Consider the following 115,343-nt stretch of genomic DNA (forward strand, 5'->3'; position numbering starts at 1 on the left):
GCCTGATTAATTATTAAAATAAAAGCATTTTCCAAAAAAATTACCAATGGATTAATTTTATGTGTCATATCAATCATTCTTATAATTTATTATTTTCAATGAGTTGACACTCATTTAATAGGAGTTTGGGATAAGGATTTTATTAAACCCAGTGGATATCGGGCTGTGGAATCAAATCTTAAAACACTAATGATTGAAGATATTGGCTATTATTTCTATTGCACATCAAAGCAGATAGCCTGGTATTTTTGACTTTTTTATAGTGTGCTAACACTATAATTCAACATAGAGTCTGCTTGTGAGTTTTCTTATTTTATTTTTCCCTATAAGCTCGCTTGAGAGCCGCTATATCAAATTTCTTCATCAGTAAAAATGTTTGCGTTACGCGGTCAATTTGTTCACGGGTGCCATGTTTCATTATTTCTCCTAAAGCAGTGGGAACAATCTGCCATGAAAGACCATATTTGTCCTTGAGCCAACCGCACTGCTCCGCTTCTGGCACCGCAGAGAGCTTTTCCCAATAATAATCAATTTCTTCCTGAGTTTCGCAATTTACCATGAATGATATAGCTTCATTAAAAGCAAAATCATGATTTAGAGCACTCTCCATTGCAGCGAACCATTTGCCTGAAAGTATGAAATTAGCAAATGCAATTGTTCCTTCTTTTTCCGGATCATGCCTCGAATCATGATAAGTGACATTATTCCATCTTGAGTTTTTAAATATCGACATATAGAAATTGATAGCTTCCTCTGCCTTACCGCATACATTGCCAACGAACAGCAGCGCTGGAATGATAGGTGGCCGTTCTTCGCTTCTGATATCCGAAAGAATGAGTTGCCATGAAAGACCGTATTTGTCCTGAACCCAACCATAGTGTTTACTGAAAGGATACTCTTGAAGCGGCATGAGCGCCGTACCCTTGCTGAGCAACTTATTCCATAAACTATCGAGTTTTTCTCTGGCATCCTTTCTCTCTGCTAGATTGAAATTTACGAGAAACGAAACTGAGGGATTAAATTTAAAAAGAGGTCCTGCGCTGATCGCCATAAAAGATTGGCTTGAAAGCTCAAAAGAAACAACGTCACAATCTCCCGATGGTGTGTCGTGAAGTGTGGTAATATTCATAATTTTTGAGTTAGGAAACAAAGAAATATAAAATTCGACAGCTTCCCTGGCTTCCTTATCGAACCATATATGCGGTGTTATCTTATCCATGTACTGCCTCCCTTCCAATTTTTTGCTTCAGGCGCTTAATTAATCCCTCTAACTTCAGCAACCTCAATTTAGCATCTCCTTAATAATTTGTCCCGACTCTGAATAAATCATCCCGAACTATCCTTAAGTTGTGATGTTTTTTGATGTCGACGAAGTACCGATCAAATCCAATGTTTGATTCAGCTCTTGAACTACTTAGGCGACTCTACCATCGATTTATTTATTTCCACAGAATCTTGAATAAGTAATCGAAGCGTTTGCACACTTAATTGCATAGCCACCTTATGATTTCCTTTCGTTGTTTCTGCTTCTTGACGAGCCCTGATTGCCTTTTCTACTCCTTGTAATAACTCAGTATTACAATCTTCTTCACCTAACAGCAGTTTTATGGAAAAAACATTTCTTACTACTGATTCTATAGGAGAAGTTTCTATATAGTGACTTAGAATACCTATAGCAATTTCTGTTGGCTCAAGATTACCTCGAAATCGTTCCTCTTTTAAGCAATCTAGTCCACCACCACATCTCTTTGTCAACAACTGAAATAATTCTGGAATCCCAGGAAATTCTTTTTTCGCTCTCATAGTAACACCACCACTCAAATTAACCAATTATTAAACTAACTGCACATAATTAGTATAATATAATTTTGAATAGTGATTTTTAGTAGTTTGTAGAAGAAAGAGCAAATCGGTGGATAGGGTAATTCTTATTTATAAGATTTGATCAATTTGATCAATAATTAAAACCCTTGGATTCGTGACTTCTTGGCAGTGAAGAGTTTCTTTTTGTTGATATAGGTTAGCGATCCTTCTTTGATCCTAATATAGAATGGAATCTTTTTTTTATTGAGCCAGTTAAATAACCCGCCGCTACCAAATTCCCGATCTGCTAATAAGCCTAATATCTGAGTTGTACCAAAGCTTTTTAAGTATCGATTAATCAATGCTTTTTGTTCTTTAATGTTAGAGTTTCCTGCTTTAGGTAGACACGTCCAGAATAAAGGGATTGCAATGCCCTCATAGGCTACACCCAGCATAAAAATATTAATTTTTTGCTTCCCCCAATACCAATTGGTTCGATCCATAGTGAGGTATACTTTTTGGGTATCAGAAAAAAATAATCGAAAAATAAATCGAGCTATTAGCGTGTAATCTATTTTAAATGATGCAAAAAACCTTTGTAGCCTTTTGTAACGCGACTCTTTCTCTGCTTTAGAAGCAAACGCTACTGCTAGTTCACTTAAATTAACCGTACGAACAGCGAATAGAGCCATCAACATTCGTACTAAACAATCCAACCGAGCCTTGTTCCAAGTAAGATTTTCACCTAATATTCGCTTTAACTCGCTGATTTTATCCATATAATCCTCTTTTTTGGCGAAAAGAATTATATGAAATGTTTTAAAAATCAGCGAGTTATTTCTTATTTGGGCATCATTCCTGTAAAAATTGTCCTGTGCAGAGGCGTGACTTCATACCCAATATTTTCTTAATAAAACCTTAAGCTTTTACTTTTATACTGGCGACGAAATTTGTTTACTTATAATAAGGAGATAAAATTGCCTAGAAATCATCATACTCATCCTGGCCATACACATGTACCTCCTCATGTTCATGTGCATGCTCACCCTCATGTATATCATCCACAAGTGCACATTGTTCCTCCTATTCGTCCTCATGTTCATGTTCATCGAAGATATGCATACTATGGTTCAGGAGCATTATTAGTAACTGCTGCGATTTTAATTCCTGCCATAATCATTGCCTCGCTGCTTACACCTACTGCAGGTGTTGCAACAAGTTATGCTGCTTCGTCAATGACTTTAGGAGCTGCATCTGCGGGAGCAGGAACAGCAGCCGCGTTTAGTGCAGCCACTTTTGGTATAGGAGCACTTTTAATTTATGGTGCGATTGGTTTAGGCTATCTATACTCCAGTGCTAAAGAATGTTATTCAGGTAATAAAACCGTGATGGATGTAATGGCTTCTCGTGTAGTAAATGAAGACGGTTTCTCTGTTAAAGGCGTTTTAAAGTCTATAGGCGCTGTCGTTTGGTCTCCTTTTCTACTTATTGGTGGACTAGCAGGAATGGGTGTTAAAGCTGCAGTCAATGCATGTAACACTAAAAAATCAACTAATTATGAATCATTACCGGAAGTTGATCAGAAAAATTCTGCATCTGATTTAAGAACGACTCGTAATTTATCAGAAAACAGAAATGAACCTACTGCACCATTCCACACTAAATCAATTTTTGCTGATTTAGGCAAAAAGATTGAAAAAGACGTAACACATAGCAACGAGTATACTCTTCAATGTTAATGTAGCTGACGAGTTGAGCCTTAATCTTCTCAGGCTCAACTTACTGTTAATAATTTAGCCTAAATCAAACATGAGATTGATGCGGATCAAAAGCATCTCTCACTGCATCAGCAAATAAGTTAACAGAGAGCACCAATAAAAACATAAAAAGAAACGCGGCAAACATAGGCCACCAAATAACAGGATTACGAGCAAGCTCTAGACGTGCACTATTAATCATGTTTCCCCAACTGATTGTCATTGGTGAAACCCCAGCCCCTACATAAGACAGTAATGCCTCAGCCATGACTAAAAAACTAAAATCCAATACCAAAGTAATCACCACAATATGCATCACATTAGGCAGTAAATGTTTACGAATAATAGTAAACCAACCTGAACCCAATGCGCGTGCCGCCAAAACAAAATCAATTTCACGTAATTTCAAAGTCTCAGCACGCAAGAGTCTGCATAAACTAGTCCAACTGGTCACTCCTAAAATGAAACAAAGTGCCAACAAACGTGCATCAGCGCTTTGAGCTAAAGTAGTAAATTCTTCTGGATGGTTAGCAATATAAATCTGTAATGACAAAACTGATGCAGTAATTAATAACACTCCTGGAATAGAACTTAAAGTAGTATAAATGTACTGAATTACATCATCCGCCAAACCACCAAAATATCCTGCAACTACTCCTAGAAATAAAGCTAAAGGTAACATAAATAACGTAGTTAAAAAGCCAATTACTAAGCCCGTACGTATGCTTTTAATAGTGTAATAAAAAATATCTTGTCCAATTTGTCCTGTACCTAATACATGAAATGTTCGTGATAACTCATATCCAAATACAACAAAAAATGTAAGTATACCTAATGTAATCAGTATACTTAAACTCGTAGGAGTTAAAGTAAAAAGCTTTAAACGTAAACTAAATCTTATAATAACTAATACAAAGCCACTCAAAAAAATCACAAAAATACTGCTTTGCAATGCATCAATAAATGTATGTACTATAACCCTTTTTTTCTCCTTTTCAGTTTTGATCTTTGCAGAATAGATAAGTGGAGGATAAATTTGTTTGACCACACCATCAATCAAAGTAGTTTCACTGACAAACTGTCGTAAAGCTAACGGAGCTGAATAGGTTGTTTCTGTAATTTCATCAATAGGAGCTAAAATGTCATCAAGAATGGTGCTTGTTGTTTCGGCTTTTTGATTCATTGGCACCATATGAATAGAATCCAATACGCCAATAATAATAAAAAACAAAAGTATGATCCCCGCACTTACTGCAATTGGCCGATGCAAAATAATGGAAAAAGAGCGTCTAACATGTTGCTTACGCAAGCTCAATAAAATAACCAAGACACTTAAGACTAATAAAGTGAGGAAACATTTATCTGTCCATAAAAATTCAACGGTCATTTTATTCCTTAATGTTTGATTGGTCTCATAGCCTTAAATTAACGTGAGTTTCAGATAAGAGAACTAGTTTACTTCGAACCGTTCGGGCTGATGAGTCGAAACTCACGTTAAATTACGAAAATTTTACACGTGGATCTACGAGCATATAAGAAAAATCTGTTAAAATTAAACCGACTATGTAAAGAATAGATCCTAAAAAAACCATAGCTCTTACGATAGCAAAATCCTGTTGCTGGATTGCATCGATGGTATAACTACCTAACCCAGGCACACCAAAAAACGATTCTAGAATTAAACTACCCATGAATAAAGACGGAATAAGCACGACAACCCCAGTTAAAATTGGCAACAGAGCATTTTTTAATACATGAATAAACATCACTCTTTGTTCAGATAAACCCTTAGCTCTAGCTGTTTTAACATAATCTTTATTGATTTCTTCCAACAATAAAGTTCTATACCAACGCCCCCCTGCTCCTAAACCACTAAGAACAGCGACAGTAATTGGCAAAATAACAAATTTCAAAGCGTCAAAACCTTCGTCATAGCCTGAAATAGGGACTAAACGCAATAATTTCCCAAAAAGATATTGGCCACCAATGATATAAAACAAACTGGAAATCGACATTAAAATAATACAAATAATGACACCCGTTAAATCAAGATATGTCCCTCTAAAAAATGCCATAGCCATAGCTATAATAATGTTGCTGATAATACTCAAAAACAAAACTGGCAATGCAATTGAAAGGCTAGGCCACATTCTATAAGCAATGTCTTCACTAATATCACGTCCAGCATCAGAAATACCAAAATCAAAAGTAAAAAGCATCATGGATTTTTGGAAAAACAAAGTTTCCGTTATTTTTTGCACTCCATTTTTTTGCTCATTGTAAAACAAAGGTAAACTATAGCCATGTGCCATTTTCCAATCATCGATCACTTGCTGCTCCACATATTTTTGTCCTAAGTGCATGCGCGCAATATCGTCAGGTGTATTAACCATAAAAAACAAAATAAAAGTAAGTAGATTAATCCCCAAAAGAATGGGAATTGAATAAGCAATTCGACGCAACAAATACTGAATCATCTATCAAATCCTTTTTGCTGGTTGTTTTTCCTTCTTGTAATAAGCTATCACTAAAGGAAGAGTCAAAACCAAAAGCAGCAAAAACAATAAACCCAAAGGCCAAAAAATTGGCTGATTCCAAGCTTGGCGCCGTGTGTTTCGCTCTGCTACATTAATCGCAGTATATTTTAATGTTCCATAAGTCATAGAATTAGGCTTAACATGAGAAACCCAAGATTGAGATAATAGAAACTCTTCGGGATTAATCCCCCAGAGCCAGGGTGCATCATGTCTTACAATATTCACCATAGCATCAATTAGCTGCTGCCTTTGTGAATCATTTTCTCTATTTTTCATTAAATTAAAGAGACGATCAAATTCGGGATTCTCATAATTAGCAGCATTTTCACCGCCAAATTTTACCTTGCCATTTCCTCCATACAATTGAAACAAAAAATTTTCAGGATCTGGATAATCTGCAATCCAACCCCAACTAAATATCTGAATCTCTCCTGTACGCATTTTCTCTTGAAAGCGATTATATAAAGTTGCTCTTACATTTAAATCAATTCCAATTTTTGCAAATTGCTTACGCGTCCAATCAAATAAAGATTTATCTCCTGGTCCGCCAGACGAAGTAACATCATAATGAAGAATCAATGGGTTTCCTGTTTTTGGATCAATACCTCCTGGATAACCAGCCTCAACCATTAATTGTTTTGCATCACTAATTGGTCTGCGTATTGCTTCATCATTTACCCATTGATAAATATAAGGATTAATTCCTGCTTGTTCTTCTTTATAGCCAAAAATACCTGGTGGTATCGGTCCTTGAGCAGCAAAACCTCGTCCATTAAAAAAAATTGCGATCTCTTCATCATAATTTACAGCAATAGAAATAGCCTGTCTTAACTTACGAGCCCGCTCACTAGAACCACCCACAATGCTATCGAGCATGTTAAAGCCCATGTAAGAAATGCTAGGTTGTACTGTTTGCGTTAAATACATATGCTTTTTGCGCATCTCTCGAGTTAAAGTTGCCTCTCCATGTCGATTAATATGGATAGCTTGATCAAAACTGTTTGAACCAATTGCTGAATTATCATAATAACCTTGCAGAAATTTATTCCAACGTGGTATGGCTTCTTTTTCCAATGTAAAAACAACTTGCTCCACCAAAGGTAGGCGTTTGCCTTCATTATCTAAATACCCTAATTTCTTATCTCTTGCAGAACCATTACTGGGATAATACATCTCCCGAAAATTAGGATTCTTTTGTAATACCATGCTTCGATTAGGATTGTTTTTAACCAGCATAAAAGGTCCAGTACCGATTGGATACCAACCAAGCGTAATATTATTATCTGCCATTCCTGGTTGAGAATAAAAAAGATCCGCCTCCCAAGGAATAGGTGCGAAAAAACTCATAGCAAGCCAAAATAAAAACTGGGTATATACCCCCTTTAAAGTAATTTCAAACGTATAATCATCCAGTTTTCTTAGGCCCTCTAAGGGATACCTACGCAAATCAATATATTGATTTGTTTTAGGAAGTGTTCGTCCATATTTTTGAAAACCAACAATATAATCACTCATGAGTCCATAAATTGGCGCGCTCACTGCTGGGTTCGCTAAACGCTTAATTTGATACATATAATCATCAACAATTAATTCTCGAGTACCCATGTACCTAAAATCTGACAATTGATGAATCTCTTCATCTGCTAAATAATCTTTTGATAAATGATGATACCGATAGACCCCTTGCTCATCTTTGGCAAATGCAGGGTGAGGTTGATAGTAAATTCCTCTTTTAATACTAAGGGTATAGACACTATAACTCGGAGTAACCTGACTCGTTGCAGAGAGCACATTTCCCTGTGCATCCAGATATCTGAGTTGTGGCATTTGCGTCGCGGTTAATGGAGCTAATTGATAAGGCCTTAATAGATAATCATATTCCAGTAATGGCTCATAAATTTGAGCGATAAAAAGATACTCATTGGAAGAATAAGAAAGAGCAGGATCCAATGTTTTAGGCTGTTCAGAGAAAGAAGAGTAATAAATGTTCTTTTTTGATTCACTTTGGGGGTAAGGATTATTTAAAACACCTGGCCATGCATTCACACAGTCTAGGACATTAAAAAACATCAAAAAGAAAACTATTCGTTGTATACGATTCAAATAAAATCCCTATCATGAGCTCAAGTCAATTTAGTGTCTTTTGACAATTCTACTATCCAAAATGGCATGATTTTATGCGCTCCAATACACACATACTTCGTGAATGCTGCATTTCAGTATCTAAAGTCACACCATTTGAATGGTCAACAGACACTATAACATATGGAAAAATTGTTCTTCATCTAAAATAGCAACACCTAAATTATTGGCTTTATCAAGCTTGGATCCCGCTTCGCTACCAGCAATCACATAATCGGTTTTTGCCGAGACGCTACCGCTTACTTTGGCCCCTACCCTGAGCAATTTCGCTTTCGCCTCTTCACGACTCATGTTATTTAAGGTTCCAGTAAGCACTACTGTTTTTCCAAATAAAGGATGTTCCTTATTCAGTTGCTTTTTCTCAAGTTTAGGCCAATGAATCCCAAGTTCTAGCAAACGCTGAATTACTTGCATATTATGAGCTTGTGCAAAAAAATGCACTACATTTGCGGCGCCAACAGGCCCCATATCTTCCAAGCTCATAAGTTCTTCTTCTGTTGCTTTTGAGATTGCATCAATATCACCAAAATGCTCTGCTAATACGCGAGCACTTGTTTCACCAATTTCTCGAATTCCTAAAGCATAAAGAAAACGACTCAATGTAGTCTTCTTGCTATGCTCTAATGCGTGCACTAAGTTTTTTGCTGACTTTTCACCCATACGTGGAAGCGTTGCCAATGTAGAAACATCAAGCATATAGAGATCAGGGAGGTGGCGTACAATGCCTTCGTCAACTAATTGTTCAATTAAAACAGAACCTAATCCTTCAATATACATCGCTTTACGTGAAGCAAAATGCCACATCATTCTTTTTAATTGAGCCTTGCAAAACAAACCACCAATACAACGAGCAACCGCCTCACCTTCTTCACGAACGACATCTGAATCACAAACAGGACATTTTAGAGGTAAACAAATTTTCTTAGTATCCGTTGGTCTTTGTTCTAAAACAACAGAAACCACCTCAGGAATAACATCACCAGCGCGACGAATAATCACTTTATCCCCTATTCGGATATCTTTTCGAGTAATTTCATCCATATTATGCAGGGTGGCATTACTGACAGTAACTCCAGCAACATTAACTGGGGCTAAACGAGCCACAGGAGTTAAAGCACCGGTTCTCCCAACTTGAAAGTCAACTGCTAAAATTTCAGTCATTTCTTCAGTAGCTGGAAATTTATGAGCACAAGCAAAACGTGGGGCTCGTGAAATAAAACCCAATTGTTGTTGCAAGGGAATACTATCAATTTTATAAACAACACCATCGATTTCATAAGGAAGCTGCTCACGCTTAGTGAGCATATGATGATAATAATCCAAGCACCCCTTAATCCCTACTTCCTTTTTGGAATCAGAAGAGACTCTGAAACCAAACTCTTTAAGTAATTGCAATTGATCCCAATGACTATTTGGTAACCGATAATCCTCACAGGCACCAATACCATAACAATAAATCGCTAATGGTCTACTTGCTGTTACTGCAGGATTCAATTGCCGTAAGCTTCCTGCCGCTGCATTACGTGGATTCGCAAAGATTTTTTCGCCCGATTCTTTAGCTTTTTTATTGTACGCCTCAAATCCTGCTTTAGGCATGTATACTTCCCCGCGTATTTCAATAAAACGCGGTGGCTTATTGGTTCTTAAAACCAAAGGAATTGCCGCAATTGTTTTAATGTTGGCAGTAATATTTTCACCTGTAGTCCCATCGCCACGTGTAGCTGCATAAACCAATAGTCCATTTTCATAAGTAATATTTACAGCCAGCCCATCTAATTTAGGTTCACAGGTAAAAACTAATTGCTGAACTGACTCATCTAATTTTTCAGTGACCCGTTTAATAAATGCCTGTAATTCTTTTTCGCTAAAAACGTTTGACAAGGACAACATTGGTTGATTATGAATTACTGGGGCAAACGCATCTGCGGGGGTACCTCCTACGCGTTGCGTTGGTGAATCAGTAGTCAATAATTCAGGATACTTCGTTTCTAAATCTTGTAAAGCACGAAAACAGCGATCATATTCAGCATCAGGTACCAAGGGCTCATCTAATACATAGTAATGATAATCATACAGTCTTATCTTATCTTTTAGCTTAACCACTTGTTCCTTTATTTCATCAATACTCATTCATTGCCATCCGTCTAAAACATATATAAAGCACAATTCAATGCTTATAGTTATTTTAAAAACATTAGTTTATCACTAAAAAATATGCTATAGATACATGCTGATTTAATATATTCTGGGATAATAAAATGGATTTTAACCGTACTTTAATCACTTTATTTTTGCTTCTATTTTCTTCATGGATATATTCTCTTCCAGAGCCTAACGGCAATTTGGGGATTGCATTAGTCCATGGCACCCAAGATCACCGTGAGGATGCTGAAGGAGTGTACTGGAAAACCGACTTTATCCAAAGTCTCATTCAAGTGCTTCCAGACTCTGAAAACTATTACGTAGTACATTGTGATTTCAGCAAGTATATGTGGGATGAAGATGCTGCTGGATGTACAGCCGATCAACTATTAAAGTTCATAGATGATAAAAAAATTAGCTCACTCATTGTATACACCCATTCTAACGGTGGTAATGTTATACGTTGGATTCTTTCTAACCCAACCTATGACAGTCGCTACATGCGGCTCAAAAATAAAATCGATCAAGTCATTGCCTTGGCACCATCAAGTGGAGGAACACCACTAGCGGATGCCTTGCTCAATGGTGGAATTTTTGAAGCCAGTCTGAGTTGGTTATTGGGTTATACTGGAGATGCTGTAAAGCAGCAACGTGTTGGCGATATGTATATTTATAATGAAGAGCTCTTATTCGGTACCAAAAATCGTCCGACCTTGCCTAAGCCATTTAAGGCAGTCATAGGAACTGATGTTATAGCCTCACCGTTCAATTCATCTAGTTATTGTAATGGTTACATTCTTAACAGTGGCCTAAAAATTGCCAAACTCTATTTAGATAATTGCGCTGATGGCTTTTTAAATTGCAGCTCACAAACAGTTGCCGGTACAGTTTGGTTTTATGATAAAGATAAATTAGAGAACCATTTGACCCTAAGCCATAATCAGAGCAGACATTCCTGTTTTGGTTTAGAAAAAATACTTACCTCTGTCATCGATTCAGAAGGAGCTGCTTGATGAGAACTACTCTTACTTTATTGTCCTTGTTTTATTTTGCTCAGGTAAATGCGTACGACTTACCACAACATCCAATCAAATCTTATGATTGCGAGATCTGTGATACTTTATCTCATGAAAAGCTGCAAGACCGATGGAAACTTGCTGAAGTTCCGCTGAATAATGCACGTAGTAATATTCAAAAAAGCTACAGCTACAATAAAAAAGTAACAGCAGCACAATTGGAACAAGGAATTATCTTACCTATCCATGCCCCAGGCGCGGTGGTACGTATTACGCCTTTAGAAGATAAGGCTACTCCCCCCTTAGAGCTGAAAAGTCCTTCTAACCCATTTATGGGTTTGAAAGATGCATCGTCTTTATACAGCCAGGATGAAGCTATTGATGAATCATTAAAAATTGGAACACATCAAACAATGCTGCAAATCAAACCTGAATTAGGTATGGGCAACTTTGTCATCAAAAGCAAAAAAACAAAAGCTCACAATGAGTCTAATGCTTATCTTATTCAAGTTTTTGAAAAATATTCGTTACTCTACTTACAAGTAGAACCTGCTGCATTACAGTATCAATATGGGGATCAATTTAATGCAACTATAATCTTAAAAGATAATGAAACTTCTTATCCTATTGATGACATCAATGCCACATTAATCGGTCCCAATGATCAAAGTATTCCTCTTAAATTAAAAGAAATAAAACGCAATCAATATCAAGCCAGTGCATTTTTACTTTCGGATGTAAATACACATGGTGACAATTGGTATATTGAAGTCGATGTAACTAGCGAGCTTGAAGAAAACAGTCTGACTCATCGCACGGGGCGTGCCGCGTTTTCTTATTCCATACCCTCAGCAGGTTTAGTAAATATCAAAAAAACATCCTCTAAACCATTAACCTTCGCTGTAACTGCAGATGTTGCCACTGCAAGTCGTTATGCACTGCAAAGCATTCTCTACAAAAAAAATGCTGCGGGTGAAAATATCCCAGTAGAAACTGCCCAAAGTGCACTGTGGCTAGAACCAGGAAGACAAACAATTCACTTTAGCTTTGACAATTCAGCTCAATTAGCAGAGGATCAGCTTTCTGTAGGTTATTTACATTTAACCGATTATGGGCAATTAAAACCGGTTTATCAACACGATCTTCCGATTAAACTCAGTCAACTTTTGGACTAATGAATGCAATTTTTATCATCAATATCTTTAATTGAGGGCATGGCATGTGCTTTAGCCCTCCAGTTTTTACTAACACTATGGCTTTTAATAAAACAACACCAATTAAAGAATCTTGATAAACAATATCATGAGAAAATTCTAAGTACCTTTACTACAGAGATACATCAAATACACCTCGATATAAGTGAAAAAATTGCTCAAGGACAATTAATGACGCAACAACTCATCCATGATACCGTTCAAAAACAAATGATGGATGTTCGTGAGCAAATAAACCATAGTTTTAAACAGCATGCGAGCGCGCTTACCTCTCACTTACAATTACTGACTGAAGAAATTCGCAATCACCTTCATAGCTTAACGCAACAAGTCAATCATAAATTAACTGAAGGTTTTGAAAAAACTTCCTCAACTTTTATTGATGTAGTCAAACGCTTGACTATCATTGATGAAGCACAAAAGAAAATTACGGAATTATCGAATCATGTGGTCAGTCTGCAAGATGTTCTTGTTGACAAAAAGGCACGCGGTGCTTTTGGTGAAGTGCAGCTTTCAACACTCATCAGTAATATGATTCCTGCCACTCATTTTGAAATGCAATATACATTGAGCAATCAAAAACGTGCTGATTGTATCTTATTTTTGCCTGAACCCTCTGGGAACGTGGTGATTGATGCGAAATTTCCACTGGAAACTTATCAACGACTTATCAACGTTGATCCAGGAACAATGGAAAGAAAATCCTTACAACAGCAATTTCGACAAGATATTCAAAAGCATATTAAAGATATTGCGGATAAATACATCATTCCTAATGAAACAACTGACGGAGCCATGATGTTCATCCCTGCTGAATCGATTTTTGCAGAAATTCATGCTAATTATCCAGACTTGATTGCCCTATCACAAAGATTAAAGGTATGGCTTGTCTCTCCAAGCACTTTGATGGCCGTACTTACTACCGCTAAAGCAGTACTGAAAGATGATGCCACACGCAAACAAGTTCATATTATCCAAAAACATTTGCAAGCGCTTGCAGATGATTTTCAACGCTTTGAAAAACGAATGGATAAACTGTCCAAGCATATTAATTTAGCCCATCAGGATGTCAATGATGTAAATACCTCGGCCAAGAAGATCACATCACGTTTTCAAAAAATTGAATCCGTAGATATAGCATTAGACGAATTAGAACTTATTGAAACCGATGCCTCCAATAATGCTTAAGAAAACAGTCGTGACTGGAACTATTTTTTCTCCTTGATTCGAAAAAATTTTATCCAAATAATTTACATCCCAATGCGTACTTTCTTAATTCGAACAGAGCAAGATAAGAACGAATTCTTTATTCCGAAACTGACGTTGAGTATCATAAAAGCTTCCAAACTCATTTAGCGAAAATGCATGACACATCCTTTTCATAAAACGACATATATTGAACAAACATTCACACAATTAAATATTACAAAAGAACGAATAGAATTGATGACTTTTGAAAACTGCCAGTTCAAACAATGCAAATTCCTTGAAACAATTTTCAGTAATACCAAATTTATTGATTGTGATTTTGAATCTTGTGATCTTAGTCTCACAAAATTTCCAAATTGCAAATTTTCAGAAGTCTCTTTTAATCACTCAAAACTTATAGGAATAAATTGGACCGAATTGAATTGGCCTCTAGTCAAACTTACAAGCCCACTCTATTTTTATCACAGTAATGTAAGTCACTCTAGTTTTTATGGTTTAGAACTCACTGATCTGCAAATGGAAGAGTGTAAATCTCATGAGGTTGATTTTCGAGAAGCCAATTTAAGCCATGCATGCTTTTCAGGAACTGATTTACTCAATAGTTTATTTGTTCATACGAATCTAACTTCTGCTGATTTTACAAACGCGATGAACTACAGTATTAATCCAAACGAAAATAGAATCAAAAACGCACATTTTTCATTCCCAGAAGTTATTGCCTTATTAAACTATTTCGAAATCAAAATTAATGACTCACCATTTAATTAAGGACCATATTAAATGAACACTTGAAGAAATTTGTTGTTGTCCTCAAGATATTGTTGCGTAGAAAAATCGCCAACTGTTTTGAGCCCTATCTTATTTGACGCAACAATGCCATTTTGAAGTAGGCCATGCTAAAATTGAAATGGTTTTCCGCTTTTGCCAAAATGACAAAACCCCTCAGTCAATGGCAGGTGAAGTTAAGGAGTATTGTGACTTCCAATTGATTAGGTATAATAACTGATTTTTTAGCCGATCAGTTAAGCTATGTCCATAAGCACACTATTCTTCCAACCCACGCAAGCCAAACAAATATGGGGACAACTTCATGGAAGCAGCTTAGCGCTTGCACTGGCTGAGTATTGCCAACAAACATCTGGAATTAAGCTATTGATTGCACAAGATAATCTTAGTGCCAATCAATTACAAGCAGAGTTAACCTTCTTTCTTAATTCAACTTCGTCTCAAGAATTACTGTTTTTTCCTGATTGGGAAACATTACCTTATGACCAATTTTCCCCGCATCAAGATATTATCTCTGAACGACTGTATGCTTTAAGCCGGATTCAACAAGTCAGTGACGCGATTATTATCACCTCAGCAAGTACCTTGATGCATAGGCTATGTCCCCCTGAATTTTTAAATCAATATGCATTATTGCTTAAAGAAGGACAAAAATTAGACTTAAATGCTTTTCGAAATCAGCTCCAACAATCTGGATATCATTGTGTCAATAAGGTACTCGAACATGGTGAGTATGCTTTACGGGGTTCAATCATCGATGTATATCCCATGGGTTCTGGTTTACCGTTTCGTATCGAACTCTTTGATGATGAAATTGAAAGTTTACGAGAATTCGATACCGAAACTCAACGCACTATAGAAAAAATCAAAAAAATCAATGTATTACCAGCCAGAGAATTTCCTTTAAATGAACAAAGCCAACTGATGTTTCGACGTGCATTTAGAGAGTTATTTCCTGGAAATCCAAGCCAATGCCCGATTTATGAAGCAATCAGTGAAGGACAATTTCCATCTGGAATCGAATATTATCTCCCCCTATTCTTTGAAAAAACAGTCACCTTTTTTGACTATCTTCCAAGCACGGCGAAAGTATGCTTCATCGAAAACATTCAAGATAATGCGGAGCAATTCTGGCAAGAGTTAAATGAACGTTTCGAACAAAGACGATACGATATTAGTAGGCCTATTTTATCTCCATCAGCCTGTTTTATAAATCCAAATGAACTCTTAACCCTAGCAAATACTTACGAACAATTACGCTTATTTCATCATGTCTCAGATAAAAAAGGTGCAGTGAATTTTGAGATCACTCCTGGTCCACAATTACCCATCGATAGGAAAACCCAAGAACCTTTAAGTAAACTCCGTGAGTATTGCTCTGACTCTTCTAGGCGCTATTTAATTGTGGTTGAAAGTGCTGGACGACGTGAAGTATTGCTTGATCTGCTAAAACCCAGTGGACTCTCCGCTAAGGTACAATCCTCATGGGATGATTTTATTCATGATACAGCTAAGCTCAATATTAGCACTGGAGCGCTCATTTACGGCTGTGAATTAAAACAGAATAATATTGTGATTATTGTGGAGTCACAAATATTTGGAGAACAGAGTACGCCACAAAGACGTAGTTCTCAAAAATTGGTAGATCCAGACTTAATTATTCGGGATATGGCTGAATTACGTATCGGTGCTCCTGTAGTACATTTACAGTTTGGTGTAGGACGTTATCAGGGGTTACAGCATATAGAATCCAGCGGGATTTCTGGAGAGTTTTTAGTTCTTGCCTATGCAGGTGAAGATAAAATTTATGTTCCGGTTACCTCACTTCATCTCATTAGCCGTTACACTGGTGTAGATAGCGAGCATGCACCATTACATAAACTAGGAACTGACCAATGGCAAAAAGAAAAGAAAAAAGCTGCCGAGAAAATCCATGATGTTGCGATTGAGCTCCTTGACCTTTACGCCAAAAGAGAAGCACAACCTGGATACCAATATCAAGTTGATCACAGTGACTATGCTAAATTTGCAAGTGATTTCCCCTTTACAGAAACGCCTGATCAATTACAAGCAATTGAACAAATCATCAAAGATATGGAATCTTCGAGACCTATGGATCGCTTAATTTGTGGCGATGTGGGTTTTGGTAAAACTGAAGTAGCCATGCGTGCGGCTTTTGTCGCCGTACAAAGCAATAAACAAGTCTGTATCTTAGTACCAACTACACTTCTGGCTGGACAACATTTTGAATCGTTTAGAGATCGCTTTGCTGATTTCCCTATTAATATTGAGCTACTTTCTCGTTTTCGTTCCAACAAAGAAAGTGAAGCGGTACTTGCTGGATTAAAATCAGGAACAGTGGATATCGTTATAGGAACACACAAACTATTTCAAAGCAGTATCGCTTTTAAAAATCTAGGACTTCTCATTATTGATGAAGAACATCGTTTTGGAGTGAAACAAAAAGAACATATTAAAGCGCTACGAACTCATGTTGATATTTTATCAATGACCGCTACTCCTATTCCCAGAACATTAAATATGGCTATGGCAGGAATTCGCGATATTTCATTAATGACGACACCGCCAGCGAAGCGCTTAGCGATTAAAACATTTTGGCAAGAAAAAAAGGATCCTATTGTTCGTGAAGCCATTTTAAGAGAAATCTTAAGGGGTGGCCAAGTATTTTTCTTACATAATAATGTGGAAACCATTGAGCGCATCTGTGAAGACTTGCAAACCTTAGTGCCTGAGGCCAAAATTCGTAGTGCTCATGGGCAAATGCGTGAGCGTGAGTTAGAACGAGTAATGTCTGATTTTTATCATCATCGTTTTAATGTTTTGGTATGTACAACGATTATTGAAACGGGTATCGATATCCCTACAGCAAATACAATTATTATTGATCGAGCTGATAAATTTGGCTTAGCACAACTCCATCAGTTACGTGGACGTGTAGGACGCTCTCATCACCAAGCATATGCCTATTTGCTTACCCCAAATGAAAAGTCATTGACTTCTGATGCCGTTAAACGTCTTGAAGCAATTGTCTCTTTAGAAGATCTAGGAGCAGGATTTACCTTAGCGACGCATGACTTGGAAATTCGTGGCGCAGGAGAACTTTTAGGTGAAGAGCAAAGCGGTAATATGCATGCCATAGGATTTAATTTATTTATGGAAATGCTTGATAGAGCCGTAAATGCTTTAAAAGCAGGGAAGATACCTGAATTATCTGCACCGATGCATCAAGGAGCAGAGATCGATTTACGGATTAGTGCAATCATTCCTGAAGAATACATTTCTGATGTCCATAATCGACTTATTATGTATAAACGAATTGCTAATGCAAAAGATAATCAACAATTACATGATTTACAAATTGAGCTTATTGACCGATTTGGTTTATTACCACCACAAGTGAAGCATTTATTGTTAATTACTGAATTGAAATTAAAAGCAGAAAAAATGGGGATCCAAAAAATCAGTGCTGGAACCCAGCAAGGCAAAATAGAATTTGGGGAAGCGCCCTCTATAGACACCGGTGTTTTAATCAGTTTGATTCAAGTGCATGCCAAAAGATATAAAATGGATGGACCTCAATGTTTACGTTTTGCAGTAGATAGCACCTCCCCAGAAGAGCGTCTTTATGAAATTGGTTCTTTACTTAATAAATTAATGGGAACTTAAGGCATATTGACAATTCATCTCATGTGCCGCGACTTGTTCCTAAAGCGTAACCATTTTTTTGAAACTCATTATAACAACTCATCAATCCTAGACTGAATAAAAAGTTACGAGACACGTTCTAACTCATTGAAAAAAGCATGTTATTTATCTTCTTCATATGATATATAAAAATAACCATTTGGATGTTTTTTGATTAATATGATTATAATTGGACTATCTGAAGATTAGATTTTGTAACAAACATCTCAGATTGAGGAGAAATAAGTGAAAAATAAAGTCATTAGTAAATCAAGTTACAAACATTGGTCCTCCAGTATTATTTGTTTGGGGGTATTAGCTTTAGCCAGTCAAAATGCAGCTGCAGATGGTATGAGTGTTGGTGGCATGGCATCAGAAATTACATCATCATTTACAAACCTGACTAAGCTCATAACCGCTGGTTCTTATTTAGCGGGTTTGGCATTTTCTATTGGTGCGATTATGAAATTTAAACAGCACAAAGATAACCCTACCCAAATTCCAATAGGAACACCCATTGCCTTGGTTTTTATTGCTGCTGGTTTATTATTCCTACCTTCTATTTTGGGAATCACCGGAACAACCATGTTCGGCTCAAATGGCGGTGAAACTGCTGGTCCTCTTGGTACCGTATATACTAGTGGCTAAAAATGGTTTTACTTGTATCGTAACTGAAATTAATTTCAAATATCCTCACTCGTCTGAGTGAGGATATTCTAATAAGCAGCCCCCATTAAATACTTATTACAAATCAGCATATCAAGATTTAGTGATTCATTTAGGGTTTAATGGGTACCACCGACTGTCAGAGCGTCTATTTTTAAAGTAGGCTGTCCTACTCCAACTGGAACTGATTGTCCTTCTTTTCCACAAACACCAATCCCTCGATCTAATCCTAAGTCATTCCCTATCATACTGATTTTTTTCATGACATCAGGACCATTCCCAATCAAGGTAGCGCCTTTAACGGGAGCTGTAATCTTCCCATCTTCAATAAGATAAGCTTCACTTGCTGAGAATACGAATTGACCTGAAGTAATATCCACTTGTCCACCACCAAAATTAACTGCGTATAAGCCACGTTTAACCGAGCGAATAATTTCTTCGGGATCATGTGGCCCAGCTAACATATAAGTATTCGTCATTCTGGGCATAGGTACATGAGCATAAGATTCACGGCGACAATTACCTGTGGATTGCATACCCATCAATTTAGCATTAAGTTTATCTTGCATATAATTCACTAAAATACCATTATCAATTAAGGTAGTGCATTGTGAAGGAGTACCTTCATCATCAATAGTGATTGAACCGCGTCTTTCTTTTAGAGTACCATCATCAACGACGGTAACTCCTGGTGCAGCAACTTGTTCACCAATACGTCCAGAAAATGCGGACAATCCCTTGCGATTAAAATCACCTTCCAATCCATGACCTACTGCTTCATGTAATAAAACACCTGGCCAACCAGGCCCCAGTACAACAGGCATGGTTCCTGCGGGCGCAGGTCGCGCATCCAAATTAATTAAAGCTTCACGTACCGCTTCGCGAGCGTAACTTAAAGCATTTTCTTTCTCGAGAAAATAAGAATAAGCTACTCGACCACCACCTCCAGAACGGGCAGACTCTCGTCTTCCATTTTTATCTTCTACAATGACGCTAACATTAACACTCACTAGAGGTCTAACATCAGCGATCATCTGTCCATGCATTCCAGCTACCATTACCACCTCATAACAACCACTTAATGAAGCATTAACCTGGATTACTCGGGGATCAATTCTACGTGCCTCTTTATCAATTGCTTCTAACAAAGCAATTTTTTCTTGCTTACTCATACCTTCAATGGGATTTAAACCTCGATAACGACTGACAGCAGCTCCTCTTACCTGGATGGACTGAGTTGGCATAGAACCGGTCAGTGCAATGGAACGTGCTGCATCAGCTGCTCGCAACATTGAAGGTAATAAAATATCATCACAATAGGCGAAACCTGTTTTATCACCACTAACTGCACGAATACCGACTCCTTTATCTAAAGAAAAACTACCGCTTTTCACTACTGAATCTTCGAGATACCAAGACTCATAACTGCAACTTTGAAAATAAAGATCTGCATCATCAATATGACGATTCATCATCGTTTTAAATAATTTTTCTATTCCTGTTTCATCCAAAGCAGCAGGAGCCAGTAAAATCTTTTTCGCTGTAGTTAGTGCTTCTGTCATTTAAGTACCTATAATAAAATTTATTAAATTAAGCAGTGTTAAGCAGACCCTATATCTATAAGTTTAATACATGATGGTCTAAACAAGGGAACTTTTGACGTAATTCGTGCTGACTTTGTAAATCAATATCTGCAGTAACAATACCACTTCCTGTTTCTTTTTGTACAAGAACTTTCCCCCAAGAATCAACAATCATACTATGGCCATAAGTAGTTCGCCCATTTTCATGGAGGCCGCCTTGATTTGCTGCCAAAACATAACACAGATTTTCAATGGCTCTTGCCCTTAATAAGACTTCCCAATGCGCACGGCCTGTTGCTGCTGTAAACGCAGAGGGAATAGTAAACAGCTGCGCTCCTTGCATCATTAATTGCTGATAAAGCTCAGGGAAACGTAAGTCATAACAAACGGTTAAACCAATTTTCCCAATTGGTGTATCAACAAGAACGGGATCATATCCACGCTCAATTGATGAGGATTCTTGATAAAATTCATAAGGTGATACATGAACATCAAATAAATGAATTTTATCATAACGTGCCGCACATTTACCTTGTTCATCATAAACAAGACAACTGGCACGAACCTTAGAGCCTGAGCTTTTAAGAGGAATAGTTCCAGCAACTATCCATAAACCCAATTGCTTTGCTAATTGGCTAATTTTTTGTTGAATTGGACCTTGACCATACACCTCCCCTATTTGCAATTTATCGCTCTCATAAAGTCCCATAAAAGCAAAATTTTCAGGCAAAAGAACAAGATCAGATTGAGCCTCACGTGCTTGGAACATCAGTTTTTCTATTTGTTGCAAGTTATCAGCAACTGTTGCTGAAGAAACCATTTGTACTAATGCCACCCGTGTCATAATCAATTCCCAATTTTTGACATCAAATAAGCTCTATGACCTACTTAATGAGACTCTAAAATTTATTTATAATACTATAGAGTGCTATAGAAGCTCAAAATAAAAATGATAGGTTTTAAACTTGAAATATAGGAAACTAAACCTTAAATATGCTAGACTCAATATATAAATATAAAGGAGCTCGAAAACAATGAACCGAAACAATGTCACTGTACTTACGCAACGTAATGACTCTGTGCTCGCAAGCAACAAAGTATTGCGTAACACTTATCTGTTGCTGAGCTTAACATTTTTCTTCAGTGCGTTTATGGCTTATCTGTCTCTTACAAGCGGCGCTCGACCAATGAACCCCCTACTTATGATAGTTGGTGTTTATGGTTTAATGTTTTTAACTCAAGCACTGCGCAATAGTGTTTGGGGCTTAGTAAGTGTGTTTGCCTTCACTGGATTTCTAGGTTACACATTAGGCCCAGTGCTTAATTTTTACATCAGTAGTTTTAGTAACGGACCACAATTAATTGCAACTGCCTTAGGCGGTACTGGTATGATTTTCTTTGCATTATCAGGTTATGCACTAACGACCAGAAAAGACTTTAGTTTCCTGGGTGGATTTCTTTTTGTGGGTGTAATGGTGGCCTTATTAGCAATGATTGCAGGAATTTTCATTCATATTCCAGCATTACAGCTTGCTATTTCTGCTGCATTTATTCTCATTTCATCTGGCTTAATTTTGCTACAAACCAGTGAAATTATTCATGGAGGAGAAACAAATTATATCTCAGCTACAGTAGGTCTTTTCGTATCAATATACAACTTATTCGTCAGCTTGCTTAACATATTAACTGCCTTTTCTGGCCGTGACTAGTTATCAGTCTCCTCTACCTAAATCCCGGTTGTTTTTCGCCGGGATTTTTTTAATATACCACAATATCAATGAGTTTTCGGTTTTCACTCAGTGCGAATACGTCGTTTGAAAGTTTTGTATCAATAATGTGGTGAGTTTATAGCGAGACAAGAATAATGCTCATTAAGTTGATATCATTGGATGAATGCAACTAAATGCAGGGAAAAGTTCTTTATGTTATTCAATCAACTTTGTTTCCAAGTAGCCTTAGTCTTGAAAAGTTCCGGTAGATCATGAACGGTCTTTTTTACCGTTTGTTCTAAAGTAAATAATTCTCGCTTTTTTTGATAATAAACACCCAAAGGGACTGGATATGTAGGAAAAGATAAAGAAGCTAATTGCATAGCAGCAATAAAATTACTTGGGTCGTGCTGATAAAGCACCTCATCCGATCGTAAAACACTGACAAATTCATCTCCTTGTCTATGAAGTACTTTCTCCTTTTCTAAACCATATACCAAAGGTTGTCCTTCTTCCAATACTACTGTATTTTCAGCTCTATTATTTTTTATTGCAAACTCATCGAACGCACCATGATTAAAAATATTACAGTCCTGATAAATCTCTACAAAAGAACATCCTTGATGCTCATAGGCCCTCTTTAATATAGAACCTAGCTGATGAGGATCTTTATCCACGGCACGAGCAACAAAACTAGCGCCAGCAGCCAGGGCCAAAGCAAGTGGATTCACTGGATCATTAGTCACCCCTTTAGGAGAAGTTTTAGTTACCTGCCCTTTTTGTGATGTAGGGGAAAATTGGCCTTTAGTTAAACCATAGACTTGATTATTAAATAACAGAATATTCACATTCACGTTACGACGTAAAATATGAATTAAATGGTTACCCCCGATACTCAAAGCATCGCCATCTCCAGTAATTATCCATACACATAAGTCATCGCGCATGGCTTTTAAACCAGTTGCTACTGCTGTAGCCCGACCATGGATGGTATGAAAGCCATAGGTATTCATGTAATAAGGTAATCTACCCGCACAACCGATCCCTGAAATAAAGACATGTTGCTCTGGAGATAAACCTAACTCAGGAAGCATTTTTTGTAATGCCATCAAAATGGCATAATCTCCACAACCAGGACACCAGCGCACCTCGGTTGCATTGGCAAAATCTTCACGCTTCAAATTATTATTCATAATGTGCTTCCGCTTTTAGAGTATTCACTAAATGACTGACAGTAAAAGGTTGACCATTCACTTGGCTAATCACTTGTGCATCAACCAAATAAGTTGCACGAAGAATTTGGCATAAGTGCCCTGAATTTAATTCTGCAACTAAAATTTTACTGTAATTTCTTAATAAATCGCCTAAATCATTGGGCAAAGGATTGAGGTAGCGTAAATGAATAAATGCTATTGCCAATCCTTGTTCTAAGCACTGTAAAACCGTAGATTTTAAGCTACCATAAGTGCTTCCCCAACCAATTAATAAGATTGAAGCATTATCATCTCCTTCAACTACTAAGGGGTTATACTCACGAGCAATCCCATTAATTTTTTGCTGACGTAAATGAACCATTTTCTGATGGTTCTCTGCATCATAGCTTACTCGACCTTCATCTCCTTGCTTTTCTAATCCACCTAATTGATGAATGTAGCCAGGAGTACCGGGTTTATTCCAGCTACGACTTAAAAATTCGTCACGAATAAATGGTTTTGAAAACCGATTAAATTCAATTTGAGGAAGTCTTAATGATTCGATTTCGGGTATTTTCCAAGGTTCAGCAGCATTTGCTAAATAAGCATCAAGCAAAACAATCACTGGGGTCATATATTTAATAGCCAAATAAAATGCTTCCAAAACAGTAGAAAAGCAATCAGCAGCAGATTGAGCTGCCAATACAAGCAGTGGCGCCTCCCCATGACGTCCATATAAAGCTTGTCGTAAATCACTTTGACTCGTTTTTGTGGGCAAACCAGTAGAGACACCAGCACGTTGTACATCAAGTACAACCAAAGGTAATTCAGCTGCTACAGCTAATCCAAGACTTTCACTTTTTAAATCCAGTCCTGGTCCAGAAGTTGTAGTCAACGCCAACCTTCCCCCATACGCAGCTCCAATACAAGAACAAATTGCTGCGATTTCATCCTCTGCTTGCAATAACTGCACTCCAAAATCAGTCAATCGTGCGCATTCATGGAGTATTGCTGAAGAAGGTGTAATTGGATAACCAGACACTAACATAGGTACTTGCGTCGAAGTAGCCAGCGTGGCAAGGGCTAGCCCTACTGCTTCAACACCCGTGATTTGTCGATACTCTCCTGATTCGCGACGTGCTTCACCTAACATATAATCACGACGGCTTAACTCCAAAGTCATGGCATAATTATACCCGGCCAATAAAGCCAACTGATTGGCTTGAGCAATAACTGCGTTAGTTTTAAATTTTTTAGCAATAAATGCTTCACAAACGGTCGTAGGTAAATCAAATAACCACAATACTAACCCTAAAACATAAAAATTCTTAGTTTTTGTGGCTTGAGGCTTCGTCAATTCAAGAGAAGAAACAGCCTGTATTGTTTGTGTAATTAAAGGAAATGAAATAATCTGATAGTGCTCAGAAGAATTTTCAAGAAAACTTTTATCAATACCGGATTTTTGCCAATCTTTTTCCTGATAACTGTCTTCATTGATAATCAGTAAACCGCCTTGATTTAAATGTTGCAAAGAATTTTTCAACGCCGCTGGATTTAAAGCGACCAGTACATCAAGTGATTCGCCTGCTGTAAAAATAGCATGTTCTGCCATTGCTAATTGAAAACCAGAAACTCCAGCTACTGTACCAGCCGGAGCTCTAATTTCTGCGGGAAAATCAGGTAAAGTTCGTACATCACGTCCCGTAAGTGCGGCACTTAGAGTAAGTTGTTCACCAACCAATTGCACTCCATCGCCTGAATCTCCAGTAATCCGAATTACAATCACGTCAGTTGTTGACATAAAGTCTCGCTTCTTGCATTAGTTGGCGCATGTGTCTTACTGCTTCTTTCATTCCACAAAATAAAGCTCTAGCAATAATAGCATGACCGATATTAAGTTCATGCAGCTCTTTTATACCGGCAATAGATTGTACATTATGATAGTTAAGACCATGACCTGCATTGACAATAAGATTTAAGCTGGCTGCATATTCTGCAGCACGCCTAATTCGTTCTAATTCATACTGTTGCTGCTCAGCCCCAGTCGCATCTGCGTAACAACCGGTATGCAATTCAATTACCGGAGCACCTATATCAGCAGCAGCCTTAATCTGTTCCAAATCAGGATCAATAAATAAAGAAACTTCACTACCCATAATTTGCAACCGTCTCACTGCCTGTTCCACAATTTTCTGGTGTGTAATCACATCTAAACCACCTTCTGTGGTTAACTCTTCGCGTTTTTCAGGAACTAAACACGTATGTTCAGGCGAAATTTCTTCTGCAAAATGAAGCATCGCATCAGTAACTGCTAATTCTAGATTCATCCGTGTTTGCAACACTTGTCTAATTAAACGAACATCGCGAGCTTGTATATGCCGCAAGTCTTCTCTCATATGCAAAGTAATTCCATCCGCACCGGCTTCTTCTGCATCGATCGCTGCTTGAACAGGATCAGGATAACGAGTACCACGTGCCTGGCGTACAGTAGCTATATGATCAATATTAACACCCAATAATATCGGTTTATTCATTCCACACCTTACCTATCAAAATTAAGAGTATACGGTCCATCTGGGCTTAAACTCAAGATGAAACATAAGCCAATGGATTAACAATAAGACAATATAATTAAATTAGAGTTATTTGGTTTCCACAAAATACAAAGTGCGTGATTTAATTTCACGTCCTCCTACAAGATGATCTATAGCCTGACGCATGATGATTTTTGCTGATTTAAGATAGGCTGCTTCACTTAAATTATCTTGTGCTAATGCAAGGATATGCCCTCCAGGGATGCCTCTGCTATCAGCAACAAATCCTTCACCTGCAACAAACTGATAATATAAATCAGCAACAATCCAATTTTCGGTTCTTGCTTCCTGAGTTAATGAAAAAGAATAACCACAAGTTCGCAGTAATGTCCACTCAAAACGTCTTAATAAAGCCTCTAGAATCAATTTATCTTTTGCCGAAACAAGGCTATTTAAAGTAAATAAATAAGCATCAAATAATATCAAGTCAGAATAATTAGGACTTAGGGCATAATAGAGAATTTCATTAATGTATAAACCGGCAAAAAGAGCATCACCTGTAAGTTGTAATGTTGATGAAATACTTTCGACCGTTTGTAAGTAATATCGGTCATAACGCTCAGTGATGCTTATCCATAGAGGAGTAAAAGTTTGCAAAAGGGCCTGTTTTTTGGGAGTACGACCTCCTTTATAAAGGCATTGAATCAGTCCAAACTCACGCGTCAAAAAACTGACCCGGGCACTGGTGTCCCCAGACCATTGTTTGTGTAAAACCCATGCCTCTACAGTCCTAGTGGTCATAACCGAGTTGTTTTAAAATACGTTCATCATCGGACCAACCTGACTTCACCTTACACCAGCATTGGAGAAAAACCTTTTTACCTAATAATTTTTCCATATCCATCCTGGCAGTTGTTGCCATTTCTTTTAATTTTTGTCCCTTATCACCAATAATCATGCGCTTATGATTATCTTTATCAACCAATATCAATGCATGAATACGTACAAGAGCGCCTTCATCTTTAAACGATTCAATATCTACAGTAACAGAATAAGGCAACTCTTGCCCACAGAAGCGGAATATTTTTTCACGTAAAAGTTCGGCACATAAAAATTTTGTGGGTCGATCGGTCAATTGATCATCTGGAAACAAATGGGGGCCCTCAGGTAAATAAGTCTGTAACTTTGCCTGTAACTCATCAACCTGCATTCCTGTTTTTGCCGATATAGGAATAATCGCTGCAAACTCATGTTTTGCACTCATTTGCTCCATCCAAGGCAATAATTGCGATTTATCATCAATTTTATCCACTTTATTCACCACTAAAAGGCAAGGTACTTTAGCTTGTTTTACCAAGCTTAGAACATATTCATCTTCTTCTTTCCAATGTGTTCCATCGACTAAAAATGCAATCACGTCTACATCACGTAATACGCTAATTGCTGTTTTATTCATCATGCGATTCATTGCTTTTTTAGTTCCTTGATGAATACCGGGCGTATCCACATAAACAAACTGATAATCTCCTTCAGTACATATACCTAAAATACTGTGCCGAGTTGTTTGTGGCTTTCTTGATGTAATACTTACCTTTTGCTGCAAAATACAATTAAGAAGCGTTGATTTGCCTACGTTAGGCCTACCAACCAAAGCAATGTAACCGCAATAATTAGTCATTAAAATAGATTCCTGTTTATTTTTAAAACATTTTACCAGTGACCCTATAAAATTTCCACTTATACAGTTTTGCTACTTGATATTTCACTAGAAAACCAAGTATCCTGTGCACTATGTGAACAACGGACAGTTCTAATGCCTGATTTTGTAACAACAAACGGTCACACCCAAGTTATTGTTCCCTTAACCATTATGCCTCATCGCCATCAAGCGTTGCCTACTCTAACAGGCAGCCCCTTTAGCTATGAAGCAGGAACCGTATTATACGGCCATTATAATATGGAATACCTTCTCCCTGGAGGAGACCTACTTCGTTTAATCGCCAACCATGATCAAAAAACCGTACAACTCATGTTATTCACACATCAACCGGACTTAATTCAACTTCTTCCAGGTGATCGACCTTCTTCATTAGTAGCAAATGTACTAAGTAAAATTCATCGCTACTGTATACGCTCCGCAAGTTACAACCAACCTCTGACGCCAATACAAGAACAAAAACTGAAACTTGCTAACGAATGCATTGATTCACTAAAAAAATTGCTCAAAAAAGAACGTCGATTAAACAGCCAAGATCATGAAGGTCTTGAAGTATTAAGAAGAAAAGTAATTGAAATTGTAGGAAAGTGCTCGGATCAGAATCGTTTGTTAGCAACATCTCCCTTAATATCTGAGGGATTTTTCGGTAACGTTCTTTATGAGGCTCATAAAACAGCGCAACATTATTCTTTTAACCGCGTCTATTCAGTGTCACGGCAAGATCAAATGGATTTTAGCAAAATAATAAAAGACGCTGAAACGCACCAAGAACCACTTTGCCTTGTTTGGGATAGTGAACTCCACATAGGACATAATAGCAACGATTTGGATGATGCTTTAAGGGTCATTTGTAACTACTATAAGTTGCCTTCTGCAACCAATCTGAGTGATGTTCCCGCGAACAGATTTGCACAACTTTCATTATTTTTCAATAAGTTATGGAATGATGGTCATGATTGGATCAATTACTTGGCCATGGATGCAAAACCAGAACATAAAACAGAAGTACAACAACGCCTAGACGGCGTTACTCTAACTCAAATAACCCCTTATTATCGATTACAAGGTTTTCCACAAAAAGGGTATCCTGATTTAAAAAGCTTAATCACCAAGCTCACAAATATTGCCAGCGAACCAATTCTTGCAAAAAACATTAAAAATGCAAAAAAAACAATCAGCCAATATCCTCAGGGTAGTTGGGCGATTATTCCGGACAAAGAGCTTATCCTCATAAGACTAGAAAACAAAGTAGTACAATTACGCTATTTTGTTCATGATAAGCTTTTCTATCCATTACCAGAAGGACAAGATCTATATATTTTGGGCCAAATCAGCAAAAGTCATCTTTATTTACCTGAGCGGGCAAGTTTAAAACTCAAAGCATTTGTTTCACGTATCCCAGGATTTTTTCATAAATTCTATAAAAGCATGCACCAATTTATTGTTCATGATTTACATGATGATTTTTTCAATCATATTCATGAAACACACATTCAAAATACAGTAAAACAAAATTCAGACAAATCCCAAAAACAACAAATTAAGACAAGAAACTCACTTATTTTAGCCCTTGAAAATAAAGGACTTTTAACGACGGGTCAAACTTTGGAAGAATTTATTCAGGAGCAAATCAGCAAAAGTCCTTATATAATTGCTCGCCCCAATCACCCACCAAGCCCTCAGCCTTATGATAATCCTTTGCATCGAGTTTTAGGGGTGGTACGTCACACTGCTGGCTTTTTTATTGATATCAGTGAACAAAATCCCTTAATCGGCACTTTAGCAATGGCTGCATATGTCTATGGTGGCGGTGCTGTACTCGCTCCTGAACTACTCAAATCAATTTTAACTAAACTTCATTTACACGGTTTAATTGCAGGTATTGAACCCACCCAAAAATTAGCTCGTTGGATGAGCCATGGAACCATTTCTGAAGCCATTTCCGCATCAGCAATCTACTGGCAAACTACAGTAGCCGGAGGCAATCTCGATAAATTTTTTATTGAAGCAATCAATATACTTAAAGAAAATCCTGGAGAAGTGGCGATTATTGCTTCTTTAGCCCTAGGCCTAGGGTATAGTTTGACCAAACTTATACCTTCCTTAGGCGATGAAATGGGCGATTTTCCTTATACTAACTATGCGGCTTTAGGTGGAAAAGGTGGTGCCGCTTTATATGATACTATTATGCATCCAGGAGATGATTGGTTTCTTGGTACCTGTAAATGGGTGTGCAAAGGCTTTCTTACTTTAGGTAAATTATGCATCGCTCCTTTTTTTGAAGGCTATTATTATGGGTTTCATGACGGCTTTCTTAAGGGATGGCAAAAAAACGGAGTTCTGCTTAAGAGCTTAAGCAAACAAATAGTAGCAGCAAGTATTGATTTTGGATTAGCCTTATTGACTATCCCACTACTTGAATTAAGCGCCCTTTTGATTCATGTGCCATTTCGCGGTGTTACTAATTTATTTATAAAGATTCTTGCTATTCTTGGTAATATTAGTGCACTAGGTGAATTATTGATTTCTTTTTCTACAAGAGAGCCATCAGAGAACTTAATTGCTAATTTCAGATTTTCACCACTTTATGGCTTTACCTGGCCCTTTGGACATTTTTCAAATAACCTATTTATCAATATCAGTATTAACATACTCCGTGCGCTCTATTTGCCATCGTTACAATTAATTAAAAACTTAGCCATTTTACCTATTCTTGACTTTATTTCTTTCTCCACTCGATTATTCCTTACCCTTTTAGACCCTTTAACTCGCATAGGTACCTATGCCTTAGGTAGTGTTTTAATTACAATTGGTGAAGCTTGGGATAATTCGTTTGGTATATTATTTGCAGCAAGTGCAAAAAAATTGGCCTCAGCATGTAATTGGATAGATAATAAAGCAAGTACAGTAAAACAAAGGGCATTATCCTTCATAGAAAATCAAAGAGGCCAATTATATCACTGGGCTTTTGCACAAGAAGATCTTAAATTACACGCTACATTGGACGATGCAACCTATTATTCCAGTAATCCTAGGCGTTATGAATTAATTCCTCATTCAAACAGCCACTGCTTATTGCAAGCACTATTAAATAATAGTAATGAAGCGACTTCATCTGCAGAAGAAAATCCGCATGCTCCCTCTCACTCGCAATCTCTATTTGCAGTAAAAAAATCAAGTAAGAAACAAAACATTACTTCCCAAAATGAATCAATTACCTGTAGTATTTAATACGAACCAATTCATGGCTCCCCATAGAGTGCTCCTGTTTTATCGAGCAATATTGTGTATAATTAGATCAATATGATGTATTAGGATAGAGACCTATGACGACAGAACTTTTAGAAATCGCCGCCGAAGCTCCTTTAGAACAGTTTACACCATTGGAATTAGAAGCAATAACTCAAAAATTGGATACTACGATACAATCAAAACTAGATTCCGGTGAACTTCGGTTTTCGTCACCAAAAGGTGATGTTGATCCTAATTCATCGACTCTTGATATAAGTAGATTTGGGTCACTGGGTCTACAAGGTCCTGATGATCTTAGGCAGTTTTTATTAACGGAAGCCGGAGAAACAGTAATTCATGAAATTGCTAAGGAGGTAACTCTTGAACGAGCTCAAGAAGAAGAGCGTCAATTTGAAATTCAACAACAGATTTTGGAAGAGGAGCGAATAAAGGCTTTACTTTTTCATTTGTTACTCGATGAAGAAGAAGAGGCTAAAAAAATACAAGAGGAATTAATCGCGGAACAACAAGAACATGTTCTTAATAAAGATGAACACCACGCTCCACAGAGTTCGCCTCAACCTAAAAAAGAATCTGATACCCTATTAAAGGCTTATAATGATTCTATAGATAAGTGTACAAAAGAGCAACGCGCCCTTGGTGAACGCATAGCAAAGCTAGAAAAAGAACGCGAATTACTTGAGGAAAAACATGACGCTTATGAAAAGAGCTTTAATGAATTTGATGAAGAGGCTCATGAGTTTGAAAACGGTACTAAAGACATTGATGAGGAAATAGGTAACCTTAAACAAGAAATGGACGAGATCGCCAAAACAATGAGTGTCACTGGTGACGAAAAAGAGATGCGCCGACTTGGAAATAAACTAAACACTAAAGACTTTAAAATATCAAATCTGGAGAATATACGCGCTGTATTAAAAGGTGAGAAACGATTTGCTGATGCTGATGGAAATTTTGAAAAAGATGGAAAACCCATCGCCTTCAAAGATGCTGCTTTTGTTCTCTCTCATGATCAAGAAATTAAAAAGGATGAAATAACCGGTAAATATTGTCTTCTGGAAAAAGGTCAGACATTGGAGAAAATGACTGATCAAGAAAAAGAGATAGCTCAAAAGAACTATGAGCATTCCAAAAAAGATCTCCAACTTGTGAAACATACCGCTAAAGATATTAAAAAAGAGGAATTGCATTCAAACGCAATGCAACTTGCAAAACATAAAGCAGAACACCGAATGCTTCAAAACCATATCAACCGAATGCATGCAGCTCGAGCAAATGCACAGATGGCGTTACAGAAAAATCCTCGTTTAGGCGTACCTCAATCCAGCATGACTCCAAAGAGCACATTATCAATTTCGTCACCATCAACAGCACCCTCTGTACCTAAACCCTCAGTACAAGAGGTTTTTGGCAATTTTGTACAGAACACTCCGAAACCTATGACCTGGGGCATGTTATTTAAATTCGTAGAAGAAATTCCCAATCCAAAAGCAAAAAATGAAGCAAATAAGGTTTTAACTAAGGAGGGTAAAAAAGAGGTGGAAGAAAATCCTAAATATGCGAAACAAAAAGATCGCTTAGAGGATATTTTGAAACATCCAGAAAAATTTAAAACCTGGCTCACAAACACTTTAAGTGCGGCTCCTGTTCCTGATGCAACAATGCAAAATATATTGAAAAATATGGCTAGATACTCACAAGACCCATATGATCCGGACACATCAATAGAAAAAAGTCCATTACAATTGGAAAAAGAACCACAACAGCAACCCTCTCCGATGAGCAGTAAATTATAATAGTTATTCTTCAAAATTATCCCCGTGATCCCTAACATACAAAGCGGGATCACAAAACTGATGAATAAATAATACAATTTATTTGGCTAAGAACAGCTAATATACTTGCCATTATAAGCTAACTCTTCTAACATTGAGCTTTGTGTCTAAACCAAATATGAACTATTGTTTACTAAAAAATATTATTATCGGCGGAACTCACCATGATATTAGATAAATTACTGGGCAATCAATCTGTAATCATATCACTAGATGTAGACAATTTTTTATTTGAACGCTTAGAACAAATTCGAGAAACGGGGTTTAGTTTAGTAGAAATTAACTCAACAGATCAAAAATTATTGGAACAAGCAATCAAACATGTTCCATCAATTAGAATTGGCGCTGGTACTATTATTGATACACAACAACTGGAAAACTGTTATCAAGCAGGTGTACACTTTGCTACCAGTCCTGGCTATTTACCAGCAATAGCACAAACGGCAAATGTCTATTCAATGAATTACTTGCCCGGCGTGGCAACAATTTCCGAAGCAATGGCGGCTATGAGCCTTGGCTACATGCATGTTCGCCCATTTCCAGCTGATCTGACTTTTTGCACACTATTAAATAAATGTCTTCCTAACTTAAGATTATTCCCTGCCGAAATTGAATGGGAAGAAGCGGAACATTTCTTAAACTTACCTGCCGTAGCAGCAGTGAGTATCCATAATCCTGATGCAAAACAACTAAATGCACTTACAACAAGCATTTTGGAATAGGATTTGAATAAAAATAGAACTTAACAAATTGAGCATGCATAGGAGCAAGAATGCATATTTGCTCTTGAAATCATGAAATCCTAAGATTATTACAGTTGAAATAACCATGATGATCTTATATTGTTGCTCCTGAAACTAACATGAATTAGGGAATTTTCATGAAAAACCATTCCGGAGTATTTAAGTTAAGTGACTATCAGGTTCTTGATTATTTAGTAAAACATGTTGATTTAGAAATTGATCTTTCTAAAAAACCGGTGCAATCAAAAGCTTGTTTAACTATCGAACCGAATCCAAAATCACCATCTTACTCCGTTGATTTAGAATTAGATGGTGAGAACATGAATTTAGAATCCATTTCTCTTAACGGAAAAACACTCACTTCTGGAGAATATGAACTCACCAAGGACTCTTTAATTATCAAAAATGTTCCTCAAGGCAAAGCATTTAGACTTGAAACAACCACTCGTTTGGGTGAAAACACTGATTTGTTCGGATTGTATGAAACAGAAGGAACTATTCTTGTTAAAGCTGAAACTGAAGGCCTAAGACGCGTTTTATATTGCCACGATCGCCCCGATAACTTAGCCACATATAAAACAACCATTATCGCTAGAAAGGCAGATTATCCAATATTACTCTCGAATGGAACATTAATCGAGCAAAAAGACTTAAATAATGAGCTTCATTCAGTAACTTGGATAGATAAGGTTCCTAAACCCAGTTATCTTTTCGCTTTAGTTGCTGGCAAACTGCAAAAATCGGTAACTTATTTTAAAACTCGTTCTAATCGCGAGCTCCCTATTGAATTTTACGTGCCCCCTGAAGCCACTGCAAAGTGTGACTTTGCTAAAGAGACATTAGCAGAAGCCATGCGCTGGGAAGAACGCTTTTTTAATTTAGAATGTGATTTACCGCAACATATGGTTGCTGGTGTTGATAAATATGCTTCCGGAGCGTCTGAGCCTACTGGATTAAATCTGTTTAATACCGCAAATTTATTTGCAACTCCAGAAACACGTACTGATAATGATATTTTGCGCGTATTAGAGGTTGTGGCCCATGAATATTTTCATTATTGGTCTGGAGATCGCGTTACAATTCGTGACTGGTTTAATTTACCTTTTAAGGAAGGGCTAACTACATTTAGAGCAGCTATGTTTCGGGAGCATTTGTTTGGTACTGATTTAATTCGTATCTTAGACGGCAAAAATCTTGACGAACGCGCCCCCCGTCAAGACATCTATACAAATGTGAGAAGCCTCTATACACCCGCTGCTTATGAAAAAAGTGCTGATATTTTTCGCATGATAATGCTTTTTTTAGGAGAAAAAGATTTTTATGCCGGCATGACCCAATTTTTAAAAGAGAATGATGGCGGTGCAGTTACCTTAGAAAATGTATTCGATTCATTAAGGATATTCACTGGAAAAGACACTCATCCCTTTTTAAAATGGTTTACTGAGTCAGGTATTCCACAAGTAGCGGTTACTGACGAATATAATGCGGAAACAAAACAATATACTTTAAAATTTAAAACTAAAGAAAGTAAAGAAAGACCGATACCTATTGTTGTAGGTTTACTCAACAACAAGGGCGAAGAAGTGCTAAGCAATACGCTAATTATGGTGGATAAACCCGAAATAGAGTTTCATTTTGAAAATATTGATTCTCACCCTGTTCCATCTTTATTGCGCAGTTTTTCAGCCCCTGTTTCTCTTGAATTTATCTACAGTAATGAGCAATTATTGTTACTAATGCAACAAGATACAAATATCTATAATCGCTGTGAAGCAGCAAAAAAATTAATCATACGAATGGTGAGTGATTTTTGTTTGGGTAATTCAATTGTATTTGATCCTCAATTTTTTAACGTATATAGAAACTTGCTCAGTGAGCTCAATAACTCTTTAAATTATTGGTTACTTGCTGAACTCATAGCCATACCATCAGAAGAACTTTTATTTGCTGAATTGCAAAATCAGGATTTCGAAAAAATCACGCAAGCACGTCAATTAATACAAACCCAACTTGCAACAGAATTAAAAGAAGATTTATTGTGCGTGCAAAAAAATCTGGACAAGTTGCCTATACCCAAAAACTCCCCTTTTAAGTCATTCGATATTTACTCTGCAGGCTTACGCCATTTAAAGCATGTTTGTCATGATTACCTGCTTTCTGTACAACCAGAAAAAACGGAGCAAGAATTAATTGAGCAATATAATAGTTCATTAGGTAAAAATATGACCGACTGTATGTCTGCATTAAATTTATTGCTTCAGCATAACAGCAGTCAATCAGACGCGCTGCTTGGAAGCTATTATCACTATTGGCAAAATGATGTAAGTGCGGTTAACTATTGGTTTAATGTTCAAGCAGCAGCACATACAAAAAATGTAGTAGAGCATGTTGTTCAATTGATGTTACATCCTGCTTTTGACTTATCCAATCCTAATAAAGTTAATGCCTTATTAGGTACGTTTATTAAAAATCCTTATGGTTTTCATGCTTCGTCAGGTAAAGGGTACCAATTAATCATCGATGCTATTTTGAATTTAGAAAAAATAAATCCCACATTAGCTGCTAATCTGACAGAGAAATTTAATAGTTGGGATAAGTATGATGAAAAACGACAAAAATTAATGTTCAGTCAATTAGAATTCCTGAGTGCTCATTCTGTAACTGCTGATGTGAGAAACATGGCAAAAAAGGGGTTAGACAAGAAAGGTAAACTTGATCCCCCACTTCCCCTGAAGCAATTTTTTTTTAGCCCCTCTTCTTTAGTTGACTTGCATATCGAGGAAGAAGAAAGTAGCTATTCGTATCATTAAAACATCCTATCAGGTAGTTCAAGTACACTACAAGGGTGGTATTTGACACATTTTAGTGTATTTTTAAATAATGCCATTCCTTTTAGTAACCGTCTCACTTTAAAATACAAGTTTCTATACATACTTGTACTTCTTAGACTCATCTTAAAAGAACTTACCTCTAGGAATGGAATTAGGAGCTTGTAAGAGAATTGCATGCTACTCATGATCAGCGTGCACTACGAAAATACCTGGTGCATTGCGAAGATATTCATTGTAATCCATCCCATAACCAAATATATAATGATCTTCAACTTCTAAACCAACAAAATCTGCCTTTGGCAACCCATTTGCTACACGCTTACGATATTTATCCACTAAAACAGCGCTGTATACTTTTGCTGCACCTAAAGCTTTTATTTCAGAAATAATCGTTGCCAAAGTAACTCCACCATCAAGGATATCATCAACAACAAGCACTGTGCGTCCTTTCAAATTCTCTGATGGCTTCACTTTCCAAACAATTTCATTACCAATTAGCCCCCCTCTATAACGAGTCGCATGTACATAATCTACTTCTAAAGGAAAATCTAAACGTGGCAATAAATTACCTAAAAGAACTAAACCTCCTACCATAACACAAACAAGTACTGGATTTTCAGCTTGCAATTCTTTGTGAATATTAATCGCCATTCGATCAAGCGCCGCCTCAACTTCATTTGTAGTATACAAACAAGTTGATCGCTCATAAACATCTTTTATTTTATCTGGAATAGTCATTGTAAATCCTCTAGGCAAAATTGGTTTTAGCTAAATATTTAATCTTTTATTTTCCCTGTTCCTGGAAAAGGGCTAACTTTGTTGCCATAGCCTGGATTATCTTTGACTTTGGCGGTTCCTTGTTTTGTCACTTCATCGATACGGTAAATTGAATGCATGGGAATAAATGTTCGTTTTACACCATTAAATTCAATTTTTAATCGCTCTTCAGAGGGATCAACAACCAATGAAGTTTGCTCACCGAATACTAGTTCTTCCACTTCGAGAAACCCAAACATATCACTTTCTTTTACAGATCGAGCATAAATTTCATAAATTGCTTCTTGATTAGCAAAAGTGATTCTGAATATTGTTTTCTTATTCATAAAATTAACCCTAGCTTATGAGAATGCGAAGTATACAAAAACACAGGTGCTCTGTTCAAATTAAATTAATGTGAGTTTCGGATAAAGAGTTCGGCTCATTATCACGAACTTCTGGGCTGAGAAGGTATTTATGCGTCTCGAAGCCTTGTAAGGGATTTAATGTTTTGAGCCGATGCTTAAGCATCTCCTCAGCCCGAACGGACCTAGATATCGACTAGATTTTATATAACCCTTATCCGAAACTCACGGTAATTTAGTTCAGGACAAAACTACTTTCTTTGTAATATGTATAGTAACTCGCTTTTCATTACATAAAAACCTCAATAAGCAGTTAAATCGATTACAAGTTATATGGGTTGTAATGGAGCTTCGTAGTCTTTTATTGGCTTATTTATTGATTTTATATGTAAAGAAGGTTCGATAAGTTGATATTTTTGCGCAATATAACAATAAAATCCTGATGGAAACGGCCAAAGCATTTTACCTATTTCATCTAAAAAAGTAAGTTTTTTAATAAGAGCAAGCTTACTTACTGGAGGAATATAGCAAAAATTACTTAGAGAGTGTTGTCTGTACCCTCTTTGCAGAAAAATTCTATTAAGATTAAAGGGAGTACGCATTTTAACTTTAGGATCACTATAACAATGAAGTAATCCCATTTTCATTGCTCCGCCCCATAAGCTCCAAGGATTAATACCTACTAAAACAAGAAAACCCATAGGACTAAGTACACGATCAATTTCATCGATGAGGCTAAAACTACTTCCGAAAGGCTCTAATGTAAGTGGAGCAATAATGCAATCTATACTACTACGATCCAAAGGCAGTTGATTTAGAGCACATTCTATTTGGCTTTTTTTGTTAGGCAAATAAAATGGAGAAGCTATCCATTTGTGAGTGTAATTAAATTTTTTTAACCAGGGATTATCACCACAATTTCCTAATTGTAATAATATCTCACCGTATGAATACTCCTTTTCAGAATCCAGATTAACTAAAAGCTCATGGGCAGTAAAATTCCCCAAAGGAGAATAAAACCATCTATTCAGGGCGCGATATTGTTTTATTTGACGATCAATCAACAAAATAATGCCTTTTAAAATAGTTAATCCTGAATTAAACTACAATACAACGAGTTTCAGGTGCATACAATCAATTTTATTTATTGAACGAAACACATTTCTTCGCACTCTTTTCTCTCAGAAAAATGTAAATCATCTAATCTCGATGAAGCTCGTGCTTTTATTAATTGCATTGACTATATTTAATATTATTATAAAGCTAATTGGAATTTATGTTAGGAAGCGATGAATTTAAATTATATGGTATAGGACAGCTGTTTGTCCTTGAGAAGCTTTTAGAAAAGTCTAAGGCCATAGAGCTTTATAAGTTAGCCGATGCTGAAAAAATTTCTTTAGTTCAATATCTAGTTAAAAACAATATATTATCTGCTACTCAAATTGCAATCACTGCATCACAAAATTTTGGCGTTCCTATGCTGGATCTCGATTGTATTGATGTAGAAACTCTTCCTATAAGCTTAGTCAATGAGAACTTAATTCGTCAGCACTCAATGCTTCCCTTATTTTGTCGAGGAAATCATTTATACTTAGCTACCGATGATCCAAGCAAACAAACGTCACTAAAAGAGATACAATTTCAAACTGGACTTAATACATATGCAATCGTTGTGGAAGCAGATAAGCTCAATGCTTTAATTGATCATTTGCTTACCACTAAAGAAAACGAATGTTTATCTGAGTTTGTTGGCGATACCAATGATATCGAGGGACTCATTATTAATGAGGAAGAGGAACATGATATCAATACAGTCGTATCGATAACAGATGACGCTCCTATTGTTAAATTTGTCAATAAGATTCTTCTTGACGCTATTAAACAAGGGGCTTCCGATATTCATTTTGAACCCTATGATAAAGAATACCGTATACGATACCGACAAGATGGAATTTTACATGAAATAGCAACTCCACCAGCACGATTAGCAGCTCGAATTACTGCTCGCATCAAAATTATGTCTTGTTTGGACATTTCAGAAAGAAGAATTCCACAAGACGGTGGTTTTAAAATGAAAATATCTAAAACAAGAACCATTGATTTTCGTGTCAGCACCTGCCCTACAATTGCTGGTGAAAAAGTTGTAACACGTATTCTTGATCCCGGATCCGTCAAATTAGGTATAGAAGCTTTAGGATTTAACGCTCTTCAAAAAGATCATTTTATCCATTCAATTCAACGTCCTCAGGGCATGATCTTGGTTACTGGACCTACAGGGAGTGGCAAAACCATTACGCTGTATTCTGCATTAAACCTACTTAATACTAAGGAAGTGAATATCTCCACTACTGAAGATCCTGTAGAAATTAAAATGCCTGGTATTAATCAAGTTAATATTAATCCTAAAGCAGGATTAACATTTTCTAACACTCTACGTTCGTTTTTACGTCAAGACCCTGACATTATCATGGTTGGAGAGATACGTGATTTGGAAACAGCAGAAATAGCAGTTAAAGCGTCACAAACTGGACATTTAGTTCTTTCGACCTTACATACGAACAGTGCTGCTGAAACATTGAATCGTTTAGTGAATATGGGAATTCCAACATTTAATATAGCCAGTTCAGTGACACTTATTATTGCGCAACGCCTGGCTCGAAAATTATGTGAGCATTGTAAAACTTTAAGAGATGACTTCACTATACCTGGATTACTCGAGTTAGGCTTTACAGAAACGGATGTGCAAGAGATAAAGTTATTCAAAGCAGTAGGTTGTAATAAATGTACTAGTGGATACCGAGGAAGAATTGGTTTATTTGAAGTATTACCTATGACTAAAACCATAGGTCAGTTGATCATGTCAGAGGGAAATTCTCTCGATATTCTAAGAGCAGCGCAAGAAGAAGGTATGCTAACCATCTATCAATCTGGACTTGAGAAGATCAAACAAGGTATTACAACTATAGAGGAGGTCAATCGGGTAACCGTTGATTAACTATATAAAAAAAATGAAAAAAAATGCAAATACTACGTTAACTTTTCATTATATAGGAATTAATAAAGCCTCTCAAAAAGTCAATGGGGATATTGAAGCTAGAAGTCTTGCTTTAGCTAAAGTAGAACTACATAGGCAAGGGATTATTATTAGTAAAATTGTCAAAAAACGAACGCCCTTCCTTAAGCAAAAAAGCAAAAAAATCAAATCCGCAGACATCACTGTGCTCAGTCGTCAATTAGCTACAATGATTGAATCAGGCATACCTTTAGTTCAAACTTTTGATATTGTAGCAAAAGGACAAACCAACAAACGCCTCAAAGAGTTAATTGAAAACATGAAACACGATGTAGAAACTGGATTAACACTTTCTGAAGCCTTAAAAAAACATCCGGCTCATTTTAATGATTTATTTTGCAATTTAGTCGATGCAGGGGAAAAATCAGGTTCCCTCGATATTATGTTGAATAAAATAGCCATTTATAAAGAAAAAATAGAAACCATAAAAAAGAAAATCAAAAAAGCATTAACCTATCCAATCGCAGTGATCATTGTAGCGCTTATCGTTACTTCTGGCTTACTGATTTTTGTTGTACCTCAATTTGAATCCTTATTTAAAGGTTTTGGTGCAGATTTACCTATGATGACGAAAACTGTAGTAAATCTCTCTAATTTTTTCCAATCCTATTGGTATCTCATTTTTGGATCATTAACTGGTAGTGTTTATGCTTTTATTTATGCAGTAAAACACTCGCCACAATTTGCTCAAAATGTAGATAGGACTCTATTAAAAATACCTGTAATCGGACCCATTATCGAAAAAGCTGCAATTGCTCGCTTTGCAAGAACATTGTCAATTACTTTCGCTGCAGGATTGCCGCTAGTTGAAGCACTTAAATCAGTTGCAGGTGCAACAGGAAATATTATTTTTGCTAAAGCAACCGATAAAATCAGGGAAGAAGTCTCAACTGGACAACAAATAAATAAAGCGATGGCAAACACTCAATTATTTCCAAATATGGTCATTCAGATGGTTGCTATCGGTGAAGAATCAGGTACATTGGAAAGAATGCTTAGCAAGGTTGCTGATTTTTATGAAGAAGATGTTGATAATGCTGTAGACTCTCTCAGTAGTTTACTAGAACCTATAATTATGACTATTTTGGGCGTCTTAGTGGGAGGGCTTGTAGTTGCAATGTATTTGCCAATTTTCAAATTAGGGGCTGCAATATAAAAACTTCTCAGTAATATAATAACGAGGCTGCTGAGAAATAAAACTATGGGATTTCAGTGTCACTTTTCTGGCGATCTCTGCACGTATCAGTTCAGAGGGGTTATTCTTGCCTCTTGGTGAACATCTTTTCGCGGAACACAGGCTTAATTTAGATAGGACTATTCAATGGTATATGATTTAATCACTCATACATGGTTGATGTATCTTTTAATCGCCTTACTGTCACTTGCTGTAGGAAGCTTGCTTAACGTGATTATCTACCGCTTGCCTATAATGCTCGAGAGAGAATGGATGCAACAATATAATGAATTAATGGGTGTTGAGGAAGACCACCAAGAGAAGATTAATTTATTTCTCCCTAGATCATTTTGTCCTTCATGTAAGACAATGATTAAAGCATGGCAAAATATCCCCATTTTAAGTTATATTTTTTTACGTGGGCGTTGCTATCAATGCAAAAGCAGTATTCCAATGCGTTACCCTTTAATTGAATTATTTACTATGCTTCTCTCCATATATGCAAGTTGGCATTTCGGTTTTACATTACAATTACTTTTTGCATTAATAGCCATTTGGATTTTAATTTGTTTAATTTTTATCGACTTAGATCATCAAATATTACCCGATTGTCTTACATTAAGTTTATTGTGGTTAGGACTAATTGCCAATACTGAACATTTATTTACTCCTCTGCCTCAAGCAGTACTGAGTGCAGCAATTGCCTATATTGGAATGTGGCTGTTTATAAAACTATTTTATTTATTCACTGGTAAAATAGGCATGGGAAATGGCGATTTTAAATTACTTGCTGCGTTTGGTGCTTGGTTTGGATGGATATTTTTACCTTTAATCCTACTTCTTTCCTCAATTAGTGGTACAATTATTGGCCTGTTGTATTTGTATTTAAAAGATAAAACCAAGGAAACACCCATCCCTTTTGGTCCTTTTTTATGTATCAGTGGGCTAATATGTTTATTTTGGGGACAAAATATAGTGAGTTGGTACTTACATTTTTGGATGTAAGATAACTGAGAGAATTCATTAATGCCTTATCAAATTATTCTGTTTGATTTAGACGATACTTTAATTGATTTTGCTCATTCTGAACGAATGGGATTAATGAGTATTTACAAGCAATTTTATGCAACTATGGAATACGCCATTTTTGAACATTTATATAAGGAAATCAATACTCAACTGTGGAAACAAGTTGGTAGCTCGCTGAGCTCTAGCGAAGTCCGATTGTTGCGTTTTGCACACTTGAACCAAAAACTCTCATGCGCCACGCCTATCGAAAAAATAGCAAGTGAATACGAAAGAAATCTTTGCGCCCATGTATATTGGCTTCCACATGTTAAAGAAGCTATTGAGTTTTTGCATCAAAAAGGGCATTTTTTAGGGATTATTACAAATGGCTTTACCGAAACACAAGCACCAAAGCAACAACAACTTGAATTATATAATTGGTTTGATTGTTATATTATTTCTAGCGAAATGGGTGTTGCTAAGCCTAATATAAAAATTTTTGAAATTGCCGTAGCAGAAATTATTAAAAAGCGACAGCATTCCATTGAAAAGCATTCCATGTTAATGGTTGGTGATTCAATTATAAGTGATGGCTATGGAGCAAAAAATTTCGGAATTGATTTCTGTTTTATCAATAATCATTCATTAGATGCTTTGCCTCCAGAACCACCTATTAAATATAATATTAGTTCTGTTGCACATTTACCAATTTGTATGGGCTATAAAGCTGAATATGAGATTTTTTTAAGCGCTTATAAAAAACCGATAATGGCATGATCCATGAAGCCTAAAAAACAAACTTTTAGAGGATTAATATGGATATTAATTTAACAGTTTTTGCTGCACCTATTTTCTTAATTTTAATTGGTGTTGAATTGTTCTTTGCTTATTACAAAAAAACAAACGCCTTTCAATTCAATGATTCTATAAATAACCTAAGCAGCGGTATTTTGGAAGAGATTGCATCATTACCAGTCAGAGGGTTAATTATTTTTAGTTACTATTATTTATACGAACACCATGCCTATTTCCATATTAGTTCCGACTCCATTATCGCTTGGTTTATACTCTGGCTTGGTGTTGATTTCTGTTATTATTGGTTTCATCGCACAAGCCATCGTTGTACTTTTTTTTGGATAGGTCATTCAGTCCATCACCAAAGTGAATATTACAATTTAACAGTTGCATTACGTCAGGGTTATTTCCAGACATTGACCTCTTGGGTTTTTTATCTACCTTTGGCCTTAATTGGTTTTCCCACCTCGATGTTTGTTACCGTAGCTTCCTTAAATACTATTTATCAATTTTGGATTCATACTCAATCCATAAAAAAAATGGGATGGTTTGAAACAATATTTAATACCCCTTCTCACCATCGAGTACATCATGGTATAAACCCACAATATATAGATAAAAATTATGCGGGAAGTTTGATTATTTGGGATAAGATGTTTGGAACCTTCGAACCTGAAAATACTCCTGCTGAATATGGTGTTACTGAGCCTTTAGATTCATGGAATCCTTTTTATGCCAATGTCAAAGTCATCAACGATGTTTTATATTACGGTAGGGGCTTAAAAAATAAACTGGATATCACTCGCGCCTTTTTTATGCCCCCGGAGTGGATTCTTAATCGCTTAAAACATCAACAATCCACCGTTTCAAAAAAAATAATCGTTCAAAAAAGTAACCAATCTCCTCGATTATACATGCTTTTAAACATTGCATTTGCGATTATTTTATATGGATATTTATCTTTTATTTTTAATCCACATTCAACCATCTCATGGTTAATTGGATTATTAATCTTATCTACCCTTTACGAACTTGGAGCGATAGCTAATGGTAAACAGATCATTATCGTACAGTGTTTACGAGCCCTACTCGTCTTTTTTATTCTAATCTTGACCAAGAACAGTCTATTTATTTCATTAGGATTAGGCATATTATTTTTCTTAATCAATCAGCTATTATCTTCCATAATCTCTTTGAACTATAAATTCCAGCAATTAAATTAAATATTACTCCTAATTTCTGATCAATCAAACACTAGAACTAAGTATTATTTCAGCATATTTTTCAGGAGCTGATTTTTCATCCAAACCCAACTCCTCTTTTAAGAGTGACCGTTGCCGAATTCCAGAAAATTTTAGGAACACACCTCAACTCAATATCCACTTAAATTAACGTGAGTTATTTAACTTCCCAGCTCACTTCCAATCCTTAAGTTTATACGAGTGGATTTTTAGGCACTGCTGGCGGTGGTGGTGACGGAGAAAAGAAATAGACCATAAGTAATATCAAAAAAACAATCGAAGAGATATAAAAAACCATTTTTGCATGACGTATTGCTGTTGGATCTGTTCCTTTATATCCCAAATATCCTGAAACAATAGCTATAACTAAAAAAATAAAAATTCCTGTTAACATTTCATCGTTCCTTTTTCTCAGAATTTAAGGTAACCCTTTGCTTTATTTAACAAGTATTCCTTTTTAATATAGTTGATTTTTAGGAAATTTCTATTCATAAATCCTGATGCCAAATGAGCTCCCATATGATTCTTCTGCCCATTATGGTTTTATATACTATACTTAAAATAGTGATGAGATTATTTCTTTATCGTTCTTCCGCAATCAATTGCGGTTTAAAATTAGAAGCACTTAACCCAAGATGTGCGTATAACATAAAACTAAAACAACGATTACTTTGGGGAGATCTTATGAGAGTTGGAGAATACTGTAACAGGGATGTAGTGGTAATCAATTGCAATGAATCGGTCAAGAACGCTGCTGAACTCATGCGCCACTACCATGTAGGTGATTTAGTTTTACTCGAAAAACAAAATAACCTAAAAATACCAATCGGTATCGTCACTGATCGTGATTTAGTCATCGAAGTCATGGCGGCCGGTGTATCCCCCGAATCGCTCCTCATTCGAGATATTGTTACTGAACCTTTTAACAGTGTATTTGAAAACGACAGCTTATTCGATGCCTTAGAAATAATGCATTCAAAAAAAATACGTCGTCTCCCTGTTATTAACAATGACAAAGCACTGGTAGGAATTATTACTCTGGATGATTTTATTGAAATTCTAGCTGAAACCACAGCTAAAGCAGTTGATGTAATTAAATTTCAACAACAAAAAGAAGCAAAACAAAGAAACTAGTTTAACAAATGACATACATCATGATTTGTATGTGAGATAAGGAGTTATATAAATGAACAATTCAGTACATTTTCCTATACAAATAATATTTAATAATTTGAAGCCTTCTACAGCCATTGAAAATTGTGCCTATAAACACGCCCAAAAATTAGGAAAATACTTTGACCGTATTTTGAGTTGCAAAGTAAGTATTGAAACACATCATCACCATAATAAAGGAAAAATCTATCACATTCGTGTCGATCTTATTGTACCGGGTGCAGAATTAGTAGCTAACCGTGATCTCCCCGAAAATCACGCACATGAAGATGTTTATGTTGCGATAAGAGATGCCTTTCTTGCTATGACACGTCAACTAAAAAAATATATTCATAAACAACGAGGAGAAGTAAAATACCATGAAACTCCCCCTGAAGGCCGTATTCGCGAAATTGCTCCTATAGCGGATTATGGATTTATTGAAACCATTGATGGCAGAAGGCTTCGCTTTACCAGCAAAAGCGTAATCGATTATGATTTCGATAAATTAGAAGTAGGTTTGCGAGTATCCTTTATTGAAGCAATGAGTAATGATGGTCCTGCAGCAAGCACTGTCTACGTTAAGTAACGTGAGTTCGACATAAAAGGCATAGACATGCCCTTTATGTCGCTAACACTTCAAAACTATTACCATTCACTTTCTAACAAAATTTCCCTTTGAATTTTTACATTAAACTTACAATAAAAATCAAAAATAAACGGCGAACTTTAGATTAGGGAAATAGATAATGATATGATTGCTCCATTTTAAATCCCAATTAGGTTTCTTCATGGATAAAAATTTTGGTGCCATTTATGTAACTAAACCTGAATTTCTTTCGATACTTTGTGAAGAATTAAATGATGTTTTACTTGTTACTGAAGATCTCGTTTTTTCCTCTCAAAAAAAACTTAATATTTGCTTCGCGCAAGATATTTGGTTAGAACCAGAAATTGCAACATTTCAATCTATTTCAGAAGCAGCAAAAATACTTCGCCAAGCTGGAAAACTTTGGTATTTACACCCTATTTCTCATATACGACGCTCACGGTTAATTGAAAAACAATTACGCCAATGCCCACCCCTAGATCGTCATTTTCCTATTGAAGAAAAAATTCCATCCATAGGTGCTTTCAGTTTATTAGATAAAAATACATTAATATATAGTACAAGAAGACTAAAAAAGTGGCCTCAAGGTAAATGCTATTTTATTGAAGATAAAATTAATCCACCTAACCGAGCTTATTTAAAATTATGGGAAGCACTCACTTTATTAGGAAAATCTCCAAAACCAGGTGATAACACTTTAGACTTGGGTGCTTCCCCTGGGGGATGGACTTATGTCATGCAATCCTTAGGCACCACAGTGACTGCTGTAGATAAAGCACCTCTTGATCCTAAAATTGCACAATTACCACGTGTTAACTATTTACAACAAAGTGCTTTTGCCATAGAACCAATGCAATTAGAGCAAAATTATGATTGGGTCTTGTCAGACGTAGCTTGTTACCCAGATCGCGCTTATGCACTTATTATGAAATGGATAGAGTCAGGAAAAGCAAAACAAATGATTTTTACTATAAAATTACAAGGAAAAATAAATCCATCCACAATCCAAGAGTTTCAATCGATACCCAACTCCTATATCACCAACATGTTTTATAATAAACATGAAGCTACTTTTTTTTATCCTTTTCAGTCAATATGAACTTTTGAACTTCTAAAACATCAGCTGAATCAAACAAATTTCGTTTTAGGCTGTAGTAACCTAGTCCTTACCAATTTCCTCAATAGCTTTTAATGAATCAGGAGAAAGCTCGAATGAGTCTAAATCTAAATCTTCACGCATGTGCAATTGGGAACTTGTACCAGTGAGTGGCAGAATTTTTAGTTGCAGAGCAAATCGAAAAATAATTTGTGCTCTTGTTTTTTGATATTGTTGAGCAAGCTTTTGCATTGTATCCGTGAACAAATAAGACTGATTTGCTGTAAGTAAGGAAAATGCTTGATAAATTATCCCATGCTTTTCGCAAAACAAACGAATGGATAAATCCCATTGAGTATTGGCAAAGCATCGATTTTGTACAAATGAAGGTTTAACAGCAGCATACTTATAGAGCGCTTCAAGTTGTGCCAAATTAACATTCGAAATACCTAATAACCTAACTTTCCCTTGATGGAATAAATCCTCCATAGCAGACCAAATCTCTAAATCATCTTGGACAAGCTCTGAATAATAAGATGGGCCATGAAGAATATAAGAATCTATATAATCGGTCTGCAAATGTTTTAGCGAACTTGTAATCGATTGATTAACTTGGTTTTTATAGGAATCCCTTTCATCATATGGCTTACGATGATCTTGACTGGATGCTTGAGTAAATTTTGTTTGTAAAAAAAGTTCCGTGCGCTTTTTTCCACTGATTTTTAAAAATTGTTGAATTCCAAGCCCTACCCCTTCTTCAAAGTAATGCTTGCGTTGGTTTGCAGTATCAATTCCAGTAAATCCATTTTGTAATGCTTGATAGGTAAGTTCTTGAGTGCGCTCTTCTTTCCAAGCAGTTCCATATAAAAATGGAGGAATAATAGTATTGTGCAATGAGTGTTCCCAGGATTCAAGCAGCATGATTTTTACCTTTGTAATTGATAATAAGTAATATCCTTTATAGTATTCTTTAAAGAGAATAAATCAATGACATTCTTCCTCCTGGGAAATGAACAAATAGGGATCAAATTATGAAAATTACTTTAATAGGACTTGGTAAAATGGGTTCCGTTTTAGCGGATCGCTTATTAGCAGCTAATTTTGATTTAACCGTATTTAATCGTACGAAAGAAAAAATGCTCCCCTTAATTGAAGCTGGAGCACGGGGGGCAGAAACTCTAGAAGATGCAGTTAAAGAAGCTAAAATAATTATCACATGCCTTCTCGATGATCATGCTGTTTTTGAGACTGTTAAACACTTTGTCCCTTTACTGCAACCTCATGCGATACATGTTGGAACTTCAACCATATTGCCAGAAACTTCGAAAAAACTTCTTAATCTTCATCAAGAACATGGCAGCATTTACATTGCAGCTAATGTTTTGGGGGTTCCTAAAGCTGCAGCACGAGGTGAACTCACGACAATTGTTGCAGGTTCAGACGAGGTAATTGAAGAATGTAAACCTATATTTGCATCCTATTCAATAAAAGTCATTCCTGTAGGGACACAGCCTTTTCAAGCCAATGTGGTCAAAATATGCATGAATTATTTTCTGGTCACTGCAATAGAAACCATGGGTGAACTCTATACTTTTGCGGAAAAAAGCCAAGTTAATCCTTCTATTCTGAACACCCTATTTCATGCAGTATTTGCCCATCCAGCATTTCAGCTTTATGTTGATAAAATTAACCAACGAGATTTTGATGATGTAAATTTTGATATTAAAGGAGGATTTAAAGACTTAAACTTATTTCAACAAGCTTTTGCTAATGCAGGAGTTGTTCCTGAAATGGCGAATATTATCAAAGATAAGTTTATTATTGCTTTAGCACATCATATGGAACATAAAGATTGGAGTGCCATCACTGAAATCACACGTATGCTGGCTAACCTTCATTAAACTTAAAGATTCTTCATAAATCAGAGCGGCGTCACGGATCCCGCGGACACTCGCGGGACCTCGAGACTTAATGATTAATTAACTTTCAAACCAAAGCAAATAAAATTAAACTTTTACACCCAATAGCCTCCATTTTAGAAGTAAAAAATAATTCAACTTATTGTATTTCGTACTAAATTCAATCTTTTCATTTCATTATCTAGAAATTACTTAATATAATGAATATCCTAAAGAAAAAACTGTTGGTATAAATTGTTACTAGGAATAATTGATGAGAATCAATGCTTATAATTCATCTATTAAGAAACTCTCTTTTGTTCTTTTTAGTACTTTTTTTTTATTTGCTTTTGCAATCTCTTCTGTAATCGCGGCAAATCAAGTAATCAATCTGGAAGTAGGTTATAAAACAGTATATTTTGCCCAAAAACCCAAAAAAGCAATTGCAGTAAATCAGCAAATTCCAGCACCTACACTCCATTTTAAGGAAGGAGATCAAGTCACTATCAATGTTTCTAACCATCTCGATCAAGGTACAGCAATACATTGGCATGGGATGTTGGTTCCATGGCAAATGGATGGTGTGGAAGGTGTATCTCAAACTGAAATTCCTCCTGGTGGTACTTTCCAGTATCAATTTACTTTAAAACAATCCGGGACTTATTGGTACCACGCACATGCGGGTTTGCAAGAACAACAAGGATTATATGGTGCTTTTATTGTAGATCCTCTAAAGCCCTCCGATTATACCTACACTAAAGATTATGTCATTGTTTTATCAGATTGGATTAATACCCAACCCAACAAGGTGCAAGCTAACCTGAAAAAATCTGGGGATTATTATGCTCCTCGCTTTCCACTTCAACCTTCACTAGCGAAATTTATTCACGATTACCGAAAAGCCACTAAAAAAGAACGCCAGCAGCTTCTGGCAGATTATAAAACTATGCAACAAATGCGCATGAGTATTTATGATATCAGCGATGTAGCTTATGATGCATTTTTACTGAATGGTCATACAAATACCAATCCATGGACAGCACCTGTTAAAGTAGGTGATGTTGTTCGTTTACGCTTCATTGATGCAGGGGCCAGCACTATCTTCCGCATTAAAATACCCGGTACTACTATGAAAGTAGTGCATGTACAAGGAAATGACGTCAAACCTTATTCCGTTAAAAATTTGACACTCGCCCCTGCTGAAACTTATGACGTTTTAGTGAAAATAGACAAAGATGATCCTTATATTATCTACGCGGCATCAAAAGATACCGTGGGAACTGTGCTTGGAGTATTAAAAACAAACGCAAAGCAATCCATTGACCCTAAACAAATAAAACCTTTTCCCGACCCTATACCAGTTACTCAAGAAATGATGAACATCATGATGGGTGAAATGTATCATGGAGCACTGCCAGATAATCAACAAAAACGCCACCATTCAATGCCTTCAAAAAAGCCCAAGCATGCCATAAACATGAATCATTCTATGAACATGAATCATTCTATGAACATGAATCATTCTATGAACATGAATCATTCTATGAACATGAATCATTCTATGAACATGAATCACTCTATGAACATGAATCACTCTATGGACATGAATCACTCTATGGACATGAATCACTCTATGGACATGAATCACTCTATGGACATGAATCACTCTATGGACATGAGTCACTCTATGGACATGAATCACTCTATGAACATGAAAATGCCAACGGAACCAACACGATTTAATGACGCAATAGTGCCATCTAACTCATCTTTTATGACTTCATTAGATATAAAATATCGCAATTTATCAGCTGCGGTTCCTACCAATGATCCCGATAAACCTGTTGAAGGAGTCATTAATTTGGAGTTATTTGGCTACATGGGGCAATTCATTTGGTTTATCAATGGCACACCTGGATATAAAGCCAAACCCATTCCATTAAAACCAGGAAAACGCTATCGTTTTGTATTTACCAATACATCAATGATGCATCATCCTATGCATCTTCATGGCCATTGGTTTATTTTACGTACTGGAAAAAATGCCTATGATCCACTGATGCATACACTTGATATTCCTCCAGGAGCCACAATCACAGCAGATGTGGATACAGATGCCAGTGGCCAATGGTTCTTTCATTGTCATATGTTGTATCACATGATGTCCGGCATGTCCCGAGTCTTTCAATATACAACCCTAATAGCAATTACTAATGGTCAATTAAAACCAGAGGACATTGACCAAGATACTAAGTATCCTAACAGACCTATTGTACGTGTGGATGAAGCAATCAAACCCATAAATTCATCCTTAGTCAAACACCCTATGGCTCATAATGCTGGATTTTGGATGGCAACTTATCTAGAAATAGGCGCTGATCCTTTTCATAATGCGCAACTCCTTACTTACAAAGGGATGTACGGCCCCGATTATAATAAACTGGAGCTATTCACAAATGACGCGGAAATTTACAAAGGAGTAATTCAGAATGCAGATATTGACATTTTTTATTGGCATTTAATCAGTCAATTTTGGGCCATTAAAGGCGGAGCGAATTATTTCAATCAACCTGCATCAAAACCCTATTGGCAAGCAGGTATTGGTCTCGAGGGATTAATGCCATTTTTTATTGAAACAGATATAAGAACCTATTTTTATGGAGGTAGTGTTAAATTTGATATTGAGTTTGTACGTAATACACAAATTACGAATAATTTTTTAATAGAAACAGGTATTCGCAGTATTTTAGCAACCAAGACCGTGATTAATGCTGAAATTGGCAGTGGTTTAAATCAAATGAGATATACAGTAAGACCTTACTATCGCCTCATGCCGGGTTTAAGTGTGTTTGTAGAGTATGAAAATGAACATGATTATGGTGTATTTAAAACCATTGAAGACGCAAGCACTACTCCAGATATATCAAATACTGTTTCTTTAGGTGCGACCGTCCTCTTCTAAAAACATCATAAAAATGTTATTAACCTAGAAAAATAGTTGGGCTCTACAAACTAGGATGAAAAATTGGAACTTTGTATGCATGTTGCATTGAGTGATACCCAAAAGAAAGTACTGGAAAATTTAAATCGGATATTCGGTTTTCTTAGTAAGCTTCTCTTATTACTTATTACAGTGAGTGTCTTTGTTCCTTTCTCTCCCAAGCTACCCGCTCAAGGTATCGACTCTTCATGGGCATTAGGATTAAATCAAGCAGTTGCGCAAGGACTAGCCTTCGGCAAAGAAATCATATTTACTTTAGGTCCTTATTCATCTATTTATACAAAAGCCTATCATCCTGCTACCCATCTGATGATGAATGCAGGAAGTCTATACTTAGCAATTTCCTATTGGGTGGCACTACTGTTTTTGATGAAAAATACGCGATGGTACTGGCCGCTCATTTTTTGTGTCCCACTTTTTGGAATGATGTATGCCCGTGACTCATTATTTTTTTCTTATGCGTTACTTGTTGGGTTAATCAGTTTTAAAGTAGTGTGCGGTGAAAAAAATACTCTCAACTCAAACAACACACTTCTACTTTTAATAGGATTTCTTTTTGCTCCCTTTGGTTTATTTGCATTAATAAAAGGCTCCATGCTTATTCTTTGCTTCGCGGTAACTTGGTTATCTTTCGTTTTTTTTCTTGTTAATAAACAGGTTAAATTCGCTGTAATGTGTTTAAGTTCATCAATTGTTTCACTTATTCTATTTTGGCTTGCAGCAGGCCAATCCATCATCTATTTACCAAACTACTTAATCAGCAGTTTTTCCATTGCCTCAGGCTTTAGCGAAGCCATGTCTACTACAGGGAATAATAATGAAGTGATACTGTTTTTAATAATTGCAAGCTTAATTTTCTTGCTTATTTTATGGCATAAACAAGTACCAATAGGCGCAAAATTATTTTTATTCTGCATTTTTTTTGCTTTTTTGTTTATGTCATTTAAAACAGGTTTTACTCGCCATATGGGACATGGATTCATACCAGGTACGTCAGTATTATTAGCGGGACTTTTTTTACCTTTTTTGTTGAACTCGAATGCAACTTATTTCCTCTTATTTGTTTCATTAGGCTGCTGGAATTATATTAATGGCCACTACACAAAAATATCCATTCTCGATAATTTTAAATCTTCTTATTCCGCGACATGGCATGGCTTAAAAAGCATAATCCAAGATCGACAGTGGATGGAAAAGAATTTTACATTCGCCATGAGCTTCTTACGCGAACAGGCCGGTTTTCCTCTGCTCCAAGGTACTACGGATATTTATTCATACAATCAGTCTTACCTAATCTCTTCACAAAATGTATGGTCTCCTCGTCCAATTTTTCAAAGCTATTCTGTTTTTACCCCAAACTTGGCCGAAAAGAATAAAAAACATTTACAAGAAAGACAGAGTCCAGACAATATTATTTTTAAAATTGAACCAATTGATGGACGAGTACCTTCTTTAGAGGATGGAGCAAGCTGGTCCCCGTTGCTCACCCATTATAAGCCCACAAATATAAATAACGGTTTTTTGTTCCTACGTAAAAGGAAAACTGTTTCTAAAGAGAACGAATCTTTATTAAGGAATGAACACCATATTCTTGGAGAACTTGTTGTTTTATCAGAGCAGAAAAGCCCTGTCTTTGCAACAATAGCGATACAGCCAACTATTTGGGGAAAGCTAGCAACAATTTTCTTCAAACCAAATCAATTACAAATAGTCTTACATTTAAAAAATGGAACCATGAAACATTATCGTTTTATTGCCAGCATGGCAAAATCGGGTTTCCTCCTCTCTCCGCATATTGAAAATACAATTGAATTTTCTTTATTGTATCAAAAAAATGACGACTTGAATGGAAAAACAGTAAAGTCTTTTATGATTACAACCAACCCGGATAATGGTTGGTTCTGGAATCACACTTATACAATCACCTATTATTCTAAAATTTAAAGATACATTATCTCTCTTTTAGTGGACGATGCAAAAAGCAGGCTATTTTTGCAAAAAATAACCTGCATCAAGCCAGCCTTGTAATCCCGTATCCAGAGAGTAAACCTGTGTATATCCCATTTTTTGTAAACTGTCTGCAACTAAAGCACAACGAAAACCACCGCTACAATACACAACAATTTTCGTATTAAAATCTGGAATTTTCTTTTCAATATCACGTTCAATAATCCCTTTACTTAAATGAATTGCTGTTGGGATATACCCTGTTTCCCATTCATTGGATTCACGCACATCAAGAATTTGTATAGGTTCTTGATTATCGATTTTTTCTTTTAATGCGTGAGGTGTTATTTCTTGAATACGACTTTTAGAATCTTTGACTAAGGCCAAAAATCCCGGTGAATGCTGTTTCATTCTTCAACTCCAATCTTATATGCTCGTACCTAACTAGTGCCTTGAGAGCTAATTCTTCTGCGTATATAGATTCAGGTTTTATCTCAGCACAAAATTGCAAATAATTTTTAGATAAATTGACAACGCCTCTGACAGAGGCGTCATTATAGCAACCTTTAGGCTTGCTCTACCTTAATATCGCGACCTTTACCTTTTGCCTCAGGTTTTTTAGGTAACTCTATCCATAACATTCCTTTCTTGAAAGTTGCTTTAGCTTTCTCTGCATCAACAGTTGATGGTAATGAGATAGAGCGTTCATATTTTCCATAACTAATTTCTCGCGAAAGAAACTTTTTATGTTCATTCTTTTTTGAAGTGGATTTTTCGCCAGTAATAGTAAGGACATTATTTGCAAAAGATACTTTAATGTCTTTCTCATCCATACCCGGCATTTCCATTTGCACCGTAATATGTGCTTCATCCTCAACCACATCCATTGATGGGAGAAGATTAAGATTTTCAAACTGTTCCCAAGTGGGTCTATTGAACGAGAACATATCATAAAAATCACGAAATGCTCTATCAACCTCATGCTGAAGACTTAAAAACGGATTATTGGAATGTTCAATTGGGACAGGATGTCCTTTTTTCCATTTGAGTAATGTATTCATCATTTAGCTCCCTTAAGTTATTTATCCATGTATGTCACAACGTTAAAGTTTGATCTATAAAATCATTTTGTCAAGTGATCCTAAAATTAATTTTTGAGCTACATTTAATGAATAAAAGGAATAAGGATGCACTCATGTATGCAATGATTATGGAGCAAAAACGACAAAAACTCCTGCTTAAAAAAGTAAAAAAACCCGAACCTAAACCCAATGAACTGTTAATCAAAGTTCATGCTTGCGGCATTTGCCGCACTGATTTACATGTGATCGATGGGGAGTTAAAGGATCCAAAACTTCCACTGATTCCAGGTCATCAAATTGTGGGTACCATTGAAAAACTAGGATCTACAGTTAGCTCTTTTAATGTCGGACAACGAATAGGTGTTCCGTGGTTGGGCGGCAGTTGCGAAACTTGTTCATTTTGTATGTCAGGACGCGAAAATCTTTGTGATCAGGCTCGTTTTACTGGTTATCAGATTGATGGTGGATTTGCTCAGTATTGTGTGGCTAACCATCGATTTTGTTTTCCTATACCTGAAGGGTATTCTGATTACCAAGCCGCACCCCTGTTTTGTGCCGGATTAATTGGCTATCGTGCCTTATTAAAAACAGCCGATGCAATGCATTTAGGACTATATGGCTTTGGTGCTGCAGCACATATCCTTATTCAAGTAGCTAATAAACAAGCTCGTAAAGTCTATGCTTTTACGAGTCCGGGAGATAAGAAAGCACAGAATTTTGCCTGTCAATTAGGAGCTACCTGGGCTGGTGACTCAAAACAAAATCCCCCCCATCCTCTCGATGCAGCGATTATTTTTGCTCCAGTAGGAGAGCTTGTGCCTCATGCACTACGCAATACACTAAAAGGTGGGACTGTTGTTTGTGCAGGCATACATATGAGCGATATCCCTAGTTTCCCTTATGAAATTCTTTGGGGAGAGCGTACGCTTTGTTCTGTGGCCAATCTCACGAGAAATGATGGCAAAGAGTTTTTACAATTAGCACCACAAATACCTGTGAAAACAGAAACTCATACCTACTCATTAACTGAAGTGAATGAAGCACTTGATGATCTGCGGCATGGACGATTTACAGGAGCAGCAGTAATTACTCTATAGGACACTTTGGTTTTAGAAATCTTGATTTACAACTGAGTAAAATTATCTGCTCATAATGTAGATTCTAATTCATAAATGACAGCTACGCGATTGACTGTTTTAAATTAACTTATTGATTTATCATTTTCCTTTCAAGAATTTATACTTTACTTAAAAACATAAAAAGGTTATAATTTGAACAGATATTAATATGGAGTTTTTCCTGTGCCCACACATCGCTCACCTACTGTAAATACGCTTAATTTTACCTCAAACAACTTCGAACACTTGTTTGCAACTGTAGAAAAAAGTCACAAATCCAGTAAAAAAACAGACGCTTATTTTTCTACTCAATTTTTGAACCGCTTTGGATTCCAAAATCCATTACAAATTGTTGAGTTTCTAAAATCGCCTGAAGGAAAAACAACACTTGCATTGATTAGCCAAGAATTAATGAAAATTGAAGAATTAAATCAACTCAAAGCAGAACAATATCGAGAAGAACTACTTAACCTACAACGACAATTAATTTTTCTGCTTATGGGGTTAATCGCTAAAGATAAGGCTCTTGCAAAACAAGCTTCTGAAATTATGCAACAACAAATCGAGCAAAAACTGAAAGAAACAAAACCTAGCGAACAAACAAAATCAGGACAAAAAAGCTTAGTTGATGTACTCGATGCAAATATCAAAGCTTATTCAGAGACCCTTAATGCTTTAGATAAAAAGCTTAGTGAGCTCGGACAAAAATTAGCTGAAATAGACGAGCAATTGATACTACTTGAACATGAAGCCTTGCTCATGAATGAGAAGCATGCTCACCTTAATGAACATCTAGAACAATTAAATGCTTATCTTCAATTACCTATACTCAATAATCAACCAATGGATGATTATATTGCTCATACTAATCAGCAAATAGATTCTATAACCACACAATTGTCCGCATTACAAGAACAAAATAATGACCATAGCCCCACACAACCTGAACAATCGGCTACTCATAGAAAAATAAAAATGTTGGAGCATCGACTTGCTTTCCATCATGCGCAATTAAAACAGCCACCACAATGTGCAGAACATGTGTTCGAGAGTCTACTTGAACACGTTCGAGAACAATTAAATGAATGCCAACATTTACATGAAAGCCAACCTTCCGCTCATTTATCACATGAATTAGAGGGTTTAAAATTACAAGAACAAGGACTCATCCATGTCTTGCAAGTTTTAAGAAAGGAAAAAATGCTTCTTAACGCTGAATTAGAAGAGGTCAATGACTTTAGCCAAGCTCATTTCATTATTGATCCTGCGTGTAAACCACGTTTTCAAAAACGAGGAAATTGCTATGCTATCTGTACTGAAGAAATGGATCCAGATAATTTAAATGAAGAAAGTTGGTTACAAGCACAACTTAACTACGATAAATTAAAACATGAAGTTCAAGTAGTCCCTGTCCATCATCATGAATGCATGAAATATGATGTTGAAAAACATAATGAACGCAAACAACATTATAAAAACCTTAGAAAGGACTTTATTGAACAAATTCAAGATATTAAAGCCAGTAAAGTACAAGTTTTACAAGCTCTATCGAGTAATAAAGCTCAGAAGGCATTGTTAACTCAAACACGTGAAAATACACCGTTAAGTATGTCACCTAAACCAAAAGCGGTACAAATAGAAAAAGACAACCTATCTTCAGAATTTTGTCCTAAACCAAAGCCTACTCCACCTCATTGCAGTTATTCTTTTATGATGCGTAACTTGGAACGCTTGGTACCCGCTAAAGCGCCTGCGCCACTGGAAGAAGATATCCATAAAGTAACTCGTGTACTTGAACGTGTTGTTCCTGAAGAGCGCCAAGACGAACTGCATAAACTGATTGACGAAGTACACCCTGGTGAAATTATGTCTCCAGATGTTCGACTCGGTTGGTTACATAGAGCCAAAAATTTAATACCTGATCTTAAAGAACCAGAATTGGAATCAACCTTAACCTATAAACTAAAGTAATCATTTACTATCAAGAAACTTATAAAGATTAGACCCTCCGTGTTCACGGAGGGTGACGAGATGGAAAAGGTCAGTCTCTATCAGAGGACGGCCAAGAGTATCCGTTCAAGGGGTATATTTTCCTCTTGGTGAAAAGATGGATTTGAGCGCAAGTTGCAAACAATACTAAGGAAACGGAGCATACATTAATGGCTTTAACATAAGGGTTTATTCTTTATAAAATTTTGCAGTATATTTAATACACGTTCAGGTTGATCAATTGGCGCTAAATGCCCTGCCCCACGAATTTTCACTTGGGTTAATCCATGTGCGGTTTTCGCGTATCCATTAATTTGATTATTATTTTTCCATACACAGGTAGTAGCATTAGCAAACTCATTTTTATTGGGCCAATCTAAGGCTGAAATTAATAGCTCAGTACTCAGGAAATTTGAATCTTTTCCATCTTCAAGTCCATTGTATATTAAGATACGAATGCCCGCTGATAACAATTGAGGATAAAGATGAGCCACCGAATCTTGTTCTCCTATTTCAAGTTTCTTTGCTGCAGAAACACTAAATGTTTTAAATGCAGGAACTTGTGACGGAATATGCAAAGCCTTACGCACTAACTCATTATTCAAATAGTTCACCATATTAGCATCATCGGGTTCTTTACCCGTATAAATATTGGCAAGGTTTAATCCCCCGCTTTCCTTTATAATGTAGGATTGCATTTGTTCGCAAATCTGATTCGCTTTTGGGGTTGTTGGACTGTGTTTATCAATCTCGTTGATACATTTTTTGTACAGTGATTTCAATTTAATTTGAGCTCGTCTGTCAATCAATCCATGATAATAAGCATAATCAATATTTGCCTTTTGCTGCAATCGAGGATTAATCCAGGGGTCGCCTAGCATTAGGCCTTGTAATTTTGTTTCTTTTTGGTTTAACAAGCGAATTGCTAATTGAGGTACATATTTTCCTGCATATGATTCTCCAGCAAGATAAAGAGGTTTGTTCGCTAAATCAGGATGTTTTTGAAAAAAGTAAATAACTGCATGATACAATTGATCCATGGCTTGGGATTCATCTGCATAGTTTGAAGACAATCCATAAGAATAACCAACACCTGCAGGCTGATCGATTATTAGATAATCAGCAACTTGAGTCCATGAATAGATTCGTTCCTGTAATTTATCCGCTGAATTTATTTCATAAGGACCATTTTCCATAAAAAAACCATATAAACTCGATGCTCCAGGACCACCATTTAACCACAATACAATAGATGATTCAGAAGTTGGCTTTTTCTTTTCGACATACCAATAAAATAAACCTGCTGATTGGTTAATAGTATAATATCCAGCATACTGTCTGTCCTTAACAGGACCAAAGCCCGGAAGTTGAGTTAATTGATCACTGGTCGCAGCTATTAATGATGATGTATAAATGAAGACCCAAAAAAGAATGCAGTAAAAACTCATAGTTACCATTTTATTTTCAAATAATGAGCAATTCTACACTCAAATGAACAACTAATCGATAAGCCTTATTTTCAGAATAAGGTTACATCATTATGTTTTCTGATAATAAACATTTGACAAGCTCAAATACAAATTGTTACCATGATTAAGATAACAACCAATTATTCACTTTGTTTTAATATGAATCAATTCTTGCAACATCAATTATACTTAAATAACTTAGCAAAGTTGTTGCATGCAAGCTATTCTATCGTTTCTACTGTCGTGGTGGTCGTAATCTTCATCTCTTCGCCCTAGAGTAGCGCGTTTTTGATTATTTAGCCTCTCTAGGAGAAGGCTAAATAATCGTGTAAAAAACGCTAACTACCGAGGAGTCACTATGGGAAATCCACCCGATATAGAAAAGGCACAAAACAAAATCACCTCTCGTGCTGTTCTAATTGTAAGTTTATGCTCAGTATTTTTATTTTATAAATACATTCTCCAAAATTTTCCAAGCATTATGCCCCAACAACTGATGGAAGTCTTTCATTTACAAGGATTGGGGCTTGGTGTTTTATCTGGAGTATATTTTTGGGCGTACCTTATCGTACCTTTATTTGTAGGAATCATTCTTGATCAATACGGTGCTCGATGGGTTACTACAGGTGCAATTTTTTGTTGCTCTTTGGGTATTTTTATCTTTTCCCAAGCACAGGAATTAAATACTGCTATATGGGGGCGTACTTTAACTGGGGTTGGAGTTTCTTTTGCATCCATCGCTTATTTCAAATTAGCAGCTGTATGGTTTTCCAAAAAATATTATGCCTTGCTTACTTCCTTACTCGTTGCATCTGGAATGATTGGCGCTGTTTGCGGACAAATGCCACTTGCTTGGCTTGTGAATCAAGTGGGATGGAGAACAAGTTTAATTGATGTTGCGTGGTTAGGTGTCATTCTAGCAGTCCTTTTCTTATTTATTGTTAAAGATCAACCTTTTGGTGTGAATAAACCCATAGAGGCTGAAACTCAAAAAGCATCAAACCAACATTTATGGCAGGATATTTTATTAATTATAAAAAACAAACAAAATTGGTTATTAACAGGTTATAGTGGTTTAGCATTCTCTCCAATAGTAATTTTCTGTGGTTTATGGGGGAACCCTTTTATACAAAAAGCCTATCATTTAGATAAATTAGTTGCCCCTTCACTTATTTCACTTGTCTTTGTAGGTTTAGCAATCGCCTGTCCATTATTTGCTCTACTTGTTCATCGCATCCAAAATCGCTGTGCATTTATGTTCTACAGTACTCTTGTTTCTGCTTTATCCATTAGTTTAGTTATCTATGCACATCCAATGCCTCTTTGGTTACTCAGCATTTTGCTTTTTCTCTTCGGTTTTAGTTTAGGTGCTTTTCCGATTGTATTTGTCATTGGGAAAGAATCAAACCCTCTTTATCTGGCTGGTACAGCCACCTCATTAATTAATGCAAGTGATGCACTTTTAGATGCAATTTCTGAACCGGCTATTGGAAAATTACTCGATGTCTTTAGTACAAATGCAGACACTACACATGATTTTTCGCTGTCTAGCTACCATATTGCTTTAGCTATTTTACCTCTGTATCAAATTATTGGCGCTCTTTTGATGAGATGGGTTAAAGATGAGCATCGAACAACTCATTAAAATAGGACTCATTAAGTCTCAACAAGACTTAATGAGTTATAAATTTAGACATTGGAATCCTCTAAACTGTATTCATCTATGGCTAATAATATTTTTTCTTCGAGTGCTTTAGCTTTTCCCAAAGGTTTATTCACTCCATTGATAATAATGGAAAAAATGTATGTTTTTTCATTTGGATTTACCATAAAACCAGATAAGGAAGAAATATCATGCATGGAACCAGTTTTTGCATATACTTTTTTATCCAATATCGTTTTCTTCATTCTCTCCTTTAAAGTTCCTGAAACACCAGCCTGAGGTAGTGCATTTAAAAGAATAGATTGTATGTCTTTGTCATGATAAAGATCAGAAAGCAACACAACCATTTGTTCCGCTGTGACTAAATTATAGCGAGTTCCTTCACCATCAACGAGCTCTATCTGAGACATATCAAGATGCGTGTGTTCAGAGAGTATTTTTTTTATTGCATAAGCACCTTCTTTATGAGTTCCTTTTCCTGTTAACGAATACCCCAATTTTTTAGTAAGACTATTTGCATAAAGGTTATCTGATTGTTGCAACATATGGGTAAGCAACTTATCTAAAGTCTTTGAATAGAAACTTATAACCTCTTGAGCATCAGAGGGAGAAACTCCGGTAACTATTTCTCCCTTTAATACAATCCCATTTTTATCCAGTATTTTTTTAATGACTTGCTTTACAAATAACAGGGGATCAGGAATCGCAAGTTCGATAAGTTTTGGATTTTTTTCTTGAACCATGCAACCAAATAAGCGAATCGTATTTTCAGGTTTAATTTCAAGATTCAAGCTGCAATGGCTTTTCCCCTCTTCTTTACTCACTGTAGTCACTTCATTAATGAGTTTTAATGCTTTTGTCTTTGTTTTGGGTTTAATTTGTGCTTTTTTGCCCAATTCTTTTGCACTGATTAAATCAAATGATGCCTTATTTTCATTTACTATTGCTGCTGTATCGGGAGCAGCATAATACCATCCAAGATCATCATATGAAGTTCCACTAGGATAGTTTGGAGCTTGGTATTGAGAACTATCAATGACTACATTCCCGTTAATAATACTCACGCGATTTTGTTTCACATTTAATAATAATTTAGTTAAATTATCTTGAGTAAACGAAGGCGAACCAGTAAACCTAATATAATAATTTTGATTTTTCTGAAAAAGTGTCGTTGAAAAACGAAAATCTGGTTTTAATTGATAAAGTGCTGCAGCAGCTGTAAACAGCTTCATACTGCTAGCTGGAGATAACAACTTATCTGCATTTCTACTATAAATTATTTTACCCGTTTCCGCATCCTGAACAAACACGCCAATAGTTGCATGAGGCAATTGTTGTTTAATAGCTTCATCTATTTTTTCTGCAAGTGTTTCTGAGTTTGCAACTTGGTTAATGAAGAAAGCTGCTAAAAACCATAAATAGTTAGAATAGCGCACTCAATTTATCCTAATGAAATACATAGGCCATAGCTTTACCGATTCAAAGATGAAGTGCAAGCCCTATCTAAAGTTTTTACTGTAAAGATTCCCATCATTATATTATCTTTATTTATAAATCTATGTAAGCATTTTATCTTCTAAAACAACCGCCGATGACTCCTCGGACATAGAAAACACATGTTCATGGCGTGTAGGACTTAATAATTTTTGTGATGAATAAAGAATAAAAATACTTAAAGGTAAAAGACTGAACAAATCAAAAGGAAATTTTAAAATACCTATACCTCCAAAAACACCTAAATAGGACACTGCAAATAGAGACACCATATAAAATAAAAACCAGGATAAAGCAGAACTATTATCCAAAGAGTTTTGGCGATGATAGACACAATAAATTAGAAGCCCCACAAGTAAGGCAATATCAAGCTTCCATATAATCGAAAACCCACACCAATACAACATCAAATTGCAAAAATAAAAAGCAAGATAGGAACAAATCAACGCACCCGACAATCTAAAAGGTCGAGGGGTTTGCGGCTGTAACTTACGCATGGCTAAAAGACATATAGGTCCGATGCTATAAGATAAAATACTCGCGGAAGAAAGAAAAGCAACTAGTTTTTGCCACCCAGGAAATGGAAGGAAAGAAAATATACCCACCAACAAATTTGCATAAATAGTAACATAAGGTATCTTATGTCGGTTCACCTTTAAGAATATTTTAGGCAAATGATCGTTTAATGCCATCCCGTATAAAATTCGAGAGGTTGCTGCGGTATAAACCAAAGTGGTACCAAAAGGAGAAAAAGCGGCATCGATCATCAATAAAGTTGCAACAACACCAAGCCCTACAAGCAATGTTAAACCTACTAATGGTCCGCTATCTCCTGGATAACTCAGGGCATGCCAACCCTGAGTTAAATATTTCTGGGGGACGGCAGCAATAAAACTAAGCTGCAGCATAAAATACAAGACAAAACCAATTAAGACTGCTCCTAAAATAGCAATAGGAATATTGCGTTGAGGATTTTTAACTTCGCCTGCAAGAATCAACCCGTTTTGAAATCCAGTAAAAGCAAAAGCAATCCCTCCAGCAGACAATGCGGTAAAAATATTCACCCAACTTTCTTTTTCCGATAAATTAATACTTACATTACTCCAAGATGGAGATACATGGAGTAACGAAACTATAGCAATAGTAGGTAAAATAAATTTAATAATACTTGCATATTTATTACATTCAGCAAGAAATTTAATTCCATATGAATTTAATAGAACAACAAAAAGCATAATTGCAATAGCAGCTATATAACCGTAGCCTGAAAGCTTGAGTGAAGAGGGATCATTAACAATTAAAATGGGAAAAAAATGACTCGAATACTGAAGAATTGCCTGTATTTCTATTGGAGTCATAACGACATAAGAAAGCCAGGATGTCCATGCAAATAAAAACCCAACCTCTTTTCCATGAGTAAAAGTTGGATAGTTTGACATCCCGCCTGAAATAGGGAACATCGTTCCAAGTTCGCATAGAGGTAATGCAATAAACAGCATAAAGATAGCAGCAATGATCCAGGCAATCAATGCATTACTTCCTGCCATTTGTGCACTAATAAATGGACTAAATAACCATCCGGATCCGATCATTCCTCCTGCAGAAGCAATTAGAATATTAGTTGCTGAAATGTCACGTTTTAGCATGATGGCATCCTTTTATTGCAGAAAATATTACAGTACGAGAATAATTTCCTTAACTTAAATAGGTACAAAAGCTTAAATTGACACATTGTGAACGCTTAATGTCGTCAACTTAAGGACCAATCTTCGTTTCTAGGCAAATCGTCACCCTCCGCGAAAGCGGGGGGTCTCAATCAAAAGCTTTAATATAAAAGCACAATTGTTCTAGAAACAAAGCGCTGACTGTTTAGCAAGTTATTTAGACCCTCCGCTTTCGCGGAGGGCGACATTCTTTCGAAACCGTGAGTTCCTCGAAACCTCAATCTTTCCCTTAAGACGCCATTATGTGAACGCTTACAGTGTAACACAGAAATTTATTGATGATATATGACTTGTAGACAATAAGTCATTTAGTAGTTTGTCTAAAATTATCTCCCTAAACATTCAATTTGAAGGTATTAAAAGTCATTAGTAGCAATTTCCTAATTTTTTCTAATTTTACGATAAATTAAAAGCAATAATATTCTATTATTAAAGATACAATGAAACAAAAATTAAGCTTTTTTAGGCGATATAAAAAATAACTTATCACTAATTATGTAATAATATAAATTAGGATAGCTAAAATTGATGAAGAATTTGTTAAATAACATATCATTAATAATCAAAGGAAATGATTATGATTGATATCAAGGGATACAAGATCCATAAAATCATCAAGCATGCCACCCAATATAGTTTATACAAAGGTACGCGAGAATCCGATCAAAAAAAAGTAATCTTTAAAGTATGCCATTCTACTCAATCTAACTTTACTGATCTAGTAGCTATCTATCATGAATATCAAATATTAAAACAGTTAAATTTGCCTGGCATCATTCATGTCGAAGATCTCATTAAATCACAAGATCTATTAATTCTTATTCTTGAAGATTTTGAAGGCCAAACACTGAAACAGTATTTGACAAATAATGCAATTGACCTAGCTACCTTTTTTAAAATCGCTATACAATTAGTCAGTATACTGGAAGAACTGCATTTACAACAGATTATTCATAAGGGTATTAATCCAAACAACATCATTATTCAGTCAAACTCACTTATTATTAAGTTAACTGATTTTAGTTTTTCATCTGAATTACTTCAGGAAACCCAAGATTACTCCTCACTTAATTTAGACGGAACATTAGCCTATATTTCCCCAGAACAAACAGGCCGTATGAATCGTTCAGTTGACTATCGTAGTGATTTTTATTCATTAGGTATTACATTTTACGAGATACTCACAGGTCAATTGCCTTATTATTCAGATGATCCATTAGAACTTGTTTATTATCATTTAACCATGTATCCCAAAAGTATCTGTGAACTTAACCCCAGTATTCCCCAAATTATTGATGAAATTGTTTTCCAGTTAATGGCTAAGACACCCGAAAAAAGATATAAGAGTATTGCGGGCTTAAAAGCAGATTTAATAAAATGTCAAATGCAGTGGGAAAGTAAGGAATATATACCCCTTTTCAAATTAGGATCAAATGACATACAAAAACAATTAGTCATATCCCAAAAATTATATGGTCGTGAGGAACAAGCACACATCTTAATAGATATTTTTGAGTATGTTTGCCAAGGTCATAACAGACTTATCTTTGTATCAGGCTATTCGGGCATAGGTAAAACTTCATTAATCAAAGAAATAATAAGACCCATTGTTCGTAAGCGAGGCTATTTTCTTAATGGAAAATATGATCAACTTCAACGTTCAAATCCATATAGTGCGCTCATAGAGGCCTTTTCTGATCATATTAATTATTTTATGACTGAATCAGAAGAACAATTTTCTCAGTTGCGAAGTGATCTAATCAATGCCTTAGGTAATAATGGTCAAGTGATCGTTAACTTGATTCCTAATTTGGAACTCATTATTGGAAAACAGCCTTCTGTTGCAGATCTTCCGCCTTTAGAAGCCCAGAATCGACTTTTCGTCACATTCAAACGCTTTATACAAGCTATCGCTAAACCAAATCATCCTTTAGTATTGTTTTTAGACGATTTGCAATGGATCGATAATGCATCACTGCAATTAATTAAATTATTTTTTGCTAGCGATGAACTACCGTATTTTTTATTAATTGGTGCTTATCGTGATAACGAAGTCACTATAAATCATCCTTTAATGCTCATGCAGCAACAATTTATTAATGCTAATACCCCATTTAAAAATTTAGTTCTTAAACCACTAAAAATAAATGATATCGAAAACTTGCTTAAAGACAGCTTGATTTCATCGAATCATGATGGGATTTTAGATTTTTCATCTTTATTATTAGAAAAAACCAATGGCAATCCTTTTTTTATCAATGAATTTTTAAAGAAAATTTACTATGATAAATTACTGACCTTCTCGTATCAGAAATTGACTTGGAAATGGGATATAAATCAATTAAAAAAACTTTCCATTACTGATAATGTCATTGATCTCTTAATCACACGAATTTATCGTCTTCCCTCTAAATCTCAAAAACTTCTTGAACTCGCTGCATGTATTGGCCACACCTTCAATTTATGGACATTAAGCATTATAAGTGAGCATACACTTGCTGAAACAGCTCGATATGTATTAGATGCCACTAAAGCATCATTTATTGTTGCGCTATATGGAAATTACAGCTTGCTCGAAGGTATTATTTCTGAGTCGGCAACTGATGTTACAATTGCTAAAAAAATGCGTTTCCGTTTTATCCATGATAAAGTTCAACAAGCTGCTTATCAACTTATACCGGAAGAAGCTAAGCAATTAACTCATCTTCGCATTGGTCGACAATTGCTTGAAGATAGTGCATTAGATGAAAATAGTGATTTCTTGTTGGAAGTTCTAAACCATTTTAATTATACATTGGAGCTAATCACTGACTGCAAAGAAAAAGAAAAGCTTTCTAACTACAACCTATTGGCCGGGAAAAAAGCAAAGATATCAAGTGCTTATCATGCAGCCATTTCTTATTTTACTTCAGGCTTACAATTAATATCTAATATAGAGTCGGAAAGCAAAACAGAACTCTATTTTGCACTTTTAAGAGAGCTTGCAGCCTGCCAATATTTAATTGGTGAATACGAAAATGCTGAAACAAACTTCAAATATTTATTAGCATCAGTTCAAGAAACATTATCAAGTATTGAAGTTTATAAATTAAATTGCGAAATGTTATCCACCTTAAACCGACATGAAGAAGCCATTCTTTTAGGCTTAAAAGTATTATCATCCGTTAACATTCGTGTACCTAAGAATCCAAATTTGTTTCATATTTTATTAGCCATAATTAAAGTAAAGTTTCTTATCGGCAAAAGAAACATTGGTGAAATCATACTTCCAGAAATGGAATCAGAAAAATATCAAGCGATTGCTGCATTAATTAGTCAACTGCTCAATAGCGCATTTATTACTAATCAAAATTTGTTTATTATGTTATCGTGCATAAGTGTCAGCCTCAGTTTACGTTACGGATATACCAAAAGCACAGGCTTTACATGTCTTGTATATGCCTTTACCGTAATGCATGGTTTAAATTGGTACCAAGAAGGCCTTAAATTTTTTGATTTATACAAAAAACTTTCTCGATTATACCCTCAAGACGAATTTAAAGGTAAAAATTACTTTGTGCAAGGATGCTTTATTGATCCTTGGCGATTACCTCTAGTACATTCCATTGAGATTTTGAACAAAAGTTATCATGAGTTATATTACTCTGGAGACTTAGTATATGGCAATTATTGTAATCTAATGACCGCTTATCATGCCTTTATGATGGGAAAACCATTATCTGAAATGAAACAATATATTGGAAATATCATCGAATTTATTAAACGAACAAAAGCAAAAGATTTCAATCAATTCGCTCAGTTCTGGGATTTCCTGGCAGTCAGTTTAGAAAATCATCATCAATTTAATCTGCAACAAATTAAAACATTCGAAAATCAAGTACTTGCAGCAAGAAATATCACTGAAATTTGTTTTTTTTATGGTATGGCGACTAAATTATGCTTCATATTAGGATATTATAAAGAAGCAACTCATTATGGATCAAGTTTTGAAAAATATGCACCCTATAGTCTGGGCTTAGTGTGTCAATTGGAGGGTTATTTTTATTATGCGATGTCTTTGATTGCCTCCTTGACTAAAAAAAGTAAACGATTCGAGAAAAGAAAAATATACCAAATACATTCACGTTTCAAACGATGGGCATCATGGTGTCCTGAGAATTATAAACATTATTTACTTATTATTGAGGCAGAAATTGCCCGGATAAATAATAAAGTCGCTAATACCATTCACTGTTATATGCAGGCTATTAAATCAGCTGAATCACAAGATGCACTTAATATCGCAGCTATAGCCTATGAGTTTTTGGGGCACTTTTATCTTGAACTTGGCTCCCAAGATGTAGCAAAATTATACTGTAAAAATGCCCATTCCATATGGAGCAGTCTTGGTGTCTCAACCAAAACACATCATCTTGAAATGCTCTTCCCGCAATGGCTTACAAAAGAGTTGAATAAGGTAGAAAGCATACATTCAACGGACTTTACTTTACCTTCTATTGATATCATTTCATTAATGCGATCGACTCAAGTCATTTCTTCTGAAATTGAGCTTGATAAATTACTGCATAAGCTTTTGATTATTTTATTACAAAATGCAGGAGCAACTCGATGTTTATTATTAGCAAAAGAAGATGATAATTGGTATGTTGAAGCAGAAGGTAGTATTTCGGAACAAAGAATTTCTCTTGCTCATATTGAACCTATCAATCAACGAACTGATTTGCCAGTTTCACTTATTCTTTATGTACAACGTACAGAGAAATCGTTACTCATTCAGAATTTAGAGGAGTTTGAGGAATTTACTTATGGTGATAAGTATTTATCGCTAACAAGGCCACAATCTATAATGGTAATACCTATTTTATTTCAAGGACAATTACAAAATATTTTATATCTAGAAAACCGAACCGTTAGTATGGCATTTAAACAAGAACACGTGCAGATTTTACAAATACTTTCATCCCAAGCAACAATTTCATTACAAAATGCTCGACTTTACTATCAAGCAACTCACGACTCTTTGACTGGTCTTAGCAATAGAAATCTTTTGTATCAAATATTCAATATGCAAACAATTAAGTCTGATAAAGAGCACTCCTTAATTGCCATTTTATTAATTGATTTAGACAGTTTTAAAGAAGTAAACGACACATTAGGTCATCATTTTGGCGATAAATTATTAATTCACACAGCTACTTTAATGAAATATTGCATTAAAAACGAAGATATAGCGGTACGTTTGGGAGGAGATGAGTTTGTAGCAATGATCAAATGTAAAAACGTTAGTGAAGTAAGTGAGATTGCAGAAAAATTTTTACATCATTTGATACAGCCCATACTTATCGATGGACACGAAATTACTGTTACTTCAAGCATTGGCATTAGCCTATATCCTAATGATGGCGAGACTATATCAGAATTGCTAAAACAAGCGGATATGGCTCTTTACCGGGTTAAAGAAGCCGGGAAAAATTGTTTTCAATTTTATACTTCCAGTTTGGATTATATTATAAAACAAGAAAATAAAATCAGCATGGAGTTGCGTCAAGCATTAGTAAAAAATGAATTACGCGTATACTACCAACCGGTTTATTCTGCACTCAAGCATCAACCCGTACATTTTGAAGCTTTAGTTCGCTGGCAACATCCTGAACATGGATTACTACCGGCAAAATCATTTATCTCCATTGCCGAAAAAACAGGACTCATCGTATCCATAGGTCAATGGGTACTCAATGAGGTATTAAAAGAAATAAGACGTTGGAAAGAAAATAATATAATTCCTCTGCCAGTTGCAGTTAATATCTCTGGTGCGCAATTTAAAACGCAAAGTATTAGTGAGCTTGTAAAAGTAGCCCTGAATGAAACAAATGTGGATGCCAGCTATTTGCAGATAGAATTTACCGAAAGCGTTTCAATTGAGTATACAGAAAAAGTATTAGCGAGTATTGCTGAATTGAAAGCTTTAGGAGTGAGTTTGACTTTAGATGATTTTGGAACTTATTATTCTAGTCTTTCTTATTTACGTGAAAATTTTGTTGATAGAATCAAAGTGGATCAATCATTCGTCAAGGGTATTAATACCTGCAAAAGTGATAATGATTTAGTCATTGCTATTATTCAACTCGCTCACAGCCTCAACTTGAAGGTGGTAGCTGAAGGAATAGAAACTAAGGCACAGATCGCTTTTCTAGAACAAAATGGCATCGATGAACTTCAAGGTTATTATTTAAGTTATCCAATAAGCCCCCTAGAATGCACCAAATTACTTTCAAAAAAAATGTAACTCTATGACCTTAGTCATTTTCTCGATATTCACGTTCTATTAACTCAATTTCCTTAATGACATGCGTATTACGTTCCTCCAACTGTGTATTAAACCAAGCATCCAAGATCTCATTAGCCAAATCTTGAGTTAACAAACGATTCGATAAAGCCAAAACATTCGCTCTATTCCAAATTCGTGCTCCCTTTGTAGTTTGAGCATCTGTACATAAAGCAGCTCTTATTCCTGGGATCTTATTCGCAACAATAGAAATACCTGTACCCGTCCAACAAAAGAAAATTCCCTCATCACATTCGCCACGTTTGATCGCTTCAGCAGCAGCTCGAGCAGTTTGAATCCATGATTCAGTACATCGGGATTTAAGAGCCCCAAATGGAATAACCTGATGACCTAAACGTTCCAATTCTTGAACAACAAAATCATTAACAGGGTAAAGCTCATCACTACATACTGCAATTTTCATTGAAGCTAGCCTCCTTTAGCGAGTATTTTGAACTTATGACTTCTTGCGTTGCATAATTTGAGAAAAAAACTCAGGTTTGTTCAAACCTATAGACGCAAAAATTTGTGGTACCCTATCCCAAGCCCCCTCCTGCTCAATGCTGGCAACAACTAACTCAAACCCTGCCTTTTTATCGGTTTCTAATCCCCAACCATTAATAAAACAAAGCCCTCGTAAACGCTTCGCAACAACATGACCTAATGCGATTGCAGCGGACAAATAAGCATGAGCTTCCTCAAACAGCTGATTGCATTTTTTCAGATTCGATTCGCTTTTAAAAACCCCTTCATTTTCTAAGTTTTGTCTGAATTTTGCTTCTTCAAGAATCATTTGACCTAATTGATAATTAGCTTCTGAATCATCAAGAGCAGCCGCTGCCCTGTAACACTCCATATACATTACCTGAGCAAACGGAAATTTTTTTTTGCCAATTAACTTACGATAAATGGACGCTAATTCATAATAATATGAAATTTCTTTTTTGAGTACTTCATCACCAGGTTGATTACTCACCCGATTAGCCTGCATTGCTTTTATTTTCTTAACAATTCGTTTGATTTGCCAACGTTTTAAATAAGCCATAATGACTCCTACACTATTTTGTTAAGATTGAATAAGATATTGTAATGAAAAAATAAGAAAAACAAACAGAATCATTAAGCCTAGAATTTTAAGTGCAAAAACCATTGACTCTCGTCGTGCTCTTCTTTTTTCTTGATTATAAAGTTTCCCTTGTTCTTCCTCGCTTTCTTGCTCTTCTTTATATATTTGATTATCGATGTAATTTGAAACTACATATGAAATAAGACCAGTAATAGTACTTGGGATAAAAAAGATAAGCCAAACCATCGTTTTACTAGCCTCTATACTGTAATCATATTCCTCTTGAAATAAGTTCAACAGCGCTAAAATAAAATATGGAACATTATAGTTTAGATCCCAAATGAAAAACGGCAAAATATATACACTAAAAACAAATAATCCCAGGCTAATCATTAAACAGATCATACCTAAGATATAAAGTTTTTGATTACGACTGAATCGATCCTGTTCCATATCTACCCTAAAACATTACTTCTTGTTAATTTTAAGATAGCAGATAGACGTAAAGAAGTACACTTACTGGTTATATTAACTAATTCATTTTAAAATGGATTATGTATCTTTATTTTTAACTCAAGGGCGTCACATGAAACGTTATGTTTTTATGATCTCAGATGGTACAGGAATCACAGCTGAAACTTTAGGTCATAGTTTAATTACTCAATTCGAAAATATAAAATTTGAGCGACTTACCATTCCTTATGTTGATTCCTTAAAAAAAGCCGAACAAGTTGTTCATCAAATTGATAAAGCGTGTAATGAACAAAAAGTTAAACCATTAGTATTTATGACTTTGATTGATCCTGAAATAAGAAATTATTTAAAAAAAGCAAATGCGTGCGTATTTGATTTATTTAGTACTTTTATTGGACCTATGGAAGAAGAGCTCCATGAAAAATCTTCTTATACAGTTGGACGAACTCATGGAGTAGTCAATAATAAACTCTATTTACATCGGCTTGAAGCAATTGATTTTGCGTTATCTCATGATGATGGCATCAAAACTCGTGGATATGATAAAGCAGATATTATTCTTATTGGCGTTTCACGTTGTGGAAAAACACCCAGCTGTTTATATATGGCGTTACAGTATGGAATTTTAGCTGCAAATTATCCGTTCACAGAAGAAGAAATGATTGGTTTTAAGTTGCCTGAAGTACTCAGACCCTATAAAAATAAACTGTTTGGATTAACCATTGACTCAAAACGTCTACAACAAATTAGAGCAGAACGTAGGCCTAATAGCAAATATGCTTCTCCAGAACAATGTCGACTAGAGGTATCTGAAGTTGAAGCTATGTACCAAAAAGAAAGAATTCCTTATATTAATTCAACCAAATATTCGATTGAGGAAATATCTACCAAAATCCTTGCTGCATCGGGAATACAACGTAAAATCTAATTAACACTTACGAATTATTTTGCAGTGCTAGGAAATTCTGCATTACAGTCGTATCGACTGTCATTGCTTAAAAAAGTCTTACAACTTTGGTTAATGGTATATTTTACTGTAGTCGCGTCAGGCACAGCATCATTTTTCTTGGAATACATTTGCCAAATAATTACTCCATCACTTTCTTTCTGTTGTTGAAGAATTTGATCGACTAACTGATTTGTAAGCTGTAATTGGCCATTAATATTTTTTGGATAAGCCGGTTGATTGACTTCAAAACCAAATTGTATTTTTGATTTAATATTATATTTAGCAGGCAAGAAAGTGACTTTGCCAATATTATCTATTGTTAAAATAGGCTTACTCTCATGTTCTGATTTGAGCCAATTACTATAGTCTTTCATATAGGCACTGACCTGTCCTGGTAAATCTAAAGGCCCATTTGCATAGGGGGCACATAAAGCTTGATTATCGCCACAAAGATCATAAGTCATTAATCCTAAACTATCAAAGCGCGAAACAATCGCTTCATCCTTGTTCGCTAAGCTATACCACAAACCTTTTAAATTACCTTTCCACCAAAGACCGCCTTTTGTATAAATATCAGCCAATCTATCACCATAAACAAAACCTGTAATAGGACGAGCTCCGACTGGTGGAGCAGCTGTAGCAAATTTAAGATATTTTGCGCCAGGATCATCAATGATTGCATGCAAAATAGCATGTACTTTTTCCACAGTTTTGGGCATGACAAAAGAAGAGCCTGAGCCTGTACCATACTTCATTAAATTGTTATAAGTCGGTCCTCCTGCTTTTAAAATACTTTGTGCAATATCTGTTGACCATTCACCGCTTGCACTTGGTCCCCAATTTATCGCGTATTTATCAGCATGCCAAAATTCTTCATAATCAATGTCGATCCCATCTACACCTAGATCATTAGCTAGTTTAATTAAATTCGCATAAGAAGTTTTTGCTTTAGAGGCCTGCGCTTGATCAGTAGGATCAGGAAACCAGTCGTAAAAAATATTATGAGTAGGTGAAGACAGAGGACCACATGCTTCTTTGTCTACGTCAATGTTACAACTGTAATTCCAACCACCTACTGACAAAAAAGTTTGAATTTGCTTCTCTTTCGATAAGTTGATCGCTGCCTTTAATGCCTGAAAAGCTTGCGCCCCTTTTCCATCATGATCAGTGTAATAACCTAATATCCCCGTACCTGCAAGGTTACCAGACAGATAACTAATTAATGTCGGTCTCACAAATGAAAAAAGAACACGATTAAAATTAGCTTTTTGAATTTTAGTTAAATCATTTACGTATTGCTGCAATTGTTCTGGTGTATCAATAAGTAAATAAACAGAAACAATTTTCTCACCTTGACTAAAATCTGTATTCATTAATGCTGCATTTGCGAACTTCGAAAATAACGTAGGAGAACAACTAAATATCAATGCAGCATATAATACAGAAGAGGAAATCCTTTTTAAGTTCATTATCTTAGTCCACAATTAAACCTCCATGGTTAAATTATAATCACATATTAAGGATAAGCAAATTTCCACAGGCAATTGTTATGTCCCTGGATCATGATGGGTGTACAGCGAGACAAGTTTACGAAAATAATTCAGAACACATAAACTTAGTTGATACATTTAAAGAGGGTAAACAAGGTTTAGTTGATGAAATTAAGTGATATCTTAGTGATAGTACAAAAGTAATTCTTTGCGTTGGTTCTAATCGACAAGATATACATAAAGATTTAGAAAATTTGAATTAAAGCATTGAATCATAATTTCCAATAACAACGAATCATGGCCTACTCTGCCCGCAAAACTTATCACCGATTTCAATTGAGTATGCCGAAATTCCAGAAAATTTCAGGTAACTATTGAACAGTTACCTGATAATTAAAATTCAATTCTTAAGAGCTCATTTTAAATGAGCTCTTTTTACTTTTAATCCTGCTTACTCGATAGATCCAAAACCTTCAGAACCCAAGCTCTATACTAGAACTTCAAGCGTATCAGGCAGTAACCCATAATTGCATAAAATCATCAACTTTCATTGCCGCAAGTACATTTGTATCACTCATGACCTGGATGATTTTCGCTACACGTTCATCGGAAAATTGGGTATTCAAATTCTTTTTAAATTTAGATAATAAAACAGGGATACCTTCTTCACGTCGACGTTTATGGCCGATTGGATATTCAACAGTTATTAAATCACTTTCGCTCCCATCTTTAAAAATCAATTTAATACTATTAGCAATTGAGCGCTTTTCTGGATCATGGTACTCGCGAGAAAAAAGTTCATTTTCAGTAACATGCATTTTTGCACGCAAAGCATCAATTCGAGGATCAGCAGCCACATCATCTTCATAATGTTCTGCTTTTAAATCTCCGAATAATAAACCTATAGCCACCATATACTGCAAACAATGATCGCGATCCGCAGGATTATGCAAAGCACCTTGTTTACTAATAATGCGAATTGCAGACTCATGGGTTACCAGATCAATTCTAGCTATATCATCAAACCGATGTTTTACAATGGGATGTAACTTTACAGCACATTCCACAGCCGTTTGTGCATGAAACTCGGCCGGATAGGAGAGCTTAAATAAAACATTCTCCATCACATAGCTTTCATAAGGGCGTTGAAACTTAAACGGTTTTTTGCCAAATAGAACATCATAAAAACCCCAAGTGGGTACAGTTAAAGCACTTGGATAACCCATTTCTCCGGCTTTAGCAATTAAGGCTAATCGTACTGCTCTTGATGTTGCATCTCCTGCTGCCCAAGATTTTCGTGATCCTGCATTTGGCGCATGTCTGTAAGTTCTTAGGCTTTGGCCATCAACAAAAACTTGAGATAAAGTTTTAAGCATCATATCTCTGTCAGCACCTAAGAGTTGGGCTGCAACAGCTGCACTAGCAATTTTTACTAAAAATACATGGTCCAAACCGACACGGTTAAAACTGTTTTCAAGAGCCAAACAACCTTGAATTTCATGTGCTTTAATCATGGCAGTCAGTACATCTTGCATTAAGATTGGCGCCTTACCTTGAGAACAATTTTGTCTGCACATATAGTCGGCAACTGCGAGTATGGCACCTAAATTATCAGAAGGGTGGCCCCATTCAGCAGCAAGCCATGTATCATTGAAATCAAGCCAACGAATCATAGTTCCAATATTAAAAGCCGCCTGAACCGGATCTAATTCATAAGTTGTGCCAGGAACTCGTGCCCCACCGGCGAGGACGGCTCCGGGAACAACGGGGCCTAAGAGCTTAGTGCATTCAGAAAAATTGAGCGCCAGAATCCCGCAGCCAAGAGTATCCATCAAACATAATCGTGCTGTCTCATAAGCTACAACACTGTCAATTTTTTTATTTAATACATAATCTGCAATATCTATCATCACCTGATCATAGTCAGGCTTAATATTATCTTCGACATAACCGTGCATATGTTCCTCTTATATCGCTGTTCAGTTAAACACCCTACTCTATAGCCTGGGTACAGCAGCATAATCCAGGTTTTAAGAGTCGGAAAATCCAGGTTAAGGCTTCGCCTTCATCTGGGCTAAGTCATTTAATGGCGATGCCACTGACTGGTTCTATTTTTAACAAGCAATTAACCTCTTTCTTCAATTGGAGGAAATTTTTGAGGTTCTGGACCAGTATACTCAGAAGTAGGTCTTATAAGCTTATTATTGGATCTTTGTTCAAATACATGTGCAGCCCATCCTGTAATACGAGACATCACAAAAATTGGCGTGAATAAGAAAGTAGGAATGCCGCAATAATGATAGGCTGAAGCACTATAAAAATCCAAATTGGGGAATAGTTTTTTCTCATTCCACATTACTTCTTCAATCCGTTCCGAAACATGATATAAAAGAAGATCATTTTTCTCTTCACCTAAACGAAATGACCACTTTTTAATGATATCAGAACGAGGATCACTCGTAGTATATACCCTATGACCAAATCCCATAACGAGTGCTTTGTTAAGCAACATTTTTTTCAATTCGGTTTCTGCTTCATCAGGATTTTTAAACCGCTCTATAAGTGCCATTGCTGCCTCGTTAGCACCACCATGTAAAGGACCGCGTAATGTACCTATAGCACTAGTAATTGCAGAATAAAAATCAGCAAGTGTTGCAGCAGTGACACGTGCAGCAAAGGTTGATGCATTAAACTCATGTTCCGCATATAAAATCAAAGATACATTCATCATCTGAGATTCTGCTTTACTTGGTTTTCTACCATGCAGTAATGTAAGAAAATGTGCCCCAGTTGTTTGTTCCTCGCTTAAACCAGATATCTCTTTGTTTTGGAAATGCCACGCATACCAGTAACACATCATTCCTGGGAACAAAGCTAACAAACGATCAGCGATTTGATGTTCTTGTGAGAAACTTTCTTCAGGCTCAATATTCCCTAGAAAGGAGCATCCAGTTCTTAGTACATCCATCGGATGCGTGTTTTTAGGGATCATCTTGAGTATCGATTTTAAACTCTCAGGCAATGTTCTAAGACTAACTAATCTTGCTGTATATTCAGTTAATTCTTTTTGAGTAGGTAACTTTCCATAGAGCAATAAATACGCCACTTCTTCAAAAGTAGCGTATTCTGCTAAATCATCAATTGAATAACCTCTATAATTAAGCCCTTTCCCCGCTAGTCCAACTGTGCAAATTGCTGATTGACCAGCAACCACACCGGCTAAGCCGCCGCTTTTAACGCTCATTATCTTCCTCCATCAATTGGTCTAGTTTTAGTTCATATTGATAATAACCAAGTACCTCGTATAACTCTTCTCGAGTTTGCATCTTATCAAGCATGGTTTTTTGCGTTCCATCATTAAGAATTGTGCGATAGGTATCTAAAGCAGCTTGAGACATAGCTCTAAATGCACTTAAAGGATATAAAATTAAAGATACCCCTACGTCATTAAGTTCTTCCCGACGAAACAAAGGCGTTTTGCCAAATTCAGTAATATTAGCCAGAACAGGGACGTGAACTTTTTGAGTAAACACATGATATTCTTCTAAGCGAGTCATAGCCTCAGGAAATATCATATCGGCACCCAACTCGATACAAAATAATGCCCGTTCAATCGCTGCATTCATTCCCTCAACTGCATAGGCATCGGTTCTCGCCATAATCACAAAATCGGGATCTTGCCGCGCATCCACAGCTGATTTAATTCTATCCCCCATTTCCTTCATAGATACAATTGCTTTATTAGGTCTATGGCCACATCTCTTTGCAAGAACTTGATCTTCAATATGAATGGCAGCAACTCCGGTCTTTTCCATGAGTTTTACTGTGCGAGCAATATTAAAAGCATGTCCCCATCCAGTATCTACATCTACAAGAAGGGGTAAAGAACAAGCCTCGGTGATTCTTCGTGCATCTTCAAGAACTTGTGATAAATTAGTCATACCAAGATCGGGTAAACCATAAGAAGCATTCGCGACTCCAGCTCCAGAAAGATAGATTGCTTTAGCTCCAGCAAATTGCGCGAGCATAGCAGAATAAGCATTAATTGTACCTAATACAGGCAAGGGTTTGTGTTCTTTGATTATTCGTTTGAAATTTTTGCCTATAGAATCGGCCATCAACTGTCACTCCTTGAACTTTAAAGCATAGTATTATGCGCTAATGAGAGATTCATCTCAATCGATTTTCACCTTACCCCTAATTATATTTTTACGCAAAAAACGTGCAGGAGATAAGGCGTGCTGTAAATTTCTTGGTAAAAAACTTAGTTCATCATTAATTAGAGAAGCTAACCATTCAGCACATAAAGGAATAGAGGTAAGTCCTCTTGAACCAAAACCAGCACAAGCATACAATCCGGGATAATAAGGTCCACCTTGTGGAATCCATCGTTTTGCATTTGTTTCTAATCGTGCATAATGCTCAAGAAATTTTTCGGCATTAGCAATTTTCCCTACTAAAGGGAGATAATCAGGCGTTGAGGCTCTAATTCCGGACCAATGACCGGTTACAGTATCAGACCATAAACTATTAGAGCTAAACTGCTTTAGCTTAGTCAAATTAGTCTGATCATCCTCGTATTTGATTTGCGCTATCGAAGAATTTAATTCATAAGTAGCACCTACCTGATGCGTGTCATTTAGTGCGGGCAGTACATGTCCCTCAGCGCATAAAGGTACTTTTAACTGAGCACTTTGTTGTGTCGATGCAATTGCCGTCATTTGGCCACGAATAGGCTTGATAGGTAAGTACTCCGTTTCTTTAAAGGAATTTATTTTATGTCCATTCGCTAAAATGAGCACTTCTGTTTCCAAATCATTAACGACCCAGCGCTTGTCAAATGTCAAATGCGTCACAGATGTATTTGTGACTCGAGAAACTCCATCTGTATTCGCTAGAAACTGGCATAAAGCGGGTGAATTGATCCACCCAGATAAGGGTATAAATAATCCGGAGTCTGATAATGAAAATCCTGCTAACTCCGATGCTTGTTCTTTTTCGAGTAACACCCCTAACTCAGGGTAATGAAGAAGCCATGTGCGTAAACTCTCTTGCGCCGCTTTTTCTTTTTCATTATATGCAAGCAATAAAGCTCCATTTAATTCACCAATTTTGCTCTGATTTAAAATACACTGATAGGTTCGCACAGCATATAAAAATGCTGTTAACATAAATTGAGTGAGTGGAGCACTGTAAGCAGATAATTTAGGAAATAAAACCGCTTGCTGATTTGCCGACCCTCCATGACCTACTTCGTTTAACTCATCAATCACGGTTACTTTCCAACCTTTTCTCGCTAGAGAAAAGGCAGTAAAACAACCAGCCAAGCCTGCTCCTACGATAACAGCTGATTTATTAAAAAATTTTTCTGGTTTGCCTGTATGCCAGGGTGTATGTCGTTTAGTAGTTATTTGTCCTGGCAGCTGGGTAAAGCGACCACATATCATATGTCGTTTTGCGCCAAATCCTTTTCTTTTCTCAATAATGAAACCACGCTGGCTTAAGCTTGTTCTCACAGATCCTGCCGCTGTATAGGTTGCAAACGTAGTATTTTCTTTAGATAACAGCGCGATTACATTGATTAAAGAATCAGACCACATACTTTTATTTTTTGCTGGTGCAAAACCATCAAGATACCACGCATCGACATAAGAAGTTCTCAATTCACATTCAAGATGCGATTCACCGCAAATCAATAATTGTTCATAGCATTCAAATGCATCACCAAGCATTAAAGTCAGAGTAACTCTTCCTTCACAAAATGAAAAATGGTGATATCCAGGGGTTAAGACGGGATAGTTTGCGATAAGCTGCTTGGCTTGTTTTATCAATTGGGGCCAGGAAGCAAGGCTTTTTGTCAAATCGGCAAGAGAAAGTGGATGTTTTTCGCAAGAGATAAAATGAAGTCGGCACAATGACGGTGCGTACTGCTCCCATAAATGCCAACTTAAAAGAAAGTTTAAGCCAGTACCAAAACCAGTTTCACCAATGGTAAAAATCCTCGGAATATTCTTGGAAAAAGATTGCCAACGCTCAATGAGATTATTTCCATGAACAAACACATAAAGACTCTGCTCTATTCCTCCATCAGAAGAATGATACACATCATCATATTGAATTGAAACAGGCAAAGCTCCACACCAATCAAGCTCTGCCTTTTTAATAGGTACAAAAAAATTACTCACATACAACTACTCGATTCGTAGTCATTGCTTTTGATTCCTGTAACTCAATGAGCTTTTTTTCTTGAAGTAATTCCCGTAATTTTGGAATTAGAATGAAAAGCACAATTGAAGAACCAATAGCAAATAACCCTAATATTAAAAATACATGGCTGTAACCACTATTGGTAAGTAAAGGCGAAACACTATTTTGCCCAGCGATCATCAAATTTGAACTATAACTGGATAAAGTCGCCCCAACACCTGAATTTAACATCCACATTCCCATCATCACCCCCTGCAATGAAGTGGGAGCTAAATAGCCTATCATAGCATAACCAATTGGTGAAATTAAAAGTTCACCAATACTCTGTAAGATATAACTAAAAATAATCCAATTTGGACTAACTAAACCTTCAAAATTTGCATAAGCTATTCCTATAGGCAGTATGGCAAACGCAACGCCAATAAAGAGCAATGCTAAAGCAAACTGAGTTGGAATATTGATTTGCACCCCATTTTTTCGCATTCTATGCAACAATAAACCTAATAAGGGACCACCAATAACAATAGCTACCGTATTAATGTTCTGAAACCATTGTGGTGGAATAATCCAACCAGCATATTCTCGCTGCACATTATGATCAATAAATACAGTAAGTCCCATGGGCGCTATTTGATAGAGCATCCAAAAAATTGTACCGACAATCATCAGCACAGCAAAAGCAACTATTTTATCACGAGCTTCCTTAGTAGGCTGTTGCCTTGCAAGATAGAGGATGACTCCTAACATCACAATGCCTGTAATTAAAACTAATTTTTTGGCCCAGTCTGCATACTGCAACATCTCACCTAAAAAGAAAGGAAGCAACAGAATGAAGAACACACCCCAAAAAATAGATCTTTTTTGATTAAGTTTGTCTTTTTTAGAAAAGATCGTTTCTCTGTCTGATAATTGTTGCCAACAGTACAAACAAATAATCAACGCAACTAAATTACCTAAACTACTGAGTAAAAAAAGACGCTCATAATTTTGAGTCAGCTGAAAGATACCGCTTAAACTAAAACCAACAAAAAAGCCAATATTCATCCCTGCATAATTCATAAGAAATGCTGTTTCACGGCGAGTATCCTCAGGGGAAAAGCGCTGGGTAAGCATGCAGTTTAAACAAGTCACGTTCAAGCCAGAACCCGTTAGAAAAGCAGCCAAACCATAATACAAAAATGTCAAATCACTCAATGATAACAATACACAACCTATGATTTGCGCCACCATTCCAGCGCAAAACAAAGCCCGATTAGATAATAGACGTCCCCCCCAAAAACCACCAAGCAAATGTAATCCGTAGTTAAAAGCAATAAAAACACCCATGATGCTATTGGCAGAACTAGCTTGTAACCCAAGCTTACCCATCATGAATAAAACCAAGGTTGAATAAAGGACACTAAAACTTAAAGTAGATACTATCTGAATAAAAAACAAAGGGATAATCCCTTGTGGCATTGCTTTTATAAACTCCTTTTTACGGGTCATTATTGACGTCATGACTTTCCTTGTTAGCTCAAGAACGTTTACGAATATGACATGTGAAAAAATCACTGTCTAGTATTTTAAAAATAATTTTGCAATCTTGTTACCTAATTAACCTAAGAGGTATTCTACGCCTTTAATTGGCTTAGCACCTCTTCAGTCGCCATTTGTGTTTTATGAATTTCCTCTTTTCCATGTGCACTCGAGACAAATCCAGCTTCATACATTGAAGGCGCAAAATAAACCCCTTTTTCCAACATGCCGTGGTAAAATTTTTTAAATAAAACTTCATCTGACGCAGCTATGTCTGCATAATTAGTGATATATATTTTTTCTGTAAAACAAAAACCAAACATACCACCCAATGATGCAGTAAAAAATGGAATACTTAATGTTTCTGCAACGGAGGCTAAAGCCTTCGTTAGTGCTTGTGTTGTATGACTTAACTCAACAAAAAAATCGGGTTTTTCAATTTCAGATAATGTTGCTAGACCTGCTGCCATAGCCAGTGGATTTCCAGAAAGAGTACCTGCTTGATAAACCGGTCCCTCCGGGGCTAAAAAGGACATAATTTCAGCCCTGCCGCCTAGAGCCCCTACAGGCATTCCGCCACCGATTACTTTACCTAAAGTAGTTAAATCAGGAGTGATATTAAATATCCCTTGTGCACCAGTTAACCCTACTCTAAAGCCAGTCATAACTTCATCAAATATTAATAGAGCTTTATATTGATCACATAACTGACGTAAACCCTTTAAAAATTCAGGCTCCGGTAAAACAAACCCCATATTTCCAGCTACTGGCTCAAGAATTACAGCGGCAATATCCTCCGGAAACTTCTCAAACAATTGAACAACTTGCTCTAGATTATTAAAATCTGCGGTTAAAGTATGTTCCGTAACACTTTGCGGGATTCCAGGTGTTGAAGGAATACCCAAAGTCAACAAACCAGAACCTGCCTTTACCAACAAACTATCACTATGTCCATGGTAACAGCCATTAAATTTAATAAATTTATTTTTCTTGGTAAATCCCCTTGCTAACCGAATTGCTGTCATTGTTGCTTCAGTTCCTGAATTCACCATCCGTATTTTTTCGATTGAAGGAATTAAAGAAATAATTTTTTCAGCCAGCTTTATTTCAAGTTCAGTAGGTGCACCAAAACTCATACCACTAAACAGCACTTTATTTACCGCATCAATTACCGTGCGATGGCAATGTCCCAGTATTAATGGTCCCCAAGATCCTACGTAGTCGATATATTCTTGATCATCAACATCAATAAGATATGCCCCCTTTCCCTGTTTAAAGAAAATAGGCTCTCCTCCTACACCTTTAAAAGCACGAACGGGTGAGTTTACACCCCCAGGAATAAGTGCCTGAGCTTGGTGAAATAAATCTATTGAACGGGACATAAAAACCTCCATTAATTTTGTTGCGTATAGTACCTCTATTCTGAAAAATTGCAAAATGAACAGATTCACTTTACATCTAGGCTTACAGTGGATAAATTACTCCCTTTTAGCTGAGTGTTATTATGCAAGAATATAAAAAATACATTTGTGTCATTTGTGGCTTTATTTATGATGAGGCAGAAGGATGGCCAGAAGATGGCTTAGAGGCTGGTACACGATGGGATGATGTTCCCGAAAATTGGTTCTGCCCAGATTGTGGTGCTGGTAAAGAAGATTTTGAAATGGTTGAAATCGAATAAAAAATCAGCCTCACTGCCATACTTGTAGTCGTCCTCGCAAAAGCCTGTCTCTTGATCCTATCTCATCAAGAGACAGCTGCTTGCGCAGAGGGTGACGGACTTCTCAATACCGTCTCCTTCCGCAAAAGCGGAAGGTCTAAAAGTAACCAATCTTTGCGCTAAACTTCACCTTGCAATCATACGCTTACGAGACCCCCTGCTTACGCAGAGGGTGACGATGCTCTCAATACCGTCTCCTTCTGCAAAAAAAAATAATTGGATCCTGTTTTATTTGCGATAGACAAGGTGTGTAGAAGATTCAGCTCAAAAGCGGGGACCCATTTTGTGATGTAGCACAATGCTCAAATAGAAATGGATTTCCGCTTTCGCGAAAACGACAACCCCTTAAGTCAATGGCAGTGAGGTGGGCCTTTTACTTTATGGTTTAACCACGACCAAAATAACAATACCTATCAATAATAAGGTCGGCATTTCATTATAAATGCGAAAAAAGCGCACACTTTTTTGATTTTGATCCTGTGCAAATGCTTTAAGATAATGGCCGCATAGCAAATGATAAACCCATAAAAGAAGTACTAAACTCAACTTAGCGTGCATCCAACTTTCTTTAAGGTAATACCCTGGATTATAACTGATAAGCCATAAACCTAATAAGGTGGTTAAAAGAGCGGCTGGCCAAGTAATCCCATAATAAAGTCTTTTTTCCATGATTTTAAATCGATTAAGACTAATCGCATCATGAGTATCTGCATGATACACAAACAATCGTGGTAAATAGAATAATCCTGAAAACCAGGCAACCATGGTAATAATATGAAAAGCTTTAACATACAGCATGCTTATTTTCCTGATGTTTTCTTAGAGCCTATTTTTTTTGGCGTGAATGTTTTAATAAATTCAAAAACTCAACTGCTAATGAGAATCCCATCGCGAAATATACATATCCACGAGGCACATGAAAAGAAAAACCATCAGCAACAAGTATCATTCCTATTAAAATCAAATAACTCAGTGCAAGCATTTTAAGAGTTTGGTATTTTTGAATAATGGTACTGACTATTTCACTGGCAAAAATCATAATTAAAATAGCGCAGGTAATTGCAACAGCCATCACCCAAAAACGTGAAGTTAAACCCACAGCAGTGAGTACACTATCTAAGGAAAATATAATATCCATTACTGCAATCTGCAGGATAACCATGCCAAACGTTGCTTTAAAAGCACGAACCTCCTTTTTGGGCTCTAATGATTTTTCTGTAACATCCTGGTGAATTTCATCCGTCGCTTTCCAAATTAAAAACGCACCACCGAGTACGAGAAACAAATCACGCCACGAAAAAGAAATTTGAGCTATGGTGAACAAGGGTTTGGTTAATTTTATCATATGTACTGCAAGCGCAAGTAACATGAGACGAGTCACCCAAGAAAATGTTAGGCCCCAACGTCTTGCTTTTTTTCTCTGATGAACAGGAAGTTTCTCTGATAAGATAGATAGAACAACCAAATTATCAATCCCTAATACAATTTCTAATATAATTAATACAATTAAACTGGTAATAATACCTAGAAAATCCATTAAATCCCTCAATTATAAAAATGTGGTGAGTCTATGATATAATCTTAACCTAAGATTTATAAAGCTAAATGATTCACTTTATTTCTCTGCTTGGTTATAATAGCATGTTTCGTTCATCTTTGTGAGATACTGAGATCATCAAGTTTATTAAAAAGCTGTTAAAGAGAAACAGGGCTCATGTTGCACCTGTTGATTCAGCTTATATCATTCCTAGAAATAAACATAACATATCTAAAACAGACATCAGTAGCAATGCACTTAAGGTACTCAACCGCTTAATAAGTGCTGGGTTTCAAGCATACATTGTTGGTGGTAGCGTTAGGGATTTATTACTTCATAAAGCACCAAAAGACTTTGATGTCGCCACAAATGCAACACCCAATCAAGTCAAGAGTTTGTTTAGAAACGGTCGAATCATTGGTCGTCGATTTAAATTGGTTCATATACTCTTTCACCGTGAAATTATCGAAGTAGCAACCTTTAGAAGTCATGTAGCTATTGATGAAAATCAAGTAACAAATGAGCGTGGGATGTTAGTTCGCGATAACGCTTATGGTTCTCTTGATGAAGATGCTTGGAGACGTGATTTCACTATTAACTCACTTTACTACAACATTAACGACTCATCGATTATTGACTTTACAGGTGGAGTAAACGACGTAGAAGAAAGACTGATTCGTATGATTGGTGATCCGATCAAACGTTATCAAGAAGATCCTGTACGAATGTTACGTGCAATTCGATTCAGTGCCAAATTAAATTTTAAGTTGGCTTTAGAAACAGAAGCCCCCTTCCCAGAAGTGAGTCATCTCATTACTCATGTATCGAGCTCTCGTTTATTTGATGAAATGACTAAGCTATACCAATGCGGGAATGCAGAAACAGTACAAAGATTACTCATGCACTATGGATTATTTCAACATTTATTTCCGCAAACCCATAAACTATTAGGCAGTACTTATCCAATAAATGCATTATTAGCGATTGCACTTGAGAATACGGATACTCGTATCCGTGAAGAAAAACCAGTAACCCCTGCATTTTTGTTTGCAGTTCTTCTATGGTTTCCAATGGTTGAGCATTCAAAACACTTGCAAAGTACAGGTATAGATCCTCTCCCCTCCTTAGAACAAGCGATGTCTTTTGTTATTTCAGAACAAAACAGAATTATTTCTATTCCTAAACGTTACAGTCAAGTTATTCGCGAGATCTGGTTATTACAATATCGTTTTGCAAAAAGATTAGGTGGTAGAGCGTTCAATCTCCTTCAACATCCACGTTTTAGAGCATCTTATGACTTTATGGCTTTACGCTCATTAGCTGGTGACGAATCCATGGAGTTAGCCCAATGGTGGACAACTTTTCAGGATGCAGACGAAGTAGAACAAGCAAAAATGGTTGCACAAATTACACCCGATTTTCCTAAGCGAAAAAAACGACGTCGAAAACCCAAAACAAGCGATGCTCAATGAATATCTGTTATTTAGGTTTAGGCTCAAATCAAAAGAGTCCTGAGCGCCAACTCCGCAAAGCGATTCAATCCATTAAAACATTGAGGCTAACAGCAGTTACCAAAATCTCATCGTTTTACTGGAGCAAGGCCTGGGGATTAAAAAGTCAACAAAATTTTTGTAATGCAGTCATAGAAATAAGTACTCTTTTATCTCCTCTGCAGCTACTCAATGCATGCCAAAAAATTGAAAAGAAGCAAGGCCGCATACGAAAAAAACGTTGGGGACCAAGAGTAATTGATATCGATATTCTTTATTATGAAAATCGTGTCATCCAATCAAAAAAGCTTATGATTCCTCACCCGTACATCCAGCTAAGAGATTTTGTATTGATTCCCTTAAATGAAATCAATCCCAAACTCATATAGAATTGCAGCGTGTGTTTCTCTATAAAATCTTTTTCAATTCATGAAATAAAATAGGTACTTATAATGTAGAATCAACTACAATTTACAGTAACAAAGTTCTATTTTGAGGGTATCATGTATAAAAATATTTTATTCGCTACGGATTTGCTTAAAGAACATAATCATTTCACCGCAAAAGCAGTTACTATTGCACAGCAATTTAATGCCAAACTCTTTTTATTACATGTCATTGAGTTACCTGCTAGTTTTCAACTCGCCCAAGGCCTTGGATTTACTGAACTAGCCAACCCCGCAAAAGATGATGCACAGACTGTTTTAGCTTTAATAGGCGAAAATTTTAATATACCTCACGAACAACAATTTGTTGAAGTAGGTTCAGTTAAAGAGCATATTTTTAATAAAGTAAAAGAATTAAACTGTCAACTCATTATTCTAGGCAGTCATTCTTCTACACTTCACACTTTTTTAGGAAGTACAGCGCATGCTACTGTAAATCATGCTCCATGTGATGTACTCACTTTACGACTGTAAAGTAAGTAATAGAACGCGCTCATTCACTATTGGCTAACGGTCTTTCTAATTTAAGACTCATCTAGAGATCAATACGTTTGTATTAGTTAATTTGGTGAACTAAACTTAACCGAAGAGAGGGGAAATTGACCAAGTTTGTGGTGCATCTTGAAGTTCTATTCTTGGTGCAAGAGAGTTACGAGAGGTATTAAAATGAAACGTGAAGATATTATTGAATCACTAGTGAATCAATTTGCAGACAATATAAAGAATTTACCCGATGAAACCTTACAGAATGTTGAGTCTGGTAAATTGGTGATCAGTTTAACTCCCGCTGTTGGTAAAGAAGCAGGTGGTAAAAAAATATCATTTCCGTCATCTGGAGATGGAGGTCGTCCCAAGATAATCGATAAACCAAAACTTGCCTAAATTTACAAGTTTTGTGAATTGTCGTCTCTGAATCCGACGTGAGCGTAATCCAAGTCGGATTCAAAACGTAGCCCGTATTAGCGAAAGCGCAATACGAGCTATTCTTGATCAAGACATCATCAATTTTCTGGGGGTTTACTCTCAAAATCAGGAAATTGAAATTTGGCAAGTTTTGCAAAATATCCCTCAGTTTGAATTAATTGATCAAAATTACCTTCTTGTATAATACGTCCTTCCTGAATCACCAAAATTCGAGATGCACTTTTTAAGGTTGAAAGGCGATGTGCAATAACAACCTGGGTGATCTGTAATTTTGCCAAATACTCTTGAATTTTTGTTTGATTTTGGTTATCAAGAGCACTCGTTGCCTCATCAAGAAATAAAATTTTTGGTTTTTTTATCAAAGCACGTGCAAGAACAATCCGCTGTTGTTCCCCTCCTGACAAAGATTGCATTCCTTCATTAATAAAAGTATCCATTTCCATAGGTAAAGCAGAGATCATCTGTTCCAAACCTAAGTGATACACAATATTCCATGCATCATTTCTAGTTAGATGTTTGTCATTACCAATAATATTTTCGAGTATCGTTCCTGGTGTAAGTACTGACTTTTGGGTGACAACACCGATCTGTTGACGCAGATTTGCTAAATTAATCATATCCATATTGATATCGTCATAAAAAATTTGACCATCTAAAGGCTTTTCCAATCCTAATAAAATTCGAAACAAAGTTGACTTACCGCATCCAGAATTTCCTGTAATACCAATCACTTCACCAGGATTAATCAGCAAATGGATGTTTTTATAAATTAATGGCTGATTATCCTCATAACGAAAAGATAAATTCTTGATTTGAATTTTTCCTTCCAATTTGATATGGCTGCCACCAAGCTGAAGTGGCTCGACCTTTGCCTCCAAAATAATCAATGATTGTTCAAAAAGAGGTACAATAATCAGAATTGACGTAATAAAGGTAGTCAATGTAAGCAACGCTGAAAAAAACTGTGAGAACGCTGCGTTAAAGGCAATAAAACTACCAATTTCCATCTGTTTATTAAAATAAAAATAAATAGAGAATAAAACAAGAGTCATAAATAGAAGTAAAGAACCATGGATGATATGCACACTCATCTGGATCTTATCTGCTTTATATCTCGCTATTAAAAGATTTGAGAAATAATCAGACCAGATATTAAAAGCTCGGTACTCACTTGCTGATGCTTTGAATTTCATAATGCCACTAATCACTTGAAAAACAAACCCAGATAGTTTAGTCAAATATTCATAGACCTTACGCTGATGAATAAGCAAACGATGGCTAATAAAAATGATTATAGAACTGATTAACAAAACACTTAGTAAAGTCAAAAGTGCGAGCATCAGGTTGTAATAGCACATTAAAATAAAAGATAACATAGCAACTACTACACTAAAAAGAGACAAAATAGTTGATTGGGTAAGCATTTCTTGAATGGTTGATACAACTCCAGCACGATAAGCAATATCTCCAGCATTCAATTGGCGAAAAAACGTTGGTGTTAACTTAAGAAGCCTATCCCAAATCGCTGGTTCAAGACGTCTTTGTATTTTAAAACGAAGATTTAACATTAAAACTGTTTGATTGATCGACAATAAGGAATAAATTAGTGTGTTGATAATTAATAAAATTGCTAAAAGCGTTATTTGTCCAGACTCTATAAATTGACTAAAATTGTTGAAAAAGTAACTCATTAATATCGGCAAACTCATCAAAATAAGGCTTAATCCTAATTGCAAATACAAAATTGATTGCACTTCATTCTTTAGAGTACTAAATGAAAATTTAAGAATATCTAAGAGCTTGGTTGCTGTCTTAGGAAGAGGTTTAATAAAGGAAAAACCATAAGTACTGATTTTATTTAATTGGCTTGGAGATAACGTAATAATCTCAGTTGGGCTAGAACACTGATAGCCGCCATTTTTTTTAGGTACTAAGACACATGGAGAGTTATCCATAAAACCAAGAAAAATACCGAGATCATGTGTCCACCACTTGCCTTCTAGTGTTATTTTTTGTATACGAATACCTGAATGAATTGAAATCTTTTCCATTAAATCATCAAGATCATCACTAAGATCACCACTGGGTATTTTAAGACTAATATCAATCAACTCAGCCAAATGTACTAATGCATCAATCAATAATTTTTTTTTATCTGAGCTAGAGTGAATTTTAGCGTTTTGATGACCCAAAACTCGTTGAATTTTTAATAATCCCGGAGCAATATCGTCAAGTTCTGAATCATTCATAATAAGTAATCCCTTTCGATAAATCCCTTATATCGTCCGTTGAGCTTCATTAATTGTTCATGATCTCCTCGTTCAATAATTCCTCCATCTTCAATAACAATAATTTCATCACAATATTTTATTGCACTCAAACGATGAGTAACAATGAGAAAACTGCAATTCATTTTGCGCAAATTTTCATAGATTTTTGCTTCGGTTAGTGAATCAAGGGCTGAGGTTGCCTCATCAAGAAGAATCAACTCAGGTTTCTTAAGTAATGCTCGTGCTAATTCAATTCTTTGTGCTTGCCCAAGACTTATATTAGTGCCGCCTTCTTGCACCGCATAATCAAGACCTCCTTTCAATTTCACTAAATCATAAATACAGGCAGCTTTTAGAGCCTCAATGATGGTTTCTTCCTCAATACTTCTATCCCACATAGTAAGGTTATCACGAATAGTGCCTTCAAATAGAAAAATATTTTGATCAACGTAGGAAACCATCTTAAACAATTCTTTAGGGGTATAATTTTTTATGCTCTTTCCTTTGAGATAAATTTGACCTGACCAGGGTTCAAAAAGCCCGCAAATCAAATTGAGTAAAGAAGATTTTCCACCACCTGAAAGACCCGTAATTGCAATAGTATTTCCCTTTTTCAACTGAATATTAATTTCTGATAATATAGGAGCTTCTAATTTGGAATAACCAAAATAAAGATCTTTTATATCAATTAAGTTATTCGATTTTATGTCTTTTTGTTGCATTGTCATGTCAGTTTGTTGTACTAATAGAACATCATTGACTCGAATTAAATCCGCTTTAAGCTCATTGATTTTCAAAAAATTATCAACAACTTCTATTACAGGAGCAGAAAAAAGAAGCAATAAAGTATAAATTGCAATTAAACCTCCTACAGTCATTGTACCTTGCATAATAAAATGAAGACCCAAAATAACTAGAAAAACCAGATTAAAGAAATAAAGAACGCTGGGGAGTAATGAAATAAGTGCTGTATAAAAATCAATTTTTTGCTCGGAATCAATTAGCTTGGATTTATAGCTTAACCAACGAGAAAAAAAACGATTTTCGCCACTCATAAATTTTAGTGTCTCAATCATTTGTACACCACTGAATTCAATACCATACATTTTTGCATGATCCTGTGAGTAACGACGACCAAGATCAATTATTTTTCTCTTAGTAAGAATAATTGCTAAAAAATTTAATACAGTAATACAAATAGTAATCAATCCAATGGTTTGATTAATTAATAGAATAAGAGTCGAATAAATTAATATGCTTAAGATTCCAATGATTGATTCAGATAAAAAGTTAGTTGTTTTTGTTGCTATTTCATCAAAAATATGAACTCTATTTGCAATGTCACCGGTAGCTCTTTGCAGATAATAGTTCATGGGTAAATGCAATAGTTTATTAAAAAATTCAGGGATCCTTTTGATGGAGAATTTTAATTTATATCGTACTACATAATATTGCTGAATCCACAAAAGTATTATGGTAATGATTAAGGTAATCGTCATGCCAAAAATAAAACCGGGCATCCATTGTTTCTGATTTTTGATAATAATATTATCAATAAAAAATTCAATGAATAAAGCCAAAGATGCTTGCGGAATTGATAGAAGTGCCGAAACAAGAACGATATAAATAATTTCCGTTGAATCTCCTTTTAAATGGTCACGCAATAGTTCGAGAACTGTTTTTTCTTTTTTGCCACCAGGTTTAAATTCTTTGCTCGGTGTAATACGCAAAATAACACCGGTAAAACCTTTATCAAACTCTTCTAGGGTGATAATCCTAGGGCCTGTAGCGGGATCATTGATATAAACTTTATTCTTTATGATCCCTTCAATTACCATAAAGTGCTCAAATTTCCAGAAGACAATGAATGGCGTTTGCATGTAACGAAGGGTATCTATTTCCTGAATACGTTTACCTTCCGCATTCATCCCTAAAGTTCTAGCAGCTTTGATAATATTGATTGCTTTTGATCCATCGCGGGTGACCCCACAAGCTTCTCGCGCCTCTTCAGCAGAAATATATAGGCCATAATAGGCAAGAGTAATTGCAAGACAAACCGCCCCACATTCCATGGCATCCATTTGGAGAATAGTAGGGGTTTTTACTCTCTTATGAGGTGCATTTAATAAACCAGGATCAAGATCAAATTTAATCATTTTTATTCATTACCCAGTTTTTTGTCGATTTCAGAATCGGCAAAATTATAGATAGAGGATGCTCTCTTTTAATGACAATCTCGACCTTCGTAACCGTACCAAGCGTGAGCTTTTCTTTGGGACCGGATGAGGTAGTCCAGCGATAGCCTGTTGGCGTATCTGACGAATGGATTAGCTTTATTTTTACTTTAAAAACAGGACCATTTTGCTCAAATACATCAGCCATTTTTTGGTTTTCTAAGATACTTGTAAGTCCTTGAGGACTTATAGGCAGCTCACTCACATAGGTTACCTTGCCAACTATCCCACCATATTCGAGTACATTAACATGTTTGGGAAAAACTTTGGATGACATGCCAACAGCAATTTTTTTACCCACATCAGCATTGAAAAAAGCAATGACCTCAAGATCATCATTGTGAGTAATGATATTAATCAGTCTTTGTTTTTCAGTTAAAAAATCACCTGGTTTTATGTAATTATTAGAAACAATTCCATCTACTGGACTTAAAACAACCTCAGTTAACTTAATATTTTCTATGAGCTTTTTTAAATTAAATTGTGACTGTGCAAGTTTCTCTTGTAACTCACGAATTTTAGTATTCCAAGACTCGATATAATCATTTTTGTTTTGATTCAGTTCGACAAGTGTTTTTTCATTTGTAGTAATTTGTTCTTTCGAATCATAGTAAGCAACTTGTATATCAGTTAATTCAAGCCGCGATAAGATTCCTTTTTTAAAAGCAGCTTCCTGAATTTTTAATAAAGCTTCAAGACGATTCTTTTTTTCTTGTAAACTGGCATTGATCGTTTGTGTATGATTAATAGACTCTTGAATTTGTTTTAAGCGAATATCGATTTCAGATTTTGCAGTTTTTGTCAATTCAGCCAATTTAATTTTCTGCTGTTCTATATAATTTCTTAATTCTTTCGCTTCACTATTCATATTAGGATTCACTAGAGTAACTAGCAATTGCCCCTTTTTGACATTCAATCCCGGACTAGCCCATAGTTGCTTCACATAACCACCAGAAATAGGTGACATAACATTAATAATTTCAGCATTCTTCGCAAAAATTATTCCTTGTCCCTCTACTAAAGTAGAAATTTGACCAAAAATCAACCATATGACGCCAGCTAAGATCAACATAAAAAAAATGATTAAATAAATCCATGATTTTGGTGTAATAATTCGAATGGTCTGTTGAAAATCTTCGCGCTCATAAAATGACTTTACTGCCTGCTTACGATAGAGATCAGACTCTTTCATTTTATTTTCTCATACATGATGCGAATTCGTTTTGTCAGAACAGGTAAGAGTTGAAGGCCAATATCAGGATAAGCATGTATTTGAGTGGTAAAATCCCATTCTGAAATAAAAATACAATCTACTTTTCCTAATGCTTTTACAGAGGCAGTAGTCTTTAGTTTATCAATTACAGAAATTTCTCCAATAATCTGCCCTGGCTCTAATTGAGTAATTACGAATTCACTACCATCGCCAATAGATTTAAAGACTTGTACTGTTCCCTTATATACAACAAAAATACCTGTCGGATCGCTATTTTCAGCAATAATTATTTCATCAGGTTCAAAATGACGGAGTGTTGCCAAATTAACTAGAGGCCAAAGTGCATTTTTATTTAGCATTTTAAATAAATCTAACTCTTTCATGAAATTATATAATTCTAAATTTTCAGAGATTGAATTATCCATAAAACATCTCCTTCAGAAGGGATGAAAAAATTGAGATTATTTTATCTTATTCAAAGATTAGACTGATTTAAGTTATTGAGCAAGATTACTAAACATCCAACCTTAGCTAGATCAACATTGAATTGCAATAGATTGCTCTTCCTAAGCACTATTTCTTTCTTTTAGCATTCTTTTTCACATGACTCATTAATCTTCTTTTTTTATTAACTTGTCGTTGTGATAATTTATTTTTCTTATCAGCAAAAGGATTCACTCCTCCTTTAAATTCAAGTTTTAAAGGAGTTCCAATTAATCCGAGATGCCTAATAAATTCATTATTAAGATAACGTTTATAGCTATCAGGCAAATCAGCCAATTGATTTCCATGAATAACAATAACCGGAGGATTATGACCACCAAGATGAGCATAACGCAATTTAATCCTGCGTCCATTTACACATGGCGGAGTGTGTTTTGTACTGAGATCTTGAAGCAAGCGGGTTAATTTGGGTGTAGAAAAAGATTGAATTGCAGAAGTATAAGCCTCATTAATATCTTTAAACAGATTTCCTACGCCACTACCATGCAAAGCGGAAATAAATCTGATTTTTGCAAAATTCGCAAAATGTAATCTTCTTGATAATTCGCTTTTTATTTTTTCTTTATGTTCTTCCTCCAGGCCATCCCATTTGTTCACAACAATCACTAAGGCTTTACCCGATTCAATAATAAAACCAAGCAAGTTCATATCTTGATCGGTAATTCCTTCATTAGCATCCAATAATTGTAAACATACATTTGACTCTTCAATTGCCTTTAGAGTTTTAATCACTGAAAATTTTTCTATTTTTTCATCAATTCGAGATTTTCTGCGTACACCTGCGGTATCAATTAATAGATACTTTTGATTATCCCTGACAAAAGGGATGGCGATACTATCTCTGGTAGTTCCAGGCATATCATAAACAACTACTCTTTCCTCACCTAAGATTCGATTAATCAAAGTTGATTTTCCAACATTAGGGCGACCAGCAAAGGCAATTTTAATGGCATGGTCCTCTTCAACATCATCAAACTGTGGGGCAAAAGGTAATAAAATATCATCCAATAATGCTCGAATACCTCTTCCATGAGATGAAGAAATAGAGTGGATACTCGCAATACCTAAAGATTGAAAATCAGCACACGCAAGATCATCATCTAAGTCCTCAGTTTTATTGACAATAAGATGAACTATTTTATTTAATTTTCGCAAGTTGCTTGCGATTTTTTCATCAATCCCTGTTAAACCAGTGCGTCCGTCAACTAAAAACAACACGACATCAGCTTCGTTCAACGCTATTTCAGATTGTCTAGACATTAAACTATCAACAGCAATATCATCAACACCAATACCGCCAGTATCGACAACGATATAATGTTTGCCATCATGTTGTGCTTGACCATATTGTCTGTCTCGGGTTAAGCCAGGATAATCAGCAACAAGAGCATCTTGTGTTTTAGTCAATCTATTAAATAAAGTAGACTTACCCACATTAGGACGCCCAACCAGTGCAATTACAGGGATCATGTTTTAACTCACAGATAATTGATGAAGCATGCCATTGTCCGTTAATACATATAGTTTGCTTCCAATCACACTTGGAGAAATACTTACTCCCCCCGAAACTTTTGTACGAGCTAAAATTTCACCTGTTTGTAAGTCAAGAAAATGGAGGTAGCCCGTCTTATCGCCAACGACTATCTCATTATTAATTAACGCAGGTTCAGTTAAGACTCTTGCTTTTAAAGCAGTTTGCTTCCAATTAACTCGACCACTAAGTTTATCAAGCGACCATAGTACATCATGACTATCAGTAACATATAAGGTATTTCCACTTAATACCATGTTTTTGTAAACGGATCCTGATTTTTTCCAGAGAAATTGTCCATCAGAAAGTGATAATGCGCCAATAAAACCTTGATAAGTCGCCAAATAGACCACATTATTTTCGACTATTGGGTCTGCATCTATATCTACTAATCGCTCAACATCACTTGATCCAGCAGCATAAACGATACTTCGTTGCCAGATAACACGGCCAGTATCTATATCTAATGCATCTAATTTCCCATCAGAAAAACCGATTAACAATAAATTTCCTATCACTATTGGGGACGAGCTTGCTTTTAGAATCAAACTGGGTGAACCATGTTCAGCGGTCCATAATTGTTTACCGTCGGCAGCATGAAACGCATAAATCTTTCCATCAATTGTTTTAACAATTACTTTTCTGTGCGTAATGGTAGGTGGAGATAGAACTTCACCTGAAACCTTGATCTGCCATAGTTTTTTACCATTAGCCTGATTTAATACAACGGTTGAAGAGTTACTTGTACCTACAGCAATATAACCATCTGCTACAGTAGGGCCACTTACTAAACCATGTTTCAATGGTGTAGTCCATTTTATTTCACCATTATTTTTATTCACCGCCTGAACAAGTCCACTAGCATCTGCAGTATAAATAGTACCGCCTTGAACTACAGGTTTAAGTCTTAAATATTCTTTGTTTTTAGACGCTTTCCCCACAGAAACAGTCCAATTTTCTGTTACTTTAACTTTATCTTGAATTTCTTTAAGAGCTTTAGGTTTTGGAGTATTGTCTTTACCGAGCATATAATCATCAAGTTTGGAACACCCTTGTACCGTAATAAAGAAAAGTAAAATAAAAAATTTAATTTTCATGAAAATAAAACCTCAATTTGTACAGCCCAAATTATTAATCTCTCTAGACTATTAAGCTAGAGAGCCAAAGAAATTTGGAGTTCTCTTTCTATCGGGCTACGACTTCTAAAGCAAAATAACACAAGATTCTTAGATATAGATTTATCAAGCTCTTTTCAATTCTCAATCATGCAGCCTGTATTTTTTTATCTCCTGAAATCATGGAATGTGACTTACTTGCGATCTCATTCGTTTTCATTTCTAAAAATAAGTTACCTATGCCATTTGTTTTTACTTCATCTAACGCTAATTTATAAGACTTCATAGCTTCTTGATATTGGCCTGTTGCTCCATAAATATCCCCCTTCAGTTCATTGATGACTGGTAAATAAGTGTTATCATCAACACTGCTGAGCTCTTTTAATGCATTAGCGTACGATTTTTCTGCTGCATAGATTCGCGCAATACGAATTTTTGCTATTTGCTTTAAAGCAAGCATTTGACTATTAGAAGCAACACTTTTTAATTCCTCTGTAGCCCTATCCAATTTATTTTTAGATACATAAATTTTTGCAAGAGTCATATGAGCTGCATCTGCATAAACTGATCCACTATGCTCATGAATTAACTCATTAGCATAAGATCTTACAGCTTTAATATTATGATTTGAAAGAGCAACCATCATATGTTCATATGCATTGGAAGCGTGTTGGGTCAGTTTATCCTGATGCCAATGCAAATATCTATATCCGGCAATACCAAAGAGCACCAGTGATAAGATAACAGTAATTAGATTCCCATATTTCTTCCACCATTTTTTTATCGATTCTAATTGTTCCTCTTCAGTCATATATACTGACATAGCGCTCTCCCACACTTACTCTAAATAATCTTCTAAAATTTGATTAAGCATACTTTGATTTACTGTGATTTGATCTGTTCCACCACGTAAATCCTTAATACCGATTTGTTCTTTAGCCAATTCATCTTCACCCAAAATCAGTGCTAAACGTGCACCACTCTTATCCGCTTTTTTAAATTGGCTTTTAAAACTTCCACCTGCAGTATTTACCAATACCGCGACTTTAGGATATATATTACGAATTAATTCTGCGATTTTAAGCCCACGAATCACAGCTTGATCATTGGTAGCAATAATGTATAAAGCATCTCTTTCTACTTCTTGCTTCAATAGATTTAAGGTTTCCATAAGCAAATAGATCCTTTCTATACCTAACGCAAAACCCGCCGCGGGCGTTGGATTACCACCTAATTGCTCTACGAGTATATCGTAACGGCCCCCAGCACAAACCGTTGCTTGGCTGCCTAATTTATCTGTAACCCATTCAAATACTGTATGTCCATAATAATCAAGTCCACGAACCAAGACTGGATTTACTTCATAAGGAATTTTTAATGCATCTAAGCCATCACAAAATGACTGAAAATGTACCCGACTTTTTTCCCCTAGGACATCAATCAACTTCGGGGCATTCGCTAATAAATGAAGCATTTCAGGGTTTTTACTGTCTAAAATTCGCAATGGATTCCGATCTAATCTGCGTTTACTGTCTTCATCCAATTGGTTTTTATGATCAAGCAAATAGTCAACTAAAATTTTCTTATAATGATGTCGCTCAGACAATTCACCTAAAGTATTCACTTGCAATCGGACCAAATCATCAAAACCCAATTGTTCCCAGAACTTACGACAAATAGAGATCAACTCCAGTTCAATCATTGCTCCTGACATGCCAAATGCTTCAACACCAAGTTGATTAAACTGTCTATATCTTCCTTTTTGAGGTCGTTCATGGCGAAACATAGGCCCCATATACCACAATTTTTGTTGTTGATTATGTAAAAGACCATGCTCGAGACAAGCACGTACACAGCCTGCTGTTCCCTCTGGTCTAAGAGTAATACTGTCACCATTTAGATCATTGAAAGTGTACATTTCTTTTTCAACAATATCCGTGACCTCACCAATAGTGCGCTTAAATAATTGTGTACTTTCAACAAGTGGGAAACGTATCTCTTGATAACCATATCGAGTAAGAACATGAACAAAAATTTGCTCTAGAGTACGCCATAATGCTGTTGCATCAGGAAGTATATCATTCATTCCACGGATTGCTTGAATTCGCTCAGTCACTGGTCTTCTCCAAGGGAGACATTTCTGGTTTAGGATTGAGCAAAGATTGCATTTTAGATATATCAGTTAACTTAATTTCTAAATTTTTATTTACTGGTGTTTGTTGATTCAGTGATAAATCGGTAACAGTCGTAGAGCTATTTGTCGCAAATACCTGTTGATTATCTCTATTTTTTTGCCACCAAATTCCAACAGCAACAATAACTCCTATAGCAAATAAAAGAGTAAACCAACGAATAATATGTTCTACCTTATGAGATTCGCGTTTACTTTGCTGCCATAAAGCACGCTCTGGTTTTCTCTCAACAAGGTATTGCTTGTTAAATATTGCTAAATAAGGTTCAGGAGAAGTACCTAATAACTTGGCATAAGCACGCAGATATCCTTTAACAAAAACAGGTTCAGGCAACAAATGAAACTCATTATTTTCAATCAATTCAATAATACGAGCTCGCAAATGAAGCTTATTGGCAACATATTCGATAGTATAACCCTTTTGTTCTCGTATAGATGCAAGTTGCGCTCCTGGATTCCTATCTTTTTCAAGTATATCTTCATCCAGAGTGGTTATTGTGTTCATTATTTACTCCACTGTTATCGATATGGGAATTCAAATTACCTAAATCTTGTTCATATCCTGCAGCAATATGATGTTGACCCACTTTCTCAGAAACTTCTTTAGCTAAAGATAACAATATCCTATCATTTAAAACTAAATCAGGATGATTTTGCACTAAAGCAAAAGCGTCCTTATCTCTTCCCGCTTTAATTTCCAGTTTCAGCAGTTCATATAATGATACCTTTCGTGAGGGATCTTGATTTAGTGCTTTTGCAAAATAAAACATAGCCCTTTCTTCATTGAGCACAGACAATGCACATAGCCCTGCATTTTCATAAGCCCCTGCTGTATGTATGTATTGTAAATCATTAACTGCTTTTAAAAAGTATTTTTCAGCTTTTTTATAATCACCCTGGCGACATAAAAAAGCACCATAATTATTAAGCTGAGCCCCTCCACTTCCTGTTAAAGATATTGCTTTTAAATAGTATTTTTCTGCTTGATCCAATTCTTTGGTCTGTTCAAAATAATAAGCCAATGCGGAATTAACATCGGGTGATGTAGGTTCTTGCTCAAGTGCAGTAAGCAATTTCTTTTTCGCCCGCGGCCTATCTCCTTGTTTTAAGTAACCCAAACCCAGCTGAACATTGTATGATGCAGCTTTACTAAGATCGGGCTTTTTTAAATTTTGTTTTCCACTTTCTTCATTATGGGTACACGCCTGCATCAACAAGCAAGCCATAATCAACAGGGAATAAAATTTTTTGAGCACAATATTCCACATTAAGATTATAAAATGATTGGGGCATTATAACCGCATACACATAAATTAAAAATGATTTGTCATAAATAATAGGGTTTGTTGACAATTCATCATAAACTCTTATTCATGCGCGAGCTGTTCTTGATCAGCTTTCGGTATAAAATGTAATTTTTGCCACCTTTGGGATCGGCTTGTTCTGTCTTTTACCTCTCCAGCTAATTGCCCACATGCCGCGTCGATATCATCACCTCGTGTTTTGCGAGTAATCGTGTTAATTCCATAAGCCATTAATTTTTCCCTAAATGCATCAATTGCCTCTTGAGAAGAGCGCTCATATTGTGTCATTGGAAATGGATTAAAAGGAATTAAGTTTACTTTTGCAGGAACATTACGTAATAACTTAATTAATTGATGTGCATGCTCGGGTTGATCATTTACGCCTTTAAGCATTACATATTCAAAAGTCACCTTCCTTCTTGGTTCCTTTTTAAAATAAATTTTACACAACGCTATTAATTGAGCTAATGGATATTTCTTATTGATTGGTACAAGTTCATTCCTCAATTCATCATTAGGTGCATGAAGAGAAACTGCTAAAGCAACAGGACTCACTTCTCTTAAACGCTCTAGCTCAGGTAGAACCCCAGAAGTACTTAAAGTAACTCGCCGTTTTGATAATCCATAGGCAAAATCATCCATCATAATATTCATTGCAGAAACAACATTATCAAAATTAAGTAAAGGCTCACCCATACCCATCATAACCACATTAGTGACTCTTTTATCATGGTTGCCTTGGCATTGTGATAATTCGCGTACTGCCAACCAAACTTGTCCAATAATTTCAGCTGTTGTTAAATTTCGATTAAACCCTTGTTTTGCTGTAGAACAAAAAGAGCAATTCAAAGCGCACCCAACTTGAGAGGAGACACATAAGGTTCCTCGATTAGTTTCGGGTATAAATACAGTCTCAATACAATTGCCACACTCAAGCTTTAATAACCACTTATGAGTTCCATCATTAGATTTTTGACACGCAATTATTTCAGGTAATTTGATGTAAGATAATTGAGATAGCTTTTCTCTTAGCGCTTTTCCTAGATTAGTCATTTTAGAGAAATCGGTTAAGCCTGCTTGATGAATCCACTGTATTATCTGCTGTGCTCGATATGGCTGCTCATCCCAACTATTCAATAGCTCACGCATTTGTTGATAATTGTAATTCAGAAGATTTACTTTTTGCGCAGTCAATTTTCACTCCAAATTTAATGGCCCTAAGTAAAGGATGTGATTTAAAGAACAACGTAGCCTAGATGGTGCAGCAGAGATGGGGCCTAGGCTACAAAATCAATGCTTATCTTTCACATAGTTCATGGGGTTCAAAAAAGAAAGCAATTTCTCGAGTTGCGTTTTCTAAACTATCTGAACCATGTACCGCATTTGCATCGATACTGTCTGCAAAATCAGCGCGTATTGTTCCAGGAGCAGCTTCTTTAGGGTTGGTAGCCCCCATAATTTCTCTATTTTTCATTACGGCGTTTTCGCCTTGTAGTACTTGGACCATTACTGGGCCAGAAATCATGAACTCTACTAAATCTTTAAAGAAAGGACGTGCACGATGAATGTCGTAAAAACGTTCTGCTTGCTCACGAGAAAGTTGCATCATTTTTGCTGCGATGATGTTTAGACCCGCTTTTTCAAAGCGTGTATAAATTTGACCAATTACAGATTTAGCTACTGCATCAGGTTTAATAATTGACAGTGTTGATTCTTTTGCCATTATGCACTCCATAGGGATTAGATTAAAGTGCAATATTATACACGAAATACCTGCTTTATGGCTAATATAAATTCATTTTTAAGTCAATGATTAGTTTATTTTTTAAACTGAATTTGTTTTTTTCTAGGCGTATTGACATATTCATCCCCACCGCCTATTGTGCCGCGACTTGTTCGTGACAATCCAGTCCTTACTAGAATCTAGGTGGGTTCAAATAGATTTACATCATCTCGATCCCGTGCATAAAGCTGAATCCTCTACACATCTTGTCTATCGCAAATAAAACAGGATCCAATTATTTTTTTTGCAGAAGGAGACGGTATTGAGAGCATCGTCACCCTCTGCGTAAGCAGGGGGTCTCGTAAGCGTATGACTGCAAGGTGAAGTTTAGAGCAAAGCTTTGTTACTTTTAGACCTTCCGCTTTTGCGGAAGGTGACGGAATTGAGAAGTCCCTCCCTCTCTGCGCAAGCAGCTGTCTCTTGATGAGATAGGATCAAGAGACAGGACATAAAGCACGGGACGTAGGGGGAACAGAATAAATTGTCAATCGAGCTTACTCAGTCAGCGCCTATACTCTTATCAAAATATAAAGGCTCTCTATTAATGGCATCTTGCTCTGGATCAATCTTATAATCAGGCAAAGCCTTAATAAGCTCCACAACACGAAGAATTGTGTCGTGAAATTGAATCCGGAACGCATTGGCGGCCTGGGTTATTTCTTCAGTCTTCACAATAAACTCTTTTATTTGTTCGTTAAAATCAGATGCAATTTTGAATATTTTTTCCAAATTGAATAGCATTCGTTCTTTAGTATCCTGAGTTAATGAAGCTTTAAGAATTTCATTCATTTTTTCAATAAAATGAAGTCTGCTTTCCTTTGTCTGATCGTCCATTATATTACAATAAATCAAGCCAGATCTAATGGCTTTACGAATTTCACTTTTAGATCCAGAAAAATTCACACTTTTTAACGAAGATTTCAAAGCATTAATCGATTTTTCCATTTCAACATTAAATAGATGCGCTACTTTGATCAGAACAGATTGACTTTCAGCAATAAGCCAATCATGTCGGCCATGTGTTTTATGAAATTCATCGCCAAGGGATATTAATTGCTGACGTTCCCTTTCTAAGACTTCGCGAGTTGCAGCACCTTGGGATTCTTCATCTTTGGCACTCTCACCAGATAATAAATAATCAATAAAAAGTTTTTGAGCGTATACGTGGTAATCATTTGCTTGTTCCAAAACAATGCCATTTAATACATTTCTTAATGGAACTTGCACTAAATGATGATATAAACTAGTCGGAGTTTTGATAGCTTCAACCAGCTCTGTATGTTCTAAAGCAATTTGATACCTTCCCAAGATACGTTCAGCAGTAATTACTCCATAAGTGGAAAACCAATGGCTTAATTCATTATTAGCTTTTTCCTCGTTCATTTTTCATCCGATTTAATTTCTGCAAAGTATGTGATATAAAACAGCATATTTTACTAAGTATAGTGTATTCATAGATGTTAAAACGATTAGAGACCGATTTACAATCAGTAAATGATTTTCTGCGGATAAAAACACCTCAAAAATGGTTAGAGTACGCAGCAAAACATGTTCCTTTACTGTTGATTGATCATGCCCATTGTGAACGGAAAGCAGCTGCAACAGCCATTAATTTCATCAGTAAATATCCCGAAAAAAAGGAATTAGTCGAAGTCATGTCACCTTTGGCGCGTGAAGAACTGCTTCATTTTGAAAAAGTGATGCAAATAATGATTCGTAAAGGAATTCAATTCTGCCCCTTGCAGCCATCAGGATATGCAACTCAAATGCATAAGCTGGTTACAAGTAGAGACATGATTCAACGTTTATGCGATCAACTTATAATCGGTGCCATCATTGAAGCTCGGTCCTGTGAGCGTTTCCATGCAATTATTTCTTACCTTGAAGATCAAGATTTAGCAAAATTTTACGGTACCTTAATTAAATCAGAAGCACGACATTTTGAAGATTACTTGAGATTAGCTCAATTATACGGTAAAGATATAGAAGGCCGGTTAAAAATGTTTTTATCTTTGGAAAATGACTTTATCTTAGCAACGGATACGGTATTTCGCTTTCATAGCGGCATACCGCAATAAAATAGCGTATCAACCTCTAAGCGCGGGAGAATGATCTTCGAAAGTTAAATCTGCAGTCCTTTCTAGGAACTCACCAAAAGTTGGCGCTATGCGCTTAAATTCCTCTTCATCTAAATATTTACCGTCGATAGTCTTGTATTTTCCTGGCTCATCAGGCACGAAAATATAATCATGTTCGAGCAGCCAAGCATCAACAAGAGACTTAAATCCTTCATTTGCAGGGTGAGGTTCAGTACTAACTACCTTTATCATCTGGCCCTTATCATCAAGTTTAGGTTTTCCGTTTTCATCCATTTCATATTTAATATTTCCTTTTTCATCTCGTTGATAAACCACCAAAGGAGCACCATCCTTACGAGTTAATGGCTCTATCTGTAACTTTCCATCTTTAAAGCTAACATTATGCTGCAACGCCGGTATATCAATTTCACCGTCTCCTTTAACTGCGTCTCGCATTGCCCCCTTCAGTTTAATCCACATGTTTCCAATTGGATCTCCATTTTTTTCATATACATACTTGTTATAATATTCACCAAAAGTTTGTTCTCTTGATACAGCTATTGCTTTGTTCAGTTTGCCATACATAGCCAAAAGAGCCATCATTGCAGAGCGAAAGTCATGATTATTTGTTAATTCTCCTGCACTAATAGCCCTATCAGCTTCGTGCATAGCCTCATCCCACAGGGTTGTTTCTCTATCAGTACCTTTATTGACTTTATGTTTATTCCGGAGCTCTTCCATTGCCATAGCATATTCCATCCGCCTTTTTTGCATTTGCGCATTTTGGTAGTCTTGCATGATACGTTCATTTTCTTGTTTGCGGATTTCCTCTGCTGTTTTTGCAAATTTTTCATTTGCATCGGTTATCTTTTTCGCATATTCTTCATCTTTACTACTAGTCATAACCTAACCTCTCCACAAAATAAATTATATACGAGCAAAACATAGCCCCTTTGTATTATCATAACACAATAACTGGGGTTTGTCATCCCAGTCACTTAATACATAACGTCTTAATTTTTCCAAATTATTTTCATAAATAGTTAGACCTGGTTTATGAGTATGTCCATGAATTAATTGCGTCACCTTATAATACATCATATGCTGAATAATCGTTTCTAAAACCACATCCATTTCTTCCATAGATAAGTTTTGGTTCATCTGACTTCGATAACGTACTTGATTCACTAAACGTTGACGGAATTTTAGCGGCAGCTTTAAAAATAAGTACGAAAAAACCTTATTTCTGGTTAACCGCCTAAAACGTTGATGTGCTAAATCTTTAGTGCAATAACGATCGCCATGTACTAAGAGTATTTTTTCTTGGCCTAACTGAATTACAGTAGGTTCCGATAAAATTGTCCATCCCGCAAGTTCTGCAAAGTATCTACCTAACAAGAAATCACGATTACCATGCATATAAAAAATATTAACTCCCTGATTTTTCAAAGAATGTAACTGAAGAGCGATACCTCTACTCCATTCATCAATTGAGTCATCTCCTGCCCAAGCATGAAAAAAATCTCCTAAAATATACACATTTTTAACAGAAACTTTTGCCCATTCAAGAAATTGATTAAATCGTTCTTGAATCGCTTGATCTTCGGGGTGTAAATGCAGATCTGAAATGAAAACAACATCTATCATAAAGGCTCTATGTGTATATGTTCATCTAATAGATAAATTTGGCAAGGCTTATGACAAGGCTCTATAGCATCACTTAAGCGATAAAAACCTGCAATTGATACTAATTCTGCCTCAAGTGACTGACAAAAAATGCGCGCATCTTTATCTCCAGAAATACCGGCTAAAGCTCTTCCTCTTAAAGCACCATATACATGAATGCATCCATCAGCCAATAACTCAGCGCCATGGCTCACTGAAGATGTAACAATAAGATCAGCACCTTTTGCTACTACTTGTTGTCCTGATCGAACAGGAGTAGTCATTAATTTTGCGGTTGTTTTTATCGTTTCATGGTGCGTGTTTTCAGAAGTTCCACCCATGGGTTTATCTTGAGTTGAAGAAGCATGTAATACAGCCATACCTTGACATTGCGCTAAAGAATGATGCAATGCAGTTCCACCTTGAATGGCAACCGGGATCATACCATGAGTCCGTGCAACCTGGACTAAAGCCTGTAAGTCAAACTCCAGATTTTGAACCACAGACAAATCAAAAACTACTGGAATATGTTCAAATAATTTGGGCGCTTTGATAACTGTATCATTGAGCTGTTGTGAAAAAAGGCTAATGTCTGTATTTAATACATGCACTACAGTAAATGTATAAAGACGGCCTTTTAGCTTAAACGCTTGTGTCTGTGTTGTATTTTCACTCATGAGTATGATATCCATAATCAATATTTTTGTTTATACTAACATGTGAAAACCAATAACAGAAGGATATTAAGGTGGATAAAAGGTGGTTTGAACAATATCAAAAAGGAGTTCCTCATGAAATTAACACAAGTCAATATTCTTCTCTTGTAGCTTTATTTCAAGAGTCCTGTGTTCGCTATGCTCATAAGCCTTCATATACCAACATGGGACACAGTATTACTTTTGCGGAATTGAATACATTAAGTCGTGATTTTGCTGCCTACCTTCAACAGCTTCACTTAAAGAAAGGAGCACGAATCGCAATTATGCTTCCTAACATTCTCCAATATCCTGTAGCTCTATTTGCTATCTTACGAGCAGGCTATATTGTTGTGAACACAAATCCACTCTATACCACGGATGAGCTTGTTCACCAAATGAATGATTCAGGTGCCGAGGCAATCATAGTACTTGCTAATTTTGCAAAAACTGTTGAAAAAGGATTAAATTCAATTCCGAACTTAAAACATGTTATTGTCACCGAAATAGGGGATTTGTTTCCCACTATAAAACGAATAATAGTCAACACAGTCGTGAAATACGTCAAAAAAATGGTACCTGCATATCACATCCCCCACGCAGTAGCTTTTAATTATGCGTTACTGGAAGGAAAGCAATCTCCATTACATCATGTGGATTTAACGCACGATGATATTGCATTTCTACAATATACAGGAGGAACAACAGGTGTAGCCAAAGGTGCTATTTTGACCCACGGAAATATGGTTGCTAACATTTTGCAGGCTGATGCATGGATACAACCCTTAGGTTTAAATGGTGACGAAATCATTGTAACCGCGATTCCTCTTTACCATGTTTTTTCCCTCACTGCCAATTGTTTGACCTTTTTAAAAGAAGGCGCAAGAAATGTACTCATTACCAACCCTCGAGATACGGGAAACTTTATTAAGGATATTAAGAATATTCGCTTTTCAGCAATTACGGGAGTCAATACTTTATTTAATAGCTTATTAAACCACCCACAATTTAAAGATGTTGATTTTAGCAGATTAAAAATTGCCCTTTCTGGTGGAATGGCATTACAAAAAAGCGTTGCTCTTAGGTGGCTTGAAGTGACTAAAACACCTGTATTAGAAGCATATGGCCTAACCGAAACAAGTCCCGCAGCAATCATGAATCCAATGAACCTTACGGAATACACTGGCAGTATAGGAGTGCCTATTTCATCTACTGATGTGATTATTCTTGATGATAATGAGAATGAAGTCCCTATTGGATCAAGTGGAGAAATATGTGTCAAAGGACCACAAGTAACACCAGGGTATTGGAAACGACCTGATGAAACGGCTTTGGTTTTCACTAAAGGTGGCTTTCTAAAAACGGGGGACATAGGCAAAATGGATGAAGAAGGTTTTATTTATTTAGTTGATCGGAAAAAAGACATGCTGCTAGTCTCAGGGTTTAATGTTTACCCTAATGAAATAGAGCAAGTTATAGGAATGCATCCAGGGGTATTGGAAGTTGGTGTTGTTGGAATTTTTGATAAGGATTCTGGTGAACGTGTTAAAGCCTGTATTGTAAAAAAGGATCCTAACTTAACTGCAGAACAAATTATTTCTTATTGTCGTGAACATCTAACCGCTTACAAAGTTCCTAAAGAAGTTGAGTTTTATGAGGAGCTTCCCAAAACGAATGTCGGTAAAATTCTTCGTCGTGCACTTAAAGACACTCAAGAAAACATCTCTAAAAAACCGGCTGTTACAGCATAAATCAAACCTAGGCACTCCATTGTGCGTTATTTTGGACCCTCCGTTTTTACGGAGGGTAACGCTTTTTCGCTGTTTGGTGAGTTATTTCTTAAACAGTGAACACTGCATTCATTTTATCAATTGCTTCATTATCCTTGCTGTTGCTCCCCAAACCCAATCTTTATTCCCAGTAAACTCACAGCTTTTATATTGACGTCCATTACGTTCAATCATAAAGGTTCTATAATTTCTCGAATCCTTCACTAATGACATGGGAATGGAAATTAAACGAACTACTTCATGCGTGTTTAAATGATAAGGATGTACCGATTTTATACCTGCTAGCCAAGGATGAATAATGCTTCCCAGGAGTGTTCTTTGTGTCTTTAATTTTTTTATTAGTGTTATACGATCAGCGCTAATACCTAACTCTTCATTCAATTCTCTGAGTGCTGTGGCATAGTAATTTTCATCACCCTCCTCCCATAGACCTCCAGGAAAGCAAATTTCACCTGGATGAGTACGAAGTTGCTCACTGCGCTGAGTTAAAATTAGTGAATCGGATTCTTGTTCATAAAGAACAATCACCGCTGAATTTGTAAAACTGTTTTTTATTAATTCATTTGAGGCCATTCATAATCGCTGCCATTTTAATAAAACATTCACGATATTCATCTTCATCGTTTGAGTCAATTACAATTCCGCCACCAGCAGCTAAATGTAACAAATCATCTTTAGCTGTTATCGTACGAATAGCAATATTCGTATCAAAACGCCCGTGTCGCGAAAAATAGCCTATTGCACCACAGTAAACACCACGAGCATAAGGCTCTTGTTCATAAATAATATGCATCGATTCAATTTTTGGTGCTCCTGTAATAGAACCACCTGGAAAACATGATAAGAATGCATCAAATGGTTCAACAGATGATAAGCACTGAGCTTTTATTGTGCTCACCAAATGGTGAACTGAATTATAACTTTGGACCTCACATAAACCCGTCACTTGTACTGAACCTGGCTGAGCAATTTTGCCCAAATCATTACGCAGTAAATCAACAATCATTACATTTTCAGCCCTGTTTTTTGCACAAGAAGCTAACTCAAGTTTTAATTGTTCATCTTCAATAGGATCATTAGAACGCCGAATAGTCCCTTTAATCGGTGATGTAAGTAATTGACCATTGTCATAATATAAAAAACGCTCAGGAGAAAAACTTAAAATATCCGCAGAAGTTGTTCTTAGAAAAGCAGCAAAAGGAACTGGGTTTTTTTTACTAATTTTTTTATATAAAGCCCAACTGTCTCCTTCATAAGGAGCAAGAAAAGGCTGAGTGAGATTTACTTGATAACTTCTACCCTCTTTTAGAGATTGATAAATTTCAGTAAAGGCCTTGGTATAATCTTCTTGATTCATTAAAGGAGTAAAACCACTTTGAAGAACCGCATCATTGAATTGCCCTTCTGAGTAATGCCATAAGTCTAAAACTTCCTTGACTATTCCACGTGTCGCCTGATGCAGGTTTGCGGCAAATAAAGTCACTGATTTTTGCTGATGATCAGCAATAATAGCCCAATCATACAAACCAAGGTTTAATAAGGGCATATTCTGTAATGTCGGTTGTGCTTTTGAATCGATTCCTAACTGCCTTGCCCCAAAATCATAAGCAATATAACCAATAGCCCCCCCTTGAAAGGGAAGGTCTGTTACTGCCGATTGGGACGATAAGAGATGATTTAATTCATTTACTAACTGCGGTACATGATGCATATTTTGATCAATCTGAACAAAATCATAAGGATAAGCACTGACAATATCGTAACGTCCTCTTAGATGATCACCACTTTCAAGAAGTACAAAGCCAGGAAGACGACTTAGTTTTTGATAAAACTCAGGTAGCAAAAGAGAGTAGTCTAAAGAAAATAGTTCAAATTGACTCAAAATAGATCCTTATGGGTAAATTCATTTGGCCATTAATAGCCTGGTACAGTTGAGCATAGGTTAATGGCACTAAGTTAAGGCCCGTACCTACTTCCAATGGCTTGTTCACGGGAAGTCGATGGGTGAAGAGTTTACTCAAAAAACGCTTAACTTAGTACCATTAGACCATACATGCCATTCTTTATTTCATGTTACAGCGCCCAACCGTTTTGTAGGTTTAATGTAACATCATTGGTGTTTGTAAGACTAGTTGACTTCGCTAGTGATATGATTAACCTTTCTTCAACAAACCTGCCTTTTCAGTCAAACGTTACATATCTCTGGTTTTTAAAGTCATTTGTGAGTATGCTATGCACACGCTTTATTGACAAGGAGCCTACATGGCAACAGTTGCTCAATTTAACATTACTTATACTCAATTTTTGGATGAACATGGAAAACTAACAGGTCAACTTCCTGATTTTGCCAAAGATCATGCCGTCCTAAAAGAACTTTATAAAATAATGGTTCTTACGCGTACCTTTGATAAAAAAGCGATTGCGTTACAAAGAACCGGGAAAATGGGAACTTATGCACCAATTAATGGACAAGAAGCAATTTCAGCAGCCATAGGCCATGCGATGCGTCCTGAAGATGTACTTGTACCCTATTATCGAGATTATGCCGCTCAATTGCAACGCGGTGTAAAAATGTCTGAAATTCTTGCTTTTTGGGGTGGAGATGAGCGTGGTAGCCAGTTTTCCTGTAACTCTGAAGACTTACCAATTTGCGTTCCTATTGCCTCCCAATGTTTGCATGCAACAGGTGTTGCTTTTGCGTTCCAATACAGAAATCAACCCCGCGTTGCGGTAGTTTGTCTCGGCGAAGGCGGTACTTCTGAAGGTGACTTTTATGAAGCAATAAATGTAGCAGGTACTTGGAAATTACCAGTAGTCTTTGTAGTTAATAACAACCAATGGGCTATTTCAGTTCCCAGAGAGAAACAAACAGGAACACAAACTATTGCACAAAAAGCAATTGCTGCTGGTTTTTCGGGGATGCAAGTTGATGGCAATGACATCTTAGCAACAAGACAGATCATAGGAGAGGCTATTGAAAAAGCGCGTCGAGGTGAAGGCCCAACGTTAATTGAAGCATTATCGTACCGTTTATCCGATCATACAACAGCAGATGATGCAACCCGATATCAACCTGCTAAAGACGTAGAACAGGCAAAACCCAAAGAGCCTATTGCACGATTTAAAGAATTTCTGATGGACCAAAAGATATGGAATGCACAAGATGAAGAGAGCTTGGTGATCCAATGTTCTGAAGAAGTTGAAAAAGCGGTTAATGAATACCTAAGTATGAAAATCCAACCAATTACTAGTATTTTTGATTATCATTACGCTGAGCTACCTGAATATTTAGTTGAGCAACGTGCAATAGCTATGGAGGAAGCAACAAATGCCTGATATTACCTTAATTGAAGCTGTTACTCAGGCCTTAGCTTATGAGTTAGCTCACGATGAAAATGTAGTGGTTTTTGGGGAGGATGTAGGCAAAAACGGTGGAGTTTTTCGCGCAACAGTAGGGTTACAAGAGCGTTTCGGGGAAAAAAGAGTGTTTGATACCCCGCTAGCAGAATCGATGATCGCAGGATTAGCTATTGGAATGTCAATACAAGGCCTAAAACCAGTTGCCGAATTTCAATTTATGGGTTTTATTTACCCCGCCATGAACCAAATTATTTCTCATGCTGCTCGTATGCGTAATAGAACACGGGGACGTCTACACTGCCCTCTCGTTTTTCGTGCTCCTTTTGGTGGTGGAATCAGGGCACCAGAACATCATTCTGAAAGTACTGAAGCATTATTTGCACATATTCCAGGTTTACAGGTGGTCATACCTTCTTCGCCTAAACGCGCCTATGGGTTGCTCTTAGCCGCATTGCGTAATCCTGATCCAGTGATTTTTTTGGAACCGAAACGAATTTATCGCCTAGTCAAACAACCTGTCGAAGATAATGGAGAAGCACTTCCCATTGGAAAGTGTTTTACCTTGCAACAAGGTGATGATGTTACCTTAATAAGTTGGGGAGCAAGTGTGCATGAAACGCAACAAGCAGCGAAGCAATTAAGAGATGAAGGAGTTTCTTGTGAACTAATTGACGTGGCTACAATTAAGCCACTAGATATAGAAACAATTCTGGCCTCAGTAGAAAAAACTGGTCGTTGTGTTATTGTTCATGAGGGGGCTAAAACTTGTGGTGTTGGTGCCGAAATTTCAGCACTTATTATGGAAAACTCCATGGCTGATTTAATGGCTCCTGTTCAGCGGGTAACTGGATACGATACAGTAATGCCCTATTTTCAGCTGGAAAAACAATACATACCTAGTGTTGCACGTATTAAAAACAGTGTTATGAGCATAATGGAGTAATAATGAATATTTTCAATCTACCTGATTTAGGTGAAGGCTTACCTGATGCTGAGATTCATGAGTGGTTTGTGAAAGAAGGAGATACTGTAGTCGTAGATCAACCTCTGGTTTCGATGGAAACAGCTAAGGCGGTAGTGGATGTTCCTTGCCCACAAGCGGGAGTTATAAGTAAGTTATACGGTAACCCCGGCGATATTATTAAAACTGGAGAGCCACTAGTTGCTTTTGCATCGTCTGTTACAAAAACAGCAGATAAGGGAACAGTAGTTGGCAACCTAGAAGAAAGTAGCGAAATCACTGAGGACACTTTTACTATTGGAGTACAACATGCAACGCAAGCTCGTATTAAGGCAACTCCTGTTGTAAAGATGCTAGCAAAAAAACTAGGTATTGATTTATCTACTGTAAAAGGCACAGGAGAGTTTGGGATCATCACTAGAGATGATGTTCAAGCCCAAGCAGATAAAAACGCGCAAGTTCCAGCAGGTTTTGAACCTCTACGTGGAGTAAGACGTGCGATGCTCAATAGCATGGTGCAGTCACATGCCGAAGTAGTCCCCGTAAGCATCTTTGACGAGGCAGATATAAGTGCCTGGAAATCTGGCACTGATATTACCGTTCGTCTGATCAGAGCCCTAATTGATGCTACTAAAAATGAACCGGCTTTAAATGCATGGTTTGATACAAAACATGGTGCACGACAATGTTTTAATGAAGTCCATCTTGGTTTAGCAATGGATAATGAAGAGGGATTATTTGTTCCTGTCATCCATAATGCTGGAAAACATTCCGATACTGAATTACGTACCATGATTGATGAATTTAAAAAGTCAGTAGGTAATCGTGAGATTACAGCAGACAAATTGAAAGGAGCTACGATCACTCTTTCAAATTTTGGAAAATTTGCTGGCCGCTTTGCAAGCCCAATTATTGTGCCACCCATGGTTGCCATCTTAGCGGTTGGTAGACTTTACCAAGGAGTTGTTCCTGTCGATGGAAAAATAGAAGCACATAATATTCTTCCCTTATCACTTAGTTTTGATCATCGAGCAGTCACAGGAGGCGAAGCAACTCGTTTCTTAGGAGCGGTAATTCAATCGTTACAAAAGGAATAGTATCTGTTCAGGGGGTATGCTTGCCTCTTGCTGAAAGGATGGATTTGAGCACAGATTGCGCCAGAATGAAGCCTTTGAGTGCATCTTGCATTAGGCGTGAACGCTACATGGAATAAATTTATAAATCCTCTCCTTGAGGGAGAGGATCTATCTTATTGTTGTTGTGGTGGTTGTTGCGGTGATTGTTGTCCTTCTTTTTGTTGCATTTTATCCTTCATTTTTTCTGCCAATGCCATCTTACATTGTTGCAGTTGCTCTGGGCTAAAGTTTGTATTTGGCAATGTTTTATTACCTGCTACTACTGGTAAAACGCAATGTTTCATCAAATCTTTACCAGCATTTTCTCCTCCTTTAAAGTAACCATTTTGCATACAAGA

93 protein-coding genes (1 of these 93 running past the window's edge) are annotated in these 115,343 nt (G+C 36.2%); 38 read left to right on the forward strand and 55 right to left on the reverse strand.

Features of this window, described 5'->3' with window-relative positions; translation table 11 throughout:
• Positions 1-313: 313 nt before the first annotated feature.
• The 3 genes from Lgra_RS10200 to Lgra_RS10210 form a co-directional block, all read right to left on the reverse strand.
• Positions 314-1,219, reverse strand: coding sequence for a VOC family protein (locus Lgra_RS10200; protein WP_058499137.1), 906 nt, complete (start codon positions 1,217-1,219; stop codon positions 314-316).
• 191 nt (positions 1,220-1,410) lie between these two features.
• Positions 1,411-1,803: a hypothetical protein gene (locus Lgra_RS10205; RefSeq protein WP_058499138.1), complete on the reverse strand. Its 393-nt coding sequence runs from the start codon at positions 1,801-1,803 to the stop codon at positions 1,411-1,413.
• Positions 1,804-1,961: 158 nt separating this feature from the next.
• Positions 1,962-2,582 (reverse strand): hypothetical protein, encoded by a 621-nt coding sequence (locus Lgra_RS10210; RefSeq protein ID WP_058499139.1) that lies wholly within the window; start codon positions 2,580-2,582, stop codon positions 1,962-1,964.
• A gap of 198 nt (positions 2,583-2,780) precedes the next feature.
• On the opposite strand from Lgra_RS10210, the gene Lgra_RS10215 reads away from it, so the two are divergent.
• A complete protein-coding gene (locus Lgra_RS10215) occupies positions 2,781-3,542 on the forward strand; it encodes a hypothetical protein (RefSeq protein WP_238584419.1) in 762 nt (253 codons plus the stop codon).
• A 64-nt stretch (positions 3,543-3,606) separates the two neighbouring features.
• On the opposite strand, the gene Lgra_RS10220 is transcribed toward Lgra_RS10215, so the two are convergent.
• From Lgra_RS10220 to ligA, 4 genes are all read right to left on the reverse strand, one after another.
• Positions 3,607-4,947, reverse strand: a complete 1,341-nt coding sequence (locus Lgra_RS10220) for an ABC transporter permease (protein WP_058499140.1) — start codon at positions 4,945-4,947, stop codon at positions 3,607-3,609.
• 112 nt (positions 4,948-5,059) lie between these two features.
• A complete protein-coding gene (locus tag Lgra_RS10225; RefSeq protein ID WP_058499141.1) occupies positions 5,060-6,037 on the reverse strand; it encodes an ABC transporter permease in 978 nt (325 codons plus the stop codon).
• Positions 6,038-6,040: 3 nt separating this feature from the next.
• A complete protein-coding gene (locus tag Lgra_RS10230) occupies positions 6,041-8,167 on the reverse strand; it encodes an ABC transporter substrate-binding protein (protein WP_172468417.1) in 2,127 nt (708 codons plus the stop codon).
• A 186-nt stretch (positions 8,168-8,353) separates the two neighbouring features.
• Entirely contained in the window at positions 8,354-10,369 is a 2,016-nt protein-coding gene (gene ligA / locus Lgra_RS10235; RefSeq protein WP_058499143.1) for an NAD-dependent DNA ligase LigA, read from the reverse strand.
• A 128-nt stretch (positions 10,370-10,497) separates the two neighbouring features.
• On the opposite strand from ligA, the gene Lgra_RS10240 reads away from it, so the two are divergent.
• The 6 genes from Lgra_RS10240 to Lgra_RS10265 all read left to right on the forward strand — a co-directional run bounded on the left by Lgra_RS10240 (position 10,498) and on the right by Lgra_RS10265 (position 18,959).
• Complete coding sequence (locus tag Lgra_RS10240; RefSeq protein ID WP_058499144.1) at positions 10,498-11,394, forward strand: hypothetical protein; 897 nt, start codon at positions 10,498-10,500, stop codon at positions 11,392-11,394.
• A complete protein-coding gene (locus tag Lgra_RS10245) occupies positions 11,394-12,572 on the forward strand; it encodes a DUF4785 domain-containing protein (protein WP_058499145.1) in 1,179 nt (392 codons plus the stop codon). The genes Lgra_RS10240 and Lgra_RS10245 overlap by 1 nt, the downstream gene beginning before the upstream one ends.
• Before the next feature lie 3 nt (positions 12,573-12,575).
• Complete coding sequence (locus Lgra_RS10250; RefSeq protein WP_058499146.1) at positions 12,576-13,799, forward strand: DNA recombination protein RmuC; 1,224 nt, start codon at positions 12,576-12,578, stop codon at positions 13,797-13,799.
• 177 nt (positions 13,800-13,976) lie between these two features.
• Positions 13,977-14,588, forward strand: a complete 612-nt coding sequence (locus Lgra_RS10255; protein ID WP_058499147.1) for a pentapeptide repeat-containing protein — start codon at positions 13,977-13,979, stop codon at positions 14,586-14,588.
• Between the two features lie 261 nt (positions 14,589-14,849).
• Entirely contained in the window at positions 14,850-18,293 is a 3,444-nt protein-coding gene (gene mfd / locus Lgra_RS10260) for a transcription-repair coupling factor (RefSeq protein WP_058499148.1), read from the forward strand.
• Positions 18,294-18,557: 264 nt separating this feature from the next.
• Positions 18,558-18,959, forward strand: coding sequence for a hypothetical protein (locus Lgra_RS10265; protein WP_058499149.1), 402 nt, complete (start codon positions 18,558-18,560; stop codon positions 18,957-18,959).
• A 137-nt stretch (positions 18,960-19,096) separates the two neighbouring features.
• On the opposite strand, the gene tldD is transcribed toward Lgra_RS10265, so the two are convergent.
• Positions 19,097-20,539, reverse strand: a complete 1,443-nt coding sequence (tldD, locus tag Lgra_RS10270) for a metalloprotease TldD (RefSeq protein ID WP_058499150.1) — start codon at positions 20,537-20,539, stop codon at positions 19,097-19,099.
• 55 nt (positions 20,540-20,594) lie between these two features.
• On the reverse strand, positions 20,595-21,404 hold the full coding sequence (locus Lgra_RS10275; protein ID WP_058499151.1) for a carbon-nitrogen hydrolase family protein: 810 nt from the start codon (positions 21,402-21,404) through the stop codon (positions 20,595-20,597).
• A 190-nt stretch (positions 21,405-21,594) separates the two neighbouring features.
• Here Lgra_RS10275 and Lgra_RS10280 point away from each other — a divergent pair, with 190 nt between their 5' ends.
• Positions 21,595-22,269: a Bax inhibitor-1/YccA family protein gene (locus Lgra_RS10280; protein ID WP_058499152.1), complete on the forward strand. Its 675-nt coding sequence runs from the start codon at positions 21,595-21,597 to the stop codon at positions 22,267-22,269.
• Between the two features lie 224 nt (positions 22,270-22,493).
• On the opposite strand, the gene Lgra_RS10285 is transcribed toward Lgra_RS10280, so the two are convergent.
• The 5 genes from Lgra_RS10285 to era all read right to left on the reverse strand — a co-directional run bounded on the left by Lgra_RS10285 (position 22,494) and on the right by era (position 27,674).
• The gene (locus tag Lgra_RS10285) at positions 22,494-23,462 is read right to left on the reverse strand and encodes a 2-oxoacid:ferredoxin oxidoreductase subunit beta (protein WP_058499153.1); all 969 of its coding nucleotides are present in this window, start codon (positions 23,460-23,462) and stop codon (positions 22,494-22,496) included.
• Positions 23,455-25,263: a 2-oxoacid:acceptor oxidoreductase subunit alpha gene (locus Lgra_RS10290; RefSeq protein WP_058499154.1), complete on the reverse strand. Its 1,809-nt coding sequence runs from the start codon at positions 25,261-25,263 to the stop codon at positions 23,455-23,457. The genes Lgra_RS10285 and Lgra_RS10290 overlap by 8 nt, the downstream gene beginning before the upstream one ends.
• Positions 25,250-25,996: a pyridoxine 5'-phosphate synthase gene (gene pdxJ / locus Lgra_RS10295; protein WP_058499155.1), complete on the reverse strand. Its 747-nt coding sequence runs from the start codon at positions 25,994-25,996 to the stop codon at positions 25,250-25,252. Before pdxJ ends, Lgra_RS10290 begins: the two co-directional genes overlap by 14 nt.
• A 108-nt stretch (positions 25,997-26,104) precedes the next feature.
• Positions 26,105-26,797, reverse strand: a complete 693-nt coding sequence (gene recO / locus Lgra_RS10300; protein WP_058499156.1) for a DNA repair protein RecO — start codon at positions 26,795-26,797, stop codon at positions 26,105-26,107.
• The gene (gene era, locus Lgra_RS10305; protein WP_058499157.1) at positions 26,787-27,674 is read right to left on the reverse strand and encodes a GTPase Era; all 888 of its coding nucleotides are present in this window, start codon (positions 27,672-27,674) and stop codon (positions 26,787-26,789) included. The genes recO and era overlap by 11 nt, the downstream gene beginning before the upstream one ends.
• Before the next feature lie 135 nt (positions 27,675-27,809).
• Between era and Lgra_RS10310 the strand changes: the two genes are divergently transcribed.
• The 4 genes from Lgra_RS10310 to pepN all read left to right on the forward strand — a co-directional run bounded on the left by Lgra_RS10310 (position 27,810) and on the right by pepN (position 36,353).
• A complete protein-coding gene (locus Lgra_RS10310) occupies positions 27,810-30,944 on the forward strand; it encodes a hypothetical protein (protein ID WP_058499158.1) in 3,135 nt (1,044 codons plus the stop codon).
• Between the two features lie 95 nt (positions 30,945-31,039).
• A complete protein-coding gene (locus Lgra_RS10315; protein ID WP_058499159.1) occupies positions 31,040-32,761 on the forward strand; it encodes a hypothetical protein in 1,722 nt (573 codons plus the stop codon).
• Positions 32,762-32,964: 203 nt separating this feature from the next.
• Positions 32,965-33,522 carry a bifunctional 4-hydroxy-2-oxoglutarate aldolase/2-dehydro-3-deoxy-phosphogluconate aldolase gene (locus Lgra_RS10320; RefSeq protein WP_058499160.1) on the forward strand — a complete coding sequence of 186 codons (558 nt, stop codon included), beginning with the start codon at positions 32,965-32,967 and terminating at the stop codon, positions 33,520-33,522.
• 158 nt (positions 33,523-33,680) lie between these two features.
• The gene (gene pepN, locus Lgra_RS10325; protein ID WP_058499161.1) at positions 33,681-36,353 is read left to right on the forward strand and encodes an aminopeptidase N; all 2,673 of its coding nucleotides are present in this window, start codon (positions 33,681-33,683) and stop codon (positions 36,351-36,353) included.
• A 198-nt stretch (positions 36,354-36,551) separates the two neighbouring features.
• On the opposite strand, the gene Lgra_RS10335 is transcribed toward pepN, so the two are convergent.
• The 3 genes from Lgra_RS10335 to Lgra_RS10345 form a co-directional block, all read right to left on the reverse strand.
• Positions 36,552-37,112, reverse strand: coding sequence for a hypoxanthine-guanine phosphoribosyltransferase (locus tag Lgra_RS10335; protein WP_058499163.1), 561 nt, complete (start codon positions 37,110-37,112; stop codon positions 36,552-36,554).
• A 38-nt stretch (positions 37,113-37,150) separates the two neighbouring features.
• Positions 37,151-37,477: a DUF1820 family protein gene (locus Lgra_RS10340; RefSeq protein WP_058499164.1), complete on the reverse strand. Its 327-nt coding sequence runs from the start codon at positions 37,475-37,477 to the stop codon at positions 37,151-37,153.
• 347 nt (positions 37,478-37,824) lie between these two features.
• Positions 37,825-38,562 (reverse strand): methyltransferase domain-containing protein, encoded by a 738-nt coding sequence (locus Lgra_RS10345; protein ID WP_058499165.1) that lies wholly within the window; start codon positions 38,560-38,562, stop codon positions 37,825-37,827.
• 209 nt (positions 38,563-38,771) lie between these two features.
• Between Lgra_RS10345 and pilB the strand changes: the two genes are divergently transcribed.
• The 5 genes from pilB (at position 38,772) to Lgra_RS10370 (ending at position 44,768) form a co-directional block, all read left to right on the forward strand.
• Entirely contained in the window at positions 38,772-40,490 is a 1,719-nt protein-coding gene (gene pilB / locus Lgra_RS10350) for a type IV-A pilus assembly ATPase PilB (RefSeq protein ID WP_058499166.1), read from the forward strand.
• A 13-nt stretch (positions 40,491-40,503) separates the two neighbouring features.
• A complete protein-coding gene (locus Lgra_RS10355) occupies positions 40,504-41,724 on the forward strand; it encodes a type II secretion system F family protein (protein ID WP_058499298.1) in 1,221 nt (406 codons plus the stop codon).
• A gap of 165 nt (positions 41,725-41,889) precedes the next feature.
• A complete protein-coding gene (locus Lgra_RS10360) occupies positions 41,890-42,747 on the forward strand; it encodes a prepilin peptidase (protein ID WP_058499167.1) in 858 nt (285 codons plus the stop codon).
• A 21-nt stretch (positions 42,748-42,768) separates the two neighbouring features.
• Positions 42,769-43,527: an HAD-IA family hydrolase gene (locus Lgra_RS10365; RefSeq protein WP_058499168.1), complete on the forward strand. Its 759-nt coding sequence runs from the start codon at positions 42,769-42,771 to the stop codon at positions 43,525-43,527.
• 38 nt (positions 43,528-43,565) lie between these two features.
• A complete protein-coding gene (locus Lgra_RS10370; RefSeq protein ID WP_058499169.1) occupies positions 43,566-44,768 on the forward strand; it encodes a sterol desaturase family protein in 1,203 nt (400 codons plus the stop codon).
• A 211-nt stretch (positions 44,769-44,979) separates the two neighbouring features.
• Here Lgra_RS10370 and Lgra_RS10375 read toward each other — a convergent pair whose 3' ends face one another.
• Positions 44,980-45,180 carry a DUF1328 family protein gene (locus Lgra_RS10375; protein ID WP_058499170.1) on the reverse strand — a complete coding sequence of 67 codons (201 nt, stop codon included), beginning with the start codon at positions 45,178-45,180 and terminating at the stop codon, positions 44,980-44,982.
• A 125-nt stretch (positions 45,181-45,305) separates the two neighbouring features.
• On the opposite strand from Lgra_RS10375, the gene Lgra_RS10380 reads away from it, so the two are divergent.
• The 3 genes from Lgra_RS10380 (at position 45,306) to Lgra_RS10390 (ending at position 47,647) form a co-directional block, all read left to right on the forward strand.
• Positions 45,306-45,920, forward strand: a complete 615-nt coding sequence (locus Lgra_RS10380; RefSeq protein ID WP_238584420.1) for a CBS domain-containing protein — start codon at positions 45,306-45,308, stop codon at positions 45,918-45,920.
• 52 nt (positions 45,921-45,972) lie between these two features.
• Positions 45,973-46,527 carry an HPF/RaiA family ribosome-associated protein gene (locus tag Lgra_RS10385; protein ID WP_058499171.1) on the forward strand — a complete coding sequence of 185 codons (555 nt, stop codon included), beginning with the start codon at positions 45,973-45,975 and terminating at the stop codon, positions 46,525-46,527.
• Between the two features lie 202 nt (positions 46,528-46,729).
• The gene (locus Lgra_RS10390) at positions 46,730-47,647 is read left to right on the forward strand and encodes an SAM-dependent methyltransferase (RefSeq protein ID WP_058499172.1); all 918 of its coding nucleotides are present in this window, start codon (positions 46,730-46,732) and stop codon (positions 47,645-47,647) included.
• 60 nt (positions 47,648-47,707) lie between these two features.
• On the opposite strand, the gene Lgra_RS10395 is transcribed toward Lgra_RS10390, so the two are convergent.
• Complete coding sequence (locus Lgra_RS10395; protein ID WP_058499173.1) at positions 47,708-48,565, reverse strand: aldo/keto reductase family protein; 858 nt, start codon at positions 48,563-48,565, stop codon at positions 47,708-47,710.
• Between the two features lie 110 nt (positions 48,566-48,675).
• Between Lgra_RS10395 and Lgra_RS10400 the strand changes: the two genes are divergently transcribed.
• The 3 genes from Lgra_RS10400 to Lgra_RS10410 all read left to right on the forward strand — a co-directional run bounded on the left by Lgra_RS10400 (position 48,676) and on the right by Lgra_RS10410 (position 54,487).
• Positions 48,676-49,545, forward strand: a complete 870-nt coding sequence (locus Lgra_RS10400; protein ID WP_058499174.1) for an NAD(P)-dependent oxidoreductase — start codon at positions 48,676-48,678, stop codon at positions 49,543-49,545.
• Between the two features lie 271 nt (positions 49,546-49,816).
• The gene (locus tag Lgra_RS17515) at positions 49,817-52,504 is read left to right on the forward strand and encodes a multicopper oxidase domain-containing protein (RefSeq protein ID WP_058499175.1); all 2,688 of its coding nucleotides are present in this window, start codon (positions 49,817-49,819) and stop codon (positions 52,502-52,504) included.
• A gap of 75 nt (positions 52,505-52,579) precedes the next feature.
• Positions 52,580-54,487: a hypothetical protein gene (locus Lgra_RS10410; RefSeq protein WP_058499176.1), complete on the forward strand. Its 1,908-nt coding sequence runs from the start codon at positions 52,580-52,582 to the stop codon at positions 54,485-54,487.
• Between the two features lie 42 nt (positions 54,488-54,529).
• Here the strand turns inward: Lgra_RS10410 and Lgra_RS10415 are convergent, their stop codons facing one another.
• Both Lgra_RS10415 and Lgra_RS10420 read right to left on the reverse strand, forming a co-directional pair.
• The gene (locus Lgra_RS10415; RefSeq protein ID WP_058499177.1) at positions 54,530-54,901 is read right to left on the reverse strand and encodes a rhodanese-like domain-containing protein; all 372 of its coding nucleotides are present in this window, start codon (positions 54,899-54,901) and stop codon (positions 54,530-54,532) included.
• Between the two features lie 155 nt (positions 54,902-55,056).
• Positions 55,057-55,551: an Hsp20/alpha crystallin family protein gene (locus Lgra_RS10420; protein WP_058499178.1), complete on the reverse strand. Its 495-nt coding sequence runs from the start codon at positions 55,549-55,551 to the stop codon at positions 55,057-55,059.
• Between the two features lie 134 nt (positions 55,552-55,685).
• Here Lgra_RS10420 and Lgra_RS10425 point away from each other — a divergent pair, with 134 nt between their 5' ends.
• Together Lgra_RS10425 and Lgra_RS10430 are read left to right on the forward strand one after the other, a co-directional pair.
• Positions 55,686-56,669: a zinc-dependent alcohol dehydrogenase family protein gene (locus Lgra_RS10425; protein WP_058499179.1), complete on the forward strand. Its 984-nt coding sequence runs from the start codon at positions 55,686-55,688 to the stop codon at positions 56,667-56,669.
• Between the two features lie 204 nt (positions 56,670-56,873).
• The gene (locus Lgra_RS10430) at positions 56,874-58,661 is read left to right on the forward strand and encodes a hypothetical protein (protein WP_058499180.1); all 1,788 of its coding nucleotides are present in this window, start codon (positions 56,874-56,876) and stop codon (positions 58,659-58,661) included.
• Between the two features lie 194 nt (positions 58,662-58,855).
• Here the strand turns inward: Lgra_RS10430 and Lgra_RS10435 are convergent, their stop codons facing one another.
• The gene (locus tag Lgra_RS10435; RefSeq protein WP_058499300.1) at positions 58,856-60,127 is read right to left on the reverse strand and encodes a S10 family peptidase; all 1,272 of its coding nucleotides are present in this window, start codon (positions 60,125-60,127) and stop codon (positions 58,856-58,858) included.
• Positions 60,128-60,506: 379 nt separating this feature from the next.
• On the opposite strand from Lgra_RS10435, the gene Lgra_RS10440 reads away from it, so the two are divergent.
• A complete protein-coding gene (locus Lgra_RS10440; protein WP_058499181.1) occupies positions 60,507-61,793 on the forward strand; it encodes an MFS transporter in 1,287 nt (428 codons plus the stop codon).
• 44 nt (positions 61,794-61,837) lie between these two features.
• On the opposite strand, the gene dacB is transcribed toward Lgra_RS10440, so the two are convergent.
• Together dacB and Lgra_RS10450 are read right to left on the reverse strand one after the other, a co-directional pair.
• The gene (gene dacB / locus Lgra_RS10445; RefSeq protein WP_058499182.1) at positions 61,838-63,247 is read right to left on the reverse strand and encodes a D-alanyl-D-alanine carboxypeptidase/D-alanyl-D-alanine endopeptidase; all 1,410 of its coding nucleotides are present in this window, start codon (positions 63,245-63,247) and stop codon (positions 61,838-61,840) included.
• A 120-nt stretch (positions 63,248-63,367) separates the two neighbouring features.
• Positions 63,368-64,951: an APC family permease gene (locus Lgra_RS10450; RefSeq protein WP_058499183.1), complete on the reverse strand. Its 1,584-nt coding sequence runs from the start codon at positions 64,949-64,951 to the stop codon at positions 63,368-63,370.
• A 655-nt stretch (positions 64,952-65,606) separates the two neighbouring features.
• Between Lgra_RS10450 and Lgra_RS10455 the strand changes: the two genes are divergently transcribed.
• Positions 65,607-71,315, forward strand: a complete 5,709-nt coding sequence (locus tag Lgra_RS10455; RefSeq protein ID WP_058499184.1) for an EAL domain-containing protein — start codon at positions 65,607-65,609, stop codon at positions 71,313-71,315.
• Positions 71,316-71,325: 10 nt separating this feature from the next.
• Here Lgra_RS10455 and Lgra_RS10460 read toward each other — a convergent pair whose 3' ends face one another.
• From Lgra_RS10460 to Lgra_RS10470, 3 genes are read right to left on the reverse strand one after another with little or no spacing between them, the layout of a single operon-like run.
• Positions 71,326-71,778, reverse strand: a complete 453-nt coding sequence (locus Lgra_RS10460; protein ID WP_058499185.1) for an RpiB/LacA/LacB family sugar-phosphate isomerase — start codon at positions 71,776-71,778, stop codon at positions 71,326-71,328.
• A gap of 33 nt (positions 71,779-71,811) precedes the next feature.
• Positions 71,812-72,399: an SEL1-like repeat protein gene (locus tag Lgra_RS10465; RefSeq protein WP_058499186.1), complete on the reverse strand. Its 588-nt coding sequence runs from the start codon at positions 72,397-72,399 to the stop codon at positions 71,812-71,814.
• Positions 72,400-72,420: 21 nt separating this feature from the next.
• Positions 72,421-72,873 (reverse strand): hypothetical protein, encoded by a 453-nt coding sequence (locus Lgra_RS10470; protein ID WP_058499187.1) that lies wholly within the window; start codon positions 72,871-72,873, stop codon positions 72,421-72,423.
• 133 nt (positions 72,874-73,006) lie between these two features.
• Between Lgra_RS10470 and ppsR the strand changes: the two genes are divergently transcribed.
• Positions 73,007-73,822, forward strand: a complete 816-nt coding sequence (gene ppsR / locus Lgra_RS10475; RefSeq protein ID WP_058499188.1) for a posphoenolpyruvate synthetase regulatory kinase/phosphorylase PpsR — start codon at positions 73,007-73,009, stop codon at positions 73,820-73,822.
• A gap of 14 nt (positions 73,823-73,836) precedes the next feature.
• Here the strand turns inward: ppsR and Lgra_RS10480 are convergent, their stop codons facing one another.
• The 7 genes from Lgra_RS10480 to hemL form a co-directional block, all read right to left on the reverse strand.
• Positions 73,837-75,312, reverse strand: a complete 1,476-nt coding sequence (locus tag Lgra_RS10480; RefSeq protein WP_058499189.1) for a glycoside hydrolase family 18 protein — start codon at positions 75,310-75,312, stop codon at positions 73,837-73,839.
• Between the two features lie 530 nt (positions 75,313-75,842).
• A complete protein-coding gene (locus Lgra_RS10485) occupies positions 75,843-77,291 on the reverse strand; it encodes a bifunctional 2-methylcitrate dehydratase/aconitate hydratase (protein ID WP_058499190.1) in 1,449 nt (482 codons plus the stop codon).
• Positions 77,292-77,458: 167 nt separating this feature from the next.
• Positions 77,459-78,577 carry a bifunctional 2-methylcitrate synthase/citrate synthase gene (prpC, locus tag Lgra_RS10490; protein ID WP_058499191.1) on the reverse strand — a complete coding sequence of 373 codons (1,119 nt, stop codon included), beginning with the start codon at positions 78,575-78,577 and terminating at the stop codon, positions 77,459-77,461.
• On the reverse strand, positions 78,567-79,451 hold the full coding sequence (prpB, locus tag Lgra_RS10495) for a methylisocitrate lyase (protein WP_058499192.1): 885 nt from the start codon (positions 79,449-79,451) through the stop codon (positions 78,567-78,569). The genes prpC and prpB overlap by 11 nt, the downstream gene beginning before the upstream one ends.
• Before the next feature lie 57 nt (positions 79,452-79,508).
• On the reverse strand, positions 79,509-81,518 hold the full coding sequence (gene mnmC / locus Lgra_RS10500) for a bifunctional tRNA (5-methylaminomethyl-2-thiouridine)(34)-methyltransferase MnmC2/FAD-dependent 5-carboxymethylaminomethyl-2-thiouridine(34) oxidoreductase MnmC1 (RefSeq protein ID WP_058499193.1): 2,010 nt from the start codon (positions 81,516-81,518) through the stop codon (positions 79,509-79,511).
• Positions 81,511-82,998, reverse strand: a complete 1,488-nt coding sequence (locus tag Lgra_RS10505; RefSeq protein WP_172468416.1) for a peptide MFS transporter — start codon at positions 82,996-82,998, stop codon at positions 81,511-81,513. The genes mnmC and Lgra_RS10505 overlap by 8 nt, the downstream gene beginning before the upstream one ends.
• A 155-nt stretch (positions 82,999-83,153) precedes the next feature.
• Entirely contained in the window at positions 83,154-84,440 is a 1,287-nt protein-coding gene (gene hemL / locus Lgra_RS10510) for a glutamate-1-semialdehyde 2,1-aminomutase (RefSeq protein WP_058499195.1), read from the reverse strand.
• Positions 84,441-84,562: 122 nt separating this feature from the next.
• Between hemL and Lgra_RS10515 the strand changes: the two genes are divergently transcribed.
• Entirely contained in the window at positions 84,563-84,739 is a 177-nt protein-coding gene (locus Lgra_RS10515; protein ID WP_058499196.1) for a rubredoxin, read from the forward strand.
• Positions 84,740-85,156: 417 nt separating this feature from the next.
• Here Lgra_RS10515 and hemJ read toward each other — a convergent pair whose 3' ends face one another.
• The gene (gene hemJ / locus Lgra_RS10520) at positions 85,157-85,576 is read right to left on the reverse strand and encodes a protoporphyrinogen oxidase HemJ (protein WP_058499197.1); all 420 of its coding nucleotides are present in this window, start codon (positions 85,574-85,576) and stop codon (positions 85,157-85,159) included.
• 28 nt (positions 85,577-85,604) lie between these two features.
• The gene (locus Lgra_RS10525) at positions 85,605-86,315 is read right to left on the reverse strand and encodes a TerC family protein (RefSeq protein ID WP_058499198.1); all 711 of its coding nucleotides are present in this window, start codon (positions 86,313-86,315) and stop codon (positions 85,605-85,607) included.
• A 155-nt stretch (positions 86,316-86,470) separates the two neighbouring features.
• Between Lgra_RS10525 and pcnB the strand changes: the two genes are divergently transcribed.
• From pcnB to Lgra_RS10545, 4 genes are all read left to right on the forward strand, one after another.
• On the forward strand, positions 86,471-87,787 hold the full coding sequence (gene pcnB, locus Lgra_RS10530) for a polynucleotide adenylyltransferase PcnB (protein WP_058499199.1): 1,317 nt from the start codon (positions 86,471-86,473) through the stop codon (positions 87,785-87,787).
• The gene (gene folK, locus Lgra_RS10535) at positions 87,784-88,194 is read left to right on the forward strand and encodes a 2-amino-4-hydroxy-6-hydroxymethyldihydropteridine diphosphokinase (protein ID WP_058499200.1); all 411 of its coding nucleotides are present in this window, start codon (positions 87,784-87,786) and stop codon (positions 88,192-88,194) included. The genes pcnB and folK overlap by 4 nt, the downstream gene beginning before the upstream one ends.
• Positions 88,195-88,308: 114 nt before the next feature.
• Positions 88,309-88,725, forward strand: coding sequence for a universal stress protein (locus Lgra_RS10540; protein ID WP_058499201.1), 417 nt, complete (start codon positions 88,309-88,311; stop codon positions 88,723-88,725).
• A 192-nt stretch (positions 88,726-88,917) separates the two neighbouring features.
• A complete protein-coding gene (locus Lgra_RS10545) occupies positions 88,918-89,133 on the forward strand; it encodes a hypothetical protein (RefSeq protein ID WP_058499202.1) in 216 nt (71 codons plus the stop codon).
• A gap of 119 nt (positions 89,134-89,252) precedes the next feature.
• Here Lgra_RS10545 and Lgra_RS10550 read toward each other — a convergent pair whose 3' ends face one another.
• The 13 genes from Lgra_RS10550 to Lgra_RS10610 all read right to left on the reverse strand — a co-directional run bounded on the left by Lgra_RS10550 (position 89,253) and on the right by Lgra_RS10610 (position 104,703).
• Positions 89,253-91,424, reverse strand: a complete 2,172-nt coding sequence (locus Lgra_RS10550; RefSeq protein ID WP_058499203.1) for an ATP-binding cassette domain-containing protein — start codon at positions 91,422-91,424, stop codon at positions 89,253-89,255.
• Positions 91,421-93,601 carry a cysteine peptidase family C39 domain-containing protein gene (locus Lgra_RS10555; RefSeq protein ID WP_058499204.1) on the reverse strand — a complete coding sequence of 727 codons (2,181 nt, stop codon included), beginning with the start codon at positions 93,599-93,601 and terminating at the stop codon, positions 91,421-91,423. The genes Lgra_RS10550 and Lgra_RS10555 overlap by 4 nt, the downstream gene beginning before the upstream one ends.
• Positions 93,594-94,871, reverse strand: coding sequence for an NHLP bacteriocin system secretion protein (locus tag Lgra_RS10560; RefSeq protein ID WP_083502897.1), 1,278 nt, complete (start codon positions 94,869-94,871; stop codon positions 93,594-93,596). The genes Lgra_RS10555 and Lgra_RS10560 overlap by 8 nt, the downstream gene beginning before the upstream one ends.
• Positions 94,868-95,317, reverse strand: coding sequence for a cyclic nucleotide-binding domain-containing protein (locus tag Lgra_RS10565; protein ID WP_058499205.1), 450 nt, complete (start codon positions 95,315-95,317; stop codon positions 94,868-94,870). Before Lgra_RS10565 ends, Lgra_RS10560 begins: the two co-directional genes overlap by 4 nt.
• A 148-nt stretch (positions 95,318-95,465) precedes the next feature.
• On the reverse strand, positions 95,466-96,866 hold the full coding sequence (gene der / locus Lgra_RS10570; protein ID WP_058499206.1) for a ribosome biogenesis GTPase Der: 1,401 nt from the start codon (positions 96,864-96,866) through the stop codon (positions 95,466-95,468).
• A gap of 3 nt (positions 96,867-96,869) precedes the next feature.
• Positions 96,870-98,024, reverse strand: a complete 1,155-nt coding sequence (gene bamB, locus Lgra_RS10575; protein ID WP_058499207.1) for an outer membrane protein assembly factor BamB — start codon at positions 98,022-98,024, stop codon at positions 96,870-96,872.
• A 166-nt stretch (positions 98,025-98,190) separates the two neighbouring features.
• On the reverse strand, positions 98,191-98,865 hold the full coding sequence (locus Lgra_RS10580; protein ID WP_058499208.1) for a YfgM family protein: 675 nt from the start codon (positions 98,863-98,865) through the stop codon (positions 98,191-98,193).
• Between the two features lie 15 nt (positions 98,866-98,880).
• Positions 98,881-100,158 carry a histidine--tRNA ligase gene (gene hisS, locus Lgra_RS10585; protein ID WP_058499209.1) on the reverse strand — a complete coding sequence of 426 codons (1,278 nt, stop codon included), beginning with the start codon at positions 100,156-100,158 and terminating at the stop codon, positions 98,881-98,883.
• Entirely contained in the window at positions 100,151-100,738 is a 588-nt protein-coding gene (locus Lgra_RS10590; protein WP_058499210.1) for a helix-turn-helix domain-containing protein, read from the reverse strand. The genes hisS and Lgra_RS10590 overlap by 8 nt, the downstream gene beginning before the upstream one ends.
• Positions 100,713-101,489 carry a type IV pilus biogenesis/stability protein PilW gene (gene pilW / locus Lgra_RS10595; RefSeq protein ID WP_058499211.1) on the reverse strand — a complete coding sequence of 259 codons (777 nt, stop codon included), beginning with the start codon at positions 101,487-101,489 and terminating at the stop codon, positions 100,713-100,715. Before pilW ends, Lgra_RS10590 begins: the two co-directional genes overlap by 26 nt.
• A 111-nt stretch (positions 101,490-101,600) precedes the next feature.
• Complete coding sequence (gene rlmN / locus Lgra_RS10600) at positions 101,601-102,731, reverse strand: dual-specificity RNA methyltransferase RlmN (protein WP_058499212.1); 1,131 nt, start codon at positions 102,729-102,731, stop codon at positions 101,601-101,603.
• 103 nt (positions 102,732-102,834) lie between these two features.
• Positions 102,835-103,260 (reverse strand): nucleoside-diphosphate kinase, encoded by a 426-nt coding sequence (gene ndk / locus Lgra_RS10605; RefSeq protein ID WP_058499213.1) that lies wholly within the window; start codon positions 103,258-103,260, stop codon positions 102,835-102,837.
• Between the two features lie 558 nt (positions 103,261-103,818).
• Positions 103,819-104,703 (reverse strand): hypothetical protein, encoded by an 885-nt coding sequence (locus Lgra_RS10610; RefSeq protein ID WP_058499214.1) that lies wholly within the window; start codon positions 104,701-104,703, stop codon positions 103,819-103,821.
• 74 nt (positions 104,704-104,777) lie between these two features.
• On the opposite strand from Lgra_RS10610, the gene Lgra_RS10615 reads away from it, so the two are divergent.
• On the forward strand, positions 104,778-105,398 hold the full coding sequence (locus Lgra_RS10615; RefSeq protein ID WP_058499215.1) for a MiaE family protein: 621 nt from the start codon (positions 104,778-104,780) through the stop codon (positions 105,396-105,398).
• Positions 105,399-105,407: 9 nt separating this feature from the next.
• Here Lgra_RS10615 and Lgra_RS10620 read toward each other — a convergent pair whose 3' ends face one another.
• The 3 genes from Lgra_RS10620 to minC are packed head-to-tail and all read right to left on the reverse strand — an operon-like array spanning position 105,408 to position 107,740.
• Positions 105,408-106,301: a hypothetical protein gene (locus tag Lgra_RS10620; RefSeq protein ID WP_058499216.1), complete on the reverse strand. Its 894-nt coding sequence runs from the start codon at positions 106,299-106,301 to the stop codon at positions 105,408-105,410.
• 24 nt (positions 106,302-106,325) lie between these two features.
• Complete coding sequence (locus tag Lgra_RS10625) at positions 106,326-107,045, reverse strand: UDP-2,3-diacylglucosamine diphosphatase (RefSeq protein ID WP_058499217.1); 720 nt, start codon at positions 107,043-107,045, stop codon at positions 106,326-106,328.
• Positions 107,042-107,740 (reverse strand): septum site-determining protein MinC, encoded by a 699-nt coding sequence (minC, locus tag Lgra_RS10630; RefSeq protein WP_058499218.1) that lies wholly within the window; start codon positions 107,738-107,740, stop codon positions 107,042-107,044. Before minC ends, Lgra_RS10625 begins: the two co-directional genes overlap by 4 nt.
• A 71-nt stretch (positions 107,741-107,811) precedes the next feature.
• Here minC and Lgra_RS10635 point away from each other — a divergent pair, with 71 nt between their 5' ends.
• Positions 107,812-109,509 carry an AMP-binding protein gene (locus Lgra_RS10635; protein ID WP_058499219.1) on the forward strand — a complete coding sequence of 566 codons (1,698 nt, stop codon included), beginning with the start codon at positions 107,812-107,814 and terminating at the stop codon, positions 109,507-109,509.
• Positions 109,510-109,617: 108 nt separating this feature from the next.
• On the opposite strand, the gene Lgra_RS10640 is transcribed toward Lgra_RS10635, so the two are convergent.
• Positions 109,618-110,121 (reverse strand): NUDIX hydrolase, encoded by a 504-nt coding sequence (locus tag Lgra_RS10640; RefSeq protein WP_058499220.1) that lies wholly within the window; start codon positions 110,119-110,121, stop codon positions 109,618-109,620.
• The gene (pabB, locus tag Lgra_RS10645) at positions 110,108-111,430 is read right to left on the reverse strand and encodes an aminodeoxychorismate synthase component I (RefSeq protein WP_058499221.1); all 1,323 of its coding nucleotides are present in this window, start codon (positions 111,428-111,430) and stop codon (positions 110,108-110,110) included. Before pabB ends, Lgra_RS10640 begins: the two co-directional genes overlap by 14 nt.
• Positions 111,431-111,810: 380 nt before the next feature.
• Between pabB and pdhA the strand changes: the two genes are divergently transcribed.
• From pdhA to Lgra_RS10660, 3 genes are read left to right on the forward strand one after another with little or no spacing between them, the layout of a single operon-like run.
• Positions 111,811-112,884, forward strand: a complete 1,074-nt coding sequence (gene pdhA / locus Lgra_RS10650; RefSeq protein WP_058499222.1) for a pyruvate dehydrogenase (acetyl-transferring) E1 component subunit alpha — start codon at positions 111,811-111,813, stop codon at positions 112,882-112,884.
• Entirely contained in the window at positions 112,877-113,851 is a 975-nt protein-coding gene (locus Lgra_RS10655; protein WP_058499223.1) for an alpha-ketoacid dehydrogenase subunit beta, read from the forward strand. Before pdhA ends, Lgra_RS10655 begins: the two co-directional genes overlap by 8 nt.
• A 2-nt stretch (positions 113,852-113,853) precedes the next feature.
• Positions 113,854-114,966, forward strand: coding sequence for a dihydrolipoamide acetyltransferase family protein (locus tag Lgra_RS10660; RefSeq protein WP_058499224.1), 1,113 nt, complete (start codon positions 113,854-113,856; stop codon positions 114,964-114,966).
• A gap of 152 nt (positions 114,967-115,118) precedes the next feature.
• On the opposite strand, the gene Lgra_RS10665 is transcribed toward Lgra_RS10660, so the two are convergent.
• Positions 115,119-115,343: the 3' portion of a hypothetical protein gene (locus tag Lgra_RS10665; RefSeq protein ID WP_058499225.1), read on the reverse strand. It continues 96 nt past the right edge of the window; 225 of the gene's 321 nt are visible here — the last part of the coding sequence; its start codon lies off the right edge, out of view; it ends in the stop codon at positions 115,119-115,121.

This window comes from Legionella gratiana, from assembly GCF_001467695.1.
Taxonomy (GTDB): Bacteria; Pseudomonadota; Gammaproteobacteria; order Legionellales; family Legionellaceae; genus Legionella; species Legionella gratiana.

What these genes read in the sequence shown, in the direction of transcription:
- ppsR (WP_058499188.1), top strand. Translation starts at nt 73,007, where the DNA reads ATGAAACGTTATGTTTTTATGATCTCAGATGGTACAGGAATCACAGCT.
- hemL (WP_058499195.1), bottom strand. Translation starts at nt 84,440, where the DNA reads ATGTCCCGTTCAATAGATTTATTTCACCAAGCTCAGGCACTTATTCCT.
- Lgra_RS10515 (WP_058499196.1), top strand. Translation starts at nt 84,563, where the DNA reads ATGCAAGAATATAAAAAATACATTTGTGTCATTTGTGGCTTTATTTAT.
- Lgra_RS10655 (WP_058499223.1), top strand. Translation starts at nt 112,877, where the DNA reads ATGCCTGATATTACCTTAATTGAAGCTGTTACTCAGGCCTTAGCTTAT.
- pilB (WP_058499166.1), top strand. Translation starts at nt 38,772, where the DNA reads ATGTTAGGAAGCGATGAATTTAAATTATATGGTATAGGACAGCTGTTT.
- Lgra_RS10365 (WP_058499168.1), top strand. Translation starts at nt 42,769, where the DNA reads ATGCCTTATCAAATTATTCTGTTTGATTTAGACGATACTTTAATTGAT.
- Lgra_RS10310 (WP_058499158.1), top strand. Translation starts at nt 27,810, where the DNA reads ATGCCTGATTTTGTAACAACAAACGGTCACACCCAAGTTATTGTTCCC.
- der (WP_058499206.1), bottom strand. Translation starts at nt 96,866, where the DNA reads ATGATCCCTGTAATTGCACTGGTTGGGCGTCCTAATGTGGGTAAGTCT.
- Lgra_RS10280 (WP_058499152.1), top strand. Translation starts at nt 21,595, where the DNA reads ATGAACCGAAACAATGTCACTGTACTTACGCAACGTAATGACTCTGTG.
- Lgra_RS10625 (WP_058499217.1), bottom strand. Translation starts at nt 107,045, where the DNA reads ATGATAGATGTTGTTTTCATTTCAGATCTGCATTTACACCCCGAAGAT.
- Lgra_RS10440 (WP_058499181.1), top strand. Translation starts at nt 60,507, where the DNA reads ATGGGAAATCCACCCGATATAGAAAAGGCACAAAACAAAATCACCTCT.
- Lgra_RS10560 (WP_083502897.1), bottom strand. Translation starts at nt 94,871, where the DNA reads ATGAAAGAGTCTGATCTCTATCGTAAGCAGGCAGTAAAGTCATTTTAT.
- tldD (WP_058499150.1), bottom strand. Translation starts at nt 20,539, where the DNA reads ATGACAGAAGCACTAACTACAGCGAAAAAGATTTTACTGGCTCCTGCT.
- Lgra_RS10485 (WP_058499190.1), bottom strand. Translation starts at nt 77,291, where the DNA reads ATGCACGGTTATGTCGAAGATAATATTAAGCCTGACTATGATCAGGTG.
- Lgra_RS10370 (WP_058499169.1), top strand. Translation starts at nt 43,566, where the DNA reads ATGGATATTAATTTAACAGTTTTTGCTGCACCTATTTTCTTAATTTTA.
- Lgra_RS10580 (WP_058499208.1), bottom strand. Translation starts at nt 98,865, where the DNA reads ATGTCAGTATATATGACTGAAGAGGAACAATTAGAATCGATAAAAAAA.
- Lgra_RS10355 (WP_058499298.1), top strand. Translation starts at nt 40,504, where the DNA reads ATGAAAAAAAATGCAAATACTACGTTAACTTTTCATTATATAGGAATT.
- mfd (WP_058499148.1), top strand. Translation starts at nt 14,850, where the DNA reads ATGTCCATAAGCACACTATTCTTCCAACCCACGCAAGCCAAACAAATA.
- Lgra_RS10660 (WP_058499224.1), top strand. Translation starts at nt 113,854, where the DNA reads ATGAATATTTTCAATCTACCTGATTTAGGTGAAGGCTTACCTGATGCT.
- Lgra_RS10450 (WP_058499183.1), bottom strand. Translation starts at nt 64,951, where the DNA reads ATGCTAAAACGTGACATTTCAGCAACTAATATTCTAATTGCTTCTGCA.
- Lgra_RS10640 (WP_058499220.1), bottom strand. Translation starts at nt 110,121, where the DNA reads ATGGCCTCAAATGAATTAATAAAAAACAGTTTTACAAATTCAGCGGTG.
- Lgra_RS10540 (WP_058499201.1), top strand. Translation starts at nt 88,309, where the DNA reads ATGTATAAAAATATTTTATTCGCTACGGATTTGCTTAAAGAACATAAT.
- Lgra_RS10210 (WP_058499139.1), bottom strand. Translation starts at nt 2,582, where the DNA reads ATGGATAAAATCAGCGAGTTAAAGCGAATATTAGGTGAAAATCTTACT.
- recO (WP_058499156.1), bottom strand. Translation starts at nt 26,797, where the DNA reads ATGACCACTAGGACTGTAGAGGCATGGGTTTTACACAAACAATGGTCT.
- Lgra_RS10385 (WP_058499171.1), top strand. Translation starts at nt 45,973, where the DNA reads ATGAACAATTCAGTACATTTTCCTATACAAATAATATTTAATAATTTG.
- Lgra_RS10225 (WP_058499141.1), bottom strand. Translation starts at nt 6,037, where the DNA reads ATGATTCAGTATTTGTTGCGTCGAATTGCTTATTCAATTCCCATTCTT.
- Lgra_RS17515 (WP_058499175.1), top strand. Translation starts at nt 49,817, where the DNA reads ATGAGAATCAATGCTTATAATTCATCTATTAAGAAACTCTCTTTTGTT.
- Lgra_RS10340 (WP_058499164.1), bottom strand. Translation starts at nt 37,477, where the DNA reads ATGAATAAGAAAACAATATTCAGAATCACTTTTGCTAATCAAGAAGCA.
- Lgra_RS10590 (WP_058499210.1), bottom strand. Translation starts at nt 100,738, where the DNA reads ATGAACACAATAACCACTCTGGATGAAGATATACTTGAAAAAGATAGG.
- Lgra_RS10360 (WP_058499167.1), top strand. Translation starts at nt 41,890, where the DNA reads ATGGTATATGATTTAATCACTCATACATGGTTGATGTATCTTTTAATC.
- Lgra_RS10620 (WP_058499216.1), bottom strand. Translation starts at nt 106,301, where the DNA reads ATGACTAGTAGTAAAGATGAAGAATATGCGAAAAAGATAACCGATGCA.
- Lgra_RS10240 (WP_058499144.1), top strand. Translation starts at nt 10,498, where the DNA reads ATGGATTTTAACCGTACTTTAATCACTTTATTTTTGCTTCTATTTTCT.
- prpB (WP_058499192.1), bottom strand. Translation starts at nt 79,451, where the DNA reads ATGGCCGATTCTATAGGCAAAAATTTCAAACGAATAATCAAAGAACAC.
- Lgra_RS10315 (WP_058499159.1), top strand. Translation starts at nt 31,040, where the DNA reads ATGACGACAGAACTTTTAGAAATCGCCGCCGAAGCTCCTTTAGAACAG.
- Lgra_RS10425 (WP_058499179.1), top strand. Translation starts at nt 55,686, where the DNA reads ATGTATGCAATGATTATGGAGCAAAAACGACAAAAACTCCTGCTTAAA.
- Lgra_RS10420 (WP_058499178.1), bottom strand. Translation starts at nt 55,551, where the DNA reads ATGAATACATTACTCAAATGGAAAAAAGGACATCCTGTCCCAATTGAA.
- Lgra_RS10200 (WP_058499137.1), bottom strand. Translation starts at nt 1,219, where the DNA reads ATGGATAAGATAACACCGCATATATGGTTCGATAAGGAAGCCAGGGAA.
- Lgra_RS10410 (WP_058499176.1), top strand. Translation starts at nt 52,580, where the DNA reads ATGCATGTTGCATTGAGTGATACCCAAAAGAAAGTACTGGAAAATTTA.
- Lgra_RS10395 (WP_058499173.1), bottom strand. Translation starts at nt 48,565, where the DNA reads ATGCTGCTTGAATCCTGGGAACACTCATTGCACAATACTATTATTCCT.
- Lgra_RS10255 (WP_058499147.1), top strand. Translation starts at nt 13,977, where the DNA reads ATGACACATCCTTTTCATAAAACGACATATATTGAACAAACATTCACA.
- Lgra_RS10460 (WP_058499185.1), bottom strand. Translation starts at nt 71,778, where the DNA reads ATGAAAATTGCAGTATGTAGTGATGAGCTTTACCCTGTTAATGATTTT.
- Lgra_RS10455 (WP_058499184.1), top strand. Translation starts at nt 65,607, where the DNA reads ATGATTGATATCAAGGGATACAAGATCCATAAAATCATCAAGCATGCC.
- Lgra_RS10335 (WP_058499163.1), bottom strand. Translation starts at nt 37,112, where the DNA reads ATGACTATTCCAGATAAAATAAAAGATGTTTATGAGCGATCAACTTGT.
- Lgra_RS10555 (WP_058499204.1), bottom strand. Translation starts at nt 93,601, where the DNA reads ATGATTAAATTTGATCTTGATCCTGGTTTATTAAATGCACCTCATAAG.
- Lgra_RS10285 (WP_058499153.1), bottom strand. Translation starts at nt 23,462, where the DNA reads ATGAATAATAATTTGAAGCGTGAAGATTTTGCCAATGCAACCGAGGTG.
- Lgra_RS10400 (WP_058499174.1), top strand. Translation starts at nt 48,676, where the DNA reads ATGAAAATTACTTTAATAGGACTTGGTAAAATGGGTTCCGTTTTAGCG.
- Lgra_RS10290 (WP_058499154.1), bottom strand. Translation starts at nt 25,263, where the DNA reads ATGTCAACAACTGACGTGATTGTAATTCGGATTACTGGAGATTCAGGC.
- Lgra_RS10550 (WP_058499203.1), bottom strand. Translation starts at nt 91,424, where the DNA reads ATGAATGATTCAGAACTTGACGATATTGCTCCGGGATTATTAAAAATT.
- Lgra_RS10375 (WP_058499170.1), bottom strand. Translation starts at nt 45,180, where the DNA reads ATGTTAACAGGAATTTTTATTTTTTTAGTTATAGCTATTGTTTCAGGA.
- ligA (WP_058499143.1), bottom strand. Translation starts at nt 10,369, where the DNA reads ATGAGTATTGATGAAATAAAGGAACAAGTGGTTAAGCTAAAAGATAAG.
- folK (WP_058499200.1), top strand. Translation starts at nt 87,784, where the DNA reads ATGAATATCTGTTATTTAGGTTTAGGCTCAAATCAAAAGAGTCCTGAG.
- Lgra_RS10610 (WP_058499214.1), bottom strand. Translation starts at nt 104,703, where the DNA reads ATGAACGAGGAAAAAGCTAATAATGAATTAAGCCATTGGTTTTCCACT.
- Lgra_RS10435 (WP_058499300.1), bottom strand. Translation starts at nt 60,127, where the DNA reads ATGAGTTTTTACTGCATTCTTTTTTGGGTCTTCATTTATACATCATCA.
- Lgra_RS10565 (WP_058499205.1), bottom strand. Translation starts at nt 95,317, where the DNA reads ATGGATAATTCAATCTCTGAAAATTTAGAATTATATAATTTCATGAAA.
- Lgra_RS10230 (WP_172468417.1), bottom strand. Translation starts at nt 8,167, where the DNA reads ATGTTTTTTAATGTCCTAGACTGTGTGAATGCATGGCCAGGTGTTTTA.
- Lgra_RS10525 (WP_058499198.1), bottom strand. Translation starts at nt 86,315, where the DNA reads ATGGATTTTCTAGGTATTATTACCAGTTTAATTGTATTAATTATATTA.
- Lgra_RS10245 (WP_058499145.1), top strand. Translation starts at nt 11,394, where the DNA reads ATGAGAACTACTCTTACTTTATTGTCCTTGTTTTATTTTGCTCAGGTA.
- Lgra_RS10545 (WP_058499202.1), top strand. Translation starts at nt 88,918, where the DNA reads ATGAAACGTGAAGATATTATTGAATCACTAGTGAATCAATTTGCAGAC.
- Lgra_RS10505 (WP_172468416.1), bottom strand. Translation starts at nt 82,998, where the DNA reads ATGCCACAAGGGATTATCCCTTTGTTTTTTATTCAGATAGTATCTACT.
- prpC (WP_058499191.1), bottom strand. Translation starts at nt 78,577, where the DNA reads ATGAGCGTTAAAAGCGGCGGCTTAGCCGGTGTGGTTGCTGGTCAATCA.
- Lgra_RS10465 (WP_058499186.1), bottom strand. Translation starts at nt 72,399, where the DNA reads ATGGCTTATTTAAAACGTTGGCAAATCAAACGAATTGTTAAGAAAATA.
- Lgra_RS10275 (WP_058499151.1), bottom strand. Translation starts at nt 21,404, where the DNA reads ATGACACGGGTGGCATTAGTACAAATGGTTTCTTCAGCAACAGTTGCT.
- era (WP_058499157.1), bottom strand. Translation starts at nt 27,674, where the DNA reads ATGACTAATTATTGCGGTTACATTGCTTTGGTTGGTAGGCCTAACGTA.
- Lgra_RS10380 (WP_238584420.1), top strand. Translation starts at nt 45,306, where the DNA reads ATGATTCTTCTGCCCATTATGGTTTTATATACTATACTTAAAATAGTG.
- Lgra_RS10250 (WP_058499146.1), top strand. Translation starts at nt 12,576, where the DNA reads ATGCAATTTTTATCATCAATATCTTTAATTGAGGGCATGGCATGTGCT.
- Lgra_RS10320 (WP_058499160.1), top strand. Translation starts at nt 32,965, where the DNA reads ATGATATTAGATAAATTACTGGGCAATCAATCTGTAATCATATCACTA.
- pdhA (WP_058499222.1), top strand. Translation starts at nt 111,811, where the DNA reads ATGGCAACAGTTGCTCAATTTAACATTACTTATACTCAATTTTTGGAT.
- hemJ (WP_058499197.1), bottom strand. Translation starts at nt 85,576, where the DNA reads ATGCTGTATGTTAAAGCTTTTCATATTATTACCATGGTTGCCTGGTTT.
- Lgra_RS10470 (WP_058499187.1), bottom strand. Translation starts at nt 72,873, where the DNA reads ATGGAACAGGATCGATTCAGTCGTAATCAAAAACTTTATATCTTAGGT.
- bamB (WP_058499207.1), bottom strand. Translation starts at nt 98,024, where the DNA reads ATGAAAATTAAATTTTTTATTTTACTTTTCTTTATTACGGTACAAGGG.
- Lgra_RS10220 (WP_058499140.1), bottom strand. Translation starts at nt 4,947, where the DNA reads ATGACCGTTGAATTTTTATGGACAGATAAATGTTTCCTCACTTTATTA.
- Lgra_RS10480 (WP_058499189.1), bottom strand. Translation starts at nt 75,312, where the DNA reads ATGAACTTAAAAAGGATTTCCTCTTCTGTATTATATGCTGCATTGATA.
- Lgra_RS10390 (WP_058499172.1), top strand. Translation starts at nt 46,730, where the DNA reads ATGGATAAAAATTTTGGTGCCATTTATGTAACTAAACCTGAATTTCTT.
- ndk (WP_058499213.1), bottom strand. Translation starts at nt 103,260, where the DNA reads ATGGCAAAAGAATCAACACTGTCAATTATTAAACCTGATGCAGTAGCT.
- minC (WP_058499218.1), bottom strand. Translation starts at nt 107,740, where the DNA reads ATGAGTGAAAATACAACACAGACACAAGCGTTTAAGCTAAAAGGCCGT.
- Lgra_RS10205 (WP_058499138.1), bottom strand. Translation starts at nt 1,803, where the DNA reads ATGAGAGCGAAAAAAGAATTTCCTGGGATTCCAGAATTATTTCAGTTG.
- pdxJ (WP_058499155.1), bottom strand. Translation starts at nt 25,996, where the DNA reads ATGAATAAACCGATATTATTGGGTGTTAATATTGATCATATAGCTACT.
- Lgra_RS10415 (WP_058499177.1), bottom strand. Translation starts at nt 54,901, where the DNA reads ATGAAACAGCATTCACCGGGATTTTTGGCCTTAGTCAAAGATTCTAAA.
- pepN (WP_058499161.1), top strand. Translation starts at nt 33,681, where the DNA reads ATGAAAAACCATTCCGGAGTATTTAAGTTAAGTGACTATCAGGTTCTT.
- Lgra_RS10615 (WP_058499215.1), top strand. Translation starts at nt 104,778, where the DNA reads ATGTTAAAACGATTAGAGACCGATTTACAATCAGTAAATGATTTTCTG.